We start from the raw sequence: 115,343 nt of genomic DNA on the forward strand, positions 1-115,343 counted from the left end.
TATTCGTGTCGCGTATAGGAGAGAAAACTGCGGCTGTCGGTGAGCATGCCAACAAAGCGGCTGAGCAGGCCAATCTGCGCCAGCTGCGTCATCTGCCGCTCCATGCCATCGAGCTGATCGTTGAACCACCAGGCGGAACCAAACTGCATTTTTCCCGGCTCGCCTTCGCCCTGAAAGTTACCGGCCATGGTGGCCAGCACTTCGTTATCGCGCGGGTTCAGGCAGTAAAGAATGGTTTTCGGCAGCGCGTTCTGGCGGTTTTGCGCATCCAGCAGGCGCGACAGCGGCTCCGCCAGCGGGCGATCGTTGATGGAGTCAAAGCCCACGTCGGGGCCTAACAGGCCAAACTGCCGCTGGTTGGTGTTACGCAGCGCGCCGATGTGATACTGCTGCACCCAGCCGCGGCGCGCATATTCGCTGCCCAGCCAGACCAGTACCGCCGTTTTAAACTGGGCAATTTCATGCGCCTCCGGCACCGAGCCGTTCAGGCGACGGGCGAGAATGGCATCCAGCTGCGCGTCATCGGCTTCGGCAAACAGCACGACGTCTAACGCGTGATCGGAGACCTTACAGCCATGGGCGGCAAAATGGTCAAGACGCACGCTCAACGCGCGGCGCAGATCGTCAAACCGCTGAATGGCCACATCCGCGGTTTCTGCCAGCTTGCCGATGTAACTGACAAAGGTTTCTGCTTCGATATTGAAGGCTTTATCGGGGCGCCAGCTCGGCAGCACTTTGACGTCGAAGGTTTTATCCTGCGCCAGCGCGTGATGGTGCTGCAAATCGTCGATGGGATCGTCAGTGGTACCGACCATTTTCACCTTCATCTGCTGCATGATGCCGCGCGCGGTGAAGTTATCCTGCGCCAGCAACGCATTACACTCATCCCAGATCGCATCCGCGGTTTTTTCCGACAGCAGCTTACCGGTAATGCCAAACGGCCGGCGCAGTTCAAGGTGCGTCCAGTGATAAAGCGGGTTACCGATGGTATGCGGCACGGTGCGCGCCCAGGCATCAAATTTCTCGCGATCGCTGGCGTTGCCGGTGCAGTAGGCTTCTGCCACGCCGTTGGCGCGCATCGCTCGCCATTTGTAGTGATCGCCTTTCAGCCAGATGTCGTACAGGTTGTTGAAGCGGTAATTTTCGGCGATCTGCTGTGGCGGCAGATGGCAGTGGTAATCGAAGATCGGCTGATCGGCGGCGTAGTCGTGATAAAGCCGCCGGGCATACTCGCTATCCAGTAAGAAATCTTCGCTCATAAAACGTGACATATCGCTGCGTCCTCTGTGATGGCTCACTTCGTCAATATCCACAAAAGTTATCATACCAATTGCCCGCGCTGCAGCGTTACTTTTGCGAGTCTCTTCACATTAATGATCTTAAATTCACCGCGATAAATTGCAAAACGGGCCGCCGAGCCGCTCCACAGGCGGTTCATGACCGAACTTTACCTTTCCATACAAAAGCAGTGGCTTTTGTGATGGTCTTCAACTTTTAAATTTGTATGACAAGTTAATGTCTTTGCGCCGCCCCGATGGGTTGGCCATAACAACAAGAAACAGGGAGCACGGGCGTTTGCTGATGGTTACCAGAAGCGGATTCACGCCACCAACAGCGCGGCTAGCCGCACTATGACAAACTGGAAGAGGTTAAAAGATGCGTAAGATCAAAGGGCTTCGCTGGTACATGATTGGGCTGGTCACCATCGGCACGATTCTCGGCTATCTGACCCGCAACGCGATTGCCGTGGCGGCGCCCACGCTGGAATCCCAGCTGCACATAACTACTCAACAATATTCCTATATCGTTGCCGCCTATTCAGCCTGTTATACCGTGATGCAGCCGGTGGCAGGCTATGTGCTGGATATTCTCGGCACCAAGATTGGCTATGCGGTATTTGCTATCGCCTGGGCACTCTTCTGTGCGGCGACGGCGCTGGCGGGCAGCTGGGGCGGGCTTGCACTGGCACGCGGCGCGGTGGGCGCGGCCGAAGCGGCCATGATTCCGGCGGGGCTGAAGGCCAGCAGCGAATGGTTTCCGGCAAAAGAACGCTCGATTGCCGTGGGCTACTTTAACGTCGGCTCATCAATTGGCGCGATGCTGGCGCCGCCGCTGGTGGTCTGGGCCATTGTTGCGCACAGCTGGGAGATGGCGTTTATCATCACCGGCGTGTTGAGCATGATCTGGGCCATCTGCTGGCTAATTTTTTACAAGCATCCGAAAAAGCAGCCGCATCTTAGCAATGATGAACGTGATTACATTCTGGCTGGTCAGGAAGCGCACCATCAGCTCGGCAATGCTAAAAAGATGTCCGCCCGGCAGATTCTTCGTAATCGCCAGTTTTGGGGCATCGCCCTGCCGCGTTTTCTGGCTGAACCCGCGTGGGGCACCTTTAACGCATGGATCCCGCTGTTTATGTTCAAGGTTTACGGCTTTAACCTGAAGGAGATTGCGCTGTTTGCGTGGATGCCGATGCTGTTTGCCGATCTCGGCTGCATCGTTGGCGGTTATCTGCCACCGCTGTTTCAGCGCTGGTTCGGTGTTAACCTGATTGTCTCACGTAAATTAGTGGTCACTATGGGCGCGGTACTGATGATTGCTCCGGGCACTATCGGCTTATTCACCAGTCCTTATGTGGCAATCGGCCTGCTGTGCGTCGGCGGCTTTGCTCATCAGGCGCTGTCAGGCTCGCTAATTACCCTCTCTTCGGATGTGTTTGGCCGTAATGAAGTGGCTACCGCCAATGGGCTGACCGGGATGGCAGCATGGACCGCCAGCACGATGTTCGCTCTGGTGGTGGGTGCCCTCGCCGATACGCTGGGCTTCAGCCCGCTGTTTGCCGCGCTGGCGGTGTTTGATCTGCTGGGTGCCGTGGCGATCTGGACCATACTGCAAAACAAAACCGCGACCGAACTGACCGCTGAAGAAAAGCCCCTCAACGCTGCCCCGCTGCAAAGCTAATCTTTTACGGGCCAGAACGCCTGGCCCGTTTCCCTCTTTTGCCCAAAGTGGTATAACAACTCCCGTCACGGTCATTACGGGAACGGTGCTATGGAACTGAACGAATCAAGACGTCTTTATCAGCAACTCGCCGCTGAGCTTAAGCGCCGCCTCGAAACCGGCGTTTATCAAATTGGTGAAAAGCTGCCTGCTGAGCGCCTGATCGCTGATGAAATGGCCGTGAGCCGCACCGTTGTCCGTGAAGCAATTATTATGCTGGAAGTGGAAGGCTACGTTGAAGTGCGCAAAGGCTCCGGCATTCACGTGGTTGCCACGCAGCAGCAAAACCGCATTACCACCTCCAGCCAGTTAGAGTTTGCCACTTTTGGTCCGTTTGAATTGCTACAGGCGCGTCAGCTGATCGAAAGCAACGTGGCTGAATTTGCCGCTACGCAGATTACCCGTCAGGATATTATGCAACTGATTGATATTCAGGAGCAGGCGCGCAAAGAAGACCACTTTCGCGATTCCGAATGGGATATGCAGTTTCATGTCAAAATCGCCCTTTCGACGCAAAATACCGCGCTGGCCGCTATTGTGGAAAAAATGTGGCTGCATCGCCTGCATAATCCCTACTGGTTAAAACTGCATGAGCACATCGATGATCGCTCTATTCTGAGCTGGTGCGGAGATCACGACCAGATACTTAAAGCGCTGATGCGTAAAGATCCCGCCGCCAGCAAACTGGCGATGTGGCAGCACCTGGAAAACACCAAGCAGATGCTGTTTAACGCTACTGCAGACGACTTCGAGTTTAATGTTGATCGTTACATGTTTGCCGAAAATCCGGTGATCCTGCTGGATAAAATGCCGGAAAATCGCTGAAACATTCAGCGTGAAAGGGTCAAACTGTCTTAAATAGTGTCAGCCTGTGTAAAGCTCCTTTCCCCCTGGGACGACTCAGAGTAAAACTCCGATTCCGTCCTGTTTAATTCTGTCTCAGGCCGCTGTTTTTTGTTACAGTTGCCAGCCTTTTCTTACCTTTTGCGACAGAATAAGAAAAGTAACGCGTTTTATGTTCATTTCAGGACGGAACCTGAAAAGCCCGTCGGGTGTTTGAGCTCCTATAATGACAACTAACCCTCAACGCCCGCTGCCGCCCGTTTCCGGGCAAAGTAAACAATGACGTTCAGGATAAGTTCATGGATATTTTAAAAGCATTGCTGCATGCGCTCTGGCAGCAGGATTTTGAGACCCTGGCTGACCCTCATCTGGTCTGGGCCATCTATGGCGTGCTGTTTATGATCCTGTTCCTTGAGAACGGATTGTTGCCCGCCGCGTTTTTACCTGGCGACAGCCTGCTGATTCTGGTGGGCGTACTGATCGCCAAAGGCACGATGAATTTTCCCCTTACCCTGTTTATCCTCACTACCGCCGCCAGTCTTGGCTGCTGGGTCAGTTATATACAAGGGCGATGGCTCGGCAACACGCCGACGGTGCAAAAATGGTTATCCCATCTGCCCGCACAATATCATCAGCGGGCACACAGCCTGTTTCATCGTCATGGCCTTTCGGCGCTGTTAATGGGCCGTTTTATCGCCTTTGTCCGCACCTTATTACCCACCATTGCTGGCCTTTCCGGCCTGAGCAACGCGCGTTTTCAGTTCTTTAACTGGGTTAGCGCCTTCCTTTGGGTGCTGATTTTAACCGTTTTAGGCTTCGCGCTGGGCAAAACGCCTATTTTTCGTCGTTACGAAGATGAGCTGATGTTTTGCCTGATGCTGCTGCCGCTGGTGTTGTTGGTGGTGGGACTGGTGGGCTCTCTGGTCGTTCTGTGGCGCAAAAAGTATGGAACGCGCAATGAGAAAGGAAATTCCTGATGAACCCGCTTCGCTCTTCCCGCCGCCGCTGGCTGCCGTGGATGCTGGCCGCCCTGCTTGCGATACTGACCATCAGTGTGCTTACCCCGCTGATGCACAGTGAAAGCGGCCTGCAAATTCGTGTGGCTCGCCAGAATGGCACCTTGCCGGATGGTTTTTACCTTTATCAGCAGCTGAATGCCCAGGGGATTCAGATTAAAAGCATCACGCCCGATCGCGATGCGTTGATCATCAAATTTGATTCCGCCGAACAGAGTCTGGCCGCGCAAAAAGTGTTGCGCCAGCTGCTGCCGGGCGGCTTTACCGTTGCTCATCTGCATGATGGCGAGACCGCCCATCAGCTCGCGCTGTCGAGCCGGGCAGGTTCCGATTCATCGCTGAGTTAGCGTCTGTTTTCCGGCCCCAGTGCCGGAAAGCGTCTGCAATGCCTCTTCTTCCGCACCGCGCTTTGAGCTTTTCTCAATCCCTGTCTATGCTTACAGAATAATTCTGTTTCGCTTGTGACGAACCGTCGTCAGCGTTATGCGGAACTGGAGGTTGGGTATATTTAACAAAGGAAGGTTACATCCAATGAAACTCCGCTATATTTTTTGTGCTGGCCTGCTCGCGATCTCAGCCTCATCTCAGGCAGCGGAAACGCTGTGTCAGCAGAAAGAGCAGAACATCAAACATGAGATCGACATGGCGCGTAAGCACGATAATCAGCGTCGCGTCAACGGACTAGAGCGAGCGCTCACGGAAGTGCAGGCGAACTGTTCAGACAGCCAGCTGCACGCCGCTCACCAGGAACGCATCAAAGCCCAGCAGGATAAAGTGGCCGAGCGCGAACGTGAGTTAAAAGAAGAGCAGGACGACGCCAAAGATCAGAAAAAAATAGCAAAACGTCAGCAAAAACTGGATGAAGCCCGGCAGGAGCTCACTACCCTGCAAGCTGAACCTTATTAAAAAACCCGGACCTTATTACCGATGCAAAAGGAGTTTCCCATGTCTAAAGATACTACTTCAGAACATTTGCGCGCTGAGTTGAAAAACCTGGCCGACACGCTGGAAGAAGTGCTGAGCAGCTCAACGGATAAATCAAAAACTGAACTGGATAAGCTGCGCACCAAAGCACGTGCGGCGCTGGAAGATTCACGTCAGCGTCTGGGCGATTCCGGTGAGAAACTGGTTCAGACCACGCGTGAAGCTGCCGGTCGTGCAGACGAATATGTACAAGATAACCCGTGGCACGGTGTCGGCATTGGTGCCGCGCTGGGTGTCGCACTGGGTATCCTGATCGCGCGTCGCTGATTATGCCTGATAACCAGCAAAGCCACGGCCCGGGCAAAGGGGTCATAAACATCGGACAGCGCGTGCTTACCACGCTGGTCGGCATGGTTGAGACTCGTGTACGACTGGCAGTGGTCGAACTGGAAGAGGAGAAAGCAAACCTCATTCAGATGCTGATCATGATTGGCCTGACAATGCTGTTCACCGCGTTTGGATTAATGAGCCTGATGGTGCTGATTATCTGGGCGGTGGATGCGCAATATCGGCTGATGGCGATTGGTATCACCACCGGGGTTCTGCTGCTGCTGGCGCTGATATTTGGTCTGTGGACGCTGCGCAAATCGCGCCAGTCAACGCTGCTTAGCGCGACGCGCAAAGAGCTGCACAGCGACCGTCAGGTGATGGAGGATCGTCATTCATGAGTAGCCGCCGTGATCGTGAAGCGCGTAAGGCGCGGTTGTTGAACGAAATTCAGCAGCAGCGTCTTGATCTGAGCGCCGCGCGTCGCGACTGGCTGATGACTACCGCACAGTACGATCGCAGCTGGCTGACTTTTGTCAGTATGCGTCGTTATCTGGCGATAGGCAGCAGCATTCTGGCTATCTGGACGGTGCGCAAGCCGCGCAAATCGCATTTCCTGCTGCGCTGGACCAAACGTGGGTTCGGCCTCTGGAGTAGCTGGCGTCTCGTCCGAAAAAGCCTGCCACAGCGCTAACGCTCATCTCCCACGCCAGGCTATCCCAGCCTGGCGTTCTTTTATCAATTAAACTGAATGACTTCGACAGTTTATCTTGCTTACAAAGCCTCTTACCGCTAGCTATTATCTGCCTCAACAACAACGAAGCCGCGCAACAGGCGCCAGGCTGCTGTTATTTAACGATGGCGCACTCGTCGCCAGCCATTATTCTTATTGGGGTAGATGATGAAAAAATTAGAAGATATCGGTTTTCTGGTGGCGCGTGTTTTGATGCCAATCCTGTTTATCAGCGCTGGCTGGGGCAAAATCACCGGTTATGAAGGTACCGCACAGTATATGCAATCGGCTGGCGTGCCTGCGTTCATGCTGCCGCTGGTCATTCTGCTGGAATTTGGCGGCGGCCTGGCGATTCTGTTTGGTTTCCTGACCCGTTTTACCGCCCTGTCGACGGCAGTGTTCACCATTCTGACCGCCTTCCTGTTCCACAGCCATTTTGAAGTGGCAGGCAACGAGATCAACTTTATGAAAAACCTGTCTATTGCCGGTGGCTACCTGCTGCTGGGTATTACGGGTCCAGGCGCCTTCAGTATTGACCGCCTGCTCGGTAAAAAGTGGTAAAAGCCACGCTATACTCTGCTACAGGGCGAGGATTTTTCCTCGCCCGTTTCTATTCTGGAGAGGACAATGGGACAATTAATAGACGGTGTCTGGCACGATAACTGGTATGACACCAAAACCACCGGTGGCCGTTTTCAACGTTCCGAGTCGGTATTCCGTAACTGGGTTACCGCTGACGGCAGTGCCGGTCCGCACGGCAAAGCGGGTTTTCGCGCTGAGCGCGATCGTTATCATCTCTACGTTTCCCTTGCGTGTCCCTGGGCGCATCGCACCCTGCTGCTGCGCACGTTAAAAGGGTTGGAAGAGATGATCCCGGTTTCCGTGGTGCACCCGCTGATGCTGGAAAATGGCTGGACCTTTGATGACAGCTTCCCGGCTGCAACCGGCGATCGCCTTTACCAGAACGAATTTCTCTACCAGCTCTATCTGCACGCCAAACCTGATTACACCGGCCGCGTTACCGTACCGGTGTTGTGGGATAAACAGCAAAACACCATCGTCAGTAATGAATCTGCCGACATTATCCGTATGTTTAACAGCGCCTTTGATGGCGTTGGTGCACGCGCGGGCGACTATTATCCGCCGGTGTTGCAGAGCAGCATTGATGAGATCAACGGCTGGGTTTATGACAGTGTGAACAACGGGGTGTACAAGGCGGGATTTGCCACTTCACAGCAAGCTTATGATGATGCGGTGACGCCGCTGTTTCAGGCGCTGGCGCGACTGGAGCAGATACTCGGTCAGCATCGCTATCTTACCGGCGACACGCTCACCGAGGCAGATTTACGCCTGTGGACTACGCTGATTCGCTTTGATGCGGTCTATGTGACCCACTTTAAATGCGATCGTCAGCGCATCAGTGATTATCTGAACCTCAGCGGTTTCCTGCGCGACATCTATCAGATGCCGGGCGTTGCGGAAACGGTGGATCTTGCGCATATCCGCCATCACTATTACCGCAGCCATAAGACCATCAATCCAGCTGGCGTGATCTCTGTCGGTCCCGAGCTGAACTGGGATGAACCCCACGGCCGCGACACGCGTTTTCGCTGATAAACGGGCGCCAGACGGCGCCTTTTTTTAGCTTTTTTTCGCCAGCAGGCGAGGTATTTCGCGCAGGCACCACGACTTCGCTTCGCCCATGCTGTCACGCCGCCAGGCCATGATGATATCGACTTCACGCGTATATTCCGGGCTGACCACGCGCAGGCGTCCTTCAGCGATATCCTGCTCCACCAGCGGATAAGGCATCGTCGCTACGCCAAGGCCCGCCAGCAACGCCTGGCGCTTCTCTTCAATGGAACTCACCGTCAGGCGCTGCTGTTTATCAAGCAGCGTGACGGTTAATACCGGGCGATCGCGGGCGGTATCGGCCACCGCAATCCCGCGATATTTAACGCGCGTCACCTCAGAAAGCGGCTCCGGCTCAAGATGAATCGGGTGATCCGGGCTGGCGACATAGACGCTGAGCATGCTGTAGAGCTTGCGGGTATTGATTTCGGTAGAGGCGCGAAAGTGCATATCGGGCGCGATAACGATATCGGCACGGCCCTGCTCCAGCCGTTCCCAGGCACCGGCCAGCACCTCGGTCATCAGCGAAATCTGCGTGTTGGCCTTAGCCGCCAGCTTCTCAACCAGCGGAAACAGCTGATAAGTCGGCACCAGCGCTTCCACCACGATGGTCAAATGCGTTTCCCAGCCGCGTGCCAGCGCTTCAGCATCGGTGGTCAGCTTATCCGCCGCTTCCAGCAACACGCGGCCACGCTCCAGCAGCATGCGGCCAACGTTGGTAAATTTCGTGCGATGGCCGGAGCGGTCGAAGAGCACCACGTCCAGCTCCTCTTCCAGTTTCTGCATGGTATAGCTGAGCGCCGAGGGCACGCGGCCCAGCTCATCCGCCGCCGCAGCAAAGCTGCCGCGCCGATCGATGGCATCCATTACCCGTAGTGCTTCCAGCGTTAACGCCCGATCTTTCGCCATGCGGTTTCTCTGTCAGGAAATTTGAATATGCTCGGCAGATTAACTGGCTAACAATCTGTCGTCCAGATATTTACCATAGGTGATAGCCTTACTGCCGGTCAGACAAGGCCTCTGGAGGAATACCATGATTACTACCCGCGCCGCAAAAGAGTGCGGTCAGGCTGATTACGGCTGGTTACAGGCTCGCTACAGCTTCTCATTTGGCCACTATTTTGATCCAAAATTACTCGGTTACGCGTCGTTGCGCGTATTGAACCAGGAAGTGCTGGCGCCCGGTGCGTCACTGCAACCGCGCGCCTATCCGCGCGTGGACGTGCTGAACATTATTTTGCAGGGCCAGGCGGAATATCGCGACAGCGAAGGCAATCACATCAGCGCACGCAGCGGTGAAGCGCTGCTGCTGTCGACCCAGCCCGGCGTCACCTGGAGCGAGCTTAACAGCAGCAAAGATACACCGCTGACACGGCTACAGCTCTGGCTCAACGCCTGCCCGGAGCGGGAAAATCCGCTGCTGCAGCGCGCCGCCCTGCCCACTGAGGCCACATGCAGCCTGCTGGCCTCGCCGGACGGTGAAAAGGCCAGCCTGCAGCTGCGCCAGCAAGTATGGATTTATCACGTTCAGCTTGAGCCAGGTGAGAGCCACAGCCTGCCGCTGCGCGGTGCGCGCGCCTATTTGCAGTCGATTCACGGCTCGCTGTTTGCCGGTGACGAAGAGGCGCAACAGGCCAAACTTGGCTGCGGCGACGGGGCGTTTGTTGATGGCGAGAGTTTGCTGCGATTAACGGCGAGAACGCCGCTGCGGGCGCTGGTGATTGATCTGCCCGCCTGAAGCGAAAACGGGCAGCAAATGCTGCCCGACAGGCATTATTGCAGAATGGTAAACGCGGTGGTGACGTGCTTAACGCCGCTTACCCGGCTGGCAACATCCGCAGCGGCTTTCGCCTCAGATGGCGTGACCAGGCCCAGCAGGAAAACCTCGCCGTTTTCGGTAGTGACCTTCACGTTAGACGATTTCACCTGATCGCTGCCCAGCAGCTGCGAACGAATTTTAGTGGTGATCCAGGTATCGGAAGATGAGGTACCAAACGTCACTTTCTCGCCGGTGCGCAGCTCGTTGTAGACTTCGGTTGCGCCATCCACGCCGGCAGCGATCTGTTTCGCCCGGCTGGCGATATCCGCTGACGGTGCCTGGCCGGTCAACAGCACTTTGCCCTGATAAGCGGTGGCGACAACGCGCGCCTGGGTCTTAATCTGTTCATCTTTAGCCAGCGCATTGGAGACACGTAGCTCCAGCGTGCTGTCATCAACCTGAGTACCGACGGTGCGCGGATCGGTAGCCGATTTGGTGGCCATCGCGGCGCTGCCCACGACCACGGCCGCACAGCCCTGTAACATCAGTGCGGCAAGTACCAGTGCTACTGCAGAGAATGCCTTCATTGTTGCTCCTTCGATTATTCCTGGTGTGGAAATAAGGTGTTATCGATCAGATCGCACAGGCAGTTAACCGTTAACATGTGCATTTCCTGAATCCGTGAGCTGCGGTGAGACGGAATGCGGATCTCCACATCGTGTGGCCCCAGCAAGCCCGCCAGTTCACCGCCGTCATAGCCGGTTAGCGCCACAATGGTCATATCACGCGTGACCGCAGCTTCAACGGCCTTAACGATGTCGCGGCTGTTGCCACGGGTTGAAATAGCCAGCAGAACATCGCCTGTCTGGCCAACTGCACGCACCTGTTTGGCATAAATTTCATCATGCAGGCGATCGTTGCCGATGGCGGTAATCAGGACATTATCCGCACTCAGGCAGAGCGCGGGCAGGCTTGGACGTTCGGTCTCGAAGCGATTGATCATCGCCGCGGCGAAGTGTTGAGCGTTAGCCGCCGATGTGCCGTTACCACAGCTCAGGATTTTGTTACCGTTAAGCAGTGACTGAACCAGCGTCATCGCCGCGCGCGAAATTGCATCGGGCAGCGCTTCCGCAGCAGCAATCTGAGTCTGAATACTTTCGGTAAAACACGCTTTAATTCTCTCCTGCACTGATCCACCTGATATTAACTTTCTGCATTAAACGCATCAGGCAGCCAGCTTAGCTGGCTGCCGGTGAACGCAACGACGTCGAAGCGGCAGTTTACCGTATCAAAGCTGGCGTTTTTCGTCGCCAGCCACAGTGCTGCCGCCCGCAGCAGCTTTTGCTGCTTGTGTCGGGTTACGCTGGCGGCCGCGCCGCCAAAACGATCGTTTCGTCGATACCGTACCTCAACAAATACCCAGCAGTCGCCATCCTGCATGATGAGATCCGTTTCGCCGCCGCGTATGCGTACGTTACAGGCCACAAAACGCAGCCCTTGCTGTTCCAGATAGCGACGCGCCTGCGCTTCATGCTCGGCGCCCGCCTGCTGCCGGTCTACTGCACCGGTACGATTTGTCCCTGACGATACTGGCTCCATGCTAACTTCCTGTTGATCACGCAGTCCGGACTGGCACTCAATGTACCGGTTTTACCTTCCAGCTGGAATCCCGGCGTCTGACGCATTTCATTGAAATGATTCGCCAGTGCCCAGGCATCGATGCCCATCGCGTAGAGGCGCACCAACGAATAATCGTTGTTAAAGGTGCGTGCCGCCTGCTGCATCAGCGCCGGATTACGGCCCGCGAGCAGCGGAATATCGCTGAACTGCAGCCCTTCCATCTCTAAACGCGAATCGGGACCGGTGCCCGCCTGGAAGCTGCGTGAGCTGGCATACAGCGCAATGTTATTACGGCTGCTGAGACGCATGGCGATCATCGGTTTGATCAGCTGCAACTCATCCTGGGTGGCCACAATGTAAACCGCATCGACGCTGCCACTGGCAGAGGTCGCTGTGGGCGCCTCGCTCTGCGGCGCCGGAATATTCAGCCCGGCAATGGAGATGCCCTGCGGCTGCTCCGGCTGCGGTGCGCTGATCGGCGTACCGGTCAGACTGATTCCCGCGCCGCTGTTTATGCCCTGCTTCAGCTCGCCCTTTGATCCAAACTGCTGCTGCAATACCGTGGCACCGCCCAGCTTCTGCCACTCCTGCGCAAAAGCTTTACTGACGCGGTCGCCGAGATTGCTGCGAGGCAGCAGCAGCAGCGGTGAACGCTTGCCCTGATCCCACATATGATGCGCAGCATCACGCGCTTCGTCTTCAGGAGAAAGCGCAAAGTAGCAGAGATTCGGATGGTTCTGGATTTGGCTCGGCTCGTTGAGCGCCAGGATATTCAGCGGCGACGGGCTGTTAGCCAGCGTTTCCACTTCGTTTTTCAGTAGCGGGCCCACAATCAGCGTCGCGCCATCCTGCTGCGCCTGGGTCATCAGCTGAGCCAGCGGCTGGGCGCTGGTGTCATAGACTTTGACCTCTGCCGTGCTGGCGGGAGCCGCGGCGGCTTGTGGCTGCGTGCCGTTTTCTGCCTGGCCATCAATGGCCGCCGGGCTAATCGCCTCGGCCGGTGCGGCGGTTTCGGTTGTGGCCGCCGCCTCACCATTGGCTGGCGCAGATGCGACCGGAGCCGCAGACGGAGCAGGCTGGGCCAGCGTGCCGTTTTTCGCGTCGTTGAAGCCTTGCTGAATCGCATTGGCAAACACTTTTGCCTGGCCATTCAGCGGCAGCATCAGCGCGATATGACTGGCAGAAGCGTGCTGATAATTTTGTATCTGGCTCAGGCTGGTCGGCAACATTTTGGTGGCCGGATGCTGCGGATACCGCGTTTGCCAGTCGGCTACCGCCGATTTCAGCATCTCTGCATCGCCACTGTTGGCGCGCCAGACGCTCAGCAGATCGATCCAGCCCTGCAGTGTATTTTCATCGGCATTAATCACCAGCCGGTTGACCTGATCCTGCGTCATGCCGGTCAGCGCCTGCCAGGTGGCATCAATGTTCTTTTGCTTATCTGCGCCGCTGAGCAGCGGCTCCTGCGCCACGTAGGCACGAAGCAGATCCAGCGACGGCGCGCCCTGATTGGCGGCGATCAGCAGGCCGTAATAGCGTGACTTCTGGTCAGCCGACAATGCGCCGGTATCAAGGCTGGCTAACAGCCGACGCGCACCGTTCATATCCTGCGAGCCAAGGCGCAGCTGCGCATTGAGCAATTGCAGTTCAAGCCGTTGCTTATCAGACAGTTGCTGAGGCAGCTGGGTGATTTGTTGGTTAGCCTGAGGATACTTGCCTTCATTAAGCAGTGCACGGATGGCGAGTAATTGCCAGTCAGCCTTGCTATTATCTGCGCTCTGTTGCACCTGCTGCAAATAGTAGTCGGATGTACCTGTGGCGGGCCCCTGGATATTGACAGAGGAAGTTTGCGGGCTCTGGCTGGAACACGCGGCTAAAATTAGCGCGGCCAGCAAAACAGGGACAAAGCGTCCTGCTTTACTACGAACGACTATTGAAGGAAGCATACTGTATCCAGTGATGTTTTTCTCAAGGTGCTCAATATTAAATCGGCAATTCGGATCAAACAATGAAACAACACGATCGGACAGAGATTTCTGCCAGCACGCTCTATATCGTGCCCACGCCAATCGGCAATCTGGGCGACATCACCCAACGGGCCCTGTTGGTGCTAGCAAGCGTCGATCTGATCGCAGCGGAAGATACACGTCATACCGGGCTGTTGCTACAACAATTCGCCATCAACGCCCGGCTGTTTGCCCTGCATGACCACAATGAGCAGCAAAAAGCAGAACAGCTGCTGATCAAGCTGCAGGAGGGGCAAAGTATAGCGCTGGTCTCCGATGCCGGTACGCCGCTGATTAATGACCCGGGTTATCATCTGGTTCGCCGCTGTCGTGAAGCGGGCATTCGCGTGGTGCCCCTGCCCGGCCCGTGTGCGGCAATCGCCGCCCTCAGCGCTGCCGGCCTGCCCTCCGATCGTTTCTGTTACGAAGGATTTCTTCCGGCCAAAACCAAAGGCCGTTGCGATGCGCTGCGCGCCGTTGCCGAGGAGCCGCGTACGCTGATTTTTTACGAATCGACCCATCGACTGCTCGACAGCCTGCAGGATATGGTCAGCGAGCTGGGCGGCGATCGCTACGTGGTGCTGGCTCGTGAGATCACTAAAACCTGGGAAAGCATCCACGGCGCGCCGGTGGCCGAGCTGCTCGCCTGGGTGCGTGAGGACGAAAACCGCCGCAAAGGCGAGATGGTGCTGATCGTTGAAGGCTTCCATCCACAGGAAGAGAGCCTGCCCGGCGAGGCGCTGCGCACGCTGAGCCTGCTGCAAAAAGAGCTGCCGTTAAAAAAGGCAGCGGCGCTGACGGCGGAGATTCACGGTGTGAAAAAGAATGCGTTGTATAAATATGCCCTCGAACAGCAAGAGGGTGACAAGCAGGACTAAATGTCCTATCATCCGCGCCGAAGCTGACCAGGCAGTCGCCGCTTTGTCGTCGTCCTTTTCGGAGGAGACAGGCAGAGGGGAGGAAAGTCCGGGCTCCACAGGGCAGGGTGCCAGGTAACGCCTGGGGGGCGCAAGCCCACGACCAGTGCAACAGAGAGCAAACCGCCGATGGCCCGCAAGGGATCAGGTAAGGGTGAAAGGGTGCGGTAAGAGCGCACCGCGCGGCTGGTAACAGTTCGTGGCACGGTAAACTCCACCCGGAGCAAGGCCAAATAGGGGTTCACATGGTACGGCCCGTACTGAACCCGGGTAGGCTGCTTGAGCCAGTGAGCGATTGCTGGCCTAGATGAATGACTGTCCACGACAGAACCCGGCTTAACGGTCAGCTTCAACTTTTTACAGAAACCCCGCCTCGGCGGGGTTTTTTGTTTAGCCCAGTAAGGGGTTTTAAGGTCCAGGACCCTTCTGTTCTGCCTTGCAGGCAGCTTTTAAGGTCAATGTCTTAGGGTCAATGTCTTAGGGTCAAAGGCCATTTCGTTCTGCCCTTCGGGCCGCCCGAGCAGGGCCGGCAGTCGCCCCGGCCCTGCACCCGCGCTATCCGGCAAACACAACCGCCCACTTCGTGGGTGCCCTCAGCAAAAGCCTTTTCCTGACGGACCAGGCGCGATTCGGAGTATTCGCCTCATCCTGAGGCTCACCCCTTCGGGGCAGCGCAAGCGCTGTTCAAAAACGCTCCCGGCGTTTTTGTCTGCTCAACGCACCCTCTCGCCGCATCCCTGCGGCTCGCCCTGGAAAATGCTTTTCCCTCGGCGTTTGTGATGCCTCCTCAAGGTCAAAACCAGGTCAAAACCAAAAAACTAAGACCAGGACTCAAAATAAAATCTACATCCAAGCGCAAACACAAGCCCAAGTTCAAGTTCAAGTTCAAGTCCAAGTTCAAGTTCAAGTTCAAATTCAAGTTCAAGTTCAAGTTCAAGTTCAAGTTCAAGTCCAAGTTCAAGTCCAAGTCCAAGTCCAAGTCCAAGTCCAAGTCCAAGTCCAAGTCCAAGCCCAAGCCCAAGTCCAAGTCCAAGTCCAAGTCCAAGCCCAAGTCCAAGTCCAAGTCCTTATTTTTGCTCTTAGATTTTTAGGTGTTGAGCATTATGTTTTGTGTTTTGTGTTTTGGGTTTTAGATCTTAAGTTTTGGGTTTTGACTTGGGGGTTGACCTTGAGGAGGCATCACAAACGCTGAGGAGATGAACATTTCAGGATGTCCCGCCATGGATGGCGGGACAAGGGAGCGTTGAGCTGGGAGCGAATCGCGACCGGTCCGTTAAGAAATGTGAACCGAAGAGGGTACCCGCCTGCGGCGGGCGGTTGTGTTTGCCGGATAGCCGGGGTGCAGGGGCGGGGCGACTGCCGCCCCTGCTCGGGCAGGCTTTAGCCTGTACGAAATGGCCGTTGACCTTAAGACATTGACCTTAAAAAGCCGCCTGCAAGGCAAAAGCCGCCGGCTTACAGGCACGCTCCTGCCCTCTCATCCCTGCCCCAGACACTCCATGGCAACCGCTTTAAAACTGGCAAAATCCTGGCTCTCGCGCAGTCTCGGCATTGCGCGTTCGCGCAGAAAGGTCACAAAAAGATCGTAAATGCCCATCGCTTCTTCGTAGTCATCCTTGCTAATAGCGAGCAGAAAAATGACCCAGGCCGTTTCGTCGCCCCAGGCGATGCCCTGCGGTGCCAGTACGGTATAAACCACCGTTTTCTTTGCCAGCAGGCCAAGGGAGTGCGGCAGCGCAATGCCCTCACCCAACAGCGTACTGACAATCGCCTCGCGTTCTACCACCGAGGGGAAAAAGTCAGCGCCGACAAAGCCTTCCCGCTCCAGTTGCGGGCACAGCAGGCTGAACAGCCCGTGCTGATCCATCGGCGCATCAAGCACGATAAAATGCCCGGCATCAAAAAACTTCTCAAACATATAAGGCCGCGTGCGATCCACCAGCACCAGCTTGCCAATCTGTTCGAGTTGATAATCGGTGGGAAATGGCGACATCACTACCACCGGCTTATTTTTGTCGCTGAGCCGCACGGTGGAGATCACAAAATCTTCGTCGATCGCCACGCGCTGCTCATAATCACGCAGTGACAACCGCTCGCGTACCACGATGTGTGGATATTTACGCAGCAGCATCGCCTCGATCATGCGCACCGTGGAAGTGCCGGTATCGCACACCAGCAGCACCTGCGGATGGCGCTGATAGCCGACGTCATAGTGCCGCTCAAGGCCGACGCCAATGTGCAGCACCAGAAAACCGATCTCATTTTCACTGATGCTGTAGGGCGAATATTTACCCCAGCTCGATACCGCCGCCAGGGTCACATCCCACGCCATTGGATAGTGCTGTTTAATGTTGCCGAGCAGCGGATTGGGAATATTAATTTGATAGCGAACCCGCGTAATCATGGTCTTCACGTGGGTCAGCAGATCGGCACGCAGCTGCGCATCGCGCTGTAAATCGTAGTTATAGTGGCGGTTGATATAACCGAGAATATATTCCACCAGCGTGTCGCTGTCGTCAGCGTTGATGGCGCTCGGCGCCCGCTCTTCGGTGCGGCGCGCGGCGATGTTAATGCGCAGAAATGCCTCTTCCGCCGGTGAAATAGGCTTACCGGCCATCGGCTCAAGCTGATTCACCAACTGGCGCGCGGCATCGCGCACGTCATCATCCACATCGTCAGCAACAAAATCGGACAGCGGATAGCCCTCGCCGATGCGTCGCACCGCCACCGCGCAGTAGAGCAGCAGATAGCGCTCGCCTTCATCGGTAACCCGCACCCGGCAACGATTAAAGCAGCGCTGCAACAACGGTTTGAGCGTAATCAGCATGCCGCTGTGCAGCGCTTCCAGCGTCAATAATGGGCTGTGCTCACTGTGCAGCGCGATGTCATACAGCAGGTCGGTCAGGCAGGTGCGAATCGCCATTTCACTGCCAAACAACTTCATCCCGTAATGCGGACGCGTTTCCACCGAGAGCTGATAGCGGCCCAGCCACTCACGCACCTCGGCCATGTCGCTTTGCAGTGTCGCCCGGCTGACAAACCACTCTTCAGCCAGATCCTCCAGCTTTAGCGAAAAGGCAGAAGTTAAAAAGCGCGTTAACAGATAATGCACCCGCTCCTGTGATGAACGCGGCACCCGCAGCTGCGCCGGCGCCGAACGCAGCAGGTTCTCATAGCGCGTAGCGTCATCAACGGTGAGCTGATAACCCGCACCGCGCGTCAGCACCAGCCGCGCGCCGTGATCCTGCAACAGCGCATTGAGCGCGCTGATGTCGGTGCGCACCGTGCGCGTCGAGACCGCAAAACGGCGGGCCAGCTCATCCTGCGGCAGCGTTTCATTCTGCAGCGCGCTGAACAGCTGCGCCAGGCGCTGGTTGGGAAATCTCATCATTACTCCCCTTCGCGTCGATGAAAGCAGTGAAATCAGGCGGTTTCGTCCAGCACGCGGCGCGTGATCGCCAGCAGCGTGCTGACATCCTGCGGCCGCGTATCGCCGGTTGCCGAATCGATAATCGAACTGTAGATATGCGGAATGATCTTCGCTACGCCCGCCTCCAGTGCAATCCGCAGGATCGTCGCATAGTTATCGGGATCGATACCGCCGGTTGGCTCAAGCCAGAAATCGTGCCCGGCACAGGCCTGCGCCACCGCGCGATACTCGTCGATGGCCTGCAATCCGCCCATCGGGAAATATTTTATCGAGCTACCGCCCATATCTTTTAGCATGGCGATGGCGGTGGCAATCGGCACGATGCCATCGGCGGCGAGCGAACTCAGCGGGCCGGTGGAGATTTTGACCCAGCCTACCTGGCCGGTTGGCGACACCAGCCCATTCACCAGCGTATGCGGTTGCCCGAGCAGCGCGCGGCTGGTGGCCACGCCGGTAAACACCTGATTGACATGCTGCGGCTGCAACTCGGCGGCGATAGCGCTGACCATCGCTGACTGGCGTGGGTCGCCCGCACCCAGCCCAACTGACAGCGCGTTATCGATACGCTGCGCATAATCACGCATATCGTCCACCGCTGCCGCTACGCTGGCGTAATTTTTTGACAGCACGCCAACCAACACGTGGCCTTCAGCCGCCTGCCAGATATCGCTGGCATTGGTTTTGGAACCGGCCAGCACGTTGAGGCAAACACGATCGCGATAAAAATTAGCCTGTAAGGTCATGCGGTTTCTACTCCAGTAAGCAGGCGTTGGATTGCCTCAAAAATTAGCTGCAGTTGGTCAGCAGAAACGCTGCGTACATCGGCTTCAATAATGCCTTCGTTGGCTTTGTAACCGCGAAAATAGATGGCGATGTCGCCGGTTTTCAACGCCTGAACCACGCTTCCGGCACCGATGCCGCAGGCCGCCTCATCAAACCGTATCTCGGCGCGGGCAATGTCGCGCCCTGCCGAGTCCCAGACCACGCGTGCGCTGACGCCGGGCAGGCCGTTAAGCTGGTTGATAAACGGCATCATTTTATCCACCATCTGTGCGCCGCTGCTCTGCTCGTGGATCAGATAATCTTCGATCGCCTGAGTCAGGCCAAGAATGCCCTCTTTGCCGACTTTCATCGCCCGACCGATGCCGTTTGCCTGCAGTTTTACCCATTCTATATAGCGCTGACGGCCAATCACCACGCCGCTGGAAGGGCCTTCAATGGCTTTCGCCCCGCTATAGATCACCAGATCGGCACCGGCCAGATAATAAGCCTGTAAATCTTCTTCCGCTGCGGCGTCGACGATCAGCGGCAAGCCATGTTCATGGGCAACCGTAGCCGCCTGCGCCACGCTCAAATGGCTTTTTTGCACGCAGTGATGCGATTTCACATACATCACCGCCGCGGTCTGTGGGGTAATCGCCGCGGCCAGCTGCGCGGCAGAACATTCGTTGCTGTAGCCCGCTTCCACGACTCTGCCGCCGCCTAACGCCACCATCGATCCTACCGGCGCGCCGTAATTCACGTTATGGCCTTTTGGCAGCACAATGTCGTGCGGCACGATCAGTGGCGAAGCATGCAGATTCTCAAGCAGCCATGCGTCATCTTTTACAATCACCGCCGCCACCGCCTGTGCGATGCCCGCCGACGCGCAGGAGACCACCACCGCGCTCTCGACCTGCAGCAGGTTAGCGATGTGCTCGCCGGTTTTGTTGACCAGATCTTTCATTTCAAAATAGTGGCTCAGGCCATTTTCTACAGCCGCAGCCACACTGGCGGTAGGTGTGGAAACACCCAGAATCGTCATTCTGCCTGAGGCGTTGATTACCTGTTTCAGGCCATACTTTTCATAGATCGAAGCCATGATGCGTTTTCCCTTCTGCTGTTGGCATCCAGTGGCCCGCCACGACGGCGACCAGTGGCACCAGATGTTGTTCACCGTGCTGCTGCACGCCATCTGAATCGATAAAGTCCTGCTGCGCATTTTGCCGGGCAAAGATGGTCAGATCGGCATCGTAGCCCGGCGTCAGTTCGCCTTTGTGCTGCAGACGAAGCGCAGCGGCAGCCTGCACGGTGACGCAGGCGATCACCTGCGGCAGCGTCATGCCGATGGCGAGAAATTTCGACATCACATGCGCCAGGCTGCGTACCGGGCCGTTTAGCCGGTTACGGCAGTAAATATCGGAGCTGATGGTGTCGGGCAGAATGCCCTGCGCGATGGCGGCTTGTGCCACCTCAAAGCTAAAACTGGCGCTACCGTGACCGACATCCAGCATCACGCCGCGCTGCATGGCGGCGGCAACCGACGCCCGCAGTTCACCGGCAGGCGTCAGCACCCGATTGGGTTTGCCATTAAAGCAGTGCGTAATGATGTCGCCCTGGCTGAGCAGCGGCGCAATCTCATCCAAATCGGGCGGATTATTGCCAATGTGCACCATCAACGGCAGCCCGCCGATCGCGCGCTGGATCGCCTTCGCGCGCTGTAGCGGCTGAACGCCGTTGGTGCCGACCACGCTGCTGCTCATGCGCGCCTTGAGGCCCAGAATAAAATCAGGCAGACGCTGCACCGCCGCCTGCACCGCTTCGCCATCGATCTGCGCCATATCCGCCAGTTCGTTCTGGGTCACAATGCCACTGCGCGCAATGTTGATCAGCGCGTGCACCTGGGTTTTGGCACTGTGCGTCAGCTGATAAAAATCGTCGATGTCATCGGCACCGGTGCTGCCAGCATCGATCACCGTGGTCACGCCGCAGGTAACGCCGACCTGGTCGGCCTCATCGTGATAAATCGGCGATGCGGGATAGCAGTGAACGTGGCTGTCGATCCAGCCAGCGCTCAGATAATAACGTCCTGCCAGATCGTGTTCCTGCATCGCGGGTTCAGCGATGTGCGCCGCAATCGCGGCGATTTTGCCGTTGTGCAGCGCCACATCCACCTGCTGCTCATCCACCAGTCGCGCGCGACGAATAATAAGATCGTACATTGCATGCTCCTTGCCGACGGCACGTCCGCACTGGACGCGCCGTGGAATCAGGCGATCGCCACCGGGAAAATGGCGCCGAGGATCATGGCACCGAGGATGGCGCCGCCGGTGATCGGTTTGTTCCACAGATAGAACAGCAACGCACCAATCAACGAACCGAGTCCGATCGGAATGGACGCCGCCATTGCCGAGAGAATGATCAGCGGCCCGAGGAAACGCCCGGAGGCGTTGCCCGCGCCCATCATCACGTCGGCACCGTAGGTAGAATCGCTTTGATTAATGGTAAATTTACGCGCCAGGATAATGACGTAGCCCACCGCCAGACCGATCAACAGGCCGGTTACCAGCGAGGCGGCAAAGTTTTCCAGTGGAAAGACGATACCCGCGCCCAGCAGCAGCGCCGGAACGCCGAGGCCGACGCCGGTCTGAATCGCGCCGCCAATATCGAGAATACCCACCAGCGAGCCTTCAATGATGCGGGCAAACAGAAAGCTGGCACCGAAGGCGGCTACCGCGCCATAAGCGCCGGTTTCGATACCCGCGCGCAGCATCGACACAAACGCCACCTCGTTGAAGGCGCCGATACCGTAGAGGTAATACATGTGCGTACCGGCGAACACGCCGGATGACAGCAGCCCGACAAACAGCGGGAATGACCAGTCGGCATACCAAAAACCCTGCTTTGACTCTTCCATCGCCTGCCCCTTATTTGCCACTGATAGCGTTGTGCATCGCATCAAGCCAGCCCGGAATGCCCAGCTGTAAAGACTGCAACATTTTCATATCGAAGCCGCGGAAGAAGCCGCTCAGCACAAACAGCAGCACAATCGCCACCATCATGACCCGCGTTACCCGGTTCCAGCCGCTCTCTTCCACGCCTTTGCCAATCAGAATGCCCAGCACCAGACCCGGCACCGCATTGCCCATGATCAGTTGCGCCAGACCGCCGAAAATCGTTGCCCAGAAGCCCGATTTTTTACCGGCGTCAATCGCAGCCAGCCAGAAGATCACCGGCATTACCGTGTTGACCAGCAGGTTCGCCGCGGGCACCAGCACTTTTACCGCCGTCACCTGCAGCGCCGCCGGTACCGCTGAGGCGGTGGAGTTAAGGAAGGCCACCACGATCATGCCGATGATGCCGCAGGCGATGGCCATCTTTTTCGGATCGTGCAGCGTTTCAGCGAGGTTACGATTTTTTACCATCAGCGCCGCCGCGCCCCAGTTGGGGATGATGCGATGATCGACATCCTGCGTGAAGGCGCCCGCCGCCACCGACGATGCCCAGGCGTTAAAGAAGAAGCCAAGGCCAAAAGAGAAGTGAGAAGCGGGATCGCCTTCACAGGAGTTAAGTTCGCCCAGCGTACGAAAGGCACCCATACCTTGCGATGTAGGCGCATGAAACATGCGCGCCGCGCCTGCCCCTACGCCGACACCCACCAGCGCGCCGATAATCAGAGATTTAAACAATATAATTAAAAACATCCGTCTTCCTGTGCGGCTTACGCCAACGTTTTTACATTGTTATTCGTTGTACGGGCTGCTGTAGCCAGCACGACAACACCGTTTTTCATGCTGCCGTGAAGGTCACTTTATCGGTGTCGATCACCGTGACGTTGACGGTAATCTCCAGCTCAACGCGATAGCTGCGTTTTTCACGGGCAAGGAAAAAGAACAGGAACGCCTCTTTTTTTACCGCTTCATGGGCAGAGATCACCCTGACGTCCTGCGGCTCAATGCGCAGCAGGATCTTTTGTGTTGAGCGCAGCACCGCATGCTGCACCTGATTCAGCGCATCGGCAAAGGCGCGGCTTTTACTCTCGCCTTTGCCGCTGACGGTCACGGTGGTGGTGTAATGTTCTTTCATCCGCTGTACTTTTTATTCCAGGCCTGCACCAGCCGTTCGCCCAGCTCTTCTTTATCCATAAAGCCGAAGCCCAATACGGTGGCGCCTTCGTTGATCGCGGTGACGCCTTCTTCCACCGAGCGCATGCCATGCTTCGCTTTGTAGCCATATTTATTCTGCGCGGTGATCGCGCCTGCGCCGCCGCTGCCGCAGAAGGAGATGCCAAAATCTGCCCCTTCAGCCTTCATCACGTCGCCCAGTTTCATGTCCGCCGCCACGCCCGGCACCACGACCGCACGGCCACCCGCTTTCTCAACGCCAGCCGCGACTTTCAGCCCTTTACCTAAACGATCGCCAATCACTACGGTTACCATTTTCTCTTCCTTATTGTCTGTATTGCGCAGCCCGATCGAATATCAGGCACGCTGGATCTACTGATTTTCCCGCGCCACATCGATATGCACGGATAACAGCCAGGCCTCCTCAACCGGTAAATTGCCGAACAGATCGACCACCTGCTGCGCCAGCGCAATCGACGCGGGAGAGATCTCATCAAACAGATCCGCATCGACGTCAGGCAGGGCCTCGCCGGTTAATGAACGCAGCGCCATCGCCTTAACGTGCGAAGCGAGCATCTGCTGCTGCACCGGATTGGGCGAAATCTGCTGCGCCGCAAACAGCCGGTTGATTTGCCCCAGCACCCTGTCGGCCAACGCCTGAATCTGCTCCGGGGTCGCCGTGTTGCTCACTGAAACCGCGCCGTTGTTCACCCTGTCACTCCTGTTAAAGCGAAAAATCCACTGTCGCGTGAACCCCAACTTAGCGTTGTGCCGCGCCGCTTTACAGACGCACTTTTTCCAGCTCGAAGTGGAAATGGTCGCGCAATGCTGGTCAGAGATCGCAGGATGAGAAAATCAGAGGGATAAAGACGATCCAGTGCACAAAACGTGCATCTTTTGGCGCTGAACGCAGGGCTTAGGGCCGATTGCCGTCAGAAAAAGCAGAAAAAAATGAGTAAGGCGGAGAAGGATAAGAAAAGGTGATGGCAGGGCAGAAAGTGAAGCGGATAGCGCCATAAGGGAACGCTACCCGATTAAGTCTTAGCGGAACTTCTTATGGTTGCTGTCGCGAATGTCGGTGAGTTTTTTCGCTTCGGCTTTGGCACCGTCGAGGTTGTTTGCCTGCGCCAGCTTATCCACCACATTGATTTGTGCGATCAGCGAATCGATACCGGCATGGAAATCTTTTACCTGCGCGCTGTCCGCTGGCTGACCTTCCAGCTTATCTGGCGTCTGCGTTCTGGCATCCTGCGCAGCCTTGCGCATATCGCCGAGCGCGCGCGTCATTTCTGCCCGGTCGTCGGTTTTCATGACCACCCGCAGGCCGCCTTTGAGCATATCCATATCCTGCTCGAGATCGGCCAGCGCCGCAGCGCTACTGAATAAAAGTGAGATCGACAACATTGCTAACAAAGGCTTACGCATGGCGCACTTCCTGTTTTTATTATGACTGGAATAGTCGCGGGCAACGACCGCTGCCCGCAGGAAGGGATTATTGCCCGGCGATTTTCATTTCCGGCAGCAGCACAGAACCACACTGAATATTGCTGCGCGTTTCAATATCACTGCCGACGGTGACGATATTACGCCACATATCTTTCAAATTGCCTGCGATGGTGATCTCACTAACCGGATACTGAATTTCACCATTTTCCACCCAGAAGCCCGAGGCACCACGCGAATAGTCGCCGGTGATGCCGCTAACGCCCTGGCCCATTAGTTCGGTCACCAGCAGACCGGTGCCCAGCTTTTTCAGCATCTGTTCAAAGTTGTCGCCCTGGCCCTGAATGCGCCAGTTGTGAATGCCGCCCGCATGGCCGGTGCTTTGCAGGCCGAGCTTGCGCGCCGAGTAGCTGGTCATCAGCCAGGTTTGCAACACGCCATCCTTGATGATATCGCGCTGCTGGGTGCGCACCCCTTCGCTGTCAAACGGCGTAGACGCCAGGCCCTTCAGCAGGTGTGGCTGCTCATTGATGGTCAGCCACTCCGGCAGAATTTGCTGCCCCATGGCATCCAGCAGGAAGGTCGATTTACGGTAAACGCTGCTGCCGCTGATAGCGCCCACCAGATGACCAAACAGGCCGGTAGCCACTTCACGGCCAAACAGCACCGGCGCTTTCATGGTGGAGAGTTTGCGCGGCGACAGGCGAGCCAGCGTGCGACGGGCGCACTCTTCGCCAACCCATTCCGGCGACTGCAAATCATCCAGCGCGCGTCCCACGGTGTAGGCGTAATCGCGCTCCATGTCGCCATCCACTTCGGCAATCACGCAACTCGATAGCGAGTGACGGCTGGAACAGTAGCTTTGCAGCATGCCGTGACTGTTGCCGAAGACTTTGATGCCGACGTGGCTGTTAAAGCTGCCGCCTTCGGTATTGGTGATGCGCTTATCCGCCTTTAGCGACGCCTGCTCGGCGCGAGCAGCCAGTTCGATGGCGCGATCGGCGTCCAGATCGGCGGGATGGTAAAGATCGAGATCCGGCGCGTCAAAGGCCAACAGTTCGGGATCGGCCATACCGGCAAACGGATCGGGTGAGGTGTAACGGGCGATGTCGATGGCCGCCTGCACGGTGCGCTTGATGCCGTCTTCACTCAGATCGGTTGATGAGGCGCTGCCTTTGCGGTTCTGATGATAAACGGTAATGCCGAGCGCACCATCGCTGTTGAACTCGACGTTTTCCACTTCACCATAGCGCGTGCTGACGCCAATTCCGGTCGTTTTACTGACGGCGACTTCTGCGCCATCGGTGCCCGCTTTAGCCAGTTCCAGCGCCATCGCGACCGCCTGCTCCAGCACCTTACGTTGTTCTGCGACTTGATTTGATACGTTCATGAACCTGCCATAATAGTGAGAGCCGTCATGAGGTTGGGGCCATGCCCAGGACCATGAATATGCGGCTGAGGGTTGTGGATCGCTGATTTGAGTCTAACAGACTCAGAGAACAATTTCGCAGTCGCGGCGTAACCTGATAGCATTAGGCCCGCTGTCGGCTCTCCAGGCCAGGAGCAGAGCATATCTTTGCCCTTCGCCGTCGCCTTGATAGTGGGCTTTGCGTTCGGCGCTATCGCTTTTTTTTGCGCAGCGGAGCCCAACTTTTTTTCAGGAACCTGATAATGAATAACCACCCCGAAGACGAATGGCTCGACGATGCCCCCGATAATCACGAAGAAGAAGATGAAGAGATTATCTGGGTCAGCAAGAGCGAAATTAAACGCGATGCCGAAGAGCTGAAACGCCTCGGTGCCGAACTGATGGAGCTGAGTAAAAACTCGCTCGATAAGATCCCGCTTGACGATGATTTGCGTGCCGCCATTGAACTGGCACAGCGGATTAAAAAAGAGGGCCGCCGCCGCCAGCTGCAGCTGATTGGTAAAATGCTGCGCAGCCGCGAAGAAGAACCGATTCGTCTGGCGCTGGATAAGTTAAAGAACCGTCATAACCAGCAGGTTGCGCTGTTTCATAAGCTGGAAGGCTTGCGCGATCGTCTGGTCGAGCAAGGCGACGACGTGATCGCTGAAGTGATCGCACTCTATCCCGATGCCGATCGCCAGCAGCTGCGTTCAATGATCCGCAACGCCCAGAAAGAGAAAGCGACTAATAAGCCACCGAAGGCTTATCGCCAGATTTTCCAGTATTTGCGTGAGTTAGCGGAAACACAATAGCGGGAGGCTTTTGCCTTGCAGGCGGGCTTTAAGGTCAACGTCTTAAGGTCAACGTCTTAAGGTCAACGTCTTAAGGTCAAAGGCCATTTCGTTCTGCCTTACTGGCGGCTTTAAGGTCAACGTCTTAAGGTCAACGGCCATTTCGTTCTGCCCTTCGGGCCGCCCGAGCAGGGGCGGCATGCGCCCCGCCCCTCCACCCCGGCTATCCGGCAAACACAACCGCCCGCTGAAGCGGGTACCTTCGTCAGCTCACATTTCTTCACGGACCGCTCGCGATTCGCTCCTGCTCAGCGCTCCCTTGTCCCGCCATCCATGGCGGGACATCCTAAAATGTTCACCTCCTCAGCAGTTGTGAGGCCTCCTCAAGGTCAAAATCCAGGTCAAAAGCTAAACCCAAAAGCCAAAAGCCAAAACCCAAAAGCCAAAAACCCAAAAGCCAAATGCCAAATGCCAAATGCCAAATGCCAAATGCCTGAACGTCTAAAACTTAGTGCTTAGTGCTCACCCCTAAAATTTCAATATAAAAAACAATAATTTGGGTTTAATTATGGGTTTTATTTAAGACTTTTTTTAGTCTGTTTGGTTTTGACTTGGGTGTTGACCTTGAGGAGGCATCACAAACGCCGAGGCAAAAGCGTTTTCCAGGGCGAGCCGCAGGGATGCGGCGAGAAGGTGCGTTGAGCCGGGAGCGAATCGCGCCTGGTCCGTCAGGAAAAGGCTTTTGCTGAGGGTACCCGCGCAGCGGGCGGTTGTGTTTGCCGGATAGCGCGGGTGCAGGGCCGGGGCGACTGCCGGCCCTGCTAGGGCTGCCTTCAGGCAGAACGAAATAGCTTTTGACCTTAAGACATTGACCCTAAGACGTTGACCTTAAGAAGCCGCCCGCTTCCGGGCAAACCTCCCCGCTTTGGGCGGCCTTACGCCAACCGATCCAACAACTTCTGGTGAATGCCACCAAATCCGCCGTTGCTCATCACCAGTATGGTGTCGCCCGGTTGGGCGGATTTAGCAATCATCTCAACCAGCGTATCGACATCCGCGCTCCAGCTCGCTTTCTGCACGCAGGCGTCAGCCACTTCGGCGACCTGCCACGGAATGTGGGCGGGCTGTAACAGGAAGACTTCATCGGCACGGCCCAGCGAGGGAGCCAAATCGTCTTTGTTAATGCCCATCTTCATGGTGTTGGAGCGCGGCTCCAGCACGGCCAAAATGCGCGCACGGCCACCAACTTTACTGCGTAATGCCGCCAGCGTGGCGTGAATCGCCGTGGGATGATGGGCAAAATCATCATAAACCTGAATGCCGTTGCTCTCGCCACGCAGCTCAAGACGGCGGCGCGCATTGATGAAGTCATTCAGCGCTTTACCAGCATCTTCCGGCTTAATGCCTACATGCCGCGCCGCAGCAATCGCCATCAGCCCGTTATGCATATTGTGTTCGCCGACCAGCGCCCAGTTCACCTCGGCCACGCGCTCGCCATCAAACAGCACTTCCCAGTGGGATGCGTCCGGCTTCAGCTTTTTCGCCTGCCAGTGGCCGCCGTCGCCGACGCTCTCCTGCTCGCTCCAGCAGCCCATCGCCAATACCTGCTTCAGGTTGGCGTCATGCTCCGGGAAAAGGATTTTGCCGCTGCCCGGCACGATGCGGATCAGATGGTGGAACTGCTTTTGAATAGCGCGCAGATCGTCAAAAATATCCGCGTGATCGAACTCAAGATTGTTGAGGATCAGCGTGCGCGGCGCGTAATGCACAAACTTGGAACGCTTATCGAAAAAGGCGCTGTCATACTCATCCGCCTCTATCACGAAGAATGGGGTTTTTCCTAAATTTGCCGAAACGTCGAAGTTACCCGGAACACCGCCGATCACGAAGCCAGGTTCAAGGCCGCAGGCCTGTAAAATCCACGCTGTCATGCCCGCCGTGGTGGTTTTTCCGTGGGTTCCGGCTACCGCAATCACCCAGCGATCGCGCAGCACATAATCGTGCAGCCATTGCGGTCCTGAGAGGTAAGGAATGTTGCGCTCCAGCACCGCCTCGACACACGGATTGCCGCGCGTCATGGCGTTACCGACGATCACCAGATCGGGCGCCGGATCCAGCTGGCTGACGTCATAACCTTCCGTCAAATCAATGCCTTGCTTTTCCAGCAGCGTGCTCATTGGTGGATAAACGTTGTTGTCTGAGCCGGTAACCTCATGGCCCAGTGCCCGTGCCAGCATCGCCAGCCCACCCATGAAAGTACCGCAGATTCCCAGAATATGAATACGCATAACAGATCCAGTTACTAAAAGTTCGGCGCACAGTGTAGCGCCGAGTGACGGCGGAAGAAACGGATTTGGACTATGGCCTTTGCGGTTCAATCGGCTAAACTGCGAACGCATACGTTGGCAGTTTGTTAAACCTGCTGACACTCCACCGTAGATTCAGGGAATGTGTTATGAAAACGTTAGGCGAATTTATCGTCGAGAAGCAACACGACTTTCCGCACGCCACAGGTGAACTGACGGCGCTGATTTCCGCCATCAAACTGGGCGCAAAGATTATTCACCGTGACATCAACAAAGCGGGCCTGGTGGATATTCTGGGTGCCAGCGGCGTTGAAAACGTGCAGGGCGAGCAGCAAATGAAGCTCGACCTGTTTGCTAACGAGAAACTGAAAGCGGCATTGAAAGCCCGCGGTATTGTGGCCGGTATTGCATCAGAAGAAGAAGACGAGTTCGTCATCTTTGAAGGCGCAGAAAACGGTAAATATGTGGTTCTCATGGATCCGCTGGATGGCTCATCGAATATCGATGTTAACGTCTCTGTCGGCACCATCTTCTCTATTTATCGTCGCATCACGCCGCCAGGCACGCCGGTAAAAGAAGAAGACTTCATGCAGCCAGGCAGCCAGCAGGTTGCAGCTGGCTATGTGGTATATGGCTCCTCCACCATGCTGGTTTACACCACCGGCTGCGGTGTGCACGCCTTTACCTACGATCCTTCGCTGGGCGTATTCTGCCTGAGCGCAGAGCGTATGACCTATCCACCGGAAGGTTATACCTACTCGATCAACGAAGGTAACTACATCCGTTTCCCACAGGGTGTGAAAAAATACCTGAAATTCTGCCAGGAAGAAGATGCGGCGTCTCATCGCCCTTACACTTCCCGTTATATCGGTTCACTGGTGGCGGATTTTCACCGCAACCTGCTGAAAGGTGGAATTTATCTCTATCCAAGCACCGCAAGCCATCCACAGGGTAAACTGCGCCTGCTGTATGAGTGCAACCCAATGGCGTTCCTCGCCGAGCAGGCGGGCGGCAAAGCGAGCGATGGCGCACGCCGTATTCTCGATCTGCAGCCGGAAACGCTGCATCAGCGTTGCCCGTTCTTCGTGGGTAATACCTCGATGGTTGATGATATCGAACGCTTTATTCGCGACTACTCTGACGAATCTGCCAGCTAATCGTTGCCATAAAAAAGGGCGCCATGAGCGCCCTTTTTTTATGCTGCACTGACCCGAAACAGCGCCATGGTTTGCACCAACTGCTGTGACTGTTCTTCCAGCGACTGAGTGGCCGCTGCCGCCTGCTCGACCAGGGCTGCGTTCTGCTGCGCCACCTCATCCATCTGCGTGACCGCCAGGTTAACCTGCTCAATGCCACGACTCTGTTCCGCAGAGGCGCTGGAGATCTCTTTCATTAAGGTGGTGACACGCATCACTTCACCGGCAATATCATCCATAGTTTCACCCGCCTGCGTGGCCATGTCGCTGCCTTCACGGACGCGCGTTTGCGATTCGGCAATCAGCGTACGAATCTCTTTCGCCGCGGTGCCACTGCGCTGCGCCAGGTTACGCACTTCGTTAGCCACCACGGCAAAACCACGGCCCTGATCGCCAGCGCGCGCAGCCTCGACGGCAGCGTTAAGCGCCAGGATGTTGGTCTGGAAAGCGATGCCGTCAATCACGCTGAGAATATCGCCGATGCGCGCCGAGCTGCTGGTGATCTCCTGCATTTTTTCCATCACATGGCACACCACCTGCGCGCCGCGATCGGCGGTATCGGAAACGCGATTAGCCAGCTGATGCGCCTGCTCGGCATTTTGCGCGTTGAGCCGCACGGTAGCGGTCAGCTGCTCCATGCTGGCGGCGGTCTGTTCCAGCGACGCCGCGGACGCTTCCGTACGCTGCGATAAATTGTTGTTACCGGCGGAGAGTTCGCGGCTGCCGACATCAATCTGCTGGCTCGCCTCACGTACCCGGCCCACCGAGTGACGCAGCGCCACCTGCATATCGGCCAGCGCCCGATTCAAACGCCCCAGTTCGTTGCTGCCACCAGCCGGTTCCGGCTGCGATAGATCGCCTGCGGCAACGCCTTCCAGATGCGTAATCGCCTGATTTAATGGCGTAAGCAGCATGATACGCAAAATATGCCAGGCAAAACCGATCAGCAGCACCGTCAGCACGCAGCTGATGCCGATGAGAATTTTCATCATGCGCTCATTCCACGCCGCCTGCGCCAGCTGCGCGGCGGTAACCTGATTGGCGTAGTGACCAAAATTCCCTACCGCCTCGGTAAAAGCCTGCGCCTGCGCGGACATGTTGCCTTCCAGCAGATCGTAATACTCATCGGTGTACTGTTTATTTAACGCCGTCATCATCGGCGTAATGCTTTGATCAACATAAACATTGAAAGTGGCTACCACCGCATCGGCTAGCGTTTTGCCATGGGCGGTTACCGTACCGGCATCGACGAACTGCTTCAGCCGCTGGCGTGACTCAGCCAGATCGGCGGCGGCGTGCTTGCTGATGGCCGTCCCCTCATCCAGCAGGCCAATCTCAATCTTGCGCACTGCCAGCGCGGCGTTGGTACGCGCGCTCATTAATCCACTGTTGCTTTGGTAAAGGCTGTTGAGTTCGATCGCCTGGATTCGATTGATCACATCCAGAGAACGGTTGCCTTTATTGATAGCGATAATGCCCATCACGCTGACCAACAGCAGCAGCAATGTCATACACGCCAGTAAGAGTAATAACCCGGAACGAAGTGAGACCTTTTTCAGCATGATGTTTCCCGTTATCCAAGAAGAGGCAAAAATCCCGATGCCTGAAGCGGATAAGTTATCGGCAATAAAAGCGGGAAACTTTACTGGTATGATGGCTGCCGTTGGCTGTGACGCTGATGCGTTAGCGGCGCTAATCGTTGTTTTTTCATTCAGAAAAAGGAAGCGAGTGATGAGAAAAAGAATTTTACTCTGTGGCGGATTAATGACCGCCAGCCTGTTAGCCCATGCCGCACCGGCCGATCAGGCGCTTGAGCAGTGTTTGCAGCATGAAAGTACCACTGCGGGCATGTCCGGCTGTTACACCACTGCCAGCAAAGCCTGGGACAAGGAATTGAACCTGGCCTATCAGTCAGCGATGGCAAAACTCACCGGTGATGACAAAGCCAAACTGCGCAGCGCGCAGCGGGCCTGGCTCACCTATCGTGACAGCTGGCTGGCCACCAGCAAAAGTCTGGCGGCGCAGCAGGGCACGTCGGGCGTGCTCAACTATGGCGCACAGGCGGTAAGCCTGATAAAAAATCAGACCCTGATGCTGCAATCCCTGACTCAGGGAAGCTGTGCAAATCCGGACGACTGTTAATTTCTGAACCGGCTGGCCAGGTGCCAGCCATGCTGGAGCCTGTCATGACCGCTTACGCCTCACTGATTATTCTGGTGCTGCTCGCCGTTCTAAGCTTTTTTGTCCACAACACCGCCGTGACCATCTCTATTCTTGTGTTGCTGGCGATCAAGCTGACGCCGCTGGCGCAATTTTTCCCGGTGGTGGAAAAACAGGGCATCACCCTGGGCATTATTATTCTCACCATTGCGGTGATGGCACCGCTGGCCAGCGGCACCCTGCCCCCTTCCACGCTGGTAAAATCCTTTCTCGACTGGAAGTCGCTGCTGGCGATTGTGGTTGGCATCTTTGTCTCGTGGTTAGGCGGCCGCGGCGTTAGCCTGATGGGCGCGCAGCCAACCATCGTCGGTGGATTATTGATCGGCACCATCATTGGGGTTTCGCTGTTTCGCGGCGTGCCGGTGGGACCGCTGATTGCCGCGGGCATCGTCTCGCTGTTCCTTGTCGGCAAGTAAAGCAAGGCGCATTCCTAAAGGGTAAAAAGGGGGCTTACTTTCAGGGGCAGTTGGCTATAATAGCCATCACTCGACTTATGACTAATCAAGGAATCCGAGATGAGTTTGAACCATGTTCCCGCCGGTAAAGACCTGCCAGAAGATATTTATGTAATCATTGAGATCCCGGCCAACGCCGATCCTATCAAATATGAAGTGGATAAAGAGTCTGGCTCGCTGTTCGTAGACCGTTTCATGTCTACCGCCATGTTCTATCCTTGCAACTATGGTTACATCAATAACACCCTTTCTCTGGATGGTGATCCGGTTGACGTACTGGTGCCAACGCCCTATCCACTGGTGCCGGGTTCCGTCATTCGCTGCCGTCCGGTTGGCGTGCTGAAAATGACCGACGAGTCTGGTGAAGATGCCAAAGTGGTTGCCGTGCCGCACACCAAACTGTCTAAAGAATACGATCACATCAAAGATGTGAACGACCTGCCAGAACTGCTGCGTGCGCAGATCACCCACTTCTTTGAGCACTACAAAGATCTGGAAAAAGGCAAGTGGGTTAAAGTTGACGGCTGGGACGACGTGGAAGCGGCTAAAGCTGAAATCGTGGCCTCATTCGAACGCGCAGCAAAACAGTAATTCTGTTGTTGCCCGCATAAAAAACGCCGTCATGATGACGGCGTTTTTTTTATCTGCTATTCGCCTTCTGGCTGCTCATCGCGCAGCAACCAGTCGCCGCTGTCGATCAGCTGCCGCCCGGCAACCGGGCGCTGGTAAACATAAAGCCATGCGCTGCCGTAAGGCGTTTGCAGCAGCTGGCGTTTATATTCACCGCCCTTGGTGCGTAACGCATCAAGCTCGCCCAGCGTACTGGCATCGATGCGATAAACCTCACAGATGACCTTGCCGTCACCCGGCACGACGCCGGGATAATGGCCCAGACTGTAGAGCTGAAAGCCCTCAATCTGGTGTTCGCCTAATAGTTGCGCATTCGTCATCCAGTGACTGTTTCCCTGTTTGCGCCGTAACGTGCCGTAGACAATTATTCGCATTGCTAAAACTCAAACTGATAGAGCAGATCCAGCGTCTGATCGAGACCAGACACCGCTTCCAAATAGAGCTTAGGCATAAGGCGATAACGCAAGGTTAAGGTCGCCAGTGAATCAAATATGCCGACACCGTATTTTACCTGTAGACCTGGCAGCACGTAGCCGCTCACCTGCACCTGCTGGCTGTCGCCAACACCGGCGGTATCGAGCGCCAGATTGCTGACGCCGAAGGTCTCACCGATTTTACCCACAACCTGCCCACTTTGCGCAACCCCCAGCCCAACTAATGCTGAGGTTAATGCGTTGCTGTCGCCATCGCTACCCAATCCCTGCCCGCGCAGCAGGTAAGAGAGCGCCTCCTGCTGTGACATGGCCGGGTCGGCAAACACTTCCGCTTTTGGCTCATCAGCAAGACCGGTAACGCGTAATCCGGCGGTCACGCCATCTTCGGTGGCATCCGGGTTGCGGATCGCTTCCAGGTTAACGTATGGCTGGTCCGGCGGACCAGCAAACTGCAGTTCACCTTTGCGCACCAGCAGATCCTGACCGTAGGCGTGGAAGCGACCGGACGGAATGTTGATCTGCCCGTTCAGGCCGAGGCCGCGCTTATCCTGCACCAGTTTGAGATCGCCATTCAGCTTCGCCTTGAGGCCGAACGCGCTGAGTCGCACATCGTTGCCAACGTGAATGACCAAGTTGCTGTTGATTGGAATGGCCGCGGTTTGTGGTGCGATCGGCTTCAGGTTCTCATCCAGCAGCACCTCATCCGAAGAGACGCCGGTGGCGCTTTCCGGTACTTCCTGCACCGTGATGCGCGCCCACGGAATATCAACGCTGCCGTTGAGATTAAAGGCGGTCGGCGACGCATCAAACACCAAATCCGGCGAGACATCGAGCCGTACCATTGGCGGTACGGTCACGCGTACGCGGCTGCCCTGCGCGGCGATGCGCGCGCGCCAGTTATCGATCTGACTCCAGTCGGCGTTGCCGTTGAGATTAATATTGCCTTTTGCCGTCTGAATCGCGCCTTGCAGCGTGGAACTCATGCCGTTGAACACCATGCTGAGGTTAGCGGCGGTAAGATCAACCGGCATAAAGCTACCTTCAACATCGATATTGCGCAATCCCAGCTGACCAAACACCTGCGGCTGTTGCAGATTACCGCCCAGACGCAGATTGCTGTTGAGCATGCCGGCGATTTTCTCGCCCTGCATCAGCGCTGGATTCAGCAGCGCCAGCGAGATATTGGTGATATTGACGTTGCCGGAGAGCGTACGGCGGTTTTGCGGATCGGCGATCTGCACATTGCCATCCAGCTGACCGTTGTTGGCAATGCGGATCAGCCAGTCGAGCTGGGCGCGTCCGTCGCGCAACGCGGCGTTGAGGTTCAGTGCGGTAAAGGCCACCGGCAACGTATTGCCCTGTACATCCTGCTCAACCTTGACGCCGTTGCCTTTCAGCGAGACGCGGCCCTGCGGCAGCGCACCATCGGCGGTCCAGGTGACATCCGCATCACCGCTAAACACGCCGGTGAGTTTGGTTTCATCGGTCAGGAACGGCTTGATCATCGCCAGGTCAAAGCGGTTCAGCGCCACGCGCGCGTGACCGCTCGGGCCTGCCTCAATCGGCTGCGGCACGCAAAGCTCAGCGTTGGGATTGAGCCAGCAGTGAGTGCCAATGGTGACGGTTTGCTTGCTGTTAAGATAATCCAGGCTCATCGCACGAGAGAGCCGCCACACGCCAACCGGCGTATCGAAGCGCGTATCGTTCATGCTGCCCTGCCAGCGCTCACTCTGCCGATCAAAACTGCCGCTTAGTGCCAGCTGCCCAGAAACCGGCTCGCCCTGCACGTTAAGCTTCAGCTGATGCTTTTTCTCATCGCCATCGGCATTCAGGGTAAGCAGCCTGATTTTCAGCGCATCCTGCTGAAGCTGTTCAACGCGCAGCGCCAGCTTGCCAGACACCTGATCGCTGGAGCGTACGTCGCCCTGCAGCGTGACGCGGGCAATCTGCAACTGCTGCCAGCGCAGTCGGGTGGCGGTGAGATCGGCCAGCAGCTGCGGTGCTTTCAGCGTGCCGCGCGCTTTGATCGATCCCTTCGCTACGCCACCAAGGCCGGGTAACGCATTATCCAGCGACGGCGCATCAACCAGCGCATCAAGATTCAGCGCATCGCCCAGCGAACCTTTCACATCAATATGGTTGCGCCCCAGCGCCAGCTGCAGCGCCGGAATGTTCCACTGGTTATAGCTGTTGCCATACAGCGTGCCCTGCGCCGATACCGCATTCTGTTTCACATTGCCTTTCAGCTGCAGTTCCGGCACGCGCATCTGCCAGGTGCCGCCATAGAGGCTGCCGCGCGTGGTGATTTTACCGTCCAGCTTCGCCGGCCAGTCCGGATACTGTTTCGCGGTGTTGATACCAGAAAGCGTCAGCTCGCTGCGCCAGCTAATCGCCTTGCTCCAGTCCACCAGCGCGGTCAGATCGGCGTTGCCCTGCAAGGCAGCAATGCGCAGCTTGTCGAGGCTGAACTGTTCCACGTTGCCTTTGCCATCCAGCGCAATGTTGGCAGGTGGAATGGACTCGCCTTTTACCGCGGTGCGCAACGCCATCACATAGTCGGTGGCTTTGCCCTTAAAGGAGAAATCGAGATTGTCGGCCTGAACCTGCACCGGGCCGGTTAACGGCCAGCGCAGCTGTGGGCTGGTCAGCGACATATTCACTGGCAGGCCAGCTACCGCAGGCTGCGCGTCACCGTTGAGCTGGGCCTGTACCGGGCCGGAGAGGTTCAGTGCGAGGTTGAGCTGCTGACGCATCGCGCCGCCCAGCGTCATTTTGATCTTCTCGCCTTTCAGCGGATCGATGTTTAACGCGCCATTCAGATTGAAATTCACCGGCCAGTTATCAGCCAGCGTCGCCTCCCCGCTGGCATTAAGCTGCCCCTGCGGTGAATCGATATCGAGCGTCTGCAACTGCAACAGCTGATCGGCGGTTTTCGCTTTGAGCAGCAGACGGTTGATGGCGATATCGGTATCGCCGGTGATGCGCAGCTGTTCGCCGATCAGCTCCTGCACGTCAACATTCAGCGGCAGACGAAATTCAGGCAGATCGGGCAGCAGCGGTTTGGCAAACATCGCCTTCAGCGTTTCGCCCAACGGCGGCTCATCGGCCTGCGGCTTATTCACCTTCGGCTCAATCACCTGCTCCTGTGCCACCTGCGCCGCTTTCGGCAAGGCAATCAGCAGGCTTTGAATATGCGTTGGCGTAATGGTGAGATTTTTGTCCTGCCAGGCGAGGCCGGTAGTGAAATCGAGCAACGACACCGCGGTGTCGTCGATTTTAATATTGATATTGTGCAGCGCCAGCTGACGCAGCGTGATCGGATAAGGCGTGCTGATATCCCCGCTGCCAGGCTGCTCTTCCACCGGTTGCTGCGCGGCGGGCGCCATTTTTTTGCTGTCCACGGCGACGTTCACATCGCTGATAGAGAAATCATTCACGCAGATAGCCGAATGGGTCAGACAGCCGAGCTGCACCGCCAGATGCACTTTGCCGACGTTGACGTTGACGCCCGGCATCTCATATTGCACGCCGCTCAGCGTCAGATTGCGCCAGCCGCCATCCACCTTTTTGATCTCCAGCCCCGGTACCCAACGTGACGCGCCGTTCAGCAGCAGATGCAGGCCCGGCGTGGTGCCAATCAGGAAGGCCACGGCAGCCAACAGCACCGCCAGAAATATCAGTAAGCCAATCAGGGCCTTTTTCCACCAACTCATAATTCCGGCCCCAGTCCGACATAAAATTGCAGGTTGCTCGACTCTTTATCGCCAATCGGTTTAGCGATATCAAACTTGATTGGTCCCACCGGGGATGACCAGCGAACGCCGACGCCCGCGCCGGTTTTCACGTTGCTCTGTTTGATATCGTCCACCGCTTCGCCGGAGTCGACAAACACCGCACTCCACCATTTTCCGGTGACGTTGTACTGATATTCCAGCGAGCCGGTGGCCAGCTTGGAAGCCCCCACCAGCTTGCCGTCCTCATCGCGTGGCGCGATGTTTTTGTATTTGTAGCCGCGGATGCTGCGATCGCCACCGGCGAAGAAGCGTAAATCGGGCGGCACGCGATCGAAGTCGTTGGTTTCAATCCAGCCGAGGTTACCGCGCGCTACAAAGCGGTGTTTATCCGCCAGCGTGCGGATCCAGACGTTCTGCGCCTGCAAAATCATGAAATCAACGTCCGAGCCCCAGGTGGTATCGGAGACGTCAACCGAATAGCGCTGCGAATCGCCCCAGGTTGGCATCAGTCCGCCGCGCGAACGCGTGCGGTTAATGCTGGCGCCCGGATAGAGCAGCATGGTGGTGTTGGTGACGTTACCCTGCGTAAAGTGGTCGAGGCTCCAGCGCAGGTTCAGCGCTTTTTGCCAGCCGGAGCTGTTATCCCAGTTACGCGCCAGGCCCAGCGTGGTGGTATCGGCTTTGGTATCGTTGAGATCGGTGCGCTTCAGGCCACCGGAAAAGGTGTAATACTGTTCAAGTGGGCTTTTCAACACCGGCACTTTGTAGCCGAAGGCCAACTCCTGTTCGGGCGCGGAGACGTTGGCGCTGGCGCTGAGGCTGTGCCCACGATCGTTCACCCAAGGCTTTTTCCACGTCGCTTTCAGCCGCGGCCCCACGTCGGTGGAGTAGCCAACGCCGGTTTCAATGGTATTTTCCGTACGCGGTGAGACCACGGCGCTGAGCGGCAATATTTTGCTCTGGCGGCCTTTATCAAATTCAGGCGCAACCACCACCGAATTAAACCAGCCGGTGGCCGATAAGCGACGGTTCAGCTCTGCCAGTTCACGCGAGCTGTAATAGTCGCCCTTTTTAAACGGCACCAGGTTATCGAGATATTCTTCGCGGATTTGCGAGCCCTGATAGGTGACGTCGCCAAAACGATAACGCTCGCCGCTGTCATAATCGAGATCCCAAAAGGCTTCACGCCGTTCAACCGACACGCCCAGCTGGCTTTTTTTAAAGTCACCGTCGAAATAACCGTTACGCAGCGCCAGGTTAGTAAAGCCATTTTTGAATTTTTCGTAGGCGCCGTGATTCAGGACGGTGCCTTTTTTTGGCGTGCCCTGTGCAACCCAGGCTTTATAATCGCTGTCGTTGTGCGCATCACCGCTGACAATAATGGTGCTGCCAGCTATTTTTACCGGCTCGCCCGCCTTAACGTGCGCAATCAGCACCGGACGGCCACCGGCAGCCGGTGCCGGGCGCGATTCAAAATCGATATCCGGCTCGTAGTAGCCCAGCGCCCGCAGCCCGCCTTTAATCGCCTCCGCAACGCGCGCGCGAAAACGGCCATCGGACGACACCTCATCGCTGGCGATGGTCGACAATTGTGCCCTGACGTTTTTCTGTAATTCCCCGGTTAACCCTTCAAGCTGCAAGCGCACGGTGGCGGCCTCAACGGCCGGTGCCACCAGCAGGCAACATAAGCAATAAAAACGAAATCCTGGCACGTTCACTCCTGTTTATAATGCCGACCCCAATACAGGTGGGGCAAAGCCAGTTTTAACGCGCTCTGATGCGCATGCGGCGTGCTATCACTATAGCCGCTGGCTGGCGTGCGTCCTGCCGTAATCACCCGCAGCGCGCCGTTAAGCCAAATCGTTGCGCTTATTGTGGTCAAAGGCGTGAATCGATACAACCGCCAAGACGCATTAATCGGCGCGTTGCCCGATAAAACCGCGCACCCGTTGTGCGGCCCCGCTACTGTTATTTGCCAGGCGTGTTTGCGCTATGAGCGCTGTCTGGAATATTTCTCTCTTCATCGCCCTCTGGCGGCGGCAATAGCGCTACTGCTATAATCGCGCTCACCGGCCTTTTACGGCCTCTGATTGTGATTCTGCTCCGGCATTTCGCCGATCCAGGCAGACATTTTTGGCACGGATAGCCTTCAATGCGCATCATGCATGACGCTAATGCTGCCCAGGCCAAAAATGACAAGTCGATAAACCAACGGAAATTTTATGTTAAACAGCTTGCTTGTCATTGTGTTGCTGATTGCGGTCAGCTCCTTTTTCTCCTTGTCGGAAATCTCGCTCGCGGCCGCGCGCAAAATTAAACTGAAGCTGCTGGCGGACGACGGCAACATTAACGCGCAACGCGTCCTGAAAATGCAGGAAACGCCAGGTATGTTTTTTACCGTGGTGCAGATTGGCCTGAACGCCGTGGCGATTCTTGGCGGTATCGTCGGCGATGCGGCATTTTCACCGGCGTTCTATTCCTTGTTTATCCGCGTTGCCGATCATGAACTGGCTGAACAGCTCAGCTTTATCTGCTCGTTTACCGTGGTGACCAGCTTCTTTATTCTCTTCGCTGACCTGACGCCTAAACGTATCGGCATGATTGCGCCCGAGGCGATCGCCCTGCGCATTATCAACCCAATGCGTTTCTGCCTGTTTATGTTGCGCCCGCTGGTCTGGTTCTTTAACGGCATGGCGAACACTATTTTCCGCCTGTTTAAAATTCCGATGGTGCGCAAAGACGATATTACTTCCGATGATATTTATGCGGTGGTGGAAGCGGGTGCGCTGGCCGGCGTGCTGCGTAAGCAGGAACATGAGCTGATTGAAAACGTGTTTGAGCTGGAATCGCGCACCGTCCCCTCTTCAATGACCTCGCGTGAGAACATTGTCTGGTTCAACCTGCACGAAGATGAAACCAGCCTGAAAACCAAAATTGCACAGCATCCGCACTCCAAGTTTCTGGTCTGTAATGATGATATCGACCATATCGTCGGCTACGTCGATTCTAAAGAACTGCTGCTGCGCGTGCTGGGCAATCAGAGCATGGCGCTGAGCAGCGGCGTGCAGATTCGCGCGGCGTTGATCGTGCCGGATACGCTGACGCTGTCAGAAGCGCTGGAAAGCTTTAAGACCGCGGGCGAAGATTTCGCAGTGATCATGAATGAATACGCGCTGGTGGTCGGCATCATTACGCTTAACGATGTGATGACCACGCTGATGGGCGATTTGGTCGGCCAGGGGCTGGAAGAGCAGATTGTTGCCCGTGATGAGAACTCATGGCTGGTTGAGGGCGGCACGCCGATTGACGACGTGATGCGCGTGCTGGATATCGACGATTTCCCACAGTCAGGCAATTACGAAACCATCGGCGGCTTCATGATGTTTATGCTGCGTAAAATCCCGAAGCGTACCGACTTCGTGAAGTTTTCTGGCTACAAATTTGAAGTGGTGGATATCGACAGCTACCGCATCGATCAGCTGCTGGTGACGCGCATTGATGCCCGCCCCACTACGCTCAACGTGTTAAAAAACGAAGAAGCGGAATAATGCACGTTTGCCTGTGGCCGCAGCATAACGCGCCACAGGCAAAAAAAAGACCGGGAAGATTCCCGGTCTGACTGACGTACTCCTCACCGTTAAAACGTTAAGGTATTCATCTCCTCTTCCACTTTCAGGCTGTCGCTGGCGGCGCCGAGATTTGCCATTACGCCATTTTCGCTGCTCACTAACCAATCCACGGTGTTAAGCGCTAACGGCAAATCGGCCGACTCCGCGTCAATGGTCTCATCGAATAACGGCGTATCGCCGGCTACCAGCAGCGAATCATCAACCATGTCAAAGCCACGGGCCAGCGAGCGCGAGAACGTCGGCTCTGGAGCCTGCACGTTAATGTTCACCGCGTTGCTGGTGTTGTGCTCGGTCATCGCGCGCACCAAATGCGTACCGTTATCCAGGCTCTCATCGATTTCCAGTGTCCAGCTACCGTTGCTGTTGGCCAGGGTGCTGCCCAGGACCTGATCGCCGCTGTAAAGCGTGACCACCTCATTGGCACCTGCAGTGCCGCTAAAGGTTGGACGCGCGTCATCGGTTTCTTTGCCCTGCGAAATAGCGCCCTGCTTATTCACATTGTCGAAGGCCCGACTGATATTGACCGCCGCATAGCCTGGATTATCGATATTGATCACAAACTCATTGCTGGTATGCGTCTCGGTCTTCGCTACCACGTTATGCACCACGCCCTGGCGTAACGGCGTAGTAATCTCCAGCTCCCACCAGCCATCGTTATCGGCGATCACGCTGCCCAGTACCACGTCACCGCTGTATAGCGTTACCCGTTCGCCAGGTGCAGCGCTGCCATCAAACGTTGGCCGGGTGTCATCGGTGCGATCGGCACCGCTGTAGCTTTCCGCGGCACCGGCATTGCCAATAAAACCCGGGCGGCCCACGTCATCCCAGGCGTAATCATTGATGATCAACAGGTTGTTCTCTTCCGCTGCCTCAGGCGCATTAACCGCCAGCGTAAAGCCTGCACTTTGCTTCGAAGCCGTTTCAGCCACCAGCTGCACATGACCGTTAGCAATATCCACTTCCGGCGTGAGGACCCAACGTCCATCATGACCGGCGACGGCGCTGCCGATCAGCATTTTGCCAGCCTGACTGTTTGCGTACACGTTTACGATTTCACCGACACCGGCTACGCCGCTGATGGTCGGACGCGCATCGCCAGAAATCTTGAAGGTGTCGGAATTGTTGAAGCCGCCCGTGCCGTCATCAACCTGGGTGATCGCCAGCACCGCATCGGCTGCCGGAATGTAGTTCAACCAGATATCGTTGCTCCATCGGGTCGCCGTTTCTGCGGTATAGCTCTCCATACCTCTAACCAGATCAACGTTCGGCTGGATGGTCCAGTTACCATTCTGGTCTGCAAAGGCGCTGCCGATCGCCTCGTAAGCCATGTTGTACAGCGTTACCAGCTGGTTCGCGCCTGCACGTCCGCTAAACACAGGGCGTGGATCGTCAATGTTATCGCGATTACCTGCCGCGCCGGTTTTACCCACGTTATCCATAACCTGCGTAATGGTTACCGGCGTATTGTCAGCGGCGGCCGATCTCGCCAGCAGAGAAGGCGTATCCGCCGCGGGCTGCTCATCCTGCACCGGCGCTGGCTGCGGTACGTTAACCACCAACGTAAAGCCCGCGCTTTGCTTCGAGGCCGTTTCGGCTACCAATTGCTGATGGCCGTTGCTCATGTCCGCCAGTGGCGTTACCGTCCAGCGCCCCTCTTCATCTGCTACGGCACTGCCAATCAGGACTTTGCCAGCCTGCGTATTGGCATAAACGGTTACCAGCTCGCCGACACCGGCGCGGCCGCTAACAGGCGGACGTGGATCGTCGACCATTTTAAGCTGGTGAATAGAGTTGTAGTGTTTTGCATAGTCACCGACATGGTCTTCAACGAAGGTGATTTCCAGCGGAAAATCTGCCGCCGGCTTGTAATTGAACTGGAAGCCTGCGCTCCAGCGGGTCGCGGTTTCTGCGGTAATACCCTGTGGTCCCTCAGGCAAATCAAATTCTGGCTGGATGCGCCAGTGACCTGCGGCATCCGCATAGGCGCTGCCCAGAGCTTCGCCAAGGTGATCATAAAGTGTGACCAGCTGGTTAGCACCCGCACGACCCAGGAACATTGGGCGCGGATCGTCAATGGTGCTGTTATGCGTCACGGTGCCGGTCTTGCCGATGTTATCGATAACCTGAGTAATGGTCACGGGTGCATTGGCTGTGGCCATGCGCGGCGCCGCAGGTGAAGTTGTCTGGGTAATGTTCAGAGTCGAGGTGTTAAGAGAAAAATCGCTCAGCGGCAATGCGCCAGCCTGTGCGTCGGTTGCTGCTTTTTTGCCGCTGTCGGCACCGTTATTTTTCATGTTGCTATTCCTTTTTATAAGCATAAAAACCGCTTACGTTATAAAAGGCACGGGCAAAAATTGCGTGAGGAACGGTCTCGAAAGAGAATGATTTACCGGGCAGTATGAAGCGCGACATGGCGAGATGAAAAACAGAAAAGCGCAGAAACAGCGGTTATAAGCCAAACGTGGGAATTTCCGTACAAAGCAATAAACAGGGCGCCCAACAGGCGCCCAATATTGCTAGCCAAAATCAGCCTGTAAACGCATGACCTGGCGGTTTACTTCTGACATCACGCTAAAGTGCTGTTTATCCTTAACGCGCGGCAGCAAAATCTTTCCTTTATCGAACTCAAACGCTCCTACGTCCTTGATATATAACCGCCCTTTAAACAACGTTTTGACATATTTGGCGACCTGCAAGGGATTGTAACGCTGAAAAATCTTCATACTGCTTATACTCCTGAACAGTGTTAACTACGCTTCGCCGTTACCAAAAGGGGGGCAACAAGCCCGTGAAGCGCAAAGTGGGATAACTATAGATCACGATGAATTTTTGTGTGCCCGAAAATAACCTTTTTTACCGAATTGACACACAATTACAGAACACTCCGTTACCTGGCAGCTACAACCCAGTATAAACCTTCACTTTTAGCTCGATTGTGCTCTGTGCCGCAAAGTCAGCATGCCTTAACGACTGCGGCATGATGCCGGGGAAATATTGCAGGAAAATGACGGATAAAAAGGGAATCTGGTGGGAGCATGATTTGTACAAAACGCAGCACTGACAACCTTCGCAGCGGAACAGGCTGCCTGCCAGTGAGTATTAAGGGGATAAAAAAAGGCGACCTGCTGGCCGCCTGGTTTAATCAGAACATGGAGACGCGAAAGCCCGGATTAAGGAAAGATTCACGCGGCGTATAATCCAGCGTTTGTCCTTTCCAGTCATGAACATGTGCACCAGCCGCAATGGCCACCGCATGACCCGCGCCGGTATCCCAAATATTGGTCGGCCCAAAGCGTGGATAGAGCTGCGCTTTACCTTCAGCAACCAGGCAAAATTTCAGCGAGGAGCCGATCGAAACGGTTTGATGCTCGCCCAGCTGCGCCAGATATTCTTTTAGCTCCGGATCGCTGTCGGCATGGGAACGGCTAATCACCACCAGCGGCGGGCGCGCGTCAGCGACATGAATCTGCGTTTTATGCCCGCCCTCTTCTTTCCACGCTTTGCCGTCGGCGGCGGAATACAGTACATCCAGCACCGGCGCGTAGACCACGCCCATCACCGGTTTGCCGTGCTCAATCAGGGCGATATTCACCGTGAACTCGCCGTTGCGCTTGATAAACTCTTTGGTGCCATCCAGCGGATCAACCAGCCAGTAACGCTGCCAGTGCTGGCGTTCTTCCCAACTCGCAGGATCCTCTTCGGACAGCACCGGCGTTTCCGCATCCAGCTCGCGCAGGCCCGCAATAATGATGTGATGTGCTGCAATATCCGCAGCGGTGACCGGAGAATCATCGCTCTTGTGCGTGATATCTGCCGGTGTTTCGCCGTTATAGACCTGCATGATTGCGTCGCCCGCCTTGCGGGAAAGTTGGCAAATTTGCTCTAACATGGTTCACCTCGTTTAAGTAGCCGTCTGCGCCGCGCTGGGCATACAGCGGTTAACAGGTTCACTTAGTGAGCATAGCATTTCGCGCCATGGTCACCGCTCGCGCCTGTCTTGGGCGGTCATCTATTCTAATTGATAATGTTATCAACAGCATAGTTATCTGTATTCATGATGCTGCCCGTTGCTAACCGCGGATCGTTCTCAGCGCTTATCGCCCTCAGGCGGCAATTCGCGCATTAATCCTACAATGATCACATTTTAATGAGATAAATAACCTCGATTGCAGTGAAATTTGCGATGTTGATGGCCTGGAAAAATCTGATTAAGGAGAGGGACATGTTTAAACCCGGTATCACGCTGCTGGCGCTGGCGGTCACCGCTGCAAGCCATGCGGCCACGGTTGACCTGCGCATCATGGAAACCACCGATTTACACAGCAACATGATGGATTTCGATTATTACAAAGACACGCCAACCGAGAAGTTTGGCCTGGTGCGCACCGCCACGCTGATCAACGCCGCGCGCGCCGAGGTAAAAAACAGTGTTTTAGTCGACAACGGCGATATCATTCAGGGCAGTCCGCTCGGCGATTATATGGCAGCGAAAGGGCTGGGCAAGGATGAGGTGCATCCGGTGTATAAAGCGATGAATACCCTGGATTACAGCGTCGGCAACCTCGGCAACCACGAATTCAACTATGGCCTCGACTACCTGCACAAGGCGCTGAGCGGCGCGCATTTCCCTTATGTGAATGCCAATATCATCGACAGCAAAACCCACCAGCCGCTGTTTACGCCTTATCTGATCAAAGCCACCACGGTGACCGATCGCGCCGGCAAAACCCACAGGCTGAATATTGGCTACATCGGCTTTGTGCCGCCGCAGATCATGGTCTGGGATAAGGCGAACCTGCAGGGCAAAGTTACCGTTAACGACATTACCGAGACCGCACGCCATTACGTGCCGGAAATGCGCAGCAAAGGCGCCGATATTATCGTGGCGATTCCGCATTCCGGCCTGTCCAGCGAACCTTACCACGCGATGGCAGAGAACTCGGTTTACTATCTCAGCCAGGTGCCCGGCATTGATGCCATTATGTTTGGCCATGCGCACGCCATCTTCCCGAGCGATGAATTTAAGGCGATAAAAGGCGCTGACATTGCACAGGGTACGCTGAACGGCGTACCGGCGGTGATGCCAGGCATGTGGGGCGATCACCTTGGGGTGGTGGATCTGGTGCTGGAGAGCAAAACCGCGGGCGGCTGGCAGATCAGCAGCGGCAAAGCGGAAGCGCGGCCGATTTATGACAAGGCGGCGAAGAAGTCGCTGGCCGGAGAAGATCAGGCGCTGGTCAATGTGCTGGCCGATGCGCACAAGGCGACGCGCGACTTCGTCGCCAAGCCGATTGGCCGCTCCGCCGACGTCATGTACAGCTATCTGTCACTGATTCAGGATGATCCGACGGTGCAGATTGTGAACAATGCGCAGCGTGATTACGTTGAGCGTTTTATTCAGGGCGATCCGGACCTGGCACGTTTGCCGGTGCTCTCCGCGGCGGCGCCGTTCAAAGCGGGTGGGCGTAAAAACGATCCCGCCAGCTATGTTGAAGTGGAAAAAGGCGCGCTAACCTTCCGTAACGCCGCCGATCTCTATCTCTATCCCAACACGCTGGTGGTGCTGAAGGTCACCGGCGCCGAGGTTAAAGAGTGGCTGGAGTGCTCAGCCGGGCAGTTTAATCAGATCGATACCACACGCACTGAGCCGCAGTCGCTGATTAACTGGGATTTCCGTACCTACAATTTTGATGTGATCGATGGCGTTAATTATCAAATCGATGTGACGCAACCCGCGCGTTATAACAACGACTGCAAGCTGATCAATGCTGGCGCGTCACGAATTCATCAGCTTACCTTTAACGGCAAGCCGATCGATCCGGCAGCGACGTTTCTGGTGGCGACCAATAATTACCGCGCCACTGGCGGCAGCTTTGCCGGGACCGGTGAAAGCCATATCGCCTTTGCCTCGCCGGATGAGAACCGATCGGTGGTCGCGGCGTATATCAGCGCGCAGACCAAAGCGCACGGCGAAGTACATCCGCAGGCGGATAATAACTGGCGACTGGCGGCGATAAACAGCAGCACGCTGCTGGATATTCGTTTTGAAACCGCACCGGGCGAGAAGGCGACGCGCTTCATTAAGGATTACGCGCAGTATCCGTTACAACCCAAGGGCAATGATGCGATTGGTTTTGCGCTGTGGCAGGTAAATTTACAGCAGCCGAAGCCCTGACAGCCGGTGACACAATGACAAAAGCCAGCGTTTCCGCTGGCTTTTTTATCGGCTTTCTGCAAGGGATTACAGGATTTCCAGCAGCTCAACTTCAAACACCAGCGTGCTGAATGGTGGAATCGAGGCACCTGCGCCACGTTCGCCATACGCCAGGTTTTGTGGGATGACCAGCTCCCACTTGGAACCCACTGGCATCAGGGTCAGCGCTTCAATCCAGCCGGCAATCACGCCGCTGACCGGGAACTCAGCCGGTTCGCCACGCGCTACCGAGCTGTCAAACACGCTGCCGTCGATCAGCTTACCGGTATAGTGCACGCGTACGCGATCCTGGCGGGAAGGAATCGGACCATCGCCCTGCTTGATTACGCTGAACTGCAGACCAGACTCGGTGCTGCTGACGCCTTCACGCTTGATGTTTTCTTCGAGGAACTGCTGACCTTCCACGGCCATCGCCTGCTGGCGATCGCGACGCACCGCATCGGCACGCTCATGGATTTCACGCAGCGCACGGTGTACAACGTCAACCGGCACCGCTGGCGCATTCCCTTCCAGCGCATCGCGCAGGCCCGCAAGCAGCGCTTCCGGCTGTAAGCCCTCTAAACCGGACTCCTGCAACTGCTGGCCAACCTGTAAACCGATTCCGTAACTTGCTTGCGCTTCAACGCTGTCAAAAGAAGGGGTGGTCATTGCATTTCCTTTCATCATTGAAAATTTCAGAAGGCGCAGCATAACAGTGCAGGCGCTGAGGGTAAAATGCCACGTGGGAAAGATGACTTTTGCCCGCGAAAAGTAAACAATAGCGGCGTGCTAATTTATCAATAATGACAGGCACTTCGCGTCAACATTACCCATACTGTAATCATGCCGGTTGTTTTCGCCTTCTATCGCACTGCGTCATAACAAGAGAGTTTACATGGGCCGAATTGCCCCTAAAAAACGGAAATCAGCGCAGTCTGTGCCGCTGATGCAAAGAATCACCCAGTTAGTCCGCCCGCACCGCGAGGAGGAAGCCATGCCCAATGCTGCATCATCCCGTACGCCACAATGGGCGTTACGCATCTGGCATCTGACGGATAATTTGCGCTGGATGGATCCCCTGCCCGCCATGCACCGGCGCGGCATTGTGCTGGCGTTAATCGTGCTGCTGGTGGCCATTCTCTGGCCTGCACCCACCACGCGCTATCCGGTGGAACAGCCGGTCACGCCGTCGCGCGAGGTGCCGATGCAGGCTGAGTTGCAGGGCAATACTCCCGCGGCACCGGCGGCGAAAGCGGACAGCCAGGGCGCCTGGCGCAGCTATCAAATCGCCTCCGGGCAAACGCTGGCGCAGCTGTTCCGTGACAATAATCTGCCGGTAAACGATGTGTTTGCTATGGCGCAGGTTGAGGGCGACGATAAACCGCTGAGCACCCTGCGCAGCGGGCAGCAGGTGAAGATTCGTCAGGATGCACAGGGCGTGGTCACTGGCCTGACGATTGAAACCGACAATGGCCCGGTGTTGTTTACTCGCCAGCCAGACGGTTCCTTTCTTCGCGCGCAGTAATTCTTGCGTCAGCGGACGATGGCGTTCTGCCTACTCTCCCGCCCGCTCTCTTTATCCGCCTTATGGCGCAGATCGCATCTCCGGCAGCATCCGCCGAATCGCAGGCAATAAAAAACCCGGCCGAAGCCGGGTTTCTTGTCGAACGCAATCAGGCAAGCCTGACGCCATTCTTAACGCAATTACTTCGCAGCAACCACGTTCACGATCAGTTTCGCAGTCACATCGCTGTGAACCTGGAACTCAACTTCGTGCTCACCAGTGGTGCGCAGAACACCGTTTGGCAGACGAACTTCGCTCTTAGCTACTTCAACGCCTGCTGCAGTTACTGCATCAGAAACGTCGCGAGCGCCGATTGAACCGAACAGTTTGCCTTCGTCGCCTGCTTTAGACGCGATGGTAACGGTGCCCAGTGCGTTGATTTTCTCAGCGCGTTCGTTTGCAGCGCCCTGTGCGTCAGCCAGTTTGGCTTCCAGCTCAGCGCGACGTGCTTCAAAAAACTCAACGTTTTTCTTGGTAGCAGGAACAGCTTTGCCCTGTGGTACCAGGAAGTTACGAGCGTAGCCCGCTTTAACGTTAACCTGATCACCTAAGACGCCCAGGTTTGCTACTTTATCAAGCAGAATAACTTGCATTACCTTATCCTCTCAAAGTCGTTAATGGACAGTGACCGATTACTGATGACGATCAGTGTACGGCAGCAGAGACAGGTAACGCGCGCGCTTGATAGCACGAGCCAGCTGACGCTGGTATTTAGCACGAGTACCGGTGATACGGCTTGGAACAATCTTGCCGCTTTCAGTGATGTAGTTTTTCAGCGTTGCGATATCTTTATAATCGATCTCTTGAACGCCTTCCGCGGTGAAACGGCAGAACTTGCGACGACGGAAATAACGTGCCATTAGGCTAGTCTCCAGAATCTATCAATTCAATCTGCTCGGCATGTAACACCAGTTTACTGAGGCCATTGCGTGCCTGATGGCAGCTAATAAAACCTTCAAGACTGAGTTGCGTGCCGACCGTTATATGTTGAGTAATGACCTGATGGTGGCTGCCGCTAATAATAACAGGCAATCGACACCAGGCTTGCCGGCTGAAACCGGCCTCTTCCTGCTGCGAGCGGTGCTCAAGCACAAACTGGCAGTGTGGAATACCGGACGGGCTCACTTTTCGCACTGGCGTCTTGCACACGGTGCCAGACAGGCGCAGTCGATTTGCCGTCACGGTTGATTACTCTTCAGAATCCCCAGCATCCGAATCATCCGAGGTTTCGTTGGCGAAATCTTCACGGCGATCACGGCGCTCGTCTTTCGCTTTTACCATCGGAGATGCTTCGGTAACCGCGTTTTTAACGCGCATAACCATGCTGCGGATAACGGCGTCGTTGAAGCGGAAGTTTGTTTCCAGCTCATCGATAGCAGACTGCGGTGCTTCAACGTTCAGCAGAACGTAGTGGGCTTTGTGCAGTTTGTTGATCGGGTAAGCCAGCTGACGGCGGCCCCAGTCTTCCAGGCGGTGGATCGTACCTTCTGCGCCAGTGATAGCTGCAGAATAACGCTCGATCATGCCAGGAACCTGTTCGCTTTGGTCAGGATGAACCATAAATACGATTTCGTAATGACGCATCGAATTTGCTCCTTACGGATTATTCAGCCTCCTGTCGGGGTCAACCGCGGCCCATGGAAGCAAGGAACGTTGTAGGCTGTGTCTCAGAATGGTTGGCGAATCACCAGCGATTCTGAGACACAGCCCTGTAATGCGGCTGAAAAATTGACGCGTAATAATAGGGATTCCAGGCCATAAACACAAGCAGCATTACTGCTCAAAGCGGATTTATCGTGCGGGTCAGCGCCAGGCGGATGCTATCCGTCGCCTGGCCACTAAGTTGACATCAGAGAGAGCGGGTAAAAAAATCCACGGCGGCGGAGAGCGCGGCGGGCGTAATTTTGTGGCCGATCTGTTTCTCGGTCAGCCAGGTGAGCTGCGTATCCAGCGACTGCGCGCGCAACGCCTCCTGCAGACGGACGCTTTCGGTGGCTGGCACCAGCTCATCCGCCTCGCCGTGCCAGAGCAGCAGCGGACGATTACCGAGCGCGGCAAGATGCTGACTGGGATCGTAATCTGCCAGCGGCGCCATGCGCGCGGCAAAATCGGGATGTGAGGCGGGCAACGGCGGAAACAATGTCTGACTGAGCGACATAAACCAGGCCGAGCCCATCAGGCAGGCTACGCTGTGAAGCTGCGGATAACGCGCCATTGCTCCCAGCGCAGTCATGCCGCCCATCGAGGCGCCCGCGACCGCCAGTTTGCCCGGCGCGACCATCCCCTGCGCCTTCAGCGCCCGTTCCAGCCGCGGAAGCTCATCAATATTGTGTCTGAGAATGTCCCAAAAATGGTGTAGCCGTGCCTCGCTGTCGCCATCGTAACGCGCACCGTGTCGGTCCGCATCTGGCATAACGACGCGAAAACCCGCCTGAGCCAGCGCCACGGCAAAGTAGCTGTAAACCTCTTTCGACGAGGTAAAGCCGTGATAAAACAGAATGGTGGGCAGCGGCAGCGCACGTTGCCCGGCGGGTGCCGCGTGCAAACATTCAATGCCAGCCCATTGCTCAACAGCCAGTTCAATCATTCTCTTTGCCTCTCTTTCTTTGCTTCCGTATCAACAGGCATCAGGGCGCTAACACAATGCGATCCCGATCACACTTTAATCACGATAAATAGTTCTTTGATCTGCGTCATTGACGCTAAATTTTTTAATGTAACTGCCGTTAATCGTACTTTAACAATGCGATTAAAAGGTAAACAAATGAAGCGTCTCTCTCTCAGCGCCATGAGTCTTGGCTTTAAGCTGTCGGTAATGACGTCTTTGAGCGTGGCCGTGTTGGTTTTTATTTTCACGCTCGCTTTAAGCCAGAATGCAGCAAAGCAGTTACAGCAGCTCTCCGTAGAGAATATGCAAAATCAGGTGAAAGGCATGGGCGAAATGGCAGAGATGTTCAATGCCACGCTCAATGAAGAGGTCAGTAGCTATACCCAACTGTTCAGCAGTTTCCTGCCAAAAAAGTTCAGCCGTGATGAAAGCTCCCGCGTAATCGTCGGAAATGAATCAACACCCACCCTGCGCGCCGGACTGAAAACCCTGAATCTCGATCAAACCGCGGTGGATGATTTCCTGGAGCGCACCCACGCCGTTTCCACCATTTTTGTGCGCGATGGCGATGACTATATTCGTATCGCTACTTCGCTGCTGAAAGAAGATGGCAATCGCGCAATTGGCACACGGCTCGATCGCCAGAGCGCCGCCTGGAAAGCGGTATCGGGCGGCACGGTTTATCGCGGTCTCGCTACGCTGTTTGGCAAACGCTACATCACGCAGTATCAACCGGTTAAAGATGCCGGTGGGCAGGTGATCGGCATTCTGTTTGTTGGCGTGGAGATCAGCGCCCAGATTCAGCTAATGCGCGGCAAAATTCTTGAACGTTCGCTGGGCGACAGCGGTCACTTCTTTGTGCTGAATGGCGCCGCAGGCAAAGCGCACGGGCAATATCTGTTTGATCGTCAGCTGGAAGGCAAGCTGCCGGACTGGTCGGCCGATACCCAACGCTCTCTGATGGAACAACCTGTGGGTACGCAGATCGCCGAACATCGCGGCGAGCAGCAGTTTCTGGCATGGCAAAAGATGCCGGGCTGGGACTGGATTATCGTTGGCGAAGTCAGTCGTGACGCGTTACTGGCACCGATCAATCACACGCGCAATCTGTTCCTGCTCGGCGGGCTCAGCATTGTGGTGCTGTTTGCGGTGAGCTTTATCTGGATCTGCCGTCGCTGGCTGACGCAGCCGCTGAACCAGGTGATCGGCCTGGCGCAGCAGTATGCTGCCGGTAATTTGCAGGCCAGCCTGGCCACCCGCCGCGAGGATGAAATCGGTCAGCTGATCGTTGCCATTAATGGCATCGGCAACGGTCTGGCGCAGATCGTGGCGCAGGTGCGTGGCGCAGCACAGGAGATCAGCGACGGCACCGATGCGATTGCAGCGGGCAGTGGCGATATCAGCGAGCAGATTAACCGTCAGGCGAGCAGCGTTGAAGAGACCTCCGCCAGCATGGAGCAGTTGGGTGCCACGGTGGAACAGAACGCCGACAGCGTGCGCCAGGCGCTGGCGTTGGTGGCGGAAACGGCAACCGCCGTGCACCACGGCGGCGAAACGGTATCGCGCTCGGTGAGCACCATGTCAGCGATCAAAGTCTCTTCGCAAAGCATTGCCGATATTACCCAGGTGATCGAATCGATCGCCTTCCAGACCAATATCCTGGCGCTGAACGCCGCGGTGGAAGCCGCGCGTGCCGGCGAACAGGGCAAAGGTTTTGCGGTAGTGGCGGCAGAAGTGCGTGCACTGGCACAGCGCAGCGCGCAGGCGGCCAAAGAGATCGACACGCTGATTGAGGCGTCGATTAGCCACGTTACCGAAGGCAACCGGCTCTCGGCAAATACTCAGCAGGCGATGGAAAATATCGTGGTGCGCGTTGAGCAGATCAAAGCGCTAATGGGAGAGATCAACGTGGCGTCGCAGGAACAGGCGGCGGGCATCGGCCAGGTTAATCTGGCAATGTCCCATATTGGCCAGGCAACTCATCACAACAGTGAACTGGTGACACGCTCCGAAGAGACGGCGCAAGCGCTAAGCCAGAAAGGCCATCATCTGACACAGCTGGTAAGCATATTTAGCCTGAAACAGTAATGCCCGCGCGGGGATGTTTTACACTTATCTTTTCATCCCCGCTCTGGAGCATGACGATGCGAAAAAGCCTTATCCTGCTTGTGCTGTTATTAACCGGCTGTAGTGCGCTGCGCGGTACGCCGCAGCCGCCACCGGCACCCACTGCGCAATCTCAGCAAATCAGCCGCGAACAGACCCGTGGATTGCCGAAGCTGGGCACTATCACCACAACCGTACGCGGTTCTCCCGACGATGCGCAGCGCGATCTGGCTGCTCAGGCGAATCGGGCTGGCGCAACTTACTATCAAATCCTGATGATCAGTGAAACTGTCGTGCTCGGCTCGTGGTATGGCACGGCGCTGCTATATGGCCCGTCACCCACCGCAGGCACGCAGCAGTAGGCGATCCACCAGCGCGGGCGGCAGCGATTTTTGCCCGCGCGCATCAAGGCTCATCTGCGCGTAAGCATCGGCTAACGGTGGTGAACCCACGCGCAAAAGCTGCGACGTGGCCGCCAGCGCGTAAAGATCGCCTGTGACTTCGCGCGCGTCACTTTCCTGCAGACGTGGCAAACGACGCTGTAGCTGGCGCCACCGGCGATCAAAATGGCGATTAACCCCCTTCAGCTCAGCAAACTCAGCGTCCAGCATCTCCTGTAATGCGGGCTGCTTACGCAGTACGCGCAGCACGTCAAGGCACATCACATTGCCCGAACCTTCCCAGATGCTGTTCACCGGCATTTCGCGATAAAGACGCGGCAGTTCGCTCTCTTCGCAATAGCCAATACCGCCCAACACTTCCATCGCCTCGGCGACAAAAGGGATGCCCGCTTTGCAGATGGCAAACTTCACCACCGGCGTAAACAGACGGCACCAGGCGGTGGACGAAGCATCAAAACGGTGCGCCAGCTGCATCAGCAGCGCGGTTTGTGCTTCCAGCTGCAGCGCCTGTCGACCCAATACCTGCCGCATCAACGGTTGATCCACCAGGTTTTTGCCCATTACCTGTCGCTGATGGGCGTGAAACAGGGCGACAGACAGCGCCCGCCGCATTTGGCCATGACTGCCCAGCGCGCAATCCACCCGGGTAAAGCTGCCCATTTGCATGATATGCCGAACGCCGTCACCCTCTTCGCCTATAAGCCAGCCGATCGCCTCTCTAAACTCCACTTCGGCGCTGGCGTTGGCACGATTCCCCAGCTTGTCTTTTAGACGCTCAATAATGATGGCGTTACGCGTACCGTCAGGCAGCAGACGCGGCAGAAAGAAGCAGCTGATGCCCTGCTGCGTCCGTGCCAGTACCAGGTGCGCATCGCTTTGCGGGACTGAGAAAAACCACTTATGGCCCGTTAGCCGATAGGCTTCGCCCGGTCCACGTGTGGTCAGCGGTTCGGCGCGCGTGGTGTTGCTCAACACATCGGTGCCGCCCTGTTTCTCCGTCATGCCCATGCCGATCAGCAAACCGCGCTTTTGCTCAGCGGGCTGATGATGAGGATCGTAATGGTCTGAGAGCAGCGGCGTCAGCCAGTTGCTGAACAGCGTAGGCAAATGCTGGCGCAGTAGCGGAATGGCGCCAAAGGTCATGGTAAGCGGACAGAGCGTGCCCGCTTCCACCTGCGCATGCAGAATAAAACGCGCGGCGCGTGCGACCATCGCCGCTGCGGGCGGATCGTTTTGCCAGGGAAGATTATGCAGACGATTGGCGCACAGGCCATGCATTAACAGATGCCATGCCGGATGAAAACGAACCTCATCAAGACGCTCTCCGCGCGCATCGTAACGCAGTAGCTCGGGAGGAAAAGCGTTGGCCAGGCGGCCAGATTCCAGCGATTCGCTGCCGCCCAGCTGTTGGCCAACGGAGGCGAGCCGCTCAGCATCCCACTGCGCACCTTCACGGGTGACCGCTTCACGCAGCGGCGTGTCGGACAGAAACAGATTGCTGTTGCTCAGAGGGCGGGGCTGGTTGAATACGCTGTGGGTAGTCCAGTTCATGCGTCGCTCCTGTTCTCACTGGGTTAAGTATGAGAAGTGCGCGCTATTTTACCTGGGAGAAGAGGGAAATTCGGGGCGCAGATCACGCCCCGGACGATCATTTACGGCGCTGGCGCACCGCTTCAAACAGACACACACCGGTGGCCACCGACACGTTCAGCGAAGAGACGCTGCCCGACATCGGAATGCTGATCAGTTCATCGCAATGTTCACGGGTCAGACGACGCATACCTTCGCCCTCCGCGCCCATGACCAGTGCCATCGGGCCGGTCATCTTGCTCTGATAGAGGTCGTGATCGGCTTCGCCGGCGGTGCCGACAATCCAGATCTGCGCTTCCTGCAGCATACGCATGGTGCGTGCGAGGTTGGTCACGCGAATCAGCGGTACATTTTCCGCCGCGCCGCTGGCCACTTTTTTAGCGGTGGCATTCAGCTGGGCAGAACGATCTTTTGGCATGATCACAGCATGCACGCCTGCTGCATCGGCGCTACGCAGACAGGCACCGAGGTTATGCGGATCGGTAATGCCGTCGAGGATCAGCAAAAAAGGCTGCTCCAGTGAAGCGATCAGATCCGGCAGATCGTTTTCCTGATACTGACGGCCCGGCTTAACGTGCGCAATGATGCCCTGATGTGCAGCACCATCCACTTTGCTGTCCAGCCACTGGCGCGTAGCCACCTGAACCACAATGCCCTGCGCTTCCAGCGCTTTGACCAGCTGCTGCAAACGGCGATCGTCACGCCCTTTCAGGATAAACACTTCCTGAAAACGCAGCGGATCGTTATCCAGCAGCGCTTGCACCGCATGGATGCCAAAAACAATTTCACTCATTTCGTAAACTCAAGTATTTCAGCCGGAGAGGTGCTCCGGCCGGTATTAAGGATGGGCGCCGCTGGGGCGTCCGGGCAAGCATCAAGGCAGCGGATCAGCTGCTTTGCTTTTTCGCCGCGCGCTTCTGTTTCGTTGCCGTGGCGATTTTACGGGTTTTCTCTGAGGGAGATTTCACTTTTTTCTCAGCTTTTATCCCGGTTTTGGTCGCAGCCGGTTTCTTGCTGTCGCCGCGGAAAGCGGTATCAGGCTCAAAATTTTTGCCTTTACGCTGCTCACGACGACGTTTGCCGGAGTGGGCGCCGCCGCCTTTTTTCTCTTTCTCGCGGGCCGTTTTACCGGCGCCGCGCGGCTGGCGGGTGCTGGAAACCAGCGCAAAATCGATCTTGCGCTCTTCCATGTGCACTGCTTCCACGCGCACTTCCACGGTATCGCCAAGGCGATAGGTTCGGCCACCAGACTCGCCGATCAGACGCTGGCCAACCGCATCAAAGCGATAGTAGTCATTGTCCAGCGTGGAAACATGTACCAGACCATCGATAAACAGATCGGTCAGACGCACAAAGAAGCCAAAGCCGGTCACGCTGGAGATGATGCCGGTAAAGTTATTGCCGACCTGATCCAGCATGAAGTCACACTTCAGCCAGTCCGCCACATCGCGCGTCGCTTCATCGGCACGGCGCTCGGTCAGCGAACAGTGCTGACCCAGCTCAAGCATCTGGTTCATCTCGTAGTGATAGCCACCGGTTGGCGTGGTGATGCCGGTGACTTCGCCCTCCTGCTTCGCCAGCTGATACTTAATGGCGCGGTGCAGCAGCAGATCGGGATAACGACGAATCGGCGAGGTAAAGTGCGCGTACGACGTCAGCGCCAGGCCAAAGTGGCCACGGTTTTCCGGATCGTAAACTGCCTGCTTCATCGAACGCAGCAGCATGGTTTGCAGCATTTCATGATCGGGACGGTCGGCGATCGCTTCCAGCAGCGCGGCATAATCGATCGGCTGCGGCTTATTGCCACCCGACAGCGTCAGACCAAGCTCATTAAGCACGGTGCGGAAGCTGGTGATACTGTCATCACTTGGGCGATCGTGGTCGCGGAACAGCGCAGGCTCTTCGTGCTTCTCAACAAAACGCGCAGAGGCGATGTTCGCGAGGATCATGCACTCTTCGATCAGCTTGTGCGCATCGTTACGCACCGTCTGCTCAACGCGCTCAATGCGACGCTCAGCGTTGAAGATAAATTTCGCTTCTTCGGTCTCAAATGAGATGCCGCCACGCTGATCGCGTGCGGTGCTTAGCACCTGATACATGTTGTGGAGCTCCTGCAGATGCGGCACCAGCGCGTGATACTGCTCGCGCAGCTCCTGGTTGCCCTGCAGAATATTCCACACTTTGTTATAGGTCAGGCGCGCGTGCGAGTTCATCACCGCTTCGTAATGCCTGAATCCGGTCAGCTTACCGCTGGCGGAAATGGTCATCTCGCACACCATACAGAGACGGTCGACCTGCGGATTAAGCGAGCAGAGCCCATTAGACAGCACTTCCGGCAGCATCGGGATAACCTGCGACGGGAAATAGACGGAGGTGCCACGACGATGCGCTTCGTCATCAAGCGGTGTGCCCGGACGGACATAGTAGCTGACGTCAGCAATGGCTACCCACAGGCGCCAGCCACCGCCGCGTTTTTTCTCACAGAACACTGCATCATCAAAGTCGCGGGCGTCTTCGCCATCAATGGTGACCAGCGGCAGCTGACGCAGATCGACGCGTCCGGCTTTCGCCTCTTCCGGTACTTCTTCGCTCAGCGTTGAAATCTGCTGTTCCAGTTCCGGCGGCCATTCGTGCGGAATTTCGTGGGTCCGTAGCGCCATGTCAACGGCCATGCCGGTGCCCATGTTATCGCCCAGCACCTCGACAACTTTACCGATCGCTTTTGTGCGGCGCGTTGGACGCTGGGTGAGTTCAACCACCACCACAAAGCCCATGCGCGCGCCCATCAGCTCTTCTGGCGGAATGAGAATATCAAAGCTCAGACGGCTGTCGTCCGGTACCACAAAGCCCACGCCCGCTTCGGTAAAGTAGCGACCGACGATTTGGTTGTTACGCGGCTCAAGCACGCGAACCACGCGTGCTTCACGGCGGCCCTTGCGGTCAGCGCCCATTGGCTGAGCGAGGATGATATCGCCATGCATGCACATCTTCATCTGTTCGGCTGAAAGGTAGAAATCCTCTTTTTGCCCTTCGGCGCGCAGAAAGCCGAAGCCGTCGCGGTGGCCGATCACCTTGCCGCGTAGCAAATCAAGGCGCTCTGGCAGCGCGTAACATTGACGTCGGGTAAACACCAGCTGACCGTCGCGCTCCATGGCGCGCAGTCGACGGCGCAGCGCTTCCAGCTGCTCTTCTCCGCTGATGTTCATTTCCTGCGCCAGCTCTTCGCGGCTGGCCGGTTTTTCACGTTTGTCTAAATGCGCAAGTATGAACTCGCGACTTGGAATAGGGTTTTCGTATTTTTCAGCTTCTCTTTCCTGAAAAGGATCGTTTGACATTGCGGGTCCTCCGTTGTCATCGGGCCGGGTGCGCACCTGGCTCCGGGAGTAAGATTTTATAAAGCGGGTGATTTTCGCGCACAAGGTCAGCAAGGGTGTAATTATCCAGCTCCTTTAAAAAAATTTGGACGGCATTATTCAGGATTCCCCTGAGCCGGCAAGCAGGTGTAATGGCACAGGTTTCACAGTTCACCAGTTGCAACGGCTCCAACCGACGGACGACTTCACCAACAACAATTTTTTCCGCCGGCATCGCCAGCCGGATACCGCCATTTTTACCGCGCGTGGTCAAAATAAACCCCTCGCGGCTAAGTTGATTAACTATTTTGACCATATGATTACGCGAAACACCATAAATTTCAGTGACTTCGGTAATATTTGTCATGTGACCGGTTGGGAGCGAAGCCATGTAGATCAGCGCACGCAAACCGTAGTCGGTAAAACTTGTCAGCTGCAATGATACCTCGTTGCATCGCCCAGGGCGATTTACTCATCTAACAGGATAGCCGTATTGTCTGATAAGCAGCAGCAGACATCCACGATATAGTGCTAGCAAGTGTAGATTTTCTAAAAGGAAAAGAGAACCGACGTGGCCCGGATATCACCGATTACGGCTCAAACCTGGCTGAAGAGTGGAAAAGAAAAGGCCGGAACGTGTCCGGCCCTGGCTGATTATGCGTCGAACGGGTCGCGCAGAATCATGGTTTCACTGCGATCCGGCCCGGTAGAGATAATATCCACCGGCACGCCCGTTAACGCTTCGACACGTTTGATGTAGTCGCGTGCGGCCTGCGGTAAGCCTTCCAGCGTTTTCACGCCAAAGGTATTTTCACTCCAGCCCGGCAGCGATTCGTAAATCGGCTCAATGCCTTCCCAACCTTCAGCGGCCAGCGGCGTAGTCGTCACTTCTTTGCCATTCGGCATACGGTAGCCGACGCAAATTTTGATCTCTTTCAGGCCATCCAGTACGTCCAGCTTGGTCATGCAGAAGCCGGAAAGTGAGTTGATCTGCACGGCGCGACGCACCGCAACCGCATCAAGCCAGCCAGTACGACGACGGCGACCGGTTGTCGCGCCAAACTCGTTGCCTTTAGTGCAGAGGAACTCGCCAGTTTCATCGAACAGTTCCGTCGGGAAAGGACCAGCGCCAACGCGCGTGGAGTAGGCTTTCACGATACCCAGCACATAATCGACATAACGTGGACCAATACCAGAACCGGTAGCAACGCCACCCGCGGTAGTGTTGGAAGAGGTCACGTAAGGATAGGTACCGTGGTCGATGTCCAGCAGCGTGCCCTGCGCGCCTTCGAACATGATGAGATCACCACGCTGACGCGCCTGATCCAGCAGGTCGGAAACGTCCACTACCATGCTGGTCAGGATATCCGCAACCGCCATGACATCATTCAGCACGGTATCGTAGTCAACCGCATCGGTTTTGTAGTAGTGCACCAGCTGGAAGTTGTAGAAATCAACGATCTCTTTCAGCTTCACGGCGAAGGTCTCTTTGTTAAAGAGATCGCCAACGCGCAGACCGCGGCGAGCGACTTTATCTTCGTAAGCCGGGCCGATACCACGGCCGGTGGTACCGATGGCTTTATCGCCACGTGCTTTTTCGCGCGCCAGATCCATCGCCACGTGATATTGCAGGATCAGCGGACAGGCTTCAGAAATCAGCAGGCGTTCGCGTACCGGTATGCCGCGCTCTTCCAGGCCTTTCATCTCTTTCATCAGCGCAGCAGGCGACAGCACCACACCATTGCCGATGATGCTGGTGACGTTCTCACGCAGGATGCCAGAAGGAATTAAGTGGAGGACGGTTTTTTCACCGTTGATGACTAAAGTGTGGCCTGCATTATGACCACCCTGGTAACGCACCACATAGTTAGCACGCTCAGTCAGAAGGTCTACAATCTTACCTTTACCTTCGTCACCCCATTGGGTGCCCAGTACGACGACGTTCTTACCCATTTCTCAAAATCACCGATTGCTTAAAAATGGATTCTACCATCGTCATTTTTCGGTTTCAGCACTTTTAGCATACGATTGCGGAGTTTTTTTGAACATTTCCTGAACAGCAATTTCTGTTATGTCAGCCAATGTTTTGCCGTAGCGCTTATCCAGGTCAATTACTGCCGTGGACACGCAACATGTAGTAAACCACCACGCCTGCGACCACTAATCCACCACCGAAGCGCTGCAACAGACGATCGGGCAATTGCGTCATAGATTGAATCATACGACGCCATAAACCGGGTGCCAGCATCGGGCCAAGCCCTTCGAGTACCAATACCAACGCCAGCGCCGTCCAGATAGTTGAGTTCATTACTGATAATTTTCCAAAAAAAAGGGCCGGAACAGATTCCGGCCCGAGCTGTTATAGCAGTTTCTTAACGCGTTGCGTGAGCTGGCGATTTCATAAAGCGGAAGAAATCGCTGTCCGGGCTCATCACCATGATGTCCTGGTTACTCTGGAAGCTGTTTTCATACGCGCGCAGGCTGCGCAGGAACGCGTAGAAATCGGGATCCTGACTGAATGCATCAGCAAACAGCTTAGCGGCATCGGCATCGCCTTCACCACGAGTAATCAGCGCCTGACGCTGCGCTTCTGCCAGCGTACGGGTCACTTCATAATCTGCACCGGCACGCAGTTTCTCTGCCTCTTCCTGCCCCTGTGAACGCTGGCTACGTGCAACCGCTTCACGCTCAGCGCGCATACGGTTGTAGATAGCGTCAGACACTTCCGCAGGCAGGTTGATCTGCTTGATGCGCACATCCACAACCTGGATACCTAATGCTGCCATGCTGTTTGGATTGATGGCTGGCTCATTACTGGTGGTTTCGCGCTCAACGCGTGCCGCCACGCTGGCAATAGCGTCATCTGCAGCAGGTGTCTGCACATCGTCATCACGACCCGCGCTACCGGTGTTCAGTGCATCACGCACGTCGGTGGTTAAGCGGCCACGAGAATCGGTAACGATATCCTTCACATCCAGACGGCCCATTTCAGAGCGCAGACGGTCGCTAAACTTACGTTTCAGCAGGACTTCTGCCTGTGAAACATCGCCGCCGCCGGTCGCCAGATAGTAGCGACTAAAGTCGCTGATGCGCCATTTGATATAAGAATCGACGATCAGATCCTTTTTCTCTTTGGTCACAAAGCGATCGGCCTGGTTATCCATGGTCTGAATGCGTGCATCCAGGTTCTTAACGGTTTCCAGAAACGGAATTTTAAAGTGCAGGCCGGGTGCAAAGACCTGCGGTTTGTTCTCATCGTCGCGCAGGACTTTGCCAAAACGCAGCACGATGCCACGCTGGCCTTCCTGAACCACAAACAGTGAGGCGTAAAGCACCACCAACACCACAATGAGTAAGGCAACTAAGGATTTACGCATCGATTATTCTCTCCCTTCGCGCTGGGTATCGTTGCGCTGAGCATTGGCCCGACGCTGGTCCATGATATTTTCCGGACTCCATGAAGCACTGTTGTTCGCGCGACTGCTGCTGTCACCGTTAGCCGGTGGCCGCGTCAGAGTGCTGCTGCCCTGACTGTTGCCACCCGCAGCGGCTTGTCCACGCATCAGTTGATCGAGCGGTAACACCATCAGGCTGTTGCCTTTGTCATTAACCAGCACTTTGCGGGTATGACTCAGCACGCGTTCCATGCTTTCGATATACAGACGTTCGCGAGTGATTTCCGGTGCTGCTTTGTACTCAGGCAGGATCTTGGCAAAGCGCGCCACTTCACCCTGCGCTTCCAGTACGGTCCGCGTTTTGTACGCGCGCGACTCTTCCAGAATACGCTGCGCCTGACCGTTAGCACGCGGCTGCACTTCATTGGCATAAGCTTCCGCTTCACGCACGTACTGCTCGCGGTTTTCACGAGCGGCAATCGCGTCGTCAAACGCCGCTTTCACCTCTTCCGGTGGCCGTGCCGCCTGGAAGTTAACGTCGAGAATGGACACGCCCATGTCGTACGGACGTACCGTTTCATCAATTTCACGCTGGGTTTCACTACGCACTACGGTTCGTCCTTCAGTAAGGATGCGATCCATAGTGGAGCGGCCGATTACGCCACGCAGCGCGCTGTCCGTTGCCTGACGCAGGCTGTCATCAGCGCTGGTTACGGCAAACAGATAACGTTCCGGATTGGTGATCCGGTACTGAACGTTCATTTCAACGCGCACCACGTTTTCATCAGAGGTCAGCATCACGCCTGAAGCTGCGAGTTCCCGCACCGCCTCAACGTTCACCGCACGCACCTGATCGATAAAGGTTGGCTTCCAGTTCAAACCTGGCTCAACCAGATGACTGAATTTGCCGAAACGCGTCACCACACCACGCTCTGCTTCTTTAATGGTATAGAAACCGCTGGCTGCCCAGATGACCACCGCAGCAACCGCAACGATACCGATCAGCTTACCGCTGCTTCCTGCAGGGCGCTGTCCGTTTTCGTTTGGCTTGCCACCGCCCAGTCCGCCAAGCTTTTTGCTCAGCTTACGGAAGATATCATCCAAATCCGGCGGCCCCTGATCGCGACCTCCTTTATTTCCCCCAGAGTTGCCGCCTTTATTATTGCTGCTTCCCCACGGGTCGCGGTCCTGTCCGTTATTACCGGGCTGATTCCACGCCATGTTTATACTCCATTAAAAGTGTGTGCGGTGGTATCCCAGACCGGGATACACGTTTCAGGCGACGTCGATCAAACAATATAATCTGTTACTGACGGTTCCTGTTTGCACAGTCGGCGCCAGTCAACAATCGGCATGCGCACGTGTAATCCCACGCTGCCATCCTCTTCATTCCATTCTTTTTCAATTGCCTGCAATTGATAAAAGCGGCTGCGTAAGCGTCCAGCTTCAGGAGGCAACCGCAAATCATACTGCGCAATTTCACCGGCCAATCTTTCAGTCAGCGCCTGAAACAGCAGCGGCAATCCCGCACCGGTTTGAGCCGAAACCCACACGCGAACAGGATAATTTTCATCATTGCGATCGATACGCGGTTCAAACTCATCCAACGCATCAATTTTATTCATTACCAGCAATGCCGGAATTTCATCCGCTTCAATCTCTTCCAGCACGGTTTGCACCGCTTCGATGTTCTCACCCATACGGACGTCAGAAGCATCGATAACATGCAGCAGCAGCGTCGCCTGACGCGTCTCCTGCAATGTTGCCTTAAAAGCAGCAACGAGGTCATGCGGCAGGTGTCGGATAAACCCGACGGTATCTGCCAGCACCACATCGCCGACGTCGGCCACATCAAGACGGCGCAGCGTTGGATCCAGCGTGGCGAAAAGCTGGTCTGCCACATAGACGTCCGCGGAAGTGATGGCGTTGAATAACGTGGATTTGCCGGCGTTGGTATAGCCGACCAGAGACACGGTTGGCACATCTGCTTTAGCGCGTGACTGTCTGCCCTGATCGCGCTGTTTTTCGACGCGTTCAAGACGGGACAAAATCTGGCTGATGCGATTTCGCAGCAAACGACGGTCCGTTTCCAGCTGTGTTTCACCTGGGCCACGCAAGCCGATGCCGCCTTTCTGGCGTTCAAGGTGGGTCCAGCCACGTACCAGGCGAGTTGCCAGATGGCGCAACTGTGCCAGCTCAACCTGTAATTTCCCTTCATGGGTACGGGCGCGCTGGGCAAAAATATCAAGAATTAAACCGGTGCGGTCGATAACCCGACACTCGCACAGACGCTCAAGATTTCGCTCCTGAGCTGGGGTTAAGGCGTGATCAAATAGCACAACCGATGCACCGCTGGATTTTACCGCATCGGCAATTTCAACTGCCTTTCCTTCACCGACAAAATATTTGGGATGGGGCGATTTGCGGCTGCCTGTGACAACGCATAACGCTTCAACACCAGCAGAAGAAACCAGAGTTTCGAACTCCTGGAGATCTTCCGTATTTTTGTCTTGCGAGAAATAGATGTGTACCAGTACGGCCTGCTCACCGGCATCATAACGGTCAAACAAGCGTTAACCTCTCTGTAATCAAATACCGAGACAGGAATAAAATTTTTCCTGTCCCGGACATGCGGCGAAACAGCTTATTCAGCGTTATCACCGTCTTGTTGTGGCTGCGCGGAGGCTGCTTGATTGCTGCCGCCGTGATGATAGTTAGAGCTACCGCTACCGCCACCTGCATTGTTGCTGTGGTGGGAAACCGGTCGGGACGGAACAACGGTAGAGATAGCGTGTTTGTACACCATCTGGCTGACCGTGTTTTTTAATAAAATGACAAACTGATCGAATGACTCAATCTGTCCTTGCAATTTGATACCATTCACCAAATAAATCGAAACCGGAACACGTTCGCGACGCAATGCGTTTAAAAACGGGTCTTGTAATGATTGCCCCTTAGCCATTCTATATTTTCCTTATATGCTTGTTGTTTATACCCTTTATGTGGAAACCGTCTCTGCAAAAAATGACGCTCAAAAACCTGAATTGCGTACTATTCACACTATCCCGGATGCGCTACCTTGCCGCGTTGAATCAGTTCCAATTATGTCGGGTATCTTACTCAAGAACCGGAGTTCTGAAATACTGCGTAAAAATTTGCGCACGATAGACAACTCGCTAATTGTACACAATCACCCATGCTTAGCACTAACTACCTGTAATACCGCATCACGAGCCAAGTCAGGCCGATCGCTGTCGAGCCAGTGGACGTTCTGCCAGCCACGTAACCAGGTAATCTGACGTTTAGCAAGCTGCCGGGTGGCGCAAATCCCCCGATAAACCATTTCGTCGTAATCGATTTCGCCCTGCAGATAAGACCACATCTGGCGATATCCCACACAACGAATGGAAGGCAAATCCGTATGCAAATCACCTCGGGCAAACAGTGCCCGGGCCTCCGCCTCAAATCCTGACGCCATCATCTGTTCGAAACGTAAGGCAATGCGCTGATGCAAAAGTTCGCGACTTGCCGGGGCAATAGCAAACTGATGAACGTGCCAGGGCAGAGCTTCGCCAGATATTTTAGTCAGTTCTGTTAAAGTTTTACCCGAAATAAGAAAAACTTCCAGTGCTCGCGAAAGTCTCTGCGGATCATTCGGATGAATACGACGTCCAGCAACGGGATCGATTTCACATAATTGACGATGCAAGGCTTCCCATCCCTGATCATTCGCCATTTGCTCAATACGCTGACGGACTTCCGGATCGGCCGAGGGCAACGGTGACAATCCTTCCAGTAACGCCTTGTAGTAGAGCATCGTACCACCAACAAGCAACGGGATTTTTCCGGCTCGGGAAATCTCCGTCATTTCTGCCAGCGCATCGCGACGAAACTCGGCGGCGGAATAGGTTTCTGCCGGGTCGCGAATGTCTAACAGTCGGTGAGGCGCCTGCGCCAGCTCTGCGGCATTCGGCTTAGCCGTGCCAATATCCATACCACGATAAATCAGAGCGGAATCTACGCTTATCAACTCCACCGGCAAGACTTTTCGCAGGGCAATCGCCAGTGCAGTTTTACCGGAGGCCGTTGGCCCCATTAAAAAAATAGCCTTTGGTTGGCCAGCCTGATGTTGTTCACTCATGCTTCAGGGCGTTCAGCGCCGTTTCAATATCAATCTGTTGCAATAATCCGGAAGGCGGCTTTTTTACCAGCGTGGGACAAAGTCGTTCGACCTCGGCCAATAAAGCGATCGCCTGCGAGTGATTCCAGTCGGGGATTGCTGTCATCGTATGACGCGCCAGCCATTGTGTTACCTGACTGACGGCAACCTCCTGCTGCCGGGCGAGATAGCCTAACAGTTCTGGAATCAAGATTTGTAAATTTTGTTGGCGCAAAGGTAAAGGCACCGCGCGCAGCGTGACATGCTGGCCTTCCGCCTGCAAATCAATGCCCATCTGTGTAAGCAACGGCTGATGCTGCGCAATCGCCGCCAACTCCGATTTACCCATTTTAAGCCTGACCGGAATCAGCAGCGGTTGCGGTTTCAGCCCTTCGCTGCCTGGCGTTAGCTGGACCTGTTTGAGCCAGCGATCGGCGACCGAAAGCGACAGCAACGCCAAACCGTTGCCACGTTCAATCACGGCAAACTGCTTTTCAATCACTGACAGCAGGCGTCCAAAGCTTTGGCTGTGACTTTGTAAAGGCGCGCTCTGCGGCGTGGCCTTTATAGGGTCGGGCACCGGATCTGGCTCGCGGGCAACGGCAGGCGTCTTGAGTAACTGCTCATATACCGCGCCTTCACGTTTTTGATAGCCCGGTTCCTGCCGTTGCCAGCTGGCTGAACCACCGCCTTGCTGACGTGGCGTACCGCCCGATGGTGGAGCAGCAAACTGATTTTCTCCAGCGGCCTGACGATTTTCAGGCTGCCAGCGTACCGGTGCTTCTGGCTCATCGGCCAGCGGCAGTGCTGGCGTGCTGGCAGATTGCAGCACGCTGATCACGCCCTGATAGATGAAGTCGTGTACCAGCCGTGATTGGTGAAAGCGCACCTCATGCTTGGCAGGATGCACATTCACATCAACCTGGTGCGGATCGATGGTGAGATAAAGCACATACGCTGGCTGCTGATCGGCACCCAGCTGATCGTGATAGGCCTGACGAATCGCATGGTTGATCAGCTTGTCCCGCATCATGCGGCCGTTCACGTAACAGTATTGCAGCTCGCTTAGCTGGCGCGCGCCTTCAGGATCGGCAACCCAACCGCGCAGGCTTAGATCATCGTGCTGCCATTCAATGCGCAGCGCATGCGCCATAAAGGTGGTGCCGCAAATGGCGCCCAGCCGACGTTCGCGCTGGCTTTCGTCACTGACGCCACGATACTGGCGAACCAGCTTGCCGTTATGGCTGAGGGAAATGGCGATGTCAAAACGCGCCAGCGCAATGCGCCGCACTATCTCATCAATATGGGTAAACTCGGTTTTTTCGGTGCGCATAAACTTGCGCCGCGCGGGCGTGTTGTAAAACAGATCCAACACTTCAAGCGTGGTGCCCTGTGGATGTGCAGCGGGTTTAACCGTCACGATCATATCGCGCCCTTCGGCATAGGCTTGCCAGGCTTCGCTTTGATCGGCAGTACGGGAAGTCAGCGTCAGACGGGAAACCGAGCTGATACTGGCCAGCGCTTCTCCACGGAATCCCAGGCTGACAATGGCTTCCAGATCGTCAAGGCTGGCGATTTTACTGGTGGCATGGCGAGCCAACGCCATCGCCAGCTCGCTTTGCGGAATGCCCGCGCCGTTGTCACGAATGCGAATAAGTTTAGCGCCGCCCTTCTCGATATCGATATCGATCCGCGTAGCACCGGCATCAAGGCTATTTTCGACCAGCTCTTTTACAACCGATGCCGGCCGCTCCACCACTTCGCCAGCGGCGATCTGGTTAGCCAGCTGTGGCGGAAGAATTTGAATAGGCATGGTAATAATCCTTGATGAATGGGACGGCTGGCGCCGTCCACTCTAAAAGATCGCAGGATCAGGAAGCAGGAATGGTTAACGTCTGTCCCAACATGACATTAGACGATTTCATATTGTTTACCTGCATAATCGCTTTGGCGCTCACACCGTAATGCACGGCGATAGCGGTCAGTGAATCACCGCGTACTACCTTGTGGCGTTTTGCCGCCGAGCTTGCCGTCGCGCTTACCGCGCTGCCAGCGGGCACTTTCAGCCGCTGTCCCACCCATACCACATCTTTTTTCAGGCGGTTCAGCGAGCGCAGCGTCGACATACTTACGCCGTAATGCGCGGCGATCCCGGACAGGGTTTCCCCTCTTTTCACCACGTGGCGCGTGGTGCTGCCGGTGTACTGCGTGGTACCGGATGCCACGTTGGGCTGTACGTTAACCGCCTCTGCGGACTCCAGAGGACGGTTTTCCGCCTTTGGGGCAGATTGTAGCGGATGCGCCAGGAAATAATTGCGCAGGCCTCGGTAGATCGAGGCGGCAATTTTATCCTGGTAAGCGCTACTGCCGAGCAGTCGCTCCTCCGATGAATTACTGATAAAGCCGGTTTCCACCAATAATGACGGAATATCCGGCGAACGCAGCACACCGAGGCTGGCGTGTTCCGGGCGGCGCTTATGCAGTGGCGATACGCCCTGCAGCTGTTGAATCACTTTCACCGCAACGTCATAACCGACGCGCTGCGAATGACCAAACTGCAGGTCAAGTACCGCCTGACTCAGATAGGGATCGGCCTGACTGTTCGCCAGCAGATCGCCTGCGCCGCCAAGCAGTTCAGACTGCTTCTCGCGCTGCTCCAGCCAGCCTGCCATTTCACTGTTGGCACGGCGGTTTGACAGAACCCAGACCGAAGCCCCGCTGGCGCTATGACTTGGTGCAGAGTCAGCGTGAATTGAAATCAACAGGTTGGCATTTTCTTTACGGGCTACGTCTGACCGTCCCATCACCGAGATAAAATAGTCGCCGTTACGGGTCAGTACGCCTTTAAACATGCGGTCGTTGTTTAACAGCACCTTAAGCTTGCGGGCGATGGCAATGGTCACATTTTTCTCTTTCAAACCACGCTGACCGATGGCACCCGGATCCTGCCCGCCGTGACCGGCATCAATCGCCACCACAATGGTGTCGTTGTCGCTGATGGTGGCGCCGCTGACCGCGCGATCGTTGCCGCTGCTAACGGCGGTGACCTTATTGCCCTCAAACGGATTGCCCTGCGAGGTAACCGGTGCGGGAGCGGCAGTGACCGGATTGCGCGCCGGCTGGCTTACCGGTGTGCTGACCCGGCTGGCGGCTGGCCCGGTGATAGTAAAGACCACCTGATAACCGTTGCTGGTTTGCTGGGTGACCGCCCGGGTTTTCGCTGGCTGGGTAAGTTCGAACACCAGACGCAGGCTTTGGCTATCTTTTGGCTGACTGCTGCGGATGCGTTTAACCAGATTATCGCCGCTGAAGGTCAGTGGCAGGCCTTTAATCACGCCGCTCTGTCGAATATCCAGCACCACGCGATTGGGATTGCGCAGAGGGAAATAGCCGTATACCGGCTGACCTGAAAAACGCAGCGTCACCGTAGCGACCCGATCGCCGTTGGCCACCTGAATATCTGACAACGTTGCCGCCAGCGATGAAAAAGCCATCAGGCTGAGCAGCATGAATATCACCAATTTTACCCGCAACATCATGAGCGCGTTCTCTCCGCGTCGAAACGTTGCAGCATCGCAACACCAGAATCAGTGTGAGCAATCACTTCGGCTGTACGGCCATTGCCATCATAGCTGAGCGTTAAGGAGAGGTCGGCAGGCGGCAAGAAGCCGGCCCCCTGCTGCGGCCATTCCACCAGGGCGATGGCCTGCTCGGTGAAATAATCACGAATACCCATAAACTCCAGCTCTTCTGGATCGGCAAGGCGATAGAGATCAAAATGATAAAGCTGATGGTTGGGCAACTGGTAAGGCTCAACCAGCGTATAGGTTGGGCTTTTCACATTGCCCTGATGGCCAAGCGCCTGCAAAAAGCCGCGGCTGAAGGTTGTTTTACCTGCACCCAGATCGCCATGCAGGTAAAGGGTCGCGGCACGCGGAGCAGCGCGCGCTAGCTCTGCGCCCAGGTTGAGGGTTGCTGCCTCATCGGGCAATGCAATAACACGGGTATTCATGCTTTATTATTCAACATCTCAGGATTTACAAACAGGTACAGCTCGGAAAACAGGTCGGTCGCGACCATGCCGCGCGTGCCGCGTTGTACTGCAACGGCATCGGCAGCAGCACCGTGTGCGACGGTTCCTGCGCAAGCTGCGTCAAATAGCGAGAGCTGCTGTCCCGCCAGCGCACCAATAATGCCTGAAAGAACATCGCCCATGCCGCCCGTACCCATGCCGGCATTGCCGACATCCGTTAACGCCAGCGGGCATGCTTCACTCGCGATCACCGTGCCAGCGCCTTTCAGCACCACCACGCCACCATAGCGTTTTGCCAGATTTTTCGCGGCCAGTAAACGGTCTTTCTCTACCTCTGCGGTGGCGATATCAAGCAGGCGTGCCGCCTCACCGGGATGCGGCGTAATAATGCGATTCTGACGGTTATCCGGGCTGATTGCCAGCAGGTTAAGCGCATCGGCATCCCAAAGCATCGGCTTTTCCGACTTTATCACCGCAGCCAGTGCATTCTTACCCCAGTCGCGCTGTCCCAGGCCGGGACCGATGACAATCACATCGGCCCATTGCAGGCTTTCGCTCAGCGAATCATCGGTCAATTCATGCACCATTAATTCCGGGCGCGCGGTAAGCAACGGCAGCATATTATCTTTGTGAGTGAGTACTCGCACTAACCCAGCACCCGCCCGCAGCGCCGCCTCGCCGGTCATACGGATGGCGCCTGCAGTGCCATGATCGCCACCGATAACCACCAGCTTACCGTTGCTGCCTTTATGCGAAGTAGGACGTCGCGGCTTCAGCCAGTGCGTCAACGCACCGGCATCGTAACGGTGCATTGGCGCCGACTGGCTGGCCAAAAAGTCCTCCAGCCCGAGCGCATCGCAGGTCACTTCGCCGGTAAAATCCCGCGCCTGGCCGGTCAATAAGCCCGGCTTAAACGCAATAAACGTCAGTGTAGACTGCGCAATGATCGCTTCTCCTGGGGCCGCACCGCTGTCGGCGAGCAAGCCGGAAGGAATGTCGAGAGCAAAACAGGGCGCCGGATGTTGGTTAGCAGCCTGGATCAGCGCATCATAAGGCGCGGACGGTGCGCGGTTCAGGCCGGTTCCAAGTAGCGCATCGATAATCACGTCAACCTGCTCGGGCCAGTGTGCATCGGCGTCAGCAAGGGTGCCGCCCGCGTCCAGCCAGCTTTGCCGCGCACGGGCTGCTTCTTCCGGCAGCGGCTTGCTGCCCGCGCAGGCCAGCAATGTCACCTGTATGCCTGCCGCCTGCGCCAGGCGCGCCACTACATAGCCGTCGCCGCCGTTGTTGCCGTGGCCACAGAGAATCAGCCAGTGCTGCGCCTGAGGCCAACGCTGACGTATCTGAGTAAAGGCCGCCTCGCCGGCACGCAGCATCAACTCATACAGCGTGATACCAATGGCGGCAGCGCCCTGCATCTCCAGCTGACGTATCGCCTGCGCAGGCCAAACAGAGTGTGGTAAACTGCGCGTGTTTTCCTTCAGGTTTCGGTCCGTCATGTCACACCCTCTCGATCTTCAACAATTAGCTCTGGATATTAAACAATGGGGCTTATCGCTCGGCTTCCAACAGGTCGGCATTTGCGATACCGATCTTTCCGCTGAAGAGCCGAAGCTACAGGCGTGGCTGGACAAGCAGTATCACGGCGAAATGGCGTGGATGGAACGGCACGGCATGATGCGCGCACGTCCTCATGAATTACAGCCCGGTACACTGCGCGTTATCAGCGTACGCATGAATTATCTGCCCGCTAAAGCCGCCTTTGCCAGCACCCTGAAAAATCCTCAGCTGGGTTATGTCAGCCGCTATGCGCTTGGCCGCGATTACCACAAAGTATTGCGTAATCGCCTAAAAAAGCTCGGCGAAATGATCCGCGAGCGCTGCGAGTCGCTGAATTTTCGTCCTTTTGTTGATTCCGCACCGCTGCTGGAGCGGCCGCTGGCCGAGAAAGCGGGTCTGGGTTGGACCGGCAAACATTCGTTAATCCTGAATCGTGAAGCGGGATCGTGGTTTTTCCTCGGGGAGCTGCTGATCGATCTGCCCTTACCCACCGATGAACCTCAGCCGGAAAATTGCGGGCGCTGCGTAGCCTGCATCACTACCTGCCCCACCGGCGCCATCGTTGAGCCTTACGTCGTGGATGCGCGCCGCTGTATCTCTTATCTGACCATTGAGCTGGAAGGCGCCATTCCTGAAGAGTATCGGCCGCTTATTGGCAACCGCATTTATGGCTGTGACGATTGTCAGCTAATTTGTCCGTGGAATCGCTTCGGCCAGTTAACCGATGAAGATGATTTCAGCCCGCGCGCCGTTTTGCATGCACCGCCGTTGGTTGAGCTGTTTGCCTGGGACGAAGCGCGCTTTCTGAAAGTGACGGAGGGTTCGGCGATTCGGCGCATCGGCCATTTGCGCTGGCTGCGCAACGTTGCCGTGGCGTTAGGCAATGCACCCTGGCACGACGATCACTACGCTGTTCTGGCATCACGCCTCGGCGAAAATGCCATGCTCGATGAACATATTCACTGGGCAATGGCGCAGCAGCGCGAAAAACGTGCGAAAAATGCGATTGATGTGCAACTTCCGCAGCAAAAACGGCTGGTGCGTGCGGTAGAAAAAGGCTTGCCAAGAGATGCCTGATGGCTTTTCCACATGCTGTGAATAAAATTAAAAAATCGTTGTCATTCAAATGACATAGTTTCCGCAAGCGATCTGCATAACAATTTGAAATAAAAATATTAACAGAATATTCAAAGAGTTAAAAAGAAGGCGTAAGAAAATATGTATCGATTCAGCAGCATAAGAAAATAGCTGGATTGTGGATAACTCTGTTCACAATGATTTTGATACAGGCTGACGACGCCGAAAAAATGGCGCTTATCGCTGTGGATAACTGAAGAAGAGAAAAAATTTTGGAGCGGGAAACGAGACTCGAACTCGCGACCCCGACCTTGGCAAGGTCGTGCTCTACCAACTGAGCTATTCCCGCAGGGTGAACTACTTTGATATGACTTTTTGGAGCGGGAAACGAGACTCGAACTCGCGACCCCGACCTTGGCAAGGTCGTGCTCTACCAACTGAGCTATTCCCGCATAGGTACTACGTTTTGCAACTGCTTTACTGCTGTAAAAATTTGGAGCGGGAAACGAGACTCGAACTCGCGACCCCGACCTTGGCAAGGTCGTGCTCTACCAACTGAGCTATTCCCGCTCTGCGCAACGATATAAAATCTTCATCGGTACGGGGAGCGCATTATACGAGGAAAAAGTTCTCCCGCAAGCCTGTTTGACATTTTTTTTGCGATTTTTGTTCGACTGCTGCTTTTATCAACAAAGCGGCGAAAATGCCAGCAGATCGGCAGTAACCTGCTGCTGGCAAGGGCATTACGGCTGAATAAAATGTTCGCGATAGTAGGCCAACTCAGCCACCGATTCGCGAATGTCATCCATTGCCTGATGGCTGCCGGTTTTTTTAAAGCCCGGCAGAATGTCCGGCTTCCAACGGCGGGCCAGCTCTTTCAGCGTGCTGACATCAAGATAGCGATAGTGGAAGTACGCTTCGAGCTCCGGCATATATTTAAACAGAAAACGGCGATCCTGGCCGATGCTGTTGCCACAGATCGGCGAAGTGTTAGCGGGCACCCACTTCTGCAGGAACGCTAACGTGGCCAGCTCCGCTGCGCGATCGTCAAACTCACTCGCTTTGACCCGCGTCACCAGCCCACTGTTGGTGTGCGTCCGCACATTCCAGTCATCCATCAGCGCCAGCTGCTCATCGCTCTGATGCACCGCCATCACCGGGCCTTCCGCCAGGATATTCAGATTGGCATCGGTAATCAGCGTCGCGATTTCGATAATGCGGTCGCGCTCCGGATCGAGACCGGTCATTTCAAGGTCGATCCAAATCAGATTGTTTTCATTTCCGCTCATGCTTTGTCCCATAATTGTCTCTGTTAAGGTGTATCATAGACGTTTTGCCCTGTCGGGCGAAGCCTGCCGAACCCTGAGAGGATGAGTGAGTAAAAATAAACTGTCGAAAGGTCAACAGCGTCGCGTCAGCGCTAATCATGAGCGCCGTCTGAAGCAGCGTGCGGATAAACCCGAGCCGGATGACAGCCTGTTTGACGAAGCGCGTGATGGCGTGGTGATCAGCCGTTTCGGCATGCATGCCGACGTGGAAGATGCTGATGGCAGCGTTCACCGCTGTAATATCCGTCGTACCATCCGTTCGCTGGTCACCGGTGACCGCGTGGTGTGGCGTCCGGGCCTGCAACAAGGCACCGCGTCAAAAGGCATCGTGGAAGCGGTACACGAACGTAAGTCAGTGCTGACCCGCCCCGATTTTTACGATGGCGTGAAACCCATCGCCGCCAATATTGACCAGATTATTATCGTTTCGGCCATTCTGCCGGAGCTGTCGCTGAACATCATCGATCGCTATCTGGTTGCCAGCGAAACGCTGGACGTTGAGCCGCTGCTGGTCCTGAATAAAACCGATCTGTTGGATGGTAACGCGCGCGCATTTGTTGATAAGCAGATGGATATCTACCGCAAGATTGGCTATCGCGTGCTGATGGTATCCAGCCATGAAAAACAGGGTCTGGCCGAACTGGAAAGCGCCCTCACCGGCCGCGTTAGTATCTTTGCCGGCCAGTCGGGCGTGGGCAAATCGAGCCTGCTTAATGCGTTGCTTGATCTTGATCTCAGCAGCAATGAGATCGTCACCAACGATGTTTCTGATGTGTCCGGGCTCGGCCAGCACACCACCACCGCCGCACGCCTTTATCATTTCCCGCACGGCGGCGACGTAATTGACTCACCCGGCGTGCGCGAATTTGGCTTATGGCACCTTGAACCCGATCAGGTTACCCGCGGTTTTGCTGAGTTCCGTCCGTTCCTCGGCGACTGTAAATTCCGCGACTGTAAGCACGACACCGATCCTGGCTGCGCCATTCGCGAAGCGGTGGAAAACGGTCAAATCGACCGCTCGCGCTTTGACAATTACCATCGCATTCTGGAAAGCATGTCGCAGGTAAAAACGCGTAAAAACTTTGCTGCCGACGAGTAACAGCAACGGGGCGAAATAGCCTTAGCAGCCCGCCGCTGCTACAATTCGCCCCCATCTTTTTGTTGTGCAACCTCATATTTGTAAGCCTGGAGGCTACCGTGCTGGATCGTTTAAAACTCGGCCTGAATCATTTTCTGCCTAAAAAATGGCTGACTGAACTGGCCGGCTGGGGAGCCAGCAAACGTGCTGGCTGGTTCACCAAACTGGTGATCGATATTTTCGTCTGGTTCTACAAAGTAAATATGGCTGAAGCGCGCAAGCCTGATACCGCCAGCTACCGCACCTTTAACGATTTCTTCGTGCGTCCGCTTAAAGATGATGCGCGTCCGGTTGATACCGATCCCAATCTGCTGGTGCTGCCGTGTGACGGCGCGATCAGCCAGCTTGGTCACATCGACGACGACAATATTTTTCAGGCCAAAGGCCACTATTACACGCTGGAAGCGCTGCTGGCTGGCGATACCGCCATGGCCGATCAATTCCGCAACGGCGAGTTTGTCACCACCTATCTGGCGCCGCGCGACTACCACCGTGTGCATATGCCGTGCAGCGGTATTCTGCGCGAAATGATTTACGTGCCCGGCGATCTCTATTCCGTCAACCCGCTGACGGCACGCAATATTCCCAACCTGTTTGCCCGTAATGAACGCGTAATCTGCTATTTCGATACCGATTTTGGCCCGATGGTGCAGATTCTGGTTGGCGCGACCATTGTTGGCAGCATCGAAACCACCTGGGCGGGCACCATTACGCCACCGCGTGAAGGGGTGATTAAACGCTGGCGTTATCCTGCCGCTGATGCGGAAGGTGCGGTTGTCCTGCTGAAAGGTCAGGAAATGGGCCGCTTCAAGCTCGGTTCGACCGTGGTTAATCTGTTTGCGCCAGGCAAAGTTAAACTGGCTGAAAGCCTTGAGGCGGAAAGCCCAACGCGTTTGGGTCAGCCGCTGGCCATTTCCCTGCCGCAGCAGCCTGTCGTTGTCGCTGCCTCCGCCACTGACCTGTAGGTGCCTCTGCTGTGCGTCTGCTGATCACTCTGCTGCTGGGGCTCTGCCTCAGCCAGCCTCTTCTCGCTGCGGCGCTGCCTGATGCCGATCAAATTAAACAGGATCTGGCGCAGGCGAAGTCAGAAAAGAACGGCACTGCCCAGCCAGAGCTGGTACAGAGTCTGGAAGCGACGCTGAATTTTCTGGATGAACGTGATGCGTCGTTGCAGCAGGCGCAGCAGTATCAACAGGTTATCGATGATTTTCCCCGCCTGGCGCGCGATCTGCGCCAGCAAATAGCCAGCCTCGCCGACAGCACTAAAACCGTTCGCAGCAACATGAGCAGCGCCGAGCTGGATCAGGAGATCCTGCAGGTCAGCAGCCAGCTGCTGGAAGAGAGCCGCCAGGCGCAGCAGGAGCAGGATCGCGCCCGCGATATCAGCGATTCGCTTGCTCAGCTGCCGCAACAACAAACCGACGCCCGTCGCGCCATGAGCGAAACCGAACGCCGGTTGCAAAATCAGCCCACCGCGGCCACGCCGCTGGTTCAGGCGCAAACCAACGCACGGCTGGCCGAATCCGCGGCGCAAAAAGCGCGCATCGACGAGCTGGAACTGGCGCAGCTCTCTGCCAACAATCGCCAGGAACTGGCGCGCATGCGCAGCGAAGTGCATCAGCGCAAAGCCGAACAGCTGGATGATTATCTGCAGGCGCTGCGCAATCAGCTGAACACCCAACGGCAGCGGGAAGCAGAGCTGGCGCTGGCGCGTACCGAACAGCTGGCTGAAAACAGCGGCGATCTGCCAGCCAACATCACCGATCAGTTCCGGGTTAACCGCGAGCTGTCCGCCGCGCTGAATCAACAGGCGCAGCGCATGGACCTGGTGGCCTCGCAACAGCGCCAGGCCACTAATCACACCATTCAGGTTCGTCAGGCGCTGAGCACCATTCGCGAGCAGTCACAATGGCTGGGCGCCTCTAATTTATTGGGCGAAGCGCTACGAGCGCAGGTCGCACGGCTGCCGGAGATGCCTAAATCACAGCAGCTGGACAGCGAAATGGGCCAGCTGCGCGTGCAGCGCCTGCATTATGAAGATCTGCTGAATCGTCAGCCGCAGCTCAAACAGCTTAAGCAGGCCAACGGTGCCCCGCTCTCTGCGGCGCAGGAACGCGTGCTGGATGCTCAGCTTAAAACCCAGCGCGAACTGCTCAGCTCGCTGCTTTCGGGTGCCGATACGCTGATTCTGGAGGTTACCAAGCTCAAGGTCGCCAACAGCCAGCTGGAAGATGCCCTAACCGAGATCAAAGAGGCGACGCACCGCTATCTGTTCTGGACCGCCGATGTCAGTCCGTTAAGTCTGAGCTTTCCGCTTGATGTGGCACGCGATCTTAGCCTGTTCCTGTCGCTTGATTCGCTCAGTCAACTGGGCAAAGCGGTAGTAATGATGTTTACCAGCCGGGAAACGCTGCTGCCAATCATCGGTGCGCTGCTGCTGGTCGGTTTCAGCATTAGCTCGCGCCGTCATTTCAGCGCGTGGCTGGCACGTTCCGCCAATCGCGTCGGCAAAGTCACTCAGGATCGCTTTCGCCTGACACTGCGTACGGTGTTCTGGTCCATTCTGGTGGCGATACCGGTGCCGGTGCTGTGGGCGGCGCTGGGTTATGGCCTGCGCAATGCCTGGCCCTACCCGATTGCGGTGGCGATTGGTGATGGCGTTACCGTCACCGTACCGCTGCTGTGGGCCTTCATGATCAGCGCCGCGTTTGCGCGCACCAACGGGCTGTTCATTATTCATTTTCGCTGGCCGCAGCGCAGCGTGGCGCGCGCCATGCGCTACTATTCGCTCTCCATCGGCTTTATCGTGCCGCTGATCATGCTGCTGATCACCTTTGATAATCTGCAGGATCGGCAGTTTTCCGGCACGCTCGGGCGCGTCTGCTTTATTCTGATTTGCGGCGCGTTGTGCATAGTTACCGTCAGCCTGAAACGTGCCGGCATTCCGCTCTATCTCGATAAAGAAGGCAGCGGTGAAAACTTCATTAACCGCATCCTGTGGAACCTGATGATCGCAATTCCGCTGGTGGCCGCGCTGGCGTCCTGCATCGGTTATCTGGCCACCGCGCAGGCGCTGCTGGCACGCCTGGAAACGTCGGTCGCCATCTGGTTCCTGCTGCTGGTAATTTACCACATTATTCGCCGCTGGATGCTGATTCAGCGGCGGCGCATCGCCTTTGATCGTGCCCGCCAGCGTCGAGCTGACATGCTGGCTAACCGCGCGCGTAATGAAGAAGAGAGTGCAACGCTGAACGCCGATGGCAGCGAAGTCGACGAGCCGATTATCGATCTCGATGCGATCAGCGCCCAGTCGCTGCGCCTGGTACGGTCGATTTTAACGCTGATTGCGCTGGTCTCGGTGATTGTGCTCTGGTCAGAGATTCATTCTGCTTTTGGCTTCCTGGAAAATATTCGGCTGTGGGATGCCAGCACCACGGTGCAGGGCGTGGAAAGCATTCAGCCTATTACGCTGGGCTCGGTACTGATCGCGATTCTGGTGTTTATCATCACCACCCAACTGGTACGCAATATGCCTGCGCTGCTCGAGCTGGCGCTGTTGCAGCATCTTAGCCTGACGCCCGGTACCGGTTACGCCATTACCACGCTGACCAAATATGTGCTGCTGCTGGTGGGCGGGCTGATAGGCTTCTCGCTGATTGGTATTGAGTGGTCGAAACTACAATGGTTGGTCGCCGCGCTGGGTGTAGGTTTGGGTTTTGGTCTGCAGGAGATTTTTGCCAACTTTATTTCCGGCCTGATCATTCTGTTTGAAAAGCCGATTCGCATTGGCGATACGGTCACCATTCGCGATCTGACCGGCAGCATCACCCGCATTAATACCCGCGCGACCACCATTACCGACTGGGATCGCAAAGAGATTATCGTGCCGAATAAGGCCTTTATCACCGAGCAGTTCGTTAACTGGTCACTGTCCGATTCGGTCACGCGTGTGGTGTTGACCGTGCCGGCGCCGGGCAGCGTTAACAGTGAGGAAGTGACTAACCTGCTGATGCAGGCCGCCGAGCAGTGCAGCTATGTGTTGAAGATGCCGCAGCCGGAAGTGTTTCTGGTCGATCTGCAGCAGGGTATTCAGCTGTTCGAACTGCGTATTCACGCCGCAGAAATGGCGCATCGCATGCCGCTGCGTCATGAACTGCATCAGCTGATTCTGGCCGGTTATCGCGAGCACGGTATTGAACTGCCCTTCCCGCCTTTCCAGGTGCGCATGGAAACTGTTGGCCGTAAAGTGCCCGCCAGCAACGGTGCGCCCGCCGCCAGAAACTTCAGATCGGGTGGATTGTAATGAACAAAAGGGCCGATTAATTCGGCCCTTTTGTTTAGCAACGCTCTACCGGAAAGGCGATGACATCGCTTAACGATTCCGCTTTCAACGCCAGCATGATCAGGCGATCAACGCCCAGCGCCACGCCCGAACAGGCAGGCAGGCCATGCGCCAGCGCATCCAGCAGATAGTGATCAACAGGATGCTCTGCCAGACCGCATGCCACGCGACGGCGATTATCCTGCTCAAAACGCTGCCGCTGTTCGCGACTGTCGGTGAGCTCACGAAAACCGTTTGCCAGTTCGATGCCTTTGAAATAGACCTCGAACCGCTCAGCGACGCGGTGATCTTCCGTGCTGATCTCCGCCAGTGCTGCCTGGCTGGCGGGGAAATGGTACACAAACACCGGCTTTTCCAGGCCAATCTTCGGCTCCACGCCCAGCATAAAAAGCAGCTGTAACAGCGTATCGCGATCCTCTTCCGTGGCGGCAAACTCGGCGGCGCCGAGCTTCAGCGCGGCCTCACGTAGCTGCGCTTTATCTGCCGACAACGGGTCCAGCTCGAGGTGGCGAATAAACGCCTGCTGATAAGAGATCGATTCTGCGTTATCGCACTCCAACACCTGTTGCAGCAGATCGTCCACCTCGTTCATCAGCCGATACATATCGTAGTGCGGACGATACCACTCCAGCATGGTGAACTCAGGATTATGATGGCGCCCCGACTCTTCGTTACGGAAGCTGCGGCCCATCTGATAAATCGGCCCGCTTCCTGCCGCCAGCAGGCGTTTCATGTGATATTCCGGGCTGGTCATCAGCCAGAGATCGCGTCCTGCCGCCGCACCAGGGCCAACAAAGCGCGTCTGGAATGGAACAAGGTGGATATCGGTAACCGTTGCCTGACTCATTGCTGGTGTTTCCACTTCCAGCACGCCGCGATCGGCAAAAAATCGCCGAATTTCGGCCATAATTGCTGCGCGTTTCAACAAATTGGCAATGGGTGCGCTCGGCTGCCAGCTTGCCGTTTCGCTCATGGTGTTCACTCCTTAGTCAAACAAGGTGAAGCAGTCTACCCGTAACGTTGTCGGCAAACAAACCCGCGCGAAAAATTTACTCTGGCTGGCTAAGCGCGCGGTTTCAGGCCAGAATCAACCACAGCAAATGCTGCTGACTCAAGACAAGGAAATCGCTATGTCCCCGTGGAAAATGCTGACCGCTGCTGTCGGCTCGCTGCTCTCCGTCGCCTGTTCCACCACGCCGCCTGACAATGTGCGCGTGGTGGAAAACTTTCAGTCAGAGCGCTATCTCGGCCAGTGGTATGAGATTGCCCGTCTGGATCACCGTTTTGAGCGCGGCCTTGAACAGGTCACCGCGACGTACAGCCCACGCGAAGATGGCGGTCTGAAAGTGGTGAATCGCGGTTTTAATACGCAAAAACAGCGCTGGCAGGAAAGTACTGGCAAAGCCTATTTTACCGGCGATCCGCAGCGTGCCTCGCTAAAGGTGAGCTTCTTTGGCCCGTTTTATGGCGGCTATAACGTGATTGCGCTAGATGAAAACTACCGTTATGCGCTGGTATGCGGCCCAAACCGATCCTATTTATGGATCCTGTCACGCACGCCACAGCTGGACGCTGCGGTTAAAGAGGAACTGGTGCAAAAAGCGCGGGAGAATGGCTTTGCGGTGAATGCGTTAATCTGGGTTAAACAGCGGTAAAAGCGGCCGGTCCGCAGGCTACTGCGCACCGGCACGGTAATATTATTGCGTGGTGCGCTGAATCGCCTGACCGCCAGCCTCAACATCTTCGCCGACGCCGCGCGTGGTGTTGCACGCCGACAGCAGCGATGAAAGCACCAGAACTGAGAAGATTGCAGCAATACTTTTCTTGAGCATGATCCTTTCCTTTTAATTAGTTGTAGTAACGTACAGCGTTTTAAGCATAGACCGAATTTGTCTGCACGCGTTGAAAAGGAAAGGAGATAACAGGAAGTTATTTTGCCGCGCGGGAGATGGCGCCGCCAAGGTGGGAGACATCCTCACCAAAGCCGTGAAAGGTGTTGCAACTGCTGAGTGCGGCAACCATAAGCGCACCGAGTGCGGCGAGTTTAAGCAGCTTAATCATTACGCCTGCCTCTTCAGTAAAAAGGCGCACCTGTTCGATACGCCTTTTAGCCACTTACTTAACGCGAGAGACGTATTCGCCAGAGCGCGTGTCGACGCGAATCACTTCGCCGATCTGTACGAACAACGGAACCTTCACCACTGCGCCCGTAGACAGGGTCGCTGGCTTGCCGCCGGTACCGGCAGTGTCGCCTTTCAGGCCAGGATCGGTATCGGTGATTTCCAGCTCAACGAAGTTCGGTGGTAACACCTGAATCGGTTTGCCATTCCACAGCGTCACGATACATTCCGCGTTATCCAGCAGCCATTTGGCCGCATCGCCCACAGTTTTCTCTTCAACCGGGTGCTGTTCAAACGTTTCCGGGTGCATAAAGTGGTAGAACTCACCGTCGTTGTAGAGGTAGTTGAGGTTGGTATCAACCACATCTGCGCCTTCAGCGGAGTCAGTAGATTTGAAGGTCTTTTCAACGCGGCTGCCGGTCAGCAGGCGACGCATTTTAACGCGAGCAAATGCCTGGCCTTTACCTGGCTTCACAAACTCGCTTGATTCGATGGCGTAAGGTTCGCCTTCGAACATGATTTTAAGACCGGGACGGAAATCGTTGCTAGAATAAGTCGCCATAAAGGCCCTCTACAATTTAATACTGGTACTTAGCCAAAAAAATGGCACACATTGTAACCCTAAATACCCTGTCCAGAGAAGATTGGTTGCAGCAACTTGCTGATGTCATCACTGAACCAAATGAATTACTACAACTTTTAAATCTGGACGCTGAACGGCATCTGGTCGAAGGCGGCCGGGCGCGCAAGCTGTTTGCCTTACGCGTACCGCGTTCTTTTGTGCGCCGCATGAAATCGGGCGATGCGCGCGACCCTTTGCTGCTGCAGGTGCTCACTGACAGTGAGGAGTTCACCACGGCGCCAGGTTACACCACCGATCCGCTCGATGAGCAAAGCAGTGTGGTGCCCGGCTTACTGCATAAATACAGGAACCGCGCGCTGCTGCTGGTCAAAGGCGGCTGTGCGGTCAACTGCCGCTACTGCTTCCGCCGCCACTTCCCTTATCAGGACAACCAGGGCAATAAACGCAACTGGCTGAGCGCGCTGGAGTATATCCGACATCATCCGGAACTCGATGAAATAATTTTCTCCGGCGGCGATCCGCTGATGGCGAAAGATCACGAGTTAGCCTGGCTGATCGAGCAGCTGGAAGCGATTCCGCACCTGCGCCGTCTGCGCATTCACAGCCGTTTGCCGGTGGTTATTCCGGCCCGCATCACTGAAGGATTGTGCCAGCTGCTGGCGCAAACGCGGCTGCAGGTGCTGATGGTGACGCACATTAACCATGCGCAGGAAATTGATGATGAGCTGCGTCATGGCATGCAGATGTTGAAGCGGGCCGGCGTCACGCTGCTGAATCAGAGCGTGCTGCTGCGCGATGTGAATGACAATGCGCAGACGCTGGCCACACTGAGCAACGCGTTATTTGATGCCGGCATCCTGCCCTACTATCTGCACGTGCTGGACAAGGTTCAGGGCGCGGCGCATTTTCACGTCAGCGACAGCGAGGCGCGCCGGCTGGTACGCGAGCTGCTGGCTTTGGTGTCGGGCTATCTGGTGCCGAAGCTGGCGCGTGAAATTGGCGGTGAGCCGAGTAAGACGCCGTTGGATTTGCAGTTAAAGCAGGAATAGCGGGCGGGAAACGGGGCAGCGGCAACGCTGCCCGTTGCATCACATCACGGGCACTTATACACCTGGCCGGACATTTTGCTGTCGAGCGGGGCAAAGCTGGACCAGATATTTTGCGTTGGGCTGGTGGCACCATAAATCACGTTGCCGCCCATCTCAGCCGCGCGGTTGCGCAGGTCGTTGGCCGCACCGCGTAGTGAACTGCCCTCGCCGCCCGCACCATTCAGCCAGTTGCTCTGTGAGCCGGTAAGGTTGCCCAGAAGCTGGCACTGGCTGCCTGGCTGCTGATCGGTAAAGGTCACGCGCTGTCCTGCCGAGCTGAGCTGCTGCGTGCCGCTACAACCTGCCAGTAAAAGGCTACCAAATACCAGTCCAGGCAAAAGGTTAATCCGCATTGTAATCCCCATTTATTATCATCTGAGTGCGGCAAGCGTACCAGAAAACCGTTGGATTTCCTGAACATCCGTTGCCGGAAATGTCTGTAGCTGAAATATCGCGCCCTTACTTATACCTTTTTGCCACCAAAAGAAAAACCCCCTGCCATTTCTGACAGGGGGTTCGGGTCGAACGTTACAACGGCAATTACATCATGCCGCCCATACCGCCCATGCCACCCATACCGCCAGCGCCGCCTAAATCAGGCGCGTCGCTTTTTGGCATGTCAGTCACCATACATTCGGTGGTGATCATCAGGCCAGCAACAGATGCCGCGTACTGCAGTGCAGAACGGGTCACTTTGGTTGGGTCCAGGATACCGAACTCAATCATGTCGCCGTATTCTTCGGTCTGTGCGTTATAGCCGTAGTTACCTTCGCCCGCTTTCACGTTGTTGGTCACTACAGAAGGTTCTTCACCGGCGTTAGAAACGATCTGACGCAGTGGGGATTCCATCGCGCGCAGCGCAACTTTGATACCCACGTTCTGGTCTTCGTTCTGGCCACGCAGTTCAGAGAGTTTAGAAGCTACGCGAACCAGCGCAACGCCGCCGCCTGCTACCACACCTTCTTCTACCGCTGCACGGGTTGCATGCAGAGCATCTTCAACGCGCGCTTTCTTCTCTTTCATTTCAACTTCAGTGGCTGCGCCTACTTTCAGAACGGCAACGCCGCCTGCCAGTTTCGCTACGCGCTCCTGCAGTTTTTCTTTGTCGTAATCAGAGGTAGCTTCTTCCATCTGCTGACGGATCTGCGAGACACGACCGTTGATGGCGGTTTCTTCGCCGACGCCATCAATGATGATGGTGGTGTCTTTGTTGATCACCACGCGCTTCGCCTGGCCCATATCTTCCAGCGTTGCTTTTTCCAGCTCCATACCGATCTCTTCAGAGATCACGGTACCGCCGGTCAGGATAGCGATATCCTGCAGCATCGCTTTACGACGATCGCCAAAGCCAGGTGCTTTAACCGCAGCCACTTTCACGATGCCGCGCATAGTGTTAACCACCAGCGTTGCCAGCGCTTCGCCTTCAACATCTTCAGCGATGATCAGCAGAGGCTTGCTTGATTTAGCAACCGCTTCCAGTACTGGCAGCAGTTCGCGAATGTTAGAGATTTTCTTATCAGCCAGCAGGATGAATGGGCTGTCTAATTCGATAGCGCCAGTTTCCGGCTTGTTGATGAAGTAAGGAGAGAGGTAACCACGGTCGAACTGCATACCTTCAACCACGTCCAGCTCGTCCTGCAGGCCGGTGCCTTCTTCAACGGTGATAACGCCTTCTTTACCTACTTTCTCCATTGCCTGCGCAATCAGCATACCGACAGTTTCATCGGAGTTTGCAGAGATGGTACCCACCTGAGCAATCGCTTTAGAGTCGGAGCAAGGAACAGAAAGGTTTTTCAGCTGTTCAACCGCAGCGATAACCGCCTGGTCGATACCGCGTTTCAGATCCATCGGGTTCATGCCCGCCGCAACGGCTTTCAGGCCTTCGGTGATAATGGACTGTGCCAGCACGGTCGCGGTGGTGGTACCATCGCCTGCAGCGTCGTTCGCTTTAGAGGCAACTTCCTTCACCATCTGCGCGCCCATGTTCTCAAACTTGTCTTCCAGTTCGATTTCACGTGCTACGGAAACGCCATCTTTAGTGATGGTCGGTGCACCGAAAGATTTATCCAGTACTACGTTACGGCCTTTTGGGCCCAGGGTAACTTTTACTGCATCTGCCAGTACGTTTACGCCGCGCAGCATTTTCACACGGGCGTCGTTACCGAATTTTACGTCTTTAGCTGCCATTTGAAATTTCCCTTAAATTCGTTTCGTTCAGTGAATACCGTACTAATTACGCTTCAACAACGGCGAGGATGTCGCTCTCGGAAATGATCAGCACTTCCTCATTGTCGATTTTTTCGGTTTTCGCGCCGTAGCCTTCGCTGAAAATGACGACATCGCCAACTTTCACGTCCAGCGGCTTCACATCACCACTTTCCAGGATACGGCCATTGCCTACGGCCAGCACTTCACCACGGGTCGATTTGCCCGCAGCGGAGCCGGTCAGAACGATGCCGCCAGCAGATTTGGATTCAACTTCTTTACGCTTGACGATTACGCGATCGTGCAATGGACGAATATTCATTTGATAGCTCTCCTTTGAGAAGTCCAATCAGTCATTTTTGGGATGAACGCCGGGCTTACAGGCTTCCGGCCTCGTGACCAAAGAGATAGGGCCAGTCAGGGGCCCTTTCAAGGGCCACTAACAAAAATTTTTTCACGAAAAGGGCGTTTGCTGTTTTTTTCGCCAAGCGTAACGGCGGAAGAAATGCGGCGCTAAATAACAAAAAAGCGCCCGCAGGCGCTTGATGCTGTGATCAACGATCGGGGCGATCGTCATGCTCAATTTGTTTCACATCTTTGCGTTCAAACTCGCCGTCGACGGTATATCCGCTGTCCGGTCCAGCACCTGGCCCGCGCCAGACGCGCAGGTGCGGCATCAGCTTCAGCGTCAGGTGTTTCTGCACCGGCGGTAACAGCAGCAGCAGGCCGAGGAAATCGGTAAAGAAGCCTGGCAGCAGCAGCAGCACGCCAGAGATGATCAACGATACGCTTTTGATCATCTCTTTCGCCGGGCTTTCGCCCTGATTCAGCTTCTGCTGCATGAGCATAAAGTTTTTAACGCCCTGATTTTTAACCAGTGAAATACCAATCAGCGAGGTGAACACCACCAGCAACATGGTCATCAGGACGCCCAGCACGTGAGCAACCTGGATAAACAGCGTGATTTCAATCCACGCCAGCACAAAGAAAACAATTAGTGGTAACCAGCGCACCGGATACTCCTTGCGGTTATAGCGGCCCGGCGCGTTGCCAGGCAGCAGAAATGGACGATCCCGAAGATCGTATTAACAGAGATGGGCACAGCGAAGCGCCTTTTCAACCAAACCTGCCGTTTTTTTGGCACTGTCTTACTTTCGTGACAAATATCACATATTGTTAACATACCTACGCCGATAAATATTGGGAAGGTGATCTATGTTCATGCAATTTGATGACAACAGAATATGATCGTGCTCGCTTCACCGTTGATGGATAAAATATCGGTGCTGGCGTTCCAGAACAACATAAACACATCCTCAGTGATGTATAACGCAAAGATTATGGGTTGCCGGCAGGCAGCCAAACAAGAAGGTTCCCATGGCAAATAACATTCGTATCGAAGAAGACCTGTTGGGCATGCGCGAAGTTCCAGCTGATGCTTACTACGGTGTTCATACTCTGCGTGCGATTGAAAATTTCTATATTAGTAGCAGCAAAATCAGCGACATCCCGGAGTTTGTTCGCGGTATGGTGATGGTGAAAAAGGCAGCGGCGATGGCCAACAAAGAGCTGCACACCATTCCCCGTAATATCGCCAACGTCATTATCCAGGCGTGTGATGAAGTGTTAAATAACGGGAAATGCATGGACCAGTTCCCGGTAGATGTTTATCAGGGCGGTGCGGGCACCTCGGTAAACATGAACACCAATGAAGTGCTGGCTAATATTGGCCTGGAATTAATGGGTCATCAAAAAGGCGACTACCAGTTCCTTAACCCGAACGATCACGTCAACAAGTGTCAGTCTACCAATGACGCCTACCCCACCGGCTTTCGTATCGCCGTTTACTCTTCCATCCTGAAACTGCTGGATGCGATTGGTCAGCTTGGCGAAGGTTTTCAGCGTAAAGCGGTAGAATTTGAAACCATCCTGAAAATGGGCCGTACCCAGCTTCAGGATGCGGTGCCGATGACGCTCGGCCAGGAGTTTCACGCCTTTAGCGTGCTGCTCAACGAAGAGATCAAAAATATTCTGCGCACCGCGGAGCTGCTGCTTGAGGTTAACCTCGGCGCGACGGCAATCGGCACCCGCCTGAACACCCCCGACGGCTATCAGCAGCTGGCGGTGGAGAAACTGGCAGAAGTGAGTAATTTGCCAGTTGTGCCAGCAGAAGACTTGATCGAAGCAACCTCAGACTGCGGCGCCTACGTGATGGTGCACTCCGCGCTGAAGCGGCTTGCGGTAAAAATGTCGAAAATTTGTAACGACCTGCGCCTGCTGTCATCTGGCCCGCGCTCTGGTCTGAACGAAATCAACCTGCCGGAACTGCAGGCGGGCTCATCGATTATGCCAGCCAAGGTCAATCCAGTGGTGCCGGAAGTGGTCAATCAGGTTTGCTTCAAGGTTATCGGCAATGACATCACGGTCACCATGGCGTCAGAAGCGGGTCAGTTGCAGCTCAATGTGATGGAGCCGGTGATTGGCCAGGCGCTGTTTGAATCGATCAGCATTCTGACCAACTCCTGCTACAACCTGCTGGAAAAATGCGTTAACGGCATCACCGCCAACCGTGCGGTTTGTGAAGCCTACGTGTTTAACTCCATCGGTATTGTTACTTACCTCAACCCCTACATCGGCCACCACAACGGCGATATTGTCGGCAAGATTTGTGCTGAAACCGGTAAAAGCGTACGTGAAGTGGTGTTGGAGCGCGGCCTGCTGACCGAAGCGGAGCTGGATGATATTTTCTCTGTGCAGAACCTGATGTTCCCGGCTTACAAAGCCAAACGCTATACCGACGAAAGTGAACAATAATTTGATATAGTCACTCATCGTATACGGCACGCCACAGTAAAATGCGGCGTGCTTTTTTTTTGCCCCTTATTTGTACTGGCCTGACGGGAGCGTCCAATGTTTGCGATGGAACTGGTTGTAGTATTACTGGCGATCTACCTTGGCGCGCGCCTCGGCGGTATCGGTATCGGTTTTGCCGGCGGCCTTGGCGTGCTGGTGTTGACGCTGGTGGGCGGCATGAAGCCGGGTGCCATCCCCTTTGACGTGATTGAAATTATCATGGGCGTGATCGCCGCCATCGCCGCCATGCAGGTGGCGGGCGGCATGGATTATCTGGTAAGCCTCGCGGAACGCCTGCTGCGTCGTCATCCGCGTTACGTCACCTTTCTCGCGCCGCTGGTGACTTACGGCATGACACTGCTGGCAGGCACCGGTCATACCGCTTTTTCCACGCTGCCGGTGATCGCCGAAGTGGCCAAAGAGCAGGGCATCCGCCCTTCCCGTCCGCTCTCTATCGCCGTGGTCGCCTCGCAGATCGCCATCACCGCATCGCCGATTTCGGCGGCAGTGGTGTTTTTCGCCGGTATTCTTGAGCCCAAAGGCATCAGCTATCTGGCGCTGCTGTCGGTTGCCATTCCGTCAACCATGGTGGCTATTTTTATCGCGGCGATCGTCACCAACTTTCTGGGTAAAGAACTGGCTGACGATGAGATTTATCAGGCGCGACTGGCCAAAGGAGAAGTATCACGCCGTGGCAGCAACGGCTTTGTGGAAAAGCCCGGTGCCAAACGCTCGCTGCTGCTGTTTCTGGCCGGTATCGTCGCGGTGGTGTTTTATGCCACCGCCACCAGCGATGCAGTTGGGCTGATTACCAATCCGCTGCTGCCGCGTAATGAGGCGATTGTGGTCTTTATGCTGACGGTGGCCACGCTGATTTGCCTGACCTGTCGCATCGATACCGGTGAGATTCTCAACGCCAGCACCTTTAAGTCAGGCATGAGTGCCTGCGTATGTGTGCTCGGTGTCGCCTGGCTGGGCGATACCTTCGTCAAGGGTCATCTGCAGGATATTCAGGCAGTTGCTGGCGATCTGCTGCGTAGCTCACCGTGGATGCTGGCGCTGATCCTGTTTTTCGCCTCCACGCTGCTCTATTCCCAGGCAGCCACCACCAAGGCGCTGATGCCTGCCGCGCTGCTGCTTGGCGTATCGCCGCTGACCGCGGTGGCTTCGTTCGCTGCCGTCTCGGCGCTGTTTGTGCTGCCGACCTACCCAACGCTGCTCGCCGCGGTAGAGATGGATGATACCGGTTCAACCCGCATTGGCCGCCTTGTCTTCAACCACTCCTTCCTGATTCCGGGCGTTATCGCCATTGCGCTGTCGGTGGCGTTTGGCTTTCTGTTTGGCGGCCTGTGGCTTTGAGTCACAACTGATCAAATCCCTGTAGCTTCACCCGTGATATCATCTGCGCTTTCGCCGGAAAGGAGGCGCAATGAATCCCCTGTCTGCTGTTGTTGTACTCTGCACCGCACCCGATGACGCCACGGCAAATGCGCTGGCACAACGGGCACTGGACGCGCAGCTCGCCGCCTGTGTCACGCTGTTGCCAGGTGCCACCTCACTTTACGTCTGGCAGGGGAAGCTGGAGCGCACCGCTGAAGTGCAAATGTTGCTGAAAAGCAGCGAAGCGCATCAGCAGGCGCTGATTGAGCTGCTAAAGGCAGCGCATCCTTACGACACGCCGGAGCTATTAGTGCTGCCGGTTACACATGGAGAGAGTGAATACTTGTCATGGCTCAGCGCATCGCTACGTTAATTTTTATTCTGTTTTCCGTGTTCAGCCTGCCTGCGCAGGCCTCGCTGTTTGCGCCGAAAACCACCGCCGACCGCTTTGTGCCGGTCAATCAGGCATTTGCTTTTGATTTTCGCCAGAACCAGCAGCAACTGACGCTAAGCTGGCAGGTCAAGCCGGGCTATTATCTCTATCGCCAGCAAATTTCGCTGGAAACTGAACACGCCACCCTCGCGCCATTTACGCTGCCCGCAGGCCAGCCACACGAAGATGAGTTCTACGGAAAGTCAGAGATTTACCCCAACGATTTGCAGCTGGCGCTGACCATTCAGCAGGCCGGTGCCGACGCCAGCGTGCGCGTCACCTGGCAAGGCTGCGCCGCGGCGGGCTTCTGCTATCCGCCGGAAACGCGCACCATTCCGCTCAGCGCGGTAACGGCCAGCGCCGTGCCGCCGCCTGCTGCCCAGCCAGCCTCTGCCGCCAGTGCACAACCTGCGCCGGTCAGCGCCCCGCTGCCTTTTTCGCCATTCTGGGCGCTGCTGATTGGCATCGGTGTCGCCTTTACGCCCTGCGTTCTGCCGATGTATCCGCTGATATCCGGCATTATTCTTGGTGGAAGCCGACAATTCTCCATGGCGCGCCTGTTCGCACTGGCGATGGTTTACGTACAGGGCATGGCGCTGACCTATACGCTGATGGGCATGGTGGTCGCCGCGGCGGGCCTGCGCTTTCAGGCGGCCTTACAGCATCCTTATGTGCTGATCGGCCTGTCGGCGCTGTTTATCGTGCTGGCGCTGTCGATGTTTGGCCTGTTTACGCTGCAGCTTCCCGCCTCGCTGCAAACGCGGCTGACGCTGTGGAGCAACCGCCAGCAGGGCGGCTCGCTGCCAGGGGTCTTTTTCATGGGCGCGCTCGCTGGCCTGATCTGTTCGCCCTGCACCACCGCGCCGCTGAGCGCCATTCTGCTTTACATTGCGCAGAGCGGAAACCTGCTGGCCGGTGCCGGTACGCTCTATCTTTATGCGCTTGGCATGGGCCTGCCGCTGATTGTCGTGACGTTGTTTGGCAACCGCCTGTTGCCGCGCAGCGGACCGTGGATGGAAACGGTCAAAGTCGGCTTTGGCTTTGTGATTCTGGCGCTGCCGGTTTTTCTGCTGGAACGCGTGATCGGTGCGGCGTGGGGCCTGCGGCTCTGGAGCCTGCTGGGCATCGCCTTCTTTGGCTGGGCTTTCATTACCAGCCTGCGCGCATCGAAGCCCTGGCTGCGCATCGTGCAGATCGTGCTCTTCGCCGCTGCGCTGATCGCCGCCCGTCCGCTGCAGGATTGGGTGTTTGGCACGCCGACTGCAAGCAGCAGTGCTGCACACCTTAACTTCACGCGTATCGACAATCAGGCTGCGCTGACGCAGGCGCTGCAACAATCATCGGGTAAAATCACGATGCTCGATCTCTATGCTGACTGGTGCGTAGCCTGCAAAGAGTTTGAAAAATATACCTTTAGCGATGACAGCGTGCAGCAGGCGCTGAGCAACGTGCAGCTGTTGCAGGCCGACGTTACCGCCAACACCGCGCAGCAAAGCGCGCTGTTGCAACAGCTGAATGTACTGGGGCTGCCGACGATCCTGTTTTTTGCCGATGGCAAAGAGATCCCCGGCTCACGCATCACCGGCTTTCTGAACGCCGCTGACTTTACGGCGCATTTGCAGAAATTAAGTCAGTAAACGACACTGAACGTTAATTTGAACCAGCCGGAAAAACCGGCAAACGCATTAGTGAGGAGCGTCACTTGCAACGTGAACAGGTACTCGAACATGCGCTTAATGTGCTTGAACGACACGGCTTATCCGCCACCACATCGCTGGCGATGCTGGCCGCAGAAATTGAGTTTCCGCTGGAACAACTTCAGCGCTTCTGGCCCGATCGTGATGCGCTGCTTTATGACGCACTGCGCTTTCACGGCGAGCAAATCGACACCTGGCGCCGCCAGTTACTGCTTGATGAAACCTTAGATGCCGAACAGAAGCTGCTGGCGCGCTACGACGTACTGGAGCAGTCGGTTAACAATGGTCGTTTTCCCGGCTGTTTGTTTATCTCCGCCTGTACCTTCTACCCGCACGCCGATCACCCGATTCATCGCATCGCCGAACAGCAGAAACGCGCTTCGTGGCAATACACGCACGATCTGTTAGTGCAGCTGCAGGCTGATAACCCAACGCTGGTGGCGGAGCAGATGGAGCTGATTCTGGAAGGCTGCCTGAGCAAACTGCTGGTAAAACACAGCGTGCAGGATGTGGCGACAGCAAAGCGTCTGGCGGAAGATGTGTTGCGCTTTGCCATGTGCCGTAAAAACGGCGCGCTAACCTGACTTTGCCTGAAAAAAGCGCAGTTGACGCGCTCAGGGGCACTTTTTCGCATAAAGCCGTTGACGCCCTGCAGGCTTTACGGTTTAATGCGCCCCGTTGCCCGAATAGCTCAGTCGGTAGAGCAGGGGATTGAAAATCCCCGTGTCCTTGGTTCGATTCCGAGTTCGGGCACCACTTATTAAAGAACCCAGCCTATGGCTGGGTTTTTGCTTTTCAGGAACCGAACGCCTCATCGAACGCCGTTCGATTGACTCTCCTTCGAACTCTTCATCAAGCCGCATACCCTTCCCTGACCAACGCCCTTTTACCGTTTAACGCATAACCATTTAACCGTTCTGGCTATCGCGCATTCAGGGGATGGCTCGCCAGGCGGCGGCTGCTACACTCTCTTCTCTCACCACCTGTTTGTTTAGCGGAGAAGGCTCACTATGTCGGAACAAGATTACCAGCCACCAAAAGTATGGAAATGGAATCAGGATAATGCGAGTGCCTGGTCGAAAACCAACCGCCCGATTGCCGGCCCAACCCATGAAAAAAGCCTGCCGCAGGGCGAGCATCCGCTGCAACTCTATTCGCTGGGCACACCAAATGGTCAGAAGGTCACTATTCTGCTGGAAGAACTCCTGGCGGTAGGCGTTACCGCGGCGGAATATGATGCGCACCTGATTCGTATCGGCGAAGGCGATCAGTTCTCCAGCGGCTTTGTTGAGATCAACCCCAACTCCAAAATTCCGGCGCTGCTCGACGTCTCGGAAACGCCGCCGGTGCGCGTTTTTGAATCCGGCGCCATCCTGCTCTATCTGGCTGACAAATTTGGGCATTTCCTGCCGGAAGATCGGGCAGGCCGCACCGAAGCGCTGAACTGGCTCTTCTGGCTGCAGGGATCGGCACCCTACCTCGGCGGCGGTTTCGGCCACTTCTATCACTATGCGCCGGTAAAAATCGAATACGCCATTGAGCGCTTCACTATGGAAACCAAACGCCAGCTCGACGTGCTGGATCGCCAGCTGGCTGAGCACCGTTTTATTGCCGGTGATGAATACACCATTGCCGATATCGCGATTTGGCCGTGGTACGGCAATCTGGTGCGCAACGATCAGTATGGCGCCGCTGAATTCCTCGACGTGGGCAGCTATCAGCACGTGCAGCGTTGGGCAGAAGAGATTGAAAATCGTCCGGCGGTTCAGCGTGGCCGTAAGGTCAACCGCACCTGGGGCGAGCCGTCAGAGCAGCTGCATGAACGTCATGACGCTGCCGATTTCGATACCAACACCGAAGATAAACGCGGCAAATAAGCCGGTTACCCGGCTAAGGCCGGGTTTCTTTTACTCCTTCGTCACCGCCGTTTTACTCACCTGATCGTAATAGAGCATGGTGGCGCCAATGCCCTGCGCCGCTCCCTGCACGTTATCCCGCAACGCCACCAGTTTTTTCCCCTGCAGCATCACCACATAAGGTGAGTTCTGTTGCACTTCAGTTTGCAACGTCCGATAGCGCTCACGCCGCTGTGCCACATCGCTTTCCGCCGCCGCCGCGCGCGTCTGCTGGCTGAGCGCAGGAATAGTCCAGCCGACGCGCCAGGCGAGGGTTTTTGGCCCGTTGGGCACGTTATAGGCAAAGGTGCTGGCGTTGGTGTTGGGATCGATATAGTCCGCGCCCCAATAGGTGAAGATTGCCTGGAAATTGCGGGCGCGCATTTTGCCCCACAGATCCGCTTCCGCCACCGGTTGAATATCGATATGGATATCCGCCTGGGCAAAGCTCGCCTGCAACGCCTGCGCTACGTCGGTATAAGGCGGCTGATTGGTGACCGTCAGGCTGAAATGTGTGCCGGGTTTGATACCCGCCTGCTGCAGAATCGCTTTCGCTTTCGCCACATCAAGATGAAATGGCGTAGTGGTCAGCGCGCCATCAAAGCCCTGCGGCAGAAAAGCCTGATGCACCTGATACTGGCCTTTCAGCAACTGCGTTGACAGGCTGTCATAATCCACCAGCCAGCGCGCCGCCTGCCACAGTGCAGGATTGCCCAGCCCCGCCTGCTGCGTGTTAAACCCGAGGTAATAGATCAGGCTGGAAGGAAAGGCCTCAATTCTGACGCCAGGGCGCTGCCTCAGCGCATCAAACTGATCGGCACCCAGTTCATAGGCCACATCGGCATCGCCCTGCTCCAGCAACAGACGTCGCGAGCCTGAATCGCTAACGCCTTTCAGAATCACGCGTTTCAGCGCGGGCTTCGGTTGCGCATGCGGGCTCGCCTCCAGCACCAGCGCCTGCTGCGGCGCAAAGCTGCGAATGGCATAGGCGGCGCTGCCCGCCGAATGGGTACGCAGCCAGCCGTTGCCGTAGTCATTGTTACTGGCATGCTGCTGCGCCAGCTTCGCATCAACAATCGACGCTACCGGCGATGACAGCAGACGCAGCGCCAGATCGCGACCAATCGGCGCCACCCAGCGAATCTCCAGCTGATGATCGTCAATGCGCGTGAACTGGGCGTCGATGTTATCGGCAGTCCAGCCAAATTCGCCGAGGATAAACGCCGGGGTTTTGTTGAGCTTGATAGCGCGCGTGAGTGAGAAAATGATATCGCTGGCGGTCACCGGATTGCCGCTGGCAAAGGTCGCCTGAGGATTAAGCTGAATGCGCAGGCTGTGCGCGCTGTTGCCCGGTTGCCATGAGGTGGCCAGCTCGGCGGCGAGCTTTTGCTGATCGTGGCGATCGGCCTGCACCAGCCGCTGATAGATATTAATCAAACTGCCGGTGCTGACCGTTTCGAAGCTTTCCGCCGGATCGAAACTGATAATGCCATCCAGCGGAATGGCCACCACCAGCGTATCAGCAGGCGTTGCCGCCTGCACCGCGCTGGTAGTTAACAGCGCGGAAGTCACTAAAAACGATAAAATTTTACGCATATTCACTGTCCTGGCAGCCCATGTTCCCCGACTATAGAGGGAAGCGGCTAACGCAGAAATGCGTCTTTCAGCAATCGAATGCCAGAATCAGGCTAAGCCTGCGGCCTGAAGCGGAATTATGAGAGATCGTGCAGCGCTTTTTGCAGCGGGTCGCCGAGCTGCAATTCACTGAATTCCACCTCCAGCCCCTGCCTTTCCGGCGAGCAGCACATTACGCCGACAAAACGCGCCGCGTTGCCTGGCCAGGGAGCCAGACGCAGCAACGGCCAGCTGACGCCGTCGCAGGAGTATTGAATACGCAGCGCCTCATCTATCAGCGTCACCCGCATCCAGAACTGCCGCGCATCGCCCGGAAAAATGCCGGTGGACCAGTCGGAAAACTCACGGGTCACCACGCAGCCGATCGCCGGTGCGCCGTCGTTAAACTCAATGCCTGCCTTGACCCAGTGCTGCTCATCATCACGGATAAAAATGCCCGCCTGGTCGTAAAGCTGACGGAAATCCGCGCGAATTTTCACCTGCAACGTAAAATCGCCGTTGACCGCGTAGCCGCAGGCGTGGCCGGAGTGCCGCGAAAAGCCATAATAGGTTTTGAGCCAGAAATCGGTGTTGGCGTCGGTGGTGACCACCAGCCGATCGGCCTGCTGCTCGACCACGGCCGGTCGGTTAATCCAGCGATGATCGCCGGCGGTGAAGGTCTTAATGGTTTGCATGAGCGATCCTGTTGATGTGCAGGATGAACGTCACGCCCGCGCGCTAAACATGCGCGGCGGGCGAAGAATCACATGGCTTAGCTGACAATTCGACCAGCCGCCATGCGCGCTGCACGATCGCACATATGGTCGATCACATCTGGATCATGGCTCACCAAAATCATCGTCAGCTTATCGCGCTGTTTCAGTTCATTGAGCAGATTCAAAATTTCCGCCTGCACCGACATATCCAGCGCGGAGGTAGGCTCATCCAGCAGCAGCACTTTTGGCTCCAGCAGCAGCGCGCGCACGATGGCCACGCGCTGACGCTGGCCGCCGGAAAGCTGATGCGGATAGCGATCGGCCAGCGCCGGGTCCAGCCCGACGTGCTGGAAACCGCGATCGATGCGTTCGTTGATGTTATCGCGCTTCAGCAGCTTTAGCGGTTCTGCCAGCGTGCGGCGCAGGCGGTGACGCGGATGCAGCGACGCATAGGGATCCTGAAACACCATCTGCACTTCGCGACGCAGATCGCCGGTGAAATCTTTGCCCGGCTGCGCCTGGTGACCGGCCAGCTGCATGTTGCCCTGCCAGTGCGGATTCAGTCCGGCCATCACCCACAGCAGCGACGATTTGCCGCAGCCTGACGGCCCGACCAGGCCAAAGCACTCGCCGGGTTCGATAGTCAGCGATACATCATGCACCACGGTGCGCAGTTCATAGCCGTGGCGATGCGACACGCTGACGTCCTGCAGCTTAATCATGCTCATGCGGCAGCACCTCCAGCGCGGCGCGATCCAGCACCGGCAATGTTTGCCCGTGCGTGGCTTTGCTCGGACGACAGGACCACAGCGTGCGCGTATAAGGATGCGTCGCCCGCGGCAGTTCAGCGGCCGGCAGCGTATCGATGATTCGTCCTTTGTACATCACCATCACCCGCTCACAATGTTCTGACACCTGCTGCAGATCGTGACTGATCAGCAGCAGGCCCATGTTGCGCTCTTCTACCAGACGGCGAATCAGCGCCAGCACCTGATCGCGCATGGCGTGATCGAGCGCGGAAGTCGGCTCATCGGCAATCAGGAACTGCGGATCGGCCACCAGCGCAATCGCCAGCATCACGCGCTGACCCATACCGCCCGATAGCTGGTGCGGATAACGGGTCATCAGCTGCGCAGGCTGCGGCAGGCCAACGGCATCCAGCATCGCCAGCACCTTTTCGCGGCGCTCGGCGCGGCTGAAACGCTGATGCAGCTTCAATGGCTCTTCCACCTGCCAGCCAATGGTGCGCGTCGGGTTCAGGGCATATTTTGGATCCTGCATCACCATCGCCAGTTGGCTACCGCGCAGCTGACTCCAGCGTTTTTCGCTGAGGTTCAGCGCATTTTCACCGGCGATGTTCAGCGTCCGCGCCTGTAGCTGTAACGAAGGTGCCAGCAACCCCATCAGCGTACGGGCGGTCAGGGATTTTCCCGATCCCGATTCGCCAACCAGCGCCACACGCTCGCGACCCAGCGTAAACGACAGCGGGTGCACCAGCGGCGTGTCGCCGTCGTTAATCGTCAGGCGATCCGCGACGATCAGCGGTTGATGTTCAGTTGCCATGACGGGTATCCAGTCGATCACGCAGGCCGTCGCCGGTGAGGTTAAACGCCAGGCTGGCAAACAGAATCGCGCCACCCGGTGCGGCGGCGACCCACCACTGATCAAAAATTACTTTACTGCCTTCGGCAACCATTGCGCCCCACTCCGCCGTGGGCGGCTGAACGCCCATGCCAAGAAAGCCGAGACCCGCCGCCGACAGAATAATCCCGCCGAGGCTTAACGCCGCGCGCACCACTGCGCTCGGCATACAAAGTGGCAAAATATGGCCGAACATCAGCCGGATGCCGGTAATGCCCTGCATGCGGGCCGCGGCCAGATAGTCGCTGCGACGCAGCGCCAGCGTTTCAGCGCGCGCCTGGCGGGCAAACGGCGGCCAGCTGGTTAACGCCAGCGCCAGTGCGCCGTTTAACAGCCCAGGGCCGAGCATCGCCACCAGCGCCAGCGCAATCACCAGATTCGGCAGCGAAAGAAAGATATCGGTAATGCGCATCAGCACGCGTTCGGTCCAGCCGCCCACGTAACCCGCAGTGATGCCGATCAGCAGCCCAGCCGGAATGGTCAGCAGCAGAATCAGCGACACCAGCAGCAGCGTTGGCCGCGTGCCGTAAATCACCCGCGACAGCAGATCGCGACCAAAGCCGTCGGTGCCAAACCAGTGCGCAGCATCTGGCGGCATCAGGCGCGACGCCATCATCTGCGCGTTGGGCTGATAAGGTGCCAGCAGCGGTGCCAACAGCGCGGTAAGCAGTAAAATCGCCACCAGCGTCACGCCAATAATCAGCGTAACGTTGCGCCGACGGCGACGGCGACGAACCGGCATTGCCGGTTCAGCATCGGATAAATGTTGCGTCATCGGGTTCTCGGATCGGTTAAATAGGTAAGCGCATCAGCCAGCGTGTTCAGTAACACGAAGCAGCCGCCAATCAGCAGCGTCGAGCCGAGGATAGCCGGAACGTCAGAAGAGAACAGCGCGGTGGTCAGATAACGTCCCACGCCCGGCCAGGCGAACACAGTTTCGGTCAGCACCGACCCTTCCAGCAGCGTGGCGTAGGAGAGCGCCAGCACGGTAATCAGCGTACCGAGCACGTTAGGAAAGATATGCAGCAACAGAATACGGACCCGGCCCGCGCCTTTCGCCCGCGCCAGCGTTACATACTCTTTGTTGCTCTCTTCCAGCAGCGCAGCGCGCAACAAACGCGTGATGCCCGCCATCGACAGCATGCCCAACACCACCACCGGCAGCCACAGATGCGCCAGCGCATTGCGGAACATTTCCGGATCGCCGGAAAGCCAGCTGTCGATCAGCACAAAGCCGGTTTTTGGCTCCATGGTGTAAATCCAGATGTCATCCAGGCGCCCCGGTCCGGCAGACCAGTGCAGCACCGCGTAAAACAGCAGCAGCCCAAGCAGGCCAAGCCAGAACACCGGCACCGAATAGCCCAGCAGCGACACCAGCCGCGCCAGATTATCCAGCACGCTGCCCGGCTTCCACGCCGCCAGCAGCGCCAGCGTAATGCCAAACACCGCGCCGAAGATCATCGCACAGCTGGCCAGCTCAATGGTGGCCGGAAAGGTACGTGCCAAATCGCTGAGCACCGGCTGATTGGTGATATGCGAGATGCCAAGATCACCACGCGCAAGATGCTCAAGGTAGCGCCAGAACTGCACCGGCAGCGGCTGATCCAGCCCTAAATCGTGACGCACCTGTTGATAGGTCGATTCGCTGGCGTGATCGCCCGCCACCTGCAGCACCGGATCGACCGGCGAGAGATGCGACAGCATGAAGGTAAAGGCGAGCAGGCCGATCAGCGTCACCAGCAGCGATAAAATGCTGGTGAGCAGTCGGCCACCGCTGCGCCAGAAACGCCGGGCGAACCCGGCTTCCGCTAACGTTGATGCCATTACTTACTAACCTGGCTGTAATAAACCATATCCGGGTTGATGCCCTGCACGTAGCCTTTGAGGTTGTCGCGCATGGCGATCAGGTTGCGCGCCTGCAGGCCAATCACATACGGCGACTGCTTCTGCACTTCACGCTGCATGTTTTCATACAGCTCAATGCGCTTCGCCTTATCGCTTTCGGCGGTGGCCGCCAGCGTCTGCTTGCTCAGCTCAGGAATGTGCCAGTTCGAGCGCCAGGCCAGCGTTTTGCTGCCATCTTCCGGGTTGTAGGCGAACGCGGCGGCGTTGGTGTTCGGATCAAAATAGTCCGCGCCCCAGGCGTTAAGCGTCGCTTCATACTTGTGCGCTTTCACGTTGGTGGCCACTTCGGTGCTCAGGCCGGGAATCAGCTCGATCTTCACGCCGCCGCGGGCAAAGCTGCCCTGCAACGCCTGCGCGATATCGAGGTAAGGCGGCTGGTTGCTGACTGCCAGCTTAAAGCTGACGTTGGTCAGGCCCGCTTTCTTCAGGATCGCCTTCGCTTTTTCCGGATCGTATTGATATGGATTGTCATTCAGCGCGCCCAGGAAGCCTTCCGGCAGGAAAGACTGGTGCACCTGGAACTGACCTTTCAGCAGATCGTTAGCGATACCTTTGTAATCAAACAGGTAGCGCGACGCTTCCCACAGCGCCGGGTTTTTCAGCGCGGGCTGGGCATCGATATTGAACTGCATGTAATAAAGAGACGCCATCGGCACGGCGAGGGTTTTCACGCCCGCTTTGCTCTTCAGCGCAGCCATCTGATCGGCACCAAGGTTACGTGCGATATCGGCATCGCCCTGCTCCAGCAGCAGACGACGCGCGGCTGGCTCCGGCACGTTTTTAATCAGCACATTTTTCAGCTTCGGCGCGCCGCCCGGTGAGGTTGGGTTGGCGCTGAGTAGCACCACTTCATGCGGCACAAAGCGACGGATCTGGTACGCACCGCTACCCGCTGAATGCGCGGCCAGCCATTTGTTACCCAAGTCACCCTTCTGCTCGTTCGCCATCACCGTTTTCTCATCGACAATCGACGAGACCGGCGCTGCCAGCAGGCTCAGCACATACGTTGGGCTGACGTTGGCATCCCAGCTGATCTGCACATGCTGGTCATCAATTTTCTTCAGATGACTGTCAACGTTCTCTTTGCTCCAGCCGAGCTGCGTCAAAATAAATGAAGGATCCAGGTTTAGCTTCACCACGCGTGACAGCGAGAAAATCACATCTTCGGCACGCAGCGGATTGCCGGAGGCAAATTTTGCTCCGTCGCGCAGCGTTACGGTCAGGCTGCGGTTATCGCTGCCCGCTTCCCAGCTGCTGGCCAGCGTCGGCTTAAGATCGGTGGGGTTGGCCGGATCGGGCTGCACCAGCCGTTGATAGAGGTTGGTGAACGCCTGAACCGCGGTCAGTTCGAAGCCTTCCGCCGGATCAAAGCTGCTGGAGTCATCGATAGACTGGGCAATCACCAGCGTATCGGCCGGTGTGGCTGCCTGAGCAGCAAAAGCAGTGCCAAGCGCTAACGCCAGCACGGTCGGAGCGAAAAGTTTCATGACGTTTCCTTACAGAACAATTTTGGCGAGTGTATGTGAACTACACTTCTAACAATAGTTGATTATTGGCTATGGTTATTCCTGAAGATTATAAGCCCGCAGAAAAGGTTATAAATGTTAAGGCGGACTGAACCGTTTCGCGCCATTTCTTAATGGTACTGCGCGGCGGTTTATCATTGTTAACCCGCTGAGCGGTTGATGAAAATAACAGCGCGGCACCAGATTATTCTGTATATCGCTGGCCGCAATGTCGCTATCGGTGCGCTGGGCTACTGGCGTGTTATCACCCATTGCGGGTTGGCCCCCCGGAAAATAGAGGCCAGCAAATGCCACTATTCAGCGATACACCCGCTTATAGATGGCTTTTGCTTATTGAAGTCGCCTTATTCTGAAAAGCATCCGCTGGCCTCAATGACCATTAATATTCCCGTCTCGTTTCGCGCTGCGGGTAATGCTTTTACCCTTGCCGCCGCGCCGCCGTCCGCCTGGCATCATGTCATTGCTGCGGTAGTGTGAATGCCGCCTCGTCTCTCTGCCAAAGCACATTTCAGGGATTGGTTAGCACTATTCCTTGTTTAAAAAAATGCGCCCCGCATTTGATGATGTTCGTCACACAACATCATCTGAAAGAGTGAATCGTGATCATGCCGCAGAGACGTCTTTTTACCCTGTCCAGCCTGGTTCTGGCCTCAGGCTTATCCTTTATTGTTGCGGGTCAGGCCGCTGCTGAGACGGCGGTGAAAGGCGGCACGCTGATTTATCTGGAACAGCAGGCGCACACCACGCTCTATCCCCCGGCGGGCGGCTTCTATCCGAATGGCGGCCTGCTCAACCAGATTACCGATAAGCTCACCTGGCAAAACCCGGAAACGCTGCAGGTAGAACCCTGGATTGCCGACAGCTGGAGCAGCAACGCCGATAAAACCGAGTACACCTTCCACATCCGGCCCGGCGTCACTTTTTCTGACGGCACGCCGCTGGACGCTAACGCGGTGGCTAAAAACTTCGATGTCTATGGCCTCGGTGATAAGGCGCGTCGGTTGCCGGTTTCCGAAGTGATCAATAATTACGATCACAGCGAAGTGATCGACGCGCAAACGGTGAAGTTCTACTTCAAAAAATCATCTCCCGGTTTCCTGCAGGGCACCGCCACCATTGGTTCAGGCCTGGTATCGCTGAGCACGCTGGCGCGCAACTTTGATCAGCTGGGCGATGCGCGGCATATCATCGGCTCCGGTCCTTTTGTGGTCAGCGATGAAAAGCTGGGCCGCGAAGTCGATCTGGTGGCGCGTAAAGGCTACCAATGGGGCCCGAAAAACCTCACGCAGCAGGGACCAGCGAACCTTGATGGCATCAAGATTATTGTCACGCCGGAAGACAGCGTGCGCATCGGCGCGCTGCTGGCAGGCCAGGCAGATTTTATTCGTCAGGTGCAGGCTTATGATGAGAAGCAGGCCAGCGAGCAAAAATTTCCGCTCTACGCAGCGCCCACCCGTGGCGTGAATGACAGCCTGAGCTTTCGCCCGGATAACCCGCTGGTGGCGGAGTTAAAGGTCCGCCAGGCATTGCTGCACGCCACCGATGCCAGACAAATCGTCGATACCCTTTTCTCAGAAAACTACCCGGTTGCCACTTCGGTGATCGCCAAATCGGCGGCGGGTTATGTCGATCTCTCCGCCAGCCTGAACTATGACCCGGCGCGGGTAAAAACGCTGCTGGATGAGGCGGGCTGGAGGCCGGGCAGCGACGGTATTCGGGAAAAAGCGGGCAAAAAGCTGGCGCTGACCATCTACGAATCCCTGCCGCAACCGCAGAACAAAGAGGTGCTGCAGCTGATTGCGCAGCAGTGGAAACAGGTTGGCGTGCAACTCACGGTGAAAGCGGGCGATGCGGGCAGCAAGACGCTCGACAATCTGGATCCGCTGAAAACGCCGCTTACCGTGTCGGAAGTGGGCCGGGCCGATCCTGACGTGATCAAAAGTATGTTCTATCCCCTGAATCGTGATGCGCTGCTGCAAAAAGGCGGCTCGAGCAGCAAGGTGCAGCAGTTTCGTGATGACAAGCTCAATGCGTTGCTGGTGAACATCTCTACGGAAATCGATCCGGCGAAGCGCTTGCAGCTGGCCGGTGAGGCACAGCGTTACCTGCTGGATAACGCCTATGTGATTCCGGTGTTTGAAGAGCCCCAGGTTTTTGCCGGTGCGCCCTGGCTGAAAGGCGTGCGCTTTGAAGCGGTGGGCCGTCCAAGCTTCTACGGCGCCTGGCTGGAAAAACGTTAAGGCAGGAGAAACGGTGATGACGCGTTATCTGATACAACGAGCCGGACAGGCATTGCTGGTGCTGTGGGCGGCGTTTACCCTCTCTTTTATTCTGCTGCAGGTGCTGCCCGGCGACGCCATCCTGATTAAGTTTCAGAATCCCGATCTTGGCCTTAGCCCGGCGCAGATTGAAGAGATGCGCGACGCCTACGGCGCCAGCAATCCGATCTGGCAGCAATATCTGCACGCGCTGACGGCGATGCTGCACGGCGACGTCGGCTATTCGGTGCAGGCGGGCGTGCCGGTTAGCGAGCTGATTGCCAGCAACTTCCCCGCCACGCTGCGCCTCGCCGTGCCTGGCTTTCTGCTGGCCACGGTGATTGCCGCCGTAGTGGCCTTTAGCGCCAACCTCACCGCTTTTCGCTGGCTGAAAAATATTCTGCACTCGGTGCCGGCGCTGTTTATCTCGCTGCCGACCTTCTGGCTGGGTATTGCGCTGATTCAGATCTTCTCGTTTCAGCTGCGCTGGATCCCGGTGATCAATCCCGGTGAATGGCAGGGCCTGATCCTGCCGATCGTCACGCTGGCGGTGCCGATCTCCGCACCGCTGGCGCAGATCCTGCTGCGCAGTCTCGATGAGGTAAAAACCCAGCCTTTTGTCAGCGTTGCCCGCGCCAAAGGCGCCAGCCAGCGCTATGTGCTGTGGCACCACGTCACGCTGAACGCCATTTTACCGACGCTCACCATCGCCGGTCTGCTGCTCGGCGAACTGATTGCCGGGGCGCTGATTACCGAAACGGTTTTTGGCCTCAGCGGCCTTGGCCAGCTGATTCAGCAGGCGGTCAATAATCAGGACGTCGGCGTGCTACAGGCGGTAGTGATGATCTCTGCGGTCGGCTTCGTCGCCATTAACCTGTTAGTGGATATCCTGACGCCACTGATCGATCCCCGCCTGCATCTTTACGCCGGAGCCGCATCATGAGCCTTGTCGACTCTTCTGCATTTGCAAAAACCGCCACCGTCTGGCCGCGCCTGCGCGCCTGGCCGCCTGGCGTCGTTATCGCCTGGCTGGTGCTGTTGAGTGCGCTGCTAGCCGCTATCGCGCCGGGTCTGTTTACCGACTACAACGCCACCGAAGGCATTGCCGGTGCGCAGCGGCTGGCACCGCAGGCTGAGCACTGGCTCGGCACCGACCAGCTCGGCCGCGATCTGTTTGCCCGCCTGGTTTATGGCGCGTCGCATACCTTGTCGGGCGCGCTGATGGCGGTCACGGTGGGCCTGCTGGCGGGCAGCACGATCGGCGTACTGGCCGGTGCCATCGGCGGCAAAACGGAGAGTGTAATCCTGCGCCTGATGGATGTGTTACTGGCAATTCCCGGCCTGCTGCTGTCGCTTAGCGTCATTATCCTGCTCGGTTTTGGCACGGTTAACGCCGCCGTAGCGGTCGGTATCACCTCCATCGCCAGCTTCGCGCGGCTGGCGCGCGCCGAAGTGGTTCGCGTGCGCCACAGCGACTATGTTGAAGCCGCTTACGGCAGCGGCGGCACCTTTTTGACCGTGCTCTGGCGGCATATCCTGCCCAACTCGCTCTCGCCGGTGATCGCCTTTTCCGCCCTGCAGTTTGGCCAGGCGATCCTCGCCCTCTCCACCCTGAGTTTCCTCGGTTACGGCACGCCGCCGCCCACGCCGGAATGGGGGCTGCTGATTGCAGAAGGCCGCAACTATATCTCCACCGCCTGGTGGCTCACCACCTTTCCTGGCCTGGTGGTAGTGGCCGTGGTGCTCGCCACCAATCGCATCAGCAAACAGATGACCGGAGGTCGCCGATGAATTCACAGCCCGCACTGGCGGTTGAACAGCTTTCTCTGAGCTACCGCGGCGACCATGGGTTGCAGCGCGTGGTACACAATGTCTCTTTTGACATTCATCCGGGTGAAATGGTGGCGCTGGTCGGCGAATCGGGCTCCGGCAAAACCACCACCGCGCAGGCGATTATCGGCCTGCTGGCAGAAAATGGCGTGCGGGATGCTGGCGTGCTGCGCTTTAACGGCGAGGATATCAGTCAGTGGTCGCAAAGCCGTCTAGACCGGCTACGCGGCGCGCAGATCAGCCTGATTCCGCAGGATCCCGGCAGCTCGCTCAATCCGATCAAAACCATTGGCGATCAGGTAGGTGAAATAATTAGCCTGCATCAGCGGCTCAGCCGCAAGGCGCGCGACGCACAGGTTCTCGCCCTGCTGGAACGGGTCGGTCTCAGCCATCCCGCTGAGCGGATGCGGCAGTATCCGCACCAGCTCTCCGGCGGCATGAAGCAACGCGTGCTGATCGCCATCGCTATCGCGCTACAACCGGCGCTGATCATTGCTGATGAGCCAACCAGCGCGCTGGATGTCACCGTGCAGCGCCGGATTCTCGATCTGATCGATACGCTGCGTCATGAATTCACCACCGCCGTGCTGTTTGTCACCCACGATCTGGCGCTGGCCGCCGAACGTGCCGATCGCATTATTGTGTTTCGTCACGGTGAGATTCAGGAGCAGGGAACGGCGCAGCAGATCGTGCACGCTCCGCAGAGCGACTATACGCGCCAGCTGTTCAACGACGTTAACGTGCTGGCTGCACAGCCGCTGCCCGCCGTCGGTGCGCCGCCCGCTATCGTGGTTGAGGCCATCAGCAAGCGGTTTGCGCTGGGCAACAGCCGCGCATCCGGGCTACAGGCGCTGAACCAGGTGAGCTTTCAGGTCGCGCGCGGCACCACGCATGCGCTGGTGGGTGAATCCGGCTCCGGCAAAACCACGCTGGCACGCATTCTGCTCGGATTTGAACAGGCGGATAGCGGCTCTGTGCGGCTTGACGATGCTGAACTCACCGCGCTAAGTGGCGAGGCCCGGCGTCAGTTGCGGCAAAGGATCCAGCTGGTTTACCAAAACCCGTTTGCCTCGCTGGATCCTTCACAAACCCTCTACAACATTATCGAAGAACCGTTGCTGAACTTTGCCCCGCTCTCCGCCGCGCTACGCCGTGAACGGGTTGAAGCGGTAGCCGCTCGCGTCGCCCTGCCGCTGGCCCTGCTCCGTCGCAAGCCGCGCGAGCTGTCGGGTGGACAACGGCAGCGGGTGGCCATCGCTCGCGCGCTGGTGTTGCAGCCCGCCATTCTGGTGCTCGATGAAGCGACATCGGCGCTGGATGCCACGGTGCAGGCGCAAATCCTGCGGCTGCTGCTGGAGCTTCAACAGCAGCTCGGTCTGACCTATCTGTTTATCACGCACGATCTTGCGACCGTGCGGCGCATCGCACACAGCGCCACGGTATTACGCGCAGGCGAAGTGGTGGAGAGCGGCGACGTTGCCCGTCTGTTTTCCGCTCCGCAGAACGACTATACCCGCGCGCTGCTTGCCGCCATTCCTGCCATCACGCAACCCGGGGAGATTCCGGCATGAACCCGCCACGTTTAGGTTTTTTTACTCGCCTGCTGGATAAGGCTTCGCCACAGCGGCGCTATCAGCTGGCTATCGAACAGATACAGCAGGCGGAGCGCGTTGGCTTCGATACCGCCTGGATCGCGCAGCACCACTTTCACGAACATGAGGGCGGTCTGCCTGCGCCGCTGCTGTTTCTGGCCTCGGTTGCGGCGCAAACCAGCCGCATTCGGCTCGGCACCGCGATCATTACCCTGCCGCTGGAACATCCGCTACGAGTGGCTGAGGATGCCGCCGTGCTCGATTTGCTCGCGAATGGCAGGCTGGAACTGGGACTGGGATCGGGCGGCACACCCACCTCCTTTTTGCCTTTCTCTCTGACCAGCGAGCAGCGCGGCGCTGTCTTTACCCGCCACCTTGAGACGATGTTGTCGGCGTTTCGCGGCGATACCCTCGCCCATGCCGACAACCGGCTTTATCCGCCAGCACCCCAGCTGGCATCACGCCTGTGGATTGCCACCTTTTCGGCGGAAGGCGCCGCACGGGCTGGCGCGGCAGGCCATGGCTTAATGCTGTCACGTACGCAGCCGCGGCCTGCCAGTCAGCCCGATCTGCCGCTGGATGCGCTACAAAACCCGATCGTTGACGCCTATCTTGCGGCGCTGCCGGCCGGCATCGAACCGCGCATTCTGGCTTCACGTACCGCCTTTGTGACCGACAGTCGGGAGCAGGCGCGTCAGCGCGCACTGCCGGGACTGCGACAGCAGGCGCAACAGCATCAGGCGCTGGGACACCGGCTGCCCGGCGACAATCTGGATGCCTGGATCGCCGCGTTCGATGTGCATCTCGGCGCACCAGAGGATGTCATCGCCTCGCTGCAACGCGACAGTGTGCTGAGACGTGCCACCGATATCTCTTTCCAGGTTCATTCTATCGATCCGCCGCACGCGGAAATTTTGCACTCTATTACACGTCTGGCTACCGACGTGGCGCCCGCCCTTGGCTGGTCGCCCGCGGCATCCGGCCTGCTGACAGGAGAATATGCATGACCGACCACCACGATCTGTTAGCTACGCTGGCAGAGATTGCCCCCGATTCTGCGCTGGCGCAGGCTCGCCAACAGCGCCACGCCGCTACCGAACATACTCAGGGCAGCTATCTGGCGCTGTTCGGCGATGATGCAACTATTTTGCCGCGGGCCCTGCGCTTTGCCGTCGCCAGACAGGTTGCCGAGTGGCATCAACAGCCGGAGCTGGCACAGCATTATGCCCGCCACGCGGGCGACGATCCGCGCCTGGCGGACGCCACTGACTTTGCGGAACGCCTGACCTTTCGTCCGGTAAGCGCCACGCCGCAACATCTCATTGCGCTACAACAGGCTGGCTGGAGCGACGATGAGATCGTCACGCTGGCGCAGCTGGTGGCGTTTATCGCCTGTCAGAGCCGCCTGCTTAGCGGGTATCGCCTGATTCAGGCGCAGGCGCAGCCCGAACAGAAAACACCGGCGGTGGCGGGCCACTGGCATACGCAGCCGCATACCCACAGCGGTAAACCCGCGCCGGTAGTTTTTACCCAGGCGCCGCTGGGCTGGGAACCCTGGATCGCCCCGAAACCGCTGGCGGACTTCAGCGCCGATCAGCAGGCGATACTGGCGCGATTCGGTCACACCGATTCGGATTACTTTCGTCTGCTGGGTCGTAACCTGCCGGTACTGGAGCAGCGCACGCTAACCGATAAAGGTATTTTTTATACGCCAGGCGGCCTGCCGCGCGCTGAACGCGAACTGGCGGCCACCGTCGCCAGCAAGGTTAACGGCTGTATTTATTGCGCATCCGTGCATGCCCGCAAGGCCAGCCAGCTGGCAAAACAGCCTGATGCGGTGGAGCGGCTGCTGGCCGTATCGCCCGGTCAGCCCCTTGAGCAGGCACAATCTCCACGCTGGCAGGCGGAGATCGCTTTCGCCGCCGCGCTGTCGGCAACCCCAGCCGTGGCGAATGTTGCCCAGATTAACGCGCTGCGCGAACAGGGTCTGGATACGCTGGCGCTGCTTGATTTGGTGCAGGCCACCGCTTTTTTTGCCTGGGCAAATCGGCTGATGTTGACCCTCGGTGAACCCTTTACGCAGGAGAATCTGTTATGAGCCTTACGCTGGAAAATCAGCTCATCCACTGGCGGCGCGAACTGCATCAGTACCCGGAGCTGTCCGATCAGGAGTTTGCCACCACGGCACGCATTCAGCGCTGGCTGGATGCAGCAGGCATTAAACGTCTCGATTACGGCCTGAAAACCGGCGTGGTAGCTGAAATCGGTGCCGGTGAGCCGCTGATCGCGCTGCGCGCCGATATTGACGCCCTGCCGATTGAAGAAACCACCGGCCAGCCTTTTGCCTCGCAACAGCCGGGCGTAATGCACGCCTGCGGCCATGATCTGCACACGTCAGTCATGCTGGGTGCGGCCCAGCTGCTCAAGGCGCGCGAGCACAGCCTGCCAGGCCGGGTGCGCATACTTTTCCAGCCCGCCGAGGAGATTTTTACCGGTGCGCAGCAGCTGATCGATGCCGGGGCGCTGGACGGCGTGCAGGCTATTTTCGGCATGCACAACGCGCCTGACTACCCGCTCGGCACCCTGAAAACACGCGGCGGTGCTTTTTATGCCAATGTCGATCGCTTCGTGATTCGGGTGACCGGCAAAGGTGCGCACGCGGCGCGGCCGCAGGAAGGCGTTGACGCTATCGTGATTGCCAGCCAGATCGTCGGGGCGTTACAAACCCTGCCCAGCCGTCAGGTCAGCTCGCTGGAATCGCTGGTGGTCAGCGTGACGCGCATCAGCGGTGGCAACACCTGGAACGTCCTACCCGGCACTGTAGAACTGGAAGGCACCGTGCGCACCCACAACAGCGCGCTGCGCGAGACCATTCCCCAGCGGATCCGTCAGTTGATCGAAGGTATCAGCGCGGCGTCCGGTGCGCAGGCGGTGCTGGAATGGCAGGCGGGTCCACCGGCGCTGATCAATACGCCCCACTGGGCGACGTTCTGCCAGCAGGTCGCGCGCCACAGCGGCTATCAGGTTGAAGACGCCACGCTACAGATGGGCGGTGAAGATTTTGCTGACTATCTGCGGGTCATCCCCGGCGCCTTTGTTAGCATTGGCAGCGCCAGCGAGTATGGCTTGCACCATCCGGGCTTCGATCCCAGTGAGGCATTGCTTGCCCCGGCGGCCCGCTATTTTGATCGCCTGGCGGGCGATGCGCTGGCGGCCATTGTTGAGCCAGCCGCTGCGCTGGCCGATGCCGAATGATTGAGGAGTTGCCCATGTCAGAACTGATACCGGTGCTTGATCACGTGGTGATTAACGTCGCCGACCAACTTGATGAGGCCAGTGCGCTGTTTCGCCGCCTTGGTTTCCAACTCAGCGAGCGCGGCCATCACTCGCTTGGCAGCAGCAATCATCTGGCCGTTTTCAATCAAAATTATCTTGAGCTGCTCGGCTGGGAAAATGATCGCGGCACGCTGCGCCAGGATCTGTGGCAGTCACCGCGCGGGCTAAGCGGCCTGGTCTGGAAAACCGACGATGCCGACGCTGTCTGGCAGCATTTACAACAGACCGATCTGGCTGGCGATCCGCCTGCCGCCTTTTTTCGCCCGGTGACGCTGCCAGATGGTCGCCAACAGGAAGCGCGTTTCCGCACCACGCGGCTGCGCGCCGATCGGGTGCCGGGCGGCCGCAGCTTTTTTTGTCAGCACCTGACGCCAGAGGCGGTATGGCAACCCGCCTGGCAGCAGCACGCCAACGGCGTTACCGATATCGATCGCTTTGTCATTGTTGCCGATCGCCCTGATGATGCGGCGACGGTATACGGTCAACTGTTCTCTGCGCAGCGGCTGCAACCAATAAGTGGTGGCCTGCGTTTGCAGGCTGGCGTGGCGGAGATTCAGTTCATTACGCCGAACCAGGCGCAGCGTGACGGCGTGGCGCTGCCAACGCATTATGATGGCTCACCGCGCATGACCGCGCTCGGGCTAAAAACCCGCTCGCGGGAGGCGGTGCGCACCCAGCTGAAGCGCAACGATATCGCCTTTCGCGAACGCGATGGCGAGATTGAGGTAGGGCCGCTGGCCGGACTGGAGACGACGCTGTTTTTTCATCAGTAGCGCCGTGCGCCGTTATTCGGCGCTTTCCAGCTTCTGCCGCCGCCGCAGGTGCGGGAACAACACCATCCAGACGCCAACCACTACCAGCGTGCCGATACCGCCGATCGCCGCGGCGGGTGCCGCCCCGATCCATGCCGCCAGCATGCCTGATTCGAACTCACCCAGCTGATTGGAAGTATTAATAAAGATAGAGTTAACCGCGTTGACCCGACCGCGCATGTCGTCCGGCGTATCAAGCTGCACCAGCGAACCGCGAATCACCATGCTGATCATATCAAAGCCGCCCAGCGCGAACAGCGCCAGCAGCGATAGCCAGAGCTGAGTCGACAAGGCAAACAGCAGCGTGGCGATGCCAAATCCCGCCACTGAACCAAACATGATCATACCCACATGGCGATCGAGCTTATTACGGCTGAGCCAGAAACCCACCAGCAGCGCGCCCACCGAAGGCGCACCGCGCAGCATGCCCAATCCCCATGGACCGGTGTGCAAAATGTCTTTAGCAAAAATAGGCAATAGCGCCGTGGCGCCGCCGAGCAGTACCGCAAATAGATCAAGAGAGATGACGCCCAGCACGTCACGGCGCTCACGGATAAAGCGTACCCCGGCAAACAGCGTGGTGACATTCATCGGTAAACGAGGCTGCTGCGGCCGCTCATAACGCAGGATTTTTACCATCGCCATCGAGATGAGATAAAACAGCGCCGCCACGCTGTAAACCACGTGCGGCCCGGCGACGTAGAGCAAGCCGCCCAGCGTTGGTCCGGCAATCACCGCCGTTTGCGTTGAGACCGCGCTGGCTGCGGTGGCGCGCGCAAGGATCGCGGGCGGCACCAGCGACGGCAGCATTGAGGTCATCGACGGCCCTTCCAGCGCTTTCGCTACCGAAAACAGAAATACCAGCGCCAGCAGCGTGATCTGGTCAGCATGGTGCAGCAATGACACCGCCACCAGCGCCGCTGTTGCCGTCAGCTCAACCAGCTGCGCTACCAGCACGATGCGACGGCGATCGCGCTGATCGGCCAGATGGCCGGCCGGTAACGCGAGGATCACAGACGGCATAAACTGCATCAGGCCAATCAGGCCAAGCGCCATCGCGCTGTTGGTGATGGCATAGATTTGCCAACTCACCGCCACGGAGAGCATCTGAAAAGCAAACGAAGAGCAGGTGCGCGCCAGCCAGAAAGCCACAAACGCCCGATGGCGCAGCAGCGATTCCTCGCCCGACGTGGAAGGTAAGGCCATAGTGTATCCCGTCATCTCATCAAAGTGGTTGCCCGCGCGTTGTGCTCAGCGCGCAGCGTTTCTTTTTATTGTGCTGCACATTGTCGCTGGCATAACGGCTAAAATGATAAGCGTTGTTATTGTTTTAAGTGAAATTAAATTAATCATTAGTTTCGACTGGCCCTAAAAAAACTCACTCGTGATACCGGTAACCATTATTATTTTTAGCGGCCAGAAAAAAGGGTGATCTTGTTGCGCAAACTGTTCTATATTTCCTCCAGAAATGCGTGGTCGTGCCATAACGTCATATACCGCTGCGACCATGACTCCATTATTTTTCCGGTTTTTTCATAACTTTAGATGAGCCCATTTTGCAATCCTCTTTAATTACCGAAGTCGTTACCTCTTTTGGCAGCGACAAGGCCAGCCTGTGCTTTCCCGGATGTTTGCAGCGTTGCCAGGCTATTGGCGACGCCGTTGACGTAGCACGCGATATTATGGCGCGCCCACATCGTGCCGTTTCGCAGGCGGACGTAATTATTCTGCCGGTCAATCTTCAGCATCTTCACTGGATAAGCGCCATTGCCAGCGAAATGGCTGCCGCCTCGTTACGGGTTAATTTCGCCGTTAATTATCAACACCTTCACCACCAACCCCAGCAGCTTCAGCAGCTGGCGCAGGCGCACTCGTTGTGGCTCTATGATTTTGCCGAACGGGAAACGGACTGGGATCAGATAAAAGCCTTTCCTTTTACCGGCGTGGTAATTAACCACGCGTTCTTTGCGGATAATTATCGTAAGTTTAGCTTTCCTTATTTACTGGAACATTTTCGCGATCAACAAGCGGAGGTTATTATTCGCAGTCGGGAATTACCGTTAAATCAGGTTGATTGTGCTGCGCTGAATTTAACCGGCTGGCAGCAACAGGTTGCCGATACGCTTTTTAATTAAACACTCACCGATTTAAACGCTTTGTCGTTGGGCTTGTAGCCCCTGAGACAGCGCCATATCAGCTGGTTCTCCCTACAAAATGTTGCGCTAATTACTAACAGCGGACATTTTCGCTAAAAAAAACAAACCATAAAAATTGTCTTAATATAAAATAACCATAACTGGAATGTTTTCTCATCGGAAGAGAAAAATAAACGCCTGACAGAACACCCGTACTTTATACATCGCAAACAATCTAATCGGTTGTTTTCAAAGTTATTATGGCAACTCAAACGAGGTTAATATTATGGGGAAAAGCTCCTCATCACTCGGCATTATTCGCGTGCTTACCGTGCTCTTTGCGGCACTGTGCGGCGCGTATTTGCTGATCGGTGGAATCTGGCTCACCGCCATCGGAGGCTCCTGGTACTACATTATCAGCGGCATTATTATGCTGATCGTAGCGGGACTGATCTGGCGGCGTAACAGCAACGCGCTGCTGCTTTATGCGCTGTTCCTGCTTGGCACCATGGCATGGGCCGTCTGGGAAGTCGGTTTCGACTTCTGGGCACTGGCACCGCGTTCTGACGTTATCGTGATCTTTGGCATCTGGCTGATTCTGCCTTTTGTTTACCGCGGCTTTATCGCCACCAGCAAAACGCCGGTGATGGCGATGGTTGTCAGCCTGGTGATCAGCGCTGGCGTGCTGGCCTATGCGGTGTTTAACGATCCACAGGAAATCAACGGTACGCTGCCATCCGCTGCGCAGGCGCCAGCTCAGGGCACCGTCCCTGCCGGTGACTGGCCAGCCTATGGCCGCACGCAGGAAGGCACCCGCTATTCCCCACTAACGCAGATCAACGAGAAAAACGTCAAGGATTTGCAGCAGGCGTGGAGCTTCCAGACCGGCGATCTGAAGACACCTAACGATCCGGGCGAAATCACCAACGAAGTGACGCCGATCAAAGTCAACGACACGCTTTATCTGTGTACCGCTCACCAGATTCTGTTTGCTCTGGATGCGAAAACCGGTAAGCAGAAGTGGAAATTCGATCCACAGCTGAAGCAGAACCCGACTTTCCAGCACATCACCTGCCGCGGCGTTTCGTATCATGAAACCCCAGCAGCGGCCGCTACGCCAGCAGGTACGCAGCCAGCACTGTGTGCTCGCCGCATTATTCTGCCGGTGAACGATGGTCGTCTCTATTCTCTGGATGCCGCTACCGGCGAGCGCTGCCCGGACTTCGCTAACAACGGCGAACTGGATCTGCAGCACAAACAGCCAGACCAGACCCCTGGCGCCTATGAGCCAACCTCGCCGCCAATCATCACCGATAAAGTGATTGTGATTGCGGGTGCGGTTACCGATAACTATTCAACCCGCGAGCCGTCAGGCGTTATCCGTGGTTTTGATGTGAACACCGGTGAACTGCTGTGGGCATTTGATCCCGGCGCGAAAGAGCCGAACAAGATCCCAGGCGAAGGCGAGCACTACACCTTCAACTCGCCAAACTCATGGGCACCGGCTGTCTATGATGCGAAGCTGGATATCGTTTACCTGC

The 115,343-nt window shown here is 56.5% G+C and carries 108 protein-coding genes, 4 tRNA genes and 1 other RNA gene (2 of these 113 running past the window's edge); 47 read left to right on the forward strand and 66 right to left on the reverse strand.

Features of this window, described 5'->3' with window-relative positions; all coding sequences use genetic code 11:
* A protein-coding gene (gene uxaC, locus EM595_RS14985; RefSeq protein WP_067435539.1) for a glucuronate isomerase crosses the window boundary here: on the reverse strand, window positions 1-1,271 show its 5' portion. 145 nt of this gene lie to the left of the window's left edge; 1,271 of the gene's 1,416 nt are visible here — the first part of the coding sequence; its start codon is at window positions 1,269-1,271; the stop codon falls past the left edge of the window.
* Between the two features lie 385 nt (window positions 1,272-1,656).
* On the opposite strand from uxaC, the gene EM595_RS14990 reads away from it, so the two are divergent.
* From EM595_RS14990 to EM595_RS15035, 10 genes are all read left to right on the forward strand, one after another.
* Window positions 1,657-2,961 carry an MFS transporter gene (locus EM595_RS14990; RefSeq protein ID WP_067433815.1) on the forward strand — a complete coding sequence of 435 codons (1,305 nt, stop codon included), beginning with the start codon at window positions 1,657-1,659 and terminating at the stop codon, window positions 2,959-2,961.
* Window positions 2,962-3,051: 90 nt separating this feature from the next.
* Window positions 3,052-3,825 carry a transcriptional regulator ExuR gene (exuR, locus tag EM595_RS14995; protein ID WP_067433818.1) on the forward strand — a complete coding sequence of 258 codons (774 nt, stop codon included), beginning with the start codon at window positions 3,052-3,054 and terminating at the stop codon, window positions 3,823-3,825.
* 317 nt (window positions 3,826-4,142) lie between these two features.
* Complete coding sequence (locus EM595_RS15000) at window positions 4,143-4,820, forward strand: DedA family protein (protein WP_067433821.1); 678 nt, start codon at window positions 4,143-4,145, stop codon at window positions 4,818-4,820.
* Window positions 4,820-5,206 carry an EnvZ/OmpR regulon moderator MzrA gene (gene mzrA, locus EM595_RS15005; protein WP_067433825.1) on the forward strand — a complete coding sequence of 129 codons (387 nt, stop codon included), beginning with the start codon at window positions 4,820-4,822 and terminating at the stop codon, window positions 5,204-5,206. The genes EM595_RS15000 and mzrA overlap by 1 nt, the downstream gene beginning before the upstream one ends.
* A gap of 184 nt (window positions 5,207-5,390) precedes the next feature.
* Window positions 5,391-5,765, forward strand: a complete 375-nt coding sequence (locus EM595_RS15010; RefSeq protein WP_067433828.1) for a DUF1090 domain-containing protein — start codon at window positions 5,391-5,393, stop codon at window positions 5,763-5,765.
* Between the two features lie 39 nt (window positions 5,766-5,804).
* Entirely contained in the window at window positions 5,805-6,110 is a 306-nt protein-coding gene (locus EM595_RS15015) for an ElaB/YgaM/YqjD family protein (RefSeq protein WP_067435542.1), read from the forward strand.
* Between the two features lie 2 nt (window positions 6,111-6,112).
* The gene (locus EM595_RS15020) at window positions 6,113-6,511 is read left to right on the forward strand and encodes a phage holin family protein (protein ID WP_082691672.1); all 399 of its coding nucleotides are present in this window, start codon (window positions 6,113-6,115) and stop codon (window positions 6,509-6,511) included.
* Entirely contained in the window at window positions 6,508-6,804 is a 297-nt protein-coding gene (locus tag EM595_RS15025; RefSeq protein ID WP_067433831.1) for a YqjK-like family protein, read from the forward strand. The genes EM595_RS15020 and EM595_RS15025 overlap by 4 nt, the downstream gene beginning before the upstream one ends.
* A 207-nt stretch (window positions 6,805-7,011) precedes the next feature.
* Window positions 7,012-7,404 (forward strand): DoxX family protein, encoded by a 393-nt coding sequence (locus EM595_RS15030; RefSeq protein ID WP_157883927.1) that lies wholly within the window; start codon window positions 7,012-7,014, stop codon window positions 7,402-7,404.
* Between the two features lie 66 nt (window positions 7,405-7,470).
* The gene (locus EM595_RS15035; RefSeq protein ID WP_067433837.1) at window positions 7,471-8,457 is read left to right on the forward strand and encodes a glutathione S-transferase family protein; all 987 of its coding nucleotides are present in this window, start codon (window positions 7,471-7,473) and stop codon (window positions 8,455-8,457) included.
* A gap of 27 nt (window positions 8,458-8,484) precedes the next feature.
* Here the strand turns inward: EM595_RS15035 and EM595_RS15040 are convergent, their stop codons facing one another.
* Window positions 8,485-9,384, reverse strand: a complete 900-nt coding sequence (locus EM595_RS15040; protein WP_067433845.1) for a LysR family transcriptional regulator — start codon at window positions 9,382-9,384, stop codon at window positions 8,485-8,487.
* Between the two features lie 124 nt (window positions 9,385-9,508).
* Here EM595_RS15040 and EM595_RS15045 point away from each other — a divergent pair, with 124 nt between their 5' ends.
* Complete coding sequence (locus EM595_RS15045; protein ID WP_067433848.1) at window positions 9,509-10,213, forward strand: pirin family protein; 705 nt, start codon at window positions 9,509-9,511, stop codon at window positions 10,211-10,213.
* 35 nt (window positions 10,214-10,248) lie between these two features.
* Here EM595_RS15045 and dolP read toward each other — a convergent pair whose 3' ends face one another.
* From dolP to EM595_RS15065, 4 genes are read right to left on the reverse strand one after another with little or no spacing between them, the layout of a single operon-like run.
* Window positions 10,249-10,821, reverse strand: a complete 573-nt coding sequence (gene dolP / locus EM595_RS15050) for a division/outer membrane stress-associated lipid-binding lipoprotein (RefSeq protein WP_067433851.1) — start codon at window positions 10,819-10,821, stop codon at window positions 10,249-10,251.
* A 14-nt stretch (window positions 10,822-10,835) separates the two neighbouring features.
* A complete protein-coding gene (gene diaA / locus EM595_RS15055; RefSeq protein WP_067433854.1) occupies window positions 10,836-11,423 on the reverse strand; it encodes a DnaA initiator-associating protein DiaA in 588 nt (195 codons plus the stop codon).
* Window positions 11,424-11,437: 14 nt separating this feature from the next.
* Window positions 11,438-11,833: a YraN family protein gene (locus tag EM595_RS15060; protein WP_067433857.1), complete on the reverse strand. Its 396-nt coding sequence runs from the start codon at window positions 11,831-11,833 to the stop codon at window positions 11,438-11,440.
* Window positions 11,791-13,800 carry a penicillin-binding protein activator gene (locus EM595_RS15065; protein ID WP_067433860.1) on the reverse strand — a complete coding sequence of 670 codons (2,010 nt, stop codon included), beginning with the start codon at window positions 13,798-13,800 and terminating at the stop codon, window positions 11,791-11,793. The genes EM595_RS15060 and EM595_RS15065 overlap by 43 nt, the downstream gene beginning before the upstream one ends.
* Window positions 13,801-13,862: 62 nt before the next feature.
* Here EM595_RS15065 and rsmI point away from each other — a divergent pair, with 62 nt between their 5' ends.
* Both rsmI and rnpB read left to right on the forward strand, forming a co-directional pair.
* On the forward strand, window positions 13,863-14,738 hold the full coding sequence (gene rsmI, locus EM595_RS15070; protein ID WP_067433863.1) for a 16S rRNA (cytidine(1402)-2'-O)-methyltransferase: 876 nt from the start codon (window positions 13,863-13,865) through the stop codon (window positions 14,736-14,738).
* Window positions 14,739-14,757: 19 nt separating this feature from the next.
* Window positions 14,758-15,132: RNase P RNA component class A (gene rnpB, locus EM595_RS15075), an RNA gene on the forward strand.
* 1,122 nt (window positions 15,133-16,254) lie between these two features.
* Here the strand turns inward: rnpB and EM595_RS15085 are convergent.
* From EM595_RS15085 to pmbA, 11 genes are all read right to left on the reverse strand, one after another.
* Complete coding sequence (locus EM595_RS15085; protein WP_067433869.1) at window positions 16,255-18,165, reverse strand: BglG family transcription antiterminator; 1,911 nt, start codon at window positions 18,163-18,165, stop codon at window positions 16,255-16,257.
* Window positions 18,166-18,200: 35 nt separating this feature from the next.
* Window positions 18,201-18,950, reverse strand: coding sequence for a 2-dehydro-3-deoxy-phosphogluconate aldolase (dagF, locus tag EM595_RS15090; protein WP_067433872.1), 750 nt, complete (start codon window positions 18,948-18,950; stop codon window positions 18,201-18,203).
* Complete coding sequence (locus EM595_RS15095) at window positions 18,947-20,068, reverse strand: DgaE family pyridoxal phosphate-dependent ammonia lyase (protein ID WP_067433875.1); 1,122 nt, start codon at window positions 20,066-20,068, stop codon at window positions 18,947-18,949. The genes dagF and EM595_RS15095 overlap by 4 nt, the downstream gene beginning before the upstream one ends.
* Complete coding sequence (locus EM595_RS15100; RefSeq protein ID WP_067433878.1) at window positions 20,052-21,188, reverse strand: EF_0837/AHA_3915 family putative deacetylase; 1,137 nt, start codon at window positions 21,186-21,188, stop codon at window positions 20,052-20,054. Before EM595_RS15100 ends, EM595_RS15095 begins: the two co-directional genes overlap by 17 nt.
* Before the next feature lie 47 nt (window positions 21,189-21,235).
* Window positions 21,236-21,883, reverse strand: coding sequence for an EF_0833/AHA_3914 family membrane protein (locus EM595_RS15105; RefSeq protein WP_067433882.1), 648 nt, complete (start codon window positions 21,881-21,883; stop codon window positions 21,236-21,238).
* Between the two features lie 10 nt (window positions 21,884-21,893).
* Window positions 21,894-22,670, reverse strand: a complete 777-nt coding sequence (locus EM595_RS15110; RefSeq protein ID WP_067433884.1) for a DUF4311 domain-containing protein — start codon at window positions 22,668-22,670, stop codon at window positions 21,894-21,896.
* 85 nt (window positions 22,671-22,755) lie between these two features.
* Entirely contained in the window at window positions 22,756-23,052 is a 297-nt protein-coding gene (locus EM595_RS15115) for a DUF4312 family protein (protein WP_067433887.1), read from the reverse strand.
* Entirely contained in the window at window positions 23,049-23,405 is a 357-nt protein-coding gene (locus EM595_RS15120; protein ID WP_067433890.1) for an SFCGS family glycine-rich protein, read from the reverse strand. Before EM595_RS15120 ends, EM595_RS15115 begins: the two co-directional genes overlap by 4 nt.
* A gap of 57 nt (window positions 23,406-23,462) precedes the next feature.
* Complete coding sequence (locus EM595_RS15125) at window positions 23,463-23,801, reverse strand: glycine dehydrogenase (protein ID WP_067433893.1); 339 nt, start codon at window positions 23,799-23,801, stop codon at window positions 23,463-23,465.
* Between the two features lie 330 nt (window positions 23,802-24,131).
* On the reverse strand, window positions 24,132-24,515 hold the full coding sequence (gene cybC / locus EM595_RS15130) for a cytochrome b562 (protein WP_067433896.1): 384 nt from the start codon (window positions 24,513-24,515) through the stop codon (window positions 24,132-24,134).
* Between the two features lie 67 nt (window positions 24,516-24,582).
* Window positions 24,583-25,923, reverse strand: coding sequence for a metalloprotease PmbA (gene pmbA, locus EM595_RS15135; RefSeq protein WP_067433899.1), 1,341 nt, complete (start codon window positions 25,921-25,923; stop codon window positions 24,583-24,585).
* A 281-nt stretch (window positions 25,924-26,204) separates the two neighbouring features.
* Here pmbA and yjgA point away from each other — a divergent pair, with 281 nt between their 5' ends.
* The gene (yjgA, locus tag EM595_RS15145) at window positions 26,205-26,753 is read left to right on the forward strand and encodes a ribosome biogenesis factor YjgA (RefSeq protein ID WP_067433905.1); all 549 of its coding nucleotides are present in this window, start codon (window positions 26,205-26,207) and stop codon (window positions 26,751-26,753) included.
* 914 nt (window positions 26,754-27,667) lie between these two features.
* On the opposite strand, the gene mpl is transcribed toward yjgA, so the two are convergent.
* Window positions 27,668-29,020, reverse strand: a complete 1,353-nt coding sequence (gene mpl, locus EM595_RS15150; RefSeq protein WP_067433908.1) for a UDP-N-acetylmuramate:L-alanyl-gamma-D-glutamyl-meso-diaminopimelate ligase — start codon at window positions 29,018-29,020, stop codon at window positions 27,668-27,670.
* Window positions 29,021-29,187: 167 nt separating this feature from the next.
* On the opposite strand from mpl, the gene fbp reads away from it, so the two are divergent.
* On the forward strand, window positions 29,188-30,195 hold the full coding sequence (gene fbp, locus EM595_RS15155) for a class 1 fructose-bisphosphatase (RefSeq protein WP_067433911.1): 1,008 nt from the start codon (window positions 29,188-29,190) through the stop codon (window positions 30,193-30,195).
* Window positions 30,196-30,233: 38 nt separating this feature from the next.
* Here the strand turns inward: fbp and EM595_RS15160 are convergent, their stop codons facing one another.
* Window positions 30,234-31,793: a methyl-accepting chemotaxis protein gene (locus EM595_RS15160; protein ID WP_067435547.1), complete on the reverse strand. Its 1,560-nt coding sequence runs from the start codon at window positions 31,791-31,793 to the stop codon at window positions 30,234-30,236.
* Between the two features lie 172 nt (window positions 31,794-31,965).
* On the opposite strand from EM595_RS15160, the gene EM595_RS15165 reads away from it, so the two are divergent.
* The 3 genes from EM595_RS15165 to ppa all read left to right on the forward strand — a co-directional run bounded on the left by EM595_RS15165 (window position 31,966) and on the right by ppa (window position 33,500).
* Entirely contained in the window at window positions 31,966-32,376 is a 411-nt protein-coding gene (locus EM595_RS15165; protein ID WP_067433914.1) for a lysozyme inhibitor LprI family protein, read from the forward strand.
* A gap of 44 nt (window positions 32,377-32,420) precedes the next feature.
* The gene (locus tag EM595_RS15170) at window positions 32,421-32,870 is read left to right on the forward strand and encodes a DUF441 domain-containing protein (protein WP_067435550.1); all 450 of its coding nucleotides are present in this window, start codon (window positions 32,421-32,423) and stop codon (window positions 32,868-32,870) included.
* 99 nt (window positions 32,871-32,969) lie between these two features.
* Window positions 32,970-33,500 carry an inorganic diphosphatase gene (gene ppa, locus EM595_RS15175; RefSeq protein ID WP_067433917.1) on the forward strand — a complete coding sequence of 177 codons (531 nt, stop codon included), beginning with the start codon at window positions 32,970-32,972 and terminating at the stop codon, window positions 33,498-33,500.
* Between the two features lie 56 nt (window positions 33,501-33,556).
* Here ppa and EM595_RS15180 read toward each other — a convergent pair whose 3' ends face one another.
* From EM595_RS15180 to tamA, 3 genes are read right to left on the reverse strand one after another with little or no spacing between them, the layout of a single operon-like run.
* On the reverse strand, window positions 33,557-33,913 hold the full coding sequence (locus EM595_RS15180) for a gamma-glutamylcyclotransferase family protein (RefSeq protein ID WP_067433920.1): 357 nt from the start codon (window positions 33,911-33,913) through the stop codon (window positions 33,557-33,559).
* A 2-nt stretch (window positions 33,914-33,915) separates the two neighbouring features.
* Window positions 33,916-37,686: an autotransporter assembly complex protein TamB gene (tamB, locus tag EM595_RS15185; RefSeq protein WP_067433923.1), complete on the reverse strand. Its 3,771-nt coding sequence runs from the start codon at window positions 37,684-37,686 to the stop codon at window positions 33,916-33,918.
* Window positions 37,683-39,419 carry an autotransporter assembly complex protein TamA gene (gene tamA / locus EM595_RS15190; protein ID WP_067433926.1) on the reverse strand — a complete coding sequence of 579 codons (1,737 nt, stop codon included), beginning with the start codon at window positions 39,417-39,419 and terminating at the stop codon, window positions 37,683-37,685. Before tamA ends, tamB begins: the two co-directional genes overlap by 4 nt.
* 510 nt (window positions 39,420-39,929) lie before the next feature.
* Between tamA and paeA the strand changes: the two genes are divergently transcribed.
* Window positions 39,930-41,255: a polyamine export protein PaeA gene (gene paeA, locus EM595_RS15195; RefSeq protein ID WP_067433929.1), complete on the forward strand. Its 1,326-nt coding sequence runs from the start codon at window positions 39,930-39,932 to the stop codon at window positions 41,253-41,255.
* An 89-nt stretch (window positions 41,256-41,344) separates the two neighbouring features.
* On the opposite strand, the gene EM595_RS15200 is transcribed toward paeA, so the two are convergent.
* From EM595_RS15200 to cysQ, 3 genes are all read right to left on the reverse strand, one after another.
* The gene (locus EM595_RS15200; RefSeq protein WP_067433932.1) at window positions 41,345-43,630 is read right to left on the reverse strand and encodes an Ig-like domain-containing protein; all 2,286 of its coding nucleotides are present in this window, start codon (window positions 43,628-43,630) and stop codon (window positions 41,345-41,347) included.
* Window positions 43,631-43,852: 222 nt separating this feature from the next.
* Window positions 43,853-44,059 carry a stringent response modulator YtfK gene (locus EM595_RS15205; RefSeq protein ID WP_067433935.1) on the reverse strand — a complete coding sequence of 69 codons (207 nt, stop codon included), beginning with the start codon at window positions 44,057-44,059 and terminating at the stop codon, window positions 43,853-43,855.
* A gap of 419 nt (window positions 44,060-44,478) precedes the next feature.
* Window positions 44,479-45,225, reverse strand: a complete 747-nt coding sequence (gene cysQ, locus EM595_RS15210) for a 3'(2'),5'-bisphosphate nucleotidase CysQ (RefSeq protein WP_067433938.1) — start codon at window positions 45,223-45,225, stop codon at window positions 44,479-44,481.
* 333 nt (window positions 45,226-45,558) lie between these two features.
* Here cysQ and EM595_RS15215 point away from each other — a divergent pair, with 333 nt between their 5' ends.
* Complete coding sequence (locus EM595_RS15215) at window positions 45,559-47,511, forward strand: bifunctional 2',3'-cyclic-nucleotide 2'-phosphodiesterase/3'-nucleotidase (protein WP_067433940.1); 1,953 nt, start codon at window positions 45,559-45,561, stop codon at window positions 47,509-47,511.
* Between the two features lie 66 nt (window positions 47,512-47,577).
* Here the strand turns inward: EM595_RS15215 and fklB are convergent, their stop codons facing one another.
* Complete coding sequence (fklB, locus tag EM595_RS15220) at window positions 47,578-48,198, reverse strand: BamJ family beta-barrel-assembly machinery protein (protein WP_067433943.1); 621 nt, start codon at window positions 48,196-48,198, stop codon at window positions 47,578-47,580.
* A 226-nt stretch (window positions 48,199-48,424) separates the two neighbouring features.
* Here fklB and EM595_RS15225 point away from each other — a divergent pair, with 226 nt between their 5' ends.
* On the forward strand, window positions 48,425-49,054 hold the full coding sequence (locus EM595_RS15225) for an OapA family protein (RefSeq protein ID WP_157883898.1): 630 nt from the start codon (window positions 48,425-48,427) through the stop codon (window positions 49,052-49,054).
* A gap of 179 nt (window positions 49,055-49,233) precedes the next feature.
* On the opposite strand, the gene rplI is transcribed toward EM595_RS15225, so the two are convergent.
* The 5 genes from rplI to yjfP form a co-directional block, all read right to left on the reverse strand.
* A complete protein-coding gene (rplI, locus tag EM595_RS15230) occupies window positions 49,234-49,686 on the reverse strand; it encodes a 50S ribosomal protein L9 (protein ID WP_067433954.1) in 453 nt (150 codons plus the stop codon).
* A gap of 39 nt (window positions 49,687-49,725) precedes the next feature.
* Complete coding sequence (rpsR, locus tag EM595_RS15235) at window positions 49,726-49,953, reverse strand: 30S ribosomal protein S18 (RefSeq protein ID WP_000135199.1); 228 nt, start codon at window positions 49,951-49,953, stop codon at window positions 49,726-49,728.
* A 4-nt stretch (window positions 49,954-49,957) separates the two neighbouring features.
* Window positions 49,958-50,275, reverse strand: a complete 318-nt coding sequence (gene priB, locus EM595_RS20730; RefSeq protein WP_071852532.1) for a primosomal replication protein N — start codon at window positions 50,273-50,275, stop codon at window positions 49,958-49,960.
* Between the two features lie 6 nt (window positions 50,276-50,281).
* Window positions 50,282-50,677: a 30S ribosomal protein S6 gene (gene rpsF / locus EM595_RS15245; RefSeq protein WP_067433961.1), complete on the reverse strand. Its 396-nt coding sequence runs from the start codon at window positions 50,675-50,677 to the stop codon at window positions 50,282-50,284.
* A 265-nt stretch (window positions 50,678-50,942) separates the two neighbouring features.
* Window positions 50,943-51,680 carry an esterase gene (yjfP, locus tag EM595_RS15250; RefSeq protein ID WP_067433964.1) on the reverse strand — a complete coding sequence of 246 codons (738 nt, stop codon included), beginning with the start codon at window positions 51,678-51,680 and terminating at the stop codon, window positions 50,943-50,945.
* 177 nt (window positions 51,681-51,857) lie between these two features.
* Between yjfP and EM595_RS15255 the strand changes: the two genes are divergently transcribed.
* Together EM595_RS15255 and bsmA are read left to right on the forward strand one after the other, a co-directional pair.
* Window positions 51,858-53,789: a methyl-accepting chemotaxis protein gene (locus EM595_RS15255; RefSeq protein WP_067433967.1), complete on the forward strand. Its 1,932-nt coding sequence runs from the start codon at window positions 51,858-51,860 to the stop codon at window positions 53,787-53,789.
* Between the two features lie 56 nt (window positions 53,790-53,845).
* A complete protein-coding gene (gene bsmA, locus EM595_RS15260; protein WP_067433970.1) occupies window positions 53,846-54,169 on the forward strand; it encodes a biofilm peroxide resistance protein BsmA in 324 nt (107 codons plus the stop codon).
* Here bsmA and EM595_RS15265 read toward each other — a convergent pair.
* The 15 genes from EM595_RS15265 to nnr all read right to left on the reverse strand — a co-directional run bounded on the left by EM595_RS15265 (window position 54,143) and on the right by nnr (window position 72,237).
* Window positions 54,143-55,759: an isovaleryl-CoA dehydrogenase gene (locus tag EM595_RS15265; RefSeq protein WP_067433973.1), complete on the reverse strand. Its 1,617-nt coding sequence runs from the start codon at window positions 55,757-55,759 to the stop codon at window positions 54,143-54,145. The genes bsmA and EM595_RS15265 overlap by 27 nt on opposite strands.
* A gap of 97 nt (window positions 55,760-55,856) precedes the next feature.
* Window positions 55,857-56,591 carry a 23S rRNA (guanosine(2251)-2'-O)-methyltransferase RlmB gene (rlmB, locus tag EM595_RS15270; protein WP_067433976.1) on the reverse strand — a complete coding sequence of 245 codons (735 nt, stop codon included), beginning with the start codon at window positions 56,589-56,591 and terminating at the stop codon, window positions 55,857-55,859.
* Between the two features lie 94 nt (window positions 56,592-56,685).
* Window positions 56,686-59,133, reverse strand: a complete 2,448-nt coding sequence (rnr, locus tag EM595_RS15275; RefSeq protein WP_067433979.1) for a ribonuclease R — start codon at window positions 59,131-59,133, stop codon at window positions 56,686-56,688.
* A gap of 16 nt (window positions 59,134-59,149) precedes the next feature.
* Window positions 59,150-59,590, reverse strand: a complete 441-nt coding sequence (nsrR, locus tag EM595_RS15280) for a nitric oxide-sensing transcriptional repressor NsrR (protein ID WP_067433982.1) — start codon at window positions 59,588-59,590, stop codon at window positions 59,150-59,152.
* A gap of 215 nt (window positions 59,591-59,805) precedes the next feature.
* Complete coding sequence (locus EM595_RS15285) at window positions 59,806-61,104, reverse strand: adenylosuccinate synthase (protein WP_067433985.1); 1,299 nt, start codon at window positions 61,102-61,104, stop codon at window positions 59,806-59,808.
* A gap of 154 nt (window positions 61,105-61,258) precedes the next feature.
* On the reverse strand, window positions 61,259-61,459 hold the full coding sequence (locus tag EM595_RS15290; RefSeq protein WP_067433988.1) for a DUF2065 domain-containing protein: 201 nt from the start codon (window positions 61,457-61,459) through the stop codon (window positions 61,259-61,261).
* Between the two features lie 64 nt (window positions 61,460-61,523).
* Complete coding sequence (hflC, locus tag EM595_RS15295; protein WP_067433991.1) at window positions 61,524-62,528, reverse strand: protease modulator HflC; 1,005 nt, start codon at window positions 62,526-62,528, stop codon at window positions 61,524-61,526.
* 3 nt (window positions 62,529-62,531) lie between these two features.
* Window positions 62,532-63,767 (reverse strand): FtsH protease activity modulator HflK, encoded by a 1,236-nt coding sequence (gene hflK / locus EM595_RS15300; protein WP_067433994.1) that lies wholly within the window; start codon window positions 63,765-63,767, stop codon window positions 62,532-62,534.
* A 68-nt stretch (window positions 63,768-63,835) separates the two neighbouring features.
* Window positions 63,836-65,116, reverse strand: a complete 1,281-nt coding sequence (gene hflX / locus EM595_RS15305) for a ribosome rescue GTPase HflX (protein WP_067433997.1) — start codon at window positions 65,114-65,116, stop codon at window positions 63,836-63,838.
* A 74-nt stretch (window positions 65,117-65,190) separates the two neighbouring features.
* A complete protein-coding gene (hfq, locus tag EM595_RS15310; protein WP_067434000.1) occupies window positions 65,191-65,508 on the reverse strand; it encodes an RNA chaperone Hfq in 318 nt (105 codons plus the stop codon).
* A gap of 228 nt (window positions 65,509-65,736) precedes the next feature.
* A complete protein-coding gene (miaA, locus tag EM595_RS15315) occupies window positions 65,737-66,687 on the reverse strand; it encodes a tRNA (adenosine(37)-N6)-dimethylallyltransferase MiaA (RefSeq protein WP_067434003.1) in 951 nt (316 codons plus the stop codon).
* Complete coding sequence (mutL, locus tag EM595_RS15320) at window positions 66,680-68,518, reverse strand: DNA mismatch repair endonuclease MutL (protein WP_067434006.1); 1,839 nt, start codon at window positions 68,516-68,518, stop codon at window positions 66,680-66,682. The genes miaA and mutL overlap by 8 nt, the downstream gene beginning before the upstream one ends.
* A 58-nt stretch (window positions 68,519-68,576) precedes the next feature.
* The gene (amiB, locus tag EM595_RS15325) at window positions 68,577-70,244 is read right to left on the reverse strand and encodes an N-acetylmuramoyl-L-alanine amidase AmiB (protein ID WP_067434010.1); all 1,668 of its coding nucleotides are present in this window, start codon (window positions 70,242-70,244) and stop codon (window positions 68,577-68,579) included.
* Window positions 70,241-70,717, reverse strand: coding sequence for a tRNA (adenosine(37)-N6)-threonylcarbamoyltransferase complex ATPase subunit type 1 TsaE (gene tsaE / locus EM595_RS15330; protein ID WP_067434013.1), 477 nt, complete (start codon window positions 70,715-70,717; stop codon window positions 70,241-70,243). The genes amiB and tsaE overlap by 4 nt, the downstream gene beginning before the upstream one ends.
* Window positions 70,714-72,237, reverse strand: coding sequence for a bifunctional ADP-dependent NAD(P)H-hydrate dehydratase/NAD(P)H-hydrate epimerase (nnr, locus tag EM595_RS15335; protein WP_067434016.1), 1,524 nt, complete (start codon window positions 72,235-72,237; stop codon window positions 70,714-70,716). The genes tsaE and nnr overlap by 4 nt, the downstream gene beginning before the upstream one ends.
* Between nnr and queG the strand changes: the two genes are divergently transcribed.
* Window positions 72,236-73,375, forward strand: coding sequence for a tRNA epoxyqueuosine(34) reductase QueG (queG, locus tag EM595_RS15340; protein WP_067434018.1), 1,140 nt, complete (start codon window positions 72,236-72,238; stop codon window positions 73,373-73,375). The genes nnr and queG overlap by 2 nt on opposite strands.
* A 273-nt stretch (window positions 73,376-73,648) precedes the next feature.
* Here the strand turns inward: queG and EM595_RS15345 are convergent.
* The 4 genes from EM595_RS15345 to orn form a co-directional block, all read right to left on the reverse strand.
* A tRNA-Gly gene (locus tag EM595_RS15345) sits at window positions 73,649-73,724 on the reverse strand.
* A gap of 27 nt (window positions 73,725-73,751) precedes the next feature.
* Window positions 73,752-73,827, reverse strand: a tRNA-Gly gene (locus EM595_RS15350).
* A gap of 42 nt (window positions 73,828-73,869) precedes the next feature.
* Window positions 73,870-73,945: transfer RNA gene (locus EM595_RS15355), tRNA-Gly, on the reverse strand.
* 173 nt (window positions 73,946-74,118) lie between these two features.
* Entirely contained in the window at window positions 74,119-74,664 is a 546-nt protein-coding gene (gene orn / locus EM595_RS15360) for an oligoribonuclease (RefSeq protein ID WP_067434021.1), read from the reverse strand.
* 85 nt (window positions 74,665-74,749) lie between these two features.
* Between orn and rsgA the strand changes: the two genes are divergently transcribed.
* The 3 genes from rsgA to mscM all read left to right on the forward strand — a co-directional run bounded on the left by rsgA (window position 74,750) and on the right by mscM (window position 80,144).
* Window positions 74,750-75,802: a small ribosomal subunit biogenesis GTPase RsgA gene (gene rsgA, locus EM595_RS15365; protein WP_067434024.1), complete on the forward strand. Its 1,053-nt coding sequence runs from the start codon at window positions 74,750-74,752 to the stop codon at window positions 75,800-75,802.
* Between the two features lie 98 nt (window positions 75,803-75,900).
* The gene (gene asd / locus EM595_RS15370) at window positions 75,901-76,806 is read left to right on the forward strand and encodes an archaetidylserine decarboxylase (protein ID WP_067434027.1); all 906 of its coding nucleotides are present in this window, start codon (window positions 75,901-75,903) and stop codon (window positions 76,804-76,806) included.
* 11 nt (window positions 76,807-76,817) lie between these two features.
* Window positions 76,818-80,144, forward strand: coding sequence for a miniconductance mechanosensitive channel MscM (mscM, locus tag EM595_RS15375; protein ID WP_067434030.1), 3,327 nt, complete (start codon window positions 76,818-76,820; stop codon window positions 80,142-80,144).
* Window positions 80,145-80,178: 34 nt separating this feature from the next.
* Here mscM and epmA read toward each other — a convergent pair whose 3' ends face one another.
* Complete coding sequence (gene epmA / locus EM595_RS15380; protein ID WP_067434033.1) at window positions 80,179-81,156, reverse strand: elongation factor P--(R)-beta-lysine ligase; 978 nt, start codon at window positions 81,154-81,156, stop codon at window positions 80,179-80,181.
* 157 nt (window positions 81,157-81,313) lie between these two features.
* Here epmA and blc point away from each other — a divergent pair, with 157 nt between their 5' ends.
* Window positions 81,314-81,838: an outer membrane lipoprotein Blc gene (gene blc, locus EM595_RS15385; RefSeq protein WP_067435553.1), complete on the forward strand. Its 525-nt coding sequence runs from the start codon at window positions 81,314-81,316 to the stop codon at window positions 81,836-81,838.
* A gap of 42 nt (window positions 81,839-81,880) precedes the next feature.
* On the opposite strand, the gene EM595_RS15390 is transcribed toward blc, so the two are convergent.
* From EM595_RS15390 to efp, 3 genes are all read right to left on the reverse strand, one after another.
* Complete coding sequence (locus EM595_RS15390) at window positions 81,881-82,015, reverse strand: entericidin A/B family lipoprotein (protein ID WP_067434036.1); 135 nt, start codon at window positions 82,013-82,015, stop codon at window positions 81,881-81,883.
* A 97-nt stretch (window positions 82,016-82,112) separates the two neighbouring features.
* A complete protein-coding gene (locus tag EM595_RS15395) occupies window positions 82,113-82,244 on the reverse strand; it encodes an entericidin A/B family lipoprotein (RefSeq protein ID WP_067435556.1) in 132 nt (43 codons plus the stop codon).
* Between the two features lie 54 nt (window positions 82,245-82,298).
* On the reverse strand, window positions 82,299-82,865 hold the full coding sequence (gene efp, locus EM595_RS15400; RefSeq protein WP_034891518.1) for an elongation factor P: 567 nt from the start codon (window positions 82,863-82,865) through the stop codon (window positions 82,299-82,301).
* A 41-nt stretch (window positions 82,866-82,906) separates the two neighbouring features.
* Here efp and epmB point away from each other — a divergent pair, with 41 nt between their 5' ends.
* The gene (gene epmB, locus EM595_RS15405; protein WP_067434039.1) at window positions 82,907-83,935 is read left to right on the forward strand and encodes an EF-P beta-lysylation protein EpmB; all 1,029 of its coding nucleotides are present in this window, start codon (window positions 82,907-82,909) and stop codon (window positions 83,933-83,935) included.
* Window positions 83,936-83,979: 44 nt separating this feature from the next.
* On the opposite strand, the gene EM595_RS15410 is transcribed toward epmB, so the two are convergent.
* The 4 genes from EM595_RS15410 to EM595_RS15425 form a co-directional block, all read right to left on the reverse strand.
* Window positions 83,980-84,327 carry a DUF4156 domain-containing protein gene (locus tag EM595_RS15410; RefSeq protein WP_067434042.1) on the reverse strand — a complete coding sequence of 116 codons (348 nt, stop codon included), beginning with the start codon at window positions 84,325-84,327 and terminating at the stop codon, window positions 83,980-83,982.
* 187 nt (window positions 84,328-84,514) lie between these two features.
* On the reverse strand, window positions 84,515-86,161 hold the full coding sequence (gene groL, locus EM595_RS15415; RefSeq protein ID WP_067434045.1) for a chaperonin GroEL: 1,647 nt from the start codon (window positions 86,159-86,161) through the stop codon (window positions 84,515-84,517).
* Window positions 86,162-86,207: 46 nt separating this feature from the next.
* Window positions 86,208-86,501: a co-chaperone GroES gene (locus EM595_RS15420; protein ID WP_067434048.1), complete on the reverse strand. Its 294-nt coding sequence runs from the start codon at window positions 86,499-86,501 to the stop codon at window positions 86,208-86,210.
* A 232-nt stretch (window positions 86,502-86,733) separates the two neighbouring features.
* Complete coding sequence (locus EM595_RS15425; RefSeq protein WP_067434051.1) at window positions 86,734-87,192, reverse strand: FxsA family protein; 459 nt, start codon at window positions 87,190-87,192, stop codon at window positions 86,734-86,736.
* A 364-nt stretch (window positions 87,193-87,556) separates the two neighbouring features.
* Between EM595_RS15425 and aspA the strand changes: the two genes are divergently transcribed.
* The 7 genes from aspA (at window position 87,557) to yghU (ending at window position 94,419) form a co-directional block, all read left to right on the forward strand.
* A complete protein-coding gene (aspA, locus tag EM595_RS15430; protein ID WP_067434054.1) occupies window positions 87,557-88,993 on the forward strand; it encodes an aspartate ammonia-lyase in 1,437 nt (478 codons plus the stop codon).
* 96 nt (window positions 88,994-89,089) lie between these two features.
* Entirely contained in the window at window positions 89,090-90,391 is a 1,302-nt protein-coding gene (locus tag EM595_RS15435) for an anaerobic C4-dicarboxylate transporter (protein WP_067434057.1), read from the forward strand.
* Between the two features lie 70 nt (window positions 90,392-90,461).
* The gene (cutA, locus tag EM595_RS15440; protein ID WP_067434060.1) at window positions 90,462-90,785 is read left to right on the forward strand and encodes a divalent cation tolerance protein CutA; all 324 of its coding nucleotides are present in this window, start codon (window positions 90,462-90,464) and stop codon (window positions 90,783-90,785) included.
* Window positions 90,761-92,482 carry a protein-disulfide reductase DsbD gene (locus EM595_RS15445; protein WP_067434062.1) on the forward strand — a complete coding sequence of 574 codons (1,722 nt, stop codon included), beginning with the start codon at window positions 90,761-90,763 and terminating at the stop codon, window positions 92,480-92,482. The genes cutA and EM595_RS15445 overlap by 25 nt, the downstream gene beginning before the upstream one ends.
* Window positions 92,483-92,547: 65 nt before the next feature.
* On the forward strand, window positions 92,548-93,126 hold the full coding sequence (gene dicD / locus EM595_RS15450; RefSeq protein ID WP_067434065.1) for a division control transcriptional repressor DicD: 579 nt from the start codon (window positions 92,548-92,550) through the stop codon (window positions 93,124-93,126).
* 96 nt (window positions 93,127-93,222) lie between these two features.
* Window positions 93,223-93,298, forward strand: a tRNA-Phe gene (locus EM595_RS15455).
* Between the two features lie 254 nt (window positions 93,299-93,552).
* Window positions 93,553-94,419, forward strand: coding sequence for a glutathione-dependent disulfide-bond oxidoreductase (gene yghU, locus EM595_RS15460; RefSeq protein ID WP_067434069.1), 867 nt, complete (start codon window positions 93,553-93,555; stop codon window positions 94,417-94,419).
* Between the two features lie 30 nt (window positions 94,420-94,449).
* Here yghU and EM595_RS15465 read toward each other — a convergent pair whose 3' ends face one another.
* From EM595_RS15465 to EM595_RS15495, 7 genes are all read right to left on the reverse strand, one after another.
* The gene (locus EM595_RS15465) at window positions 94,450-96,033 is read right to left on the reverse strand and encodes an ABC transporter substrate-binding protein (protein ID WP_067434072.1); all 1,584 of its coding nucleotides are present in this window, start codon (window positions 96,031-96,033) and stop codon (window positions 94,450-94,452) included.
* A gap of 116 nt (window positions 96,034-96,149) precedes the next feature.
* Complete coding sequence (locus tag EM595_RS15470; RefSeq protein WP_067434075.1) at window positions 96,150-96,746, reverse strand: DUF1349 domain-containing protein; 597 nt, start codon at window positions 96,744-96,746, stop codon at window positions 96,150-96,152.
* Between the two features lie 77 nt (window positions 96,747-96,823).
* Entirely contained in the window at window positions 96,824-97,489 is a 666-nt protein-coding gene (locus EM595_RS15475) for an ABC transporter ATP-binding protein (RefSeq protein WP_067435559.1), read from the reverse strand.
* Window positions 97,482-98,330 carry an ABC transporter ATP-binding protein gene (locus EM595_RS15480; RefSeq protein WP_067434078.1) on the reverse strand — a complete coding sequence of 283 codons (849 nt, stop codon included), beginning with the start codon at window positions 98,328-98,330 and terminating at the stop codon, window positions 97,482-97,484. Before EM595_RS15480 ends, EM595_RS15475 begins: the two co-directional genes overlap by 8 nt.
* On the reverse strand, window positions 98,320-99,183 hold the full coding sequence (locus tag EM595_RS15485; protein ID WP_067434081.1) for an ABC transporter permease: 864 nt from the start codon (window positions 99,181-99,183) through the stop codon (window positions 98,320-98,322). The genes EM595_RS15480 and EM595_RS15485 overlap by 11 nt, the downstream gene beginning before the upstream one ends.
* Window positions 99,180-100,232, reverse strand: a complete 1,053-nt coding sequence (locus EM595_RS15490) for an ABC transporter permease (protein WP_067434084.1) — start codon at window positions 100,230-100,232, stop codon at window positions 99,180-99,182. The genes EM595_RS15485 and EM595_RS15490 overlap by 4 nt, the downstream gene beginning before the upstream one ends.
* Window positions 100,232-101,800, reverse strand: coding sequence for an ABC transporter substrate-binding protein (locus tag EM595_RS15495; RefSeq protein WP_067434087.1), 1,569 nt, complete (start codon window positions 101,798-101,800; stop codon window positions 100,232-100,234). Before EM595_RS15495 ends, EM595_RS15490 begins: the two co-directional genes overlap by 1 nt.
* A 198-nt stretch (window positions 101,801-101,998) precedes the next feature.
* Between EM595_RS15495 and EM595_RS21165 the strand changes: the two genes are divergently transcribed.
* The 9 genes from EM595_RS21165 (at window position 101,999) to EM595_RS15535 (ending at window position 111,628) form a co-directional block, all read left to right on the forward strand.
* Complete coding sequence (locus EM595_RS21165; protein ID WP_157883899.1) at window positions 101,999-102,316, forward strand: hypothetical protein; 318 nt, start codon at window positions 101,999-102,001, stop codon at window positions 102,314-102,316.
* Between the two features lie 128 nt (window positions 102,317-102,444).
* The gene (locus EM595_RS15500; protein ID WP_067435561.1) at window positions 102,445-104,079 is read left to right on the forward strand and encodes a TIGR04028 family ABC transporter substrate-binding protein; all 1,635 of its coding nucleotides are present in this window, start codon (window positions 102,445-102,447) and stop codon (window positions 104,077-104,079) included.
* A gap of 16 nt (window positions 104,080-104,095) precedes the next feature.
* Window positions 104,096-105,040 carry an ABC transporter permease gene (locus tag EM595_RS15505; protein ID WP_067434090.1) on the forward strand — a complete coding sequence of 315 codons (945 nt, stop codon included), beginning with the start codon at window positions 104,096-104,098 and terminating at the stop codon, window positions 105,038-105,040.
* Entirely contained in the window at window positions 105,037-105,888 is an 852-nt protein-coding gene (locus tag EM595_RS15510; protein WP_067434093.1) for an ABC transporter permease, read from the forward strand. Before EM595_RS15505 ends, EM595_RS15510 begins: the two co-directional genes overlap by 4 nt.
* A complete protein-coding gene (locus EM595_RS15515) occupies window positions 105,885-107,498 on the forward strand; it encodes a dipeptide ABC transporter ATP-binding protein (RefSeq protein WP_067434096.1) in 1,614 nt (537 codons plus the stop codon). Before EM595_RS15510 ends, EM595_RS15515 begins: the two co-directional genes overlap by 4 nt.
* Window positions 107,495-108,526, forward strand: coding sequence for a putative FMN-dependent luciferase-like monooxygenase (locus tag EM595_RS15520; protein ID WP_067434099.1), 1,032 nt, complete (start codon window positions 107,495-107,497; stop codon window positions 108,524-108,526). Before EM595_RS15515 ends, EM595_RS15520 begins: the two co-directional genes overlap by 4 nt.
* On the forward strand, window positions 108,523-109,617 hold the full coding sequence (locus EM595_RS15525; RefSeq protein WP_067434102.1) for an alkylhydroperoxidase domain protein: 1,095 nt from the start codon (window positions 108,523-108,525) through the stop codon (window positions 109,615-109,617). Before EM595_RS15520 ends, EM595_RS15525 begins: the two co-directional genes overlap by 4 nt.
* On the forward strand, window positions 109,614-110,774 hold the full coding sequence (locus tag EM595_RS15530) for an amidohydrolase (protein WP_067434105.1): 1,161 nt from the start codon (window positions 109,614-109,616) through the stop codon (window positions 110,772-110,774). Before EM595_RS15525 ends, EM595_RS15530 begins: the two co-directional genes overlap by 4 nt.
* 14 nt (window positions 110,775-110,788) lie before the next feature.
* Window positions 110,789-111,628 carry a VOC family protein gene (locus EM595_RS15535; protein ID WP_071852534.1) on the forward strand — a complete coding sequence of 280 codons (840 nt, stop codon included), beginning with the start codon at window positions 110,789-110,791 and terminating at the stop codon, window positions 111,626-111,628.
* A gap of 12 nt (window positions 111,629-111,640) precedes the next feature.
* Here the strand turns inward: EM595_RS15535 and EM595_RS15540 are convergent, their stop codons facing one another.
* Window positions 111,641-112,873, reverse strand: a complete 1,233-nt coding sequence (locus tag EM595_RS15540; protein WP_067434111.1) for an MFS transporter — start codon at window positions 112,871-112,873, stop codon at window positions 111,641-111,643.
* A gap of 350 nt (window positions 112,874-113,223) precedes the next feature.
* Between EM595_RS15540 and EM595_RS15545 the strand changes: the two genes are divergently transcribed.
* Together EM595_RS15545 and EM595_RS15550 are read left to right on the forward strand one after the other, a co-directional pair.
* Window positions 113,224-113,802, forward strand: a complete 579-nt coding sequence (locus tag EM595_RS15545; RefSeq protein ID WP_067434114.1) for a hypothetical protein — start codon at window positions 113,224-113,226, stop codon at window positions 113,800-113,802.
* A 286-nt stretch (window positions 113,803-114,088) separates the two neighbouring features.
* Window positions 114,089-115,343 carry the 5' portion of a glucose/quinate/shikimate family membrane-bound PQQ-dependent dehydrogenase gene (locus tag EM595_RS15550; RefSeq protein ID WP_067434117.1) on the forward strand. It continues 1,127 nt past the right edge of the window, so the window shows 1,255 of its 2,382 coding nt (coding positions 1-1,255); its start codon is at window positions 114,089-114,091; the stop codon falls past the right edge of the window.

The sequence above is a fragment of the Duffyella gerundensis genome (assembly GCF_001517405.1).
Classification (GTDB): domain Bacteria; phylum Pseudomonadota; class Gammaproteobacteria; order Enterobacterales; family Enterobacteriaceae; genus Duffyella; species Duffyella gerundensis.

Coding starts and splice junctions, on each gene's coding strand:
- EM595_RS14990 (WP_067433815.1), top strand. CDS start 1,657: ATGCGTAAGATCAAAGGGCTTCGCTGGTACATGATTGGGCTGGTCACC.
- exuR (WP_067433818.1), top strand. CDS start 3,052: ATGGAACTGAACGAATCAAGACGTCTTTATCAGCAACTCGCCGCTGAG.
- EM595_RS15000 (WP_067433821.1), top strand. CDS start 4,143: ATGGATATTTTAAAAGCATTGCTGCATGCGCTCTGGCAGCAGGATTTT.
- mzrA (WP_067433825.1), top strand. CDS start 4,820: ATGAACCCGCTTCGCTCTTCCCGCCGCCGCTGGCTGCCGTGGATGCTG.
- EM595_RS15010 (WP_067433828.1), top strand. CDS start 5,391: ATGAAACTCCGCTATATTTTTTGTGCTGGCCTGCTCGCGATCTCAGCC.
- EM595_RS15015 (WP_067435542.1), top strand. CDS start 5,805: ATGTCTAAAGATACTACTTCAGAACATTTGCGCGCTGAGTTGAAAAAC.
- EM595_RS15020 (WP_082691672.1), top strand. CDS start 6,113: ATGCCTGATAACCAGCAAAGCCACGGCCCGGGCAAAGGGGTCATAAAC.
- EM595_RS15025 (WP_067433831.1), top strand. CDS start 6,508: ATGAGTAGCCGCCGTGATCGTGAAGCGCGTAAGGCGCGGTTGTTGAAC.
- EM595_RS15030 (WP_157883927.1), top strand. CDS start 7,012: ATGAAAAAATTAGAAGATATCGGTTTTCTGGTGGCGCGTGTTTTGATG.
- EM595_RS15035 (WP_067433837.1), top strand. CDS start 7,471: ATGGGACAATTAATAGACGGTGTCTGGCACGATAACTGGTATGACACC.
- EM595_RS15040 (WP_067433845.1), bottom strand. CDS start 9,384: ATGGCGAAAGATCGGGCGTTAACGCTGGAAGCACTACGGGTAATGGAT.
- EM595_RS15045 (WP_067433848.1), top strand. CDS start 9,509: ATGATTACTACCCGCGCCGCAAAAGAGTGCGGTCAGGCTGATTACGGC.
- dolP (WP_067433851.1), bottom strand. CDS start 10,821: ATGAAGGCATTCTCTGCAGTAGCACTGGTACTTGCCGCACTGATGTTA.
- EM595_RS15060 (WP_067433857.1), bottom strand. CDS start 11,833: ATGGAGCCAGTATCGTCAGGGACAAATCGTACCGGTGCAGTAGACCGG.
- EM595_RS15065 (WP_067433860.1), bottom strand. CDS start 13,800: ATGCTTCCTTCAATAGTCGTTCGTAGTAAAGCAGGACGCTTTGTCCCT.
- rsmI (WP_067433863.1), top strand. CDS start 13,863: ATGAAACAACACGATCGGACAGAGATTTCTGCCAGCACGCTCTATATC.
- EM595_RS15085 (WP_067433869.1), bottom strand. CDS start 18,165: ATGAGATTTCCCAACCAGCGCCTGGCGCAGCTGTTCAGCGCGCTGCAG.
- dagF (WP_067433872.1), bottom strand. CDS start 18,950: ATGACCTTACAGGCTAATTTTTATCGCGATCGTGTTTGCCTCAACGTG.
- EM595_RS15095 (WP_067433875.1), bottom strand. CDS start 20,068: ATGGCTTCGATCTATGAAAAGTATGGCCTGAAACAGGTAATCAACGCC.
- EM595_RS15100 (WP_067433878.1), bottom strand. CDS start 21,188: ATGTACGATCTTATTATTCGTCGCGCGCGACTGGTGGATGAGCAGCAG.
- EM595_RS15105 (WP_067433882.1), bottom strand. CDS start 21,883: ATGGAAGAGTCAAAGCAGGGTTTTTGGTATGCCGACTGGTCATTCCCG.
- EM595_RS15110 (WP_067433884.1), bottom strand. CDS start 22,670: ATGTTTTTAATTATATTGTTTAAATCTCTGATTATCGGCGCGCTGGTG.
- EM595_RS15115 (WP_067433887.1), bottom strand. CDS start 23,052: ATGAAAGAACATTACACCACCACCGTGACCGTCAGCGGCAAAGGCGAG.
- EM595_RS15120 (WP_067433890.1), bottom strand. CDS start 23,405: ATGGTAACCGTAGTGATTGGCGATCGTTTAGGTAAAGGGCTGAAAGTC.
- cybC (WP_067433896.1), bottom strand. CDS start 24,515: ATGCGTAAGCCTTTGTTAGCAATGTTGTCGATCTCACTTTTATTCAGT.
- pmbA (WP_067433899.1), bottom strand. CDS start 25,923: ATGAACGTATCAAATCAAGTCGCAGAACAACGTAAGGTGCTGGAGCAG.
- yjgA (WP_067433905.1), top strand. CDS start 26,205: ATGAATAACCACCCCGAAGACGAATGGCTCGACGATGCCCCCGATAAT.
- mpl (WP_067433908.1), bottom strand. CDS start 29,020: ATGCGTATTCATATTCTGGGAATCTGCGGTACTTTCATGGGTGGGCTG.
- fbp (WP_067433911.1), top strand. CDS start 29,188: ATGAAAACGTTAGGCGAATTTATCGTCGAGAAGCAACACGACTTTCCG.
- EM595_RS15165 (WP_067433914.1), top strand. CDS start 31,966: ATGAGAAAAAGAATTTTACTCTGTGGCGGATTAATGACCGCCAGCCTG.
- EM595_RS15170 (WP_067435550.1), top strand. CDS start 32,421: ATGACCGCTTACGCCTCACTGATTATTCTGGTGCTGCTCGCCGTTCTA.
- ppa (WP_067433917.1), top strand. CDS start 32,970: ATGAGTTTGAACCATGTTCCCGCCGGTAAAGACCTGCCAGAAGATATT.
- EM595_RS15180 (WP_067433920.1), bottom strand. CDS start 33,913: ATGCGAATAATTGTCTACGGCACGTTACGGCGCAAACAGGGAAACAGT.
- tamB (WP_067433923.1), bottom strand. CDS start 37,686: ATGAGTTGGTGGAAAAAGGCCCTGATTGGCTTACTGATATTTCTGGCG.
- paeA (WP_067433929.1), top strand. CDS start 39,930: ATGTTAAACAGCTTGCTTGTCATTGTGTTGCTGATTGCGGTCAGCTCC.
- EM595_RS15200 (WP_067433932.1), bottom strand. CDS start 43,630: ATGAAAAATAACGGTGCCGACAGCGGCAAAAAAGCAGCAACCGACGCA.
- EM595_RS15205 (WP_067433935.1), bottom strand. CDS start 44,059: ATGAAGATTTTTCAGCGTTACAATCCCTTGCAGGTCGCCAAATATGTC.
- cysQ (WP_067433938.1), bottom strand. CDS start 45,225: ATGTTAGAGCAAATTTGCCAACTTTCCCGCAAGGCGGGCGACGCAATC.
- EM595_RS15215 (WP_067433940.1), top strand. CDS start 45,559: ATGTTTAAACCCGGTATCACGCTGCTGGCGCTGGCGGTCACCGCTGCA.
- fklB (WP_067433943.1), bottom strand. CDS start 48,198: ATGACCACCCCTTCTTTTGACAGCGTTGAAGCGCAAGCAAGTTACGGA.
- EM595_RS15225 (WP_157883898.1), top strand. CDS start 48,425: ATGGGCCGAATTGCCCCTAAAAAACGGAAATCAGCGCAGTCTGTGCCG.
- rplI (WP_067433954.1), bottom strand. CDS start 49,686: ATGCAAGTTATTCTGCTTGATAAAGTAGCAAACCTGGGCGTCTTAGGT.
- rpsR (WP_000135199.1), bottom strand. CDS start 49,953: ATGGCACGTTATTTCCGTCGTCGCAAGTTCTGCCGTTTCACCGCGGAA.
- rpsF (WP_067433961.1), bottom strand. CDS start 50,677: ATGCGTCATTACGAAATCGTATTTATGGTTCATCCTGACCAAAGCGAA.
- yjfP (WP_067433964.1), bottom strand. CDS start 51,680: ATGATTGAACTGGCTGTTGAGCAATGGGCTGGCATTGAATGTTTGCAC.
- EM595_RS15255 (WP_067433967.1), top strand. CDS start 51,858: ATGAAGCGTCTCTCTCTCAGCGCCATGAGTCTTGGCTTTAAGCTGTCG.
- bsmA (WP_067433970.1), top strand. CDS start 53,846: ATGCGAAAAAGCCTTATCCTGCTTGTGCTGTTATTAACCGGCTGTAGT.
- EM595_RS15265 (WP_067433973.1), bottom strand. CDS start 55,759: ATGAACTGGACTACCCACAGCGTATTCAACCAGCCCCGCCCTCTGAGC.
- rlmB (WP_067433976.1), bottom strand. CDS start 56,591: ATGAGTGAAATTGTTTTTGGCATCCATGCGGTGCAAGCGCTGCTGGAT.
- rnr (WP_067433979.1), bottom strand. CDS start 59,133: ATGTCAAACGATCCTTTTCAGGAAAGAGAAGCTGAAAAATACGAAAAC.
- EM595_RS15285 (WP_067433985.1), bottom strand. CDS start 61,104: ATGGGTAAGAACGTCGTCGTACTGGGCACCCAATGGGGTGACGAAGGT.
- EM595_RS15290 (WP_067433988.1), bottom strand. CDS start 61,459: ATGAACTCAACTATCTGGACGGCGCTGGCGTTGGTATTGGTACTCGAA.
- hflC (WP_067433991.1), bottom strand. CDS start 62,528: ATGCGTAAATCCTTAGTTGCCTTACTCATTGTGGTGTTGGTGGTGCTT.
- hflK (WP_067433994.1), bottom strand. CDS start 63,767: ATGGCGTGGAATCAGCCCGGTAATAACGGACAGGACCGCGACCCGTGG.
- hfq (WP_067434000.1), bottom strand. CDS start 65,508: ATGGCTAAGGGGCAATCATTACAAGACCCGTTTTTAAACGCATTGCGT.
- miaA (WP_067434003.1), bottom strand. CDS start 66,687: ATGAGTGAACAACATCAGGCTGGCCAACCAAAGGCTATTTTTTTAATG.
- mutL (WP_067434006.1), bottom strand. CDS start 68,518: ATGCCTATTCAAATTCTTCCGCCACAGCTGGCTAACCAGATCGCCGCT.
- amiB (WP_067434010.1), bottom strand. CDS start 70,244: ATGATGTTGCGGGTAAAATTGGTGATATTCATGCTGCTCAGCCTGATG.
- tsaE (WP_067434013.1), bottom strand. CDS start 70,717: ATGAATACCCGTGTTATTGCATTGCCCGATGAGGCAGCAACCCTCAAC.
- queG (WP_067434018.1), top strand. CDS start 72,236: ATGTCACACCCTCTCGATCTTCAACAATTAGCTCTGGATATTAAACAA.
- nnr (WP_067434016.1), bottom strand. CDS start 72,237: ATGACGGACCGAAACCTGAAGGAAAACACGCGCAGTTTACCACACTCT.
- orn (WP_067434021.1), bottom strand. CDS start 74,664: ATGAGCGGAAATGAAAACAATCTGATTTGGATCGACCTTGAAATGACC.
- epmA (WP_067434033.1), bottom strand. CDS start 81,156: ATGAGCGAAACGGCAAGCTGGCAGCCGAGCGCACCCATTGCCAATTTG.
- blc (WP_067435553.1), top strand. CDS start 81,314: ATGTCCCCGTGGAAAATGCTGACCGCTGCTGTCGGCTCGCTGCTCTCC.
- EM595_RS15390 (WP_067434036.1), bottom strand. CDS start 82,015: ATGCTCAAGAAAAGTATTGCTGCAATCTTCTCAGTTCTGGTGCTTTCA.
- EM595_RS15395 (WP_067435556.1), bottom strand. CDS start 82,244: ATGATTAAGCTGCTTAAACTCGCCGCACTCGGTGCGCTTATGGTTGCC.
- efp (WP_034891518.1), bottom strand. CDS start 82,865: ATGGCGACTTATTCTAGCAACGATTTCCGTCCCGGTCTTAAAATCATG.
- epmB (WP_067434039.1), top strand. CDS start 82,907: ATGGCACACATTGTAACCCTAAATACCCTGTCCAGAGAAGATTGGTTG.
- EM595_RS15410 (WP_067434042.1), bottom strand. CDS start 84,327: ATGCGGATTAACCTTTTGCCTGGACTGGTATTTGGTAGCCTTTTACTG.
- groL (WP_067434045.1), bottom strand. CDS start 86,161: ATGGCAGCTAAAGACGTAAAATTCGGTAACGACGCCCGTGTGAAAATG.
- EM595_RS15420 (WP_067434048.1), bottom strand. CDS start 86,501: ATGAATATTCGTCCATTGCACGATCGCGTAATCGTCAAGCGTAAAGAA.
- aspA (WP_067434054.1), top strand. CDS start 87,557: ATGGCAAATAACATTCGTATCGAAGAAGACCTGTTGGGCATGCGCGAA.
- EM595_RS15435 (WP_067434057.1), top strand. CDS start 89,090: ATGTTTGCGATGGAACTGGTTGTAGTATTACTGGCGATCTACCTTGGC.
- cutA (WP_067434060.1), top strand. CDS start 90,462: ATGAATCCCCTGTCTGCTGTTGTTGTACTCTGCACCGCACCCGATGAC.
- EM595_RS15445 (WP_067434062.1), top strand. CDS start 90,761: ATGGCTCAGCGCATCGCTACGTTAATTTTTATTCTGTTTTCCGTGTTC.
- yghU (WP_067434069.1), top strand. CDS start 93,553: ATGTCGGAACAAGATTACCAGCCACCAAAAGTATGGAAATGGAATCAG.
- EM595_RS15465 (WP_067434072.1), bottom strand. CDS start 96,033: ATGCGTAAAATTTTATCGTTTTTAGTGACTTCCGCGCTGTTAACTACC.
- EM595_RS15470 (WP_067434075.1), bottom strand. CDS start 96,746: ATGCAAACCATTAAGACCTTCACCGCCGGCGATCATCGCTGGATTAAC.
- EM595_RS15475 (WP_067435559.1), bottom strand. CDS start 97,489: ATGATTAAGCTGCAGGACGTCAGCGTGTCGCATCGCCACGGCTATGAA.
- EM595_RS15480 (WP_067434078.1), bottom strand. CDS start 98,330: ATGGCAACTGAACATCAACCGCTGATCGTCGCGGATCGCCTGACGATT.
- EM595_RS15485 (WP_067434081.1), bottom strand. CDS start 99,183: ATGACGCAACATTTATCCGATGCTGAACCGGCAATGCCGGTTCGTCGC.
- EM595_RS15490 (WP_067434084.1), bottom strand. CDS start 100,232: ATGGCATCAACGTTAGCGGAAGCCGGGTTCGCCCGGCGTTTCTGGCGC.
- EM595_RS15495 (WP_067434087.1), bottom strand. CDS start 101,800: ATGAAACTTTTCGCTCCGACCGTGCTGGCGTTAGCGCTTGGCACTGCT.
- EM595_RS21165 (WP_157883899.1), top strand. CDS start 101,999: ATGAAAATAACAGCGCGGCACCAGATTATTCTGTATATCGCTGGCCGC.
- EM595_RS15500 (WP_067435561.1), top strand. CDS start 102,445: ATGCCGCAGAGACGTCTTTTTACCCTGTCCAGCCTGGTTCTGGCCTCA.
- EM595_RS15505 (WP_067434090.1), top strand. CDS start 104,096: ATGACGCGTTATCTGATACAACGAGCCGGACAGGCATTGCTGGTGCTG.
- EM595_RS15510 (WP_067434093.1), top strand. CDS start 105,037: ATGAGCCTTGTCGACTCTTCTGCATTTGCAAAAACCGCCACCGTCTGG.
- EM595_RS15515 (WP_067434096.1), top strand. CDS start 105,885: ATGAATTCACAGCCCGCACTGGCGGTTGAACAGCTTTCTCTGAGCTAC.
- EM595_RS15520 (WP_067434099.1), top strand. CDS start 107,495: ATGAACCCGCCACGTTTAGGTTTTTTTACTCGCCTGCTGGATAAGGCT.
- EM595_RS15525 (WP_067434102.1), top strand. CDS start 108,523: ATGACCGACCACCACGATCTGTTAGCTACGCTGGCAGAGATTGCCCCC.
- EM595_RS15530 (WP_067434105.1), top strand. CDS start 109,614: ATGAGCCTTACGCTGGAAAATCAGCTCATCCACTGGCGGCGCGAACTG.
- EM595_RS15535 (WP_071852534.1), top strand. CDS start 110,789: ATGTCAGAACTGATACCGGTGCTTGATCACGTGGTGATTAACGTCGCC.
- EM595_RS15540 (WP_067434111.1), bottom strand. CDS start 112,873: ATGGCCTTACCTTCCACGTCGGGCGAGGAATCGCTGCTGCGCCATCGG.